This is a genomic window from Fusibacter fontis (assembly GCF_055378735.1).
This window is the reverse complement of sequence record NZ_AP042445.1, coordinates 922,744-1,038,086: the sequence shown is the minus strand read 5'-3', so window position 1 is coordinate 1,038,086 and position 115,343 is coordinate 922,744. Positions and strand designations below refer to the sequence as shown.

The window sequence follows — 115,343 nt, the reverse complement described above, 5'->3', positions numbered from 1 at the left end:
TAGTGATTTAGAAGAGCACCGATGAAGTGTGAGATCTATCAATGTGGAGGATACTATGCGTTTAATGAAGAGTAAATTGAGGATTTATCTCGGTATTTTTATATTTGTATGTATCATACTGTTCGTTCTTAAAAATCAACTTGGCATAAATAAAATAACCTCAGATGAAATCGCTTCAGATCAAACCGTTTCAGACGAGTTGCTGATATGGGAAGAAATCAAAACGATGACAGTTGAACACTCTGCTTATTACGCGGGATTTTATAATGAAAACTTGGGTGTGACGGCAGGGTATCATGGAGCGACCTATGTGACGAAAGATGGTGGTGAACATTGGAATCCAGCCATCAACGAAGCCAATTGTCGCTATGGTTTAGATTTTTTAGACGAGACAACTTTTTGGACGGTTGGAAATTATGGTGGCAATCGTGTTTCAACAGACGGTGGTGCAAAGCTATTTGCTGTAACAGACCTACCGCTTATAGAAAATTATCCCAATAATCTGGTATGTATCCTATCGGAAACGGACAGTGTTGTAGGCGCGCCACTTCGTTTGGCGTATACACAAGATGGTGGAAAGTCTTGGGTAGACTACTCCTTACCGATAACAGACGAATGGCTGATGGGGATGCGATTTATAACGATTGATGAAGGGGTCGTACTCACTGAACGTGGTGAACTTTACGAGACGAAAACACGGGGAGAGAAGTGGTCGAAAATCGCAACGCTCCCTGTTGTAAAAGGCATCAGGTACAGCGAAGCTGCCACAGTGGCGATGCACTATGATCCGGATGGCATCACGACAATTGTCTATTTAGATCAAGATGATCATCTGTACGGTTTTCAATTAGATCAAGAGAAAAAATGGCGACAGATCTCTATTGAAAAGAGTGATTCAGATGCGTCACCACACTTTGAATCCGTGCCTTATCTGTCACCAGATGGAACTTTGCTGACGACCGTTGATATGTTAGGCAATATTAAGTTATACCGTTTAAAAAGGTGATTATGTAATTTCCGAAATCATGTAATTTTGGCAAATATGCAGTATCCACTCTTGATTAATAATAATTGATACGTCATAATTAAAGCATTAATGCATTCTGCGTTGATGCTTATTTTTATGATGAGGTGATGAGACGATGAAGAAAAGATGGATTTTATGGATGCTGATATGTGTTGTAGTATTGACTGTTACAGGCTGTCAAAGCAAAGAAGACAAAGCACTTGAAGAACTATTAGATGATTATCGCGCAATTGATTTTTCCGAAGATCTTGAAGAGCAGTTTGTCGATCTAAAAGATTACATAGAAGAACTTGAAGATGCAGACCGAGCTTCAGAAGAACTTGAAGAAGACAAAGACAGACGCATTAAAAAATCTGAAGAGCTTTTAGCTTATGCAGGGGATTTAATTGAATTTCAATCGGCATTTGAAAGTCCAGAAAATGGAGAAAAGCTCGTCGCTTTGATGTCAACTGTTCCTGATAAAAAAATCGGGAGATATTTTGATGAAATTTATTTGGAATCCGGCGTAGATTTAGAATCTTATATGAATGATTATTTTTTATATCAACATAAAAAATACATGAATGATTGCATGAACGGCGTAAGTGCGTATGCTGTAGAGTACTTTACTGGTGATTATATTTTAAGCTTTGACGACTATATCGGTGCCGCGTTTGATTATTTTGATGAATTATCGGTATTAAAAGAGATGATGGATGGTTGTGCACAAAATGCTATTGATCTCGTTGCAAGCGAGTATAGTGCGTTACAAGCAGATTTTGAAACGTTCAATTTGGAACCAATGACCTCAACGAGTGGTGAAATTTCGGGGTATAGTTATTTTGAAAGCTTTGAAAAACCGTCGATGCGAGTGTATTTAACGGGGCCATCAGAATCCTTAATAGATGCATGGATAACAACCCTCACGACGGATAAAAGCTCGATGTACAATGATTACTATTTAAGTGCATCACTTGATGATGATGCGGTTAATGTCGTGACACATGACACATTTTTAGTCGCTGACGACTATGCAAAAATCATTGTTCGAAATGGCTCTGATGAAATGGATATTACAGAAATGAATAAAAACGTCGCAATCGTTGACCTTTCGTACTCTTCTTGTACTTTAACGTTTTACAAATACACCGAGATGACGAAAGAAGATGCGGACATGTTTTTAGGGTTGCTAACTGAACCGGGGACAACCATTGAAGTGACAAGTACTCAAGGGGACGTATACACCGTACCAGAGACATTTTTATCAAATGAAGCATTACAAAAGATTTTAGTATTTTTAAGAAAAGCAAATGAAATTATGAGATAGTAAAATTTGAAAAATCAATAATAGAGAAGCATTCAATGAAAGTGGGTGAGACGATGGAAACAACTATTTCATATACGCATTATTATCATGAGGCAAAAACGAAGGGTAAAAAAGAATATAATCGCTTAAAAGCTCAAGGTCAATCAGGGCATTTAAGCTCCTTAGATGGGCTTTTAAGAGATGTAGAAATCGTCGGGAATATCGGACTTGGCACCTTTGAAATTCCACTTTCTAAAATAGTTGGAACTTATTATAACGCAAGAAGGATGTTGTTTTCCAAAAGTTTTTTACCCATGGGAAATGAACAAACAGAGTTTAGTCACAAATGGACAGAAGTCTGTAGGGCACAACTGACGGAAGGGTTAAGAGATCCAATTAAAGTTTATGAGTACATGAATTACTTTTATGTTGTTGAAGGAAATAAGCGCGTCAGCGTCTTAAAGTATTTTGATGTGGCGTCTTTTCCTGCTGAAATCACAAGACTGATTCCCAAATTTGATGAGTCAGATGAAGATGTGGTCAATTATTATGCATTTATGGCGTTTTACGAAAAGACCAAAATCAACAGTATTTGGTTAAGTAAACATTATCGCTATGAGCGTCTATTATCTTATTTAGAGGCATATCAACCTGAGCAATTGAACTCGGATCAAGTAGAGGAAGAACATTTAAGGTATAAGCATTTTGAAAAATACGTCTATCAACCATTTCGAACAATTTATAAAGAAATGGGTGGCGACAAAATCGCAATGACAACTGGTGACGCATTTTTACTCTATGCAAAACTTTATAAGATCCGTGAACCGCTAGATGAAGGTCAATTAAGGACATTGATGCCAAATTTGCTTCTAGAACTGACAAACTATGGAACCAATGAAGAACTGGAAATCGTCACAGATGCAGAGGATATCAACCGCAGCAATCTCTTAAGTTCGCTATTTGCGCCAAAATCTTTGAAAGTTGGATTTGTATATGCAAGAGATACCGTAAAGTCGGGCTGGACGTATTCACATGAACTGGGAAGAAAGCGCATTGAAGCGTCGTTTTCAGAGCAAGTTGTCACAGGGTCAATTGAACAGGTTCCAGAAGATGAGTCTGCTTATGAGGTCATTAAAGCATTTGCAGTTGAGGGAAATTACGATGTGGTATTTACCACGAGTGAAGTGTTTAGAAAAGCGACTGTAAAATGTGCCATGGAACTGCCCAAGGTGAAGTTTTTTAATTGCTCTGGAAATAGACCATATGTCCACATGGCGAATTATTTTGGTCGTACCTATGAACCGAGATTTTTAACGGGAGTTATTGCAGGCGCTATGACGCAATCTAATGTCATTGGATATACCGCGACCAATGAAAACCCTGAGGTAATCAGTGCAATAAACGCATTTGCACTAGGCGCAAAACTAGTCAATCCAAGAGCGCGCGTCCTTGTCGCTTATACAGGGGAGTGGAATAACCCTCAAAAAAGTACCGATTTGGCTGAGTGTTTAATCGATAGAGGTGCAGATATCATCAGTAATAAGAATCTAGTGGTTCCAAGAGATGTGACTTGGGATTATGGCGTCTATGCCATGCTATGTGATATTGACCCTGAAACCCATCAACCTAAGCATTATTTAGCAGCACCCATCTGGAACTGGGGCATATTTTATGAAAAAATTATTGGTAGTCTCTTAAATGGATCCTATCAACGCATGATTTCAAGTTCTAGTCAGACACAGCGCGTAATCAACTTTTGGTGGGGACTCGACCTAGGTGTTGTGGATCTGTATATGGCAGATGAGTGGATTCCCAAAGATACTGCAAAACTCGTCAAGCACCTAAAGCAAATGATCATAACGGAGCAGTTCCATCCATTTTCAGGTCCAATTTACAGTCGTGATGGCATATTGATAGTCGATGAAGATGAAACACTATCAGCAGATGAAATCATGAGCATGGATTGGTTTGTAGATAATGTGGAAGTTGTGAAGTGATTTAGGAAAAAGAAACGGATTATATGGCAAAATACAAACCTTGTGGAGATACAAATCTTCACGAGGTTTTTTTATACGTTCGAGATGGGAAAATCGTCGAATGTTACTTTTGATACAAATAAATACAACCACAAAAACCGCATGATTGTATTCAAAGTTTCACATTTTACTTTGTGAATTTAATCGAATATAGTTTTGTAAAAATAATAGTTAGCATATTGTAAAATTCTGAATTGTCTGTATAATGAAAATTAAGTGGTACAATATCAAAATATGCTAAATCAGGATAGTTTGATGAAAGAGCTTGTGCCCTAGCTTAGGTGTATTTAATGAATGTAGGCTGCTCGATAAAATACAGGAGATGAAGGTTATGAAAAGAAAAAAAATGTTGATTTTTATTTTGTGTGTAGTCGTCGTTATTCTTGCTTATCTGGTTAAGCTTTTATATTTTCCTGTAATCTACCCAACAAAAAGCTCACCACGGGAATTATCCCTTGTCAAGTACGGTGGATTCAATACAGAAAAACAAGTGATTACGTTACGACACACGACTGGAGATCATCATTCTGCAAAATATACACTTACAATTGAAAATGGTATTCGAATTCAAGAACCGCAATTTTATCAACTACCAAAACTGGATGACGGAACGATTGAGGTCGATTTAGAGTTTATAGGAGTTGAAGCAGCTAGTTTTACCATGGTATACAATAAAGCAAGTGACTTTTATGAAAATGGGTTGTTAATATATCTTGACACTGACTTCAATAGCCAATTTATCTGGGATAAAGATAATTATGTATATCACGACCGATACGTCCATTTTATTTCAGGAGATAACAGAGTATGTTATTTTAAAAAAGCAGGTTCTTCAGAATGGACTATTGTAACAAGTAGTCCACGATTGAGAATGATTCCGCGTTATGAACAGCCGTATTTAGTATGGGATTCTAAATGGAGAGACAATAAGTGGGTTGAAGAAGTTTTAGTCAAATAGAAATTTAGCTCTTTTGTGACTTGTGATCATTTGTATTACATGCTGGAAGTGATGCCAGATAAATATCACGATTTTTTGGATTAAATAGCTGTAATGAATGAGGAAGTCCTTTACATTTCAAACGGATTATCAAGTTCTATTGAAATAGCAAAACAATACCCTATAATAGATTTTACGAACCATAACATGTCGATTTTTGAAATATTTATCCTGCTAGGAGGAATCGATGAGAAGTATTAAACAAATAGATTTGATTATACTAATTTTAGTTATGATTGTGTTTATGTCAGGTTGCTCACTTGGAACAAAAAATAATACGATAATTAGTACTGAGAATCTGACTGCTACTACAGAATCATCTGAAGTGACCTCAACGCAGAGTTCAAGTGAGACATCAGATTATACCGAATTTGATAATAATCCATACTGGCAAAAACTCTTTGAAGAGACCCAAATGATTGGAAAATCATTTGGTGAGCTATCAAAAAATGAAACTTTTTATTACTGGGATGGTATGAAAGATCAGTATATTTTTGGCTATATGTATGGTTACTATTTTCCTGAATGCATATGGAAAGAAGGGGTTGTGAACACTGCAGTTGCTGTCTCCATTGACAAAATTTTGCAAAATAATCAGATGACTTTTAATACGGATGAATTGACAAAGTATTTTGGGAATAATTTTCAAGAAAAAAAAGATGAAGAAGGAAACTCATATTACGAATTCTTGATTGATGGGTATGAATACATTTTTCCAAAATTAATTGATGAAAATATTGACTATTATATTGTAATAAAAAATAAAGGTACATCAATTGGATTTGATGATTTTAACTTTAAAAAAATCAATTATGTCACAATTGATCCCAATATAAGAAAAGAAAAACAATGGCAAGGAATTGAAAGATTTGTAAGCCAACTGAGGCAAGATCAATCGAAAATTTTAATAGATAGCATCAATTGGGTGAACGAAAAGGATCTCAATGAGTATACAGATTTTGATAAAAATATAACTTATGGATTTGACAGTGATGGGAAATGTGATTCAATTTATTTCCCTGCTGAATATTTAATCGGATCTGAAAACGAGTCATTGACAATGGATGAAATGATTAATCGATATCCAGTATCTTTTGTCTGGGGGAACCGTGACGATTGTGGATATCAATATGAATTCGATGATATTACAGTAAGACCACAGTCTGATGAAACGGGAACTGTTAAAAAAGATGATATGGTTTATTTGAGTATTCAAACATCGTATCCTATAAACAGAGGCAATGGTAAATAAAGGGAAGTTTTGGACAACAGACATTAGCATCGGTAAATACATTTGAAGATTCCTAAAATTATTAACATAATAAATTTGAAATACATTATAATCACTAGAATTGGAGGACTGATCAAGTGAAAAAGTATCCTATGAAATTAATTGTTACACTGATATCAATACTTGCACTGACAGCATGTCAATCAACTGATACAAAAGTAGATACAACTATAGATGCTGACAATTCTAATGCAAATCAGACCGCGACTATCGAATCAACAACTGAAAGTCCAGATGAATCGGATATTTTAATCTGTGTTGGCAAGTCTTGGAATGAGATAAAGAAAGAGCACCCAAAAGGTGGAGTAGTAATTGATCAAAAAGGTTTATCTGATGCAGTTGCAATATGCTATGGCAATGAAAATGATCCTTATTTATACTACTTTTTTGGAGTACAAACAGGTGATCATATGAAAGTAATCAATAAGTTTGGAGATGACTTGAGATGTGCAGGAATAATTACTACTACAGAAATACTATTTCCAAGTATGTTGGATGAAATGACTTTTGATGAATTCTTTGCAATGATTGGTGTCTCGGAGTATGAATATGATCCAGATGATGGTATGTTAAAAGGACTTTTGTTTTTTACCTATAAAGACATGAGAGTGACGCTTAATATTAACGAGATAGATGAAAACGGTGTTTGGATGGATTCAGAAGAACAAGTAGTCAAAAAAACATCTATTATGACTATATATAATAAACAAACCATCATTGATAACTATGCGTTATTTAAAACCGTTAATAATAATTAAATTCTAAACTTCGCGTCGGATTGGGAAATTGTCTTTATATCGTTTTACTCAAAACACACTACTAATAAAGTGATTCATTAAAATAACCGCGATCGGAGGACTGATCAATTGAAAAAGAAGCCTATGAAATTAATTGTTACAGTGATATCAATATTTACACTAACCGCATGTCAATCAACTGCAACAAAGGAAAAAACAACTATAGAAGCTGACAATTCTAATGCAAATCTGACTACAGAAGAAGTCTCAACAATTTCAACAACAAAAACAATCCTTATTGGGAGAAAATTATCGATGAAACTCATTATATTGGGATTGATTTTGAAAATGCAGCTAATGATACGATAATCTACTATTTAACGGACAATATGGCTCAGTATATTGTCGGTTTTGAACACGGCTATTATTTCCCTAATTTAGTTTGGGAAAATGGAGCTGTGAGTACAGCAATCACTATTCCGCTAGAAAATATTTTACCTGAAGATCATTCAACGTTTTTACCTATAGATATTTCAACCTATTTTGGAACTGACTATGTGAAGCAAAAATCAAGGAATGGAGCACAGTATTACCTTTATAAAATCGAAGGATTCGAGGTCCTATTTTATGAAATCCCAATAGAAGGTATAAACACTTACGAGTATGATATCTTAATTAGAGAAGAAGGGACTTTCGTTGAAATGGAAGATATATCAGGAATAAAGTCTACTATGATTGTCATTAATCCTGAAGAAAGGAAAGAGAAGAAGTGGCAAAAAATCGAACAATTTGTTCAAAAGCTTGGTCAAGATAAATCTTCGATTCTGACTGAAAATGTTAATTGGGTAAAAGGTGATGATTTTGAATCATACATTGATCCTGATTTAAATATAACGTATCTGTTTAATCAAGACGGTAAGTGTGAGGATATTTTCTTCCCGGCTAAGTATTTAATCGGCGAAGAAAATCAATCAATGTCGATGCAAGAAATCGCTGACACTTTTTCTGTGCCATTAAGTTGGAGTAATTATGAAGAATATCTTTACGTATTTGAATTTGAGGATATTACACTTAGACCAATTTCTGATGAAAATGGAATAATTAACTCAGATAGCACAATTTTTTTAACAAAGCAACATTCGAGTTTTTCTGACTGAGTAGAAATTTAAATGCGCCACCTTATGAAGACGAAATTGTCTACAAAGATGGCGCATTATTTATTATATCTCAATCACACAGTAATCAAACGCATTGACAATTCGCGTGTTTTTATACTGGTGTTCACGATTTGGTGCAATCCCATAATTGAGGTGCATGTGACCGTGAATCATAAGCTTTGGTGCGTACTGATCCAAAAGCTTTATAAAGCATTTGTAACCCGTATGAGCTTGATCTTTTCCATCGCCAATTCCAAATGCAGGAGCATGGGTAAGTAAGATATCAATCCCTTTTCGATATTTAAGGGCATTCTTTCGGATGCGCCAACTCATCTCAGATTCTGTAAACTGTAGTGGTTTTCCGTTGTAGGTCATACATCCACCGAGACCAGCGATTCTGAGTCCTTTAAACTGGACAATACCTCCGTCGATACAGTCACAGCCTTCAGCAGGATGATCGAGTAATGAGACATCGTGATTTCCATGGACGTAGAGGAGGGGTTTATTGACGATGGTTACAACATAGGAAAGGTAATCTCCTTTTAAATCTCCAGCGGCTAATATAAGATCAATATCTTTAAATTTATCGGGATCATAAAAATCGACTAAGTGTTTGCTCTCAGTATCCGAGATGATGAGCAGTTTCATGGTGCCTCCGGTTTTTAATAGTAGAATGCTTTTATTGGTAAGACGTTTCTATTTTTAGTAGCTTACTTTCAAGTCGCACACGCAAGTCTTTCATCCAATCGGGTTCGTCACTTATGACCACAGATAAACTGCGTTTAACGCGGGCGTATTGATAGAGTTGTGCAAAGCGACGCATCAATGGAAATGTAGAGATTTGCTCACTTGAGAGGGTTGTCACTGACTGATAACCATCTAAAAATGCCTGCTGAGCGCTTGCTACATAGCTTTCATCGAGTTCATTTTCCATGGAATCAAGCGCTTGTACAATATCCATAGTATACCAATGATACATGCTATCGTCAAAGTCAATCACTGAACAAATACCAGATTCTGCATCATAAAAGACGTTATCCAGTTCAAAATCATAATGAACAAGACCGTATGTTTCATCTGTTTGTTCAAGCTCAGAACATGCCAAACGCAAATTGGATAATGCTGTCATCAAATAATCAGGTGCAAAGTGTGCTTTTAGTTCACATTCAATCCAGTCCAAAGTTTCAAGATGTGACCATTTTAAAGCGGGAATTGATTGAAGGTGAAGCTCTTGACCATATAGTTTGGAAAGTTGATGCAATCTTCCTAGTGTCTGACCATAAACATTCATGATATCTGATGAAAACTCAACATCCTCAAGAGAGATGCCTTTAACACGCTTGAATACACTTGCATAGTAAGTGCCCCATTGGGTATCCAATGTGAGATAGAGATGGCCCTCAAGGGTAAGTACGGGTTCAAGCGCCGGAAACTGCTGTTTCACTAAATACTGAATATAATCCAGCTCGCCCTCTAAATTTTGGGCGAGTTTTTCTTCTGTTGGGGCAAGTCTTAAAAACTGAACCTGTCCATTGACTTTAAATGGGTAGATGGCATTTGAAGAAATTCTAAAGTATTCGAGCATTTCTTCTAAAGTATCTGTATCGTAATTCCAATGTGTTAAGGCTTCTTTTGCCAATTCAAAGTTTTCAAATAAATGATTTAATTTTAACATAGTCGTCCTTTCTAACATTAAGCTGTATAAAATTGAGCTTGCGCATTAAATAATGACGCGTAAGGCTTGTGAGTTTCGTGAATCAATTGATCATGATGACCTGACTGAACAATTTCTCCATTTTCAAATACTAAGATGCGATCGCAAAATCTGCAACTTGAAAGGCGATGAGAAATATAGATGGCCGTTCTATTTTGAACCAATTGATCAAATTTTGAGTAGATGTCGTATTCGGATACGGGGTCGAGTGCAGCAGTTGGTTCATCGAGTATGACGATAGGCGCTTCTTTATAAAGCGCTCTCGCAATGGTCAATTTCTGAGATTGACCACCAGAAAATTTCGTTGCATCGCGGTCATAGCCTTTGTCGAGCATCGTCTGCGCACCGTTTGGTAGTTCATAGACATCGTCGTACATGCCCACATCTTTTAAGATGGCATCGAGTTTTGCACGTTCAATCTTTGTGTGTTCATCTTGAACTGCGTGTTGACCGGTATCTGCAATTCCCGTGATATTTTCTGCAATGGATAGTCCAAGGAGTTTATAATCTTGGAAAACAGCAGAGATTAACTTCATGTACTGCTGGTATTTTAAGGTTTGAATATCAAGCCCATTGAGAGTGATGCGACCTGTTGTCGGACGATATAGACGCGTCAGGAGTTTGACAAAAGTCGTTTTACCAGCACCATTGAGTCCGATAATCGAGATCTTTTCACCAGGACGGATGCGTACCGAGATGTTTTTGAGTGTATAATTCGCTGCACGAGGATATTTAAAGCTGACATCGTGAAATTCAATTTCGTAAGTTTCTGCCTGAGGAATATCACAGTCACCTAGCGAGTCGGAAGTAGGGATGTCTTCAAATGCCACCAGCAGCTGCAATTGCTTGCTGATGCGATATGCTTCCATAAAGCTGCTGACAAAGGTATTTAAGCTTGCACTAAATTTTCCCACAGCACCTGCATAGAGCATGAAATTTCCCACGGTAACCGAACCTTTGATGGCTTTATAAACCAGTAGTGCATAAATTGCCACCATTTGAATTTGTGCGTTGACGTTAACAAAGCCATTTAAACGGCTAATGCCACCATAGATTTTAATAAAAAGACTATAAATTTCATAGTTAAAGCGATTCATTTTGTCGATGATGACTTTGGATGTTTTATAAAGTCTCACATCTTTTGCAATTTCTAAATCACCAGACTGTGTGATGTAATACACAAATGCTCGATTGCTACCGACACTTCCAGTCGATTCAAGATAATATAGCTTTTGAATTTTCTTAAATAAGAAACTGTTCACCCAGACGATGGCCAATACGAGTACAAAGACCCACGGGCTAAATGTCCAGATCAGAACAGAAAGCGCGAGGATTAAAAAGGTTTCATTGACAATCTTAGACATCGCATCGATCATACCGAACATAAGACCGTGATTTCGTACTGCAAATAGTGCCCGTTCTTTAAGGTTCAAAACATCGGGATCTTCGATATTTTCAAAGTCTAAATCCACCGTTTTTTCAGAAATATAGCGTTCAAAAGAATTGTTGAAAGCATTGGTTAAGACCTCACATTTTGTGGAGAGGATTTTTTCAAATAAACTCAATATAAAGTTGACTCCTGCAATCACCCCGATGATGCCAATCAATACGGGGATGCGTTTAAGCCCCATGAGTTCGTCGACAATCCACTTTGGTCCAAAGATAAAAATCAATGGACGGAGGGTTTTAAAAAGTGAAAGTCCTATCAGTGTGCTGATGTACTTAGGCGTTAGTTTATGCACAAGGCGAAAGAAATATCGAAATACTTGCCCCGTGCTACGTTCTGTATGGATGGATTCCATTAGGCACTCACCTCCGGTCTGTCTTGATAATACTGCGCTTGTAGGTTAAACATATGAGCATAATGACCACCCAAAGTCATCAATTCATCGTGTGAGCCATACTCTACAATTTTTCCATCGTCAATATAGATGACTTTATCGCAGAATTTTGTGCTGGATAAACGATGCGAGATAAAAATAGCGGTGCGATTGCCAATCATATCGCCAAAACTTTCATAAATGCCTTTTTCTGCAATTGGATCCAAAGCAGAGGTCGGTTCATCTAAAATGACGATGGGTCCATTCTTATAAAGTGCTCTCGCCAGTGCGAGTTTTTGATTTTCACCACCGGAAAGCTCAATTCCATCATCGTGAATGACCTTCAAAAGTGGTGTTTGAATGTCGTTGTTTAGCGATTTCACTTTGGTTTCAAGCCCTGCACGTCTCAATGAATCCCATACGAGTGCTTCGTCTGGCGCTTCCGTAGAGGCCACGTTTTCACTGATACTTGCTGCAAGAGGTTTGATTTCTTGGTAGACAACTGAAAAAAGATGATAGTGCTCAGCGAGAGGGATCTTCGTAATATCTGTTCCTGATATGCGGATTTCGCCAGAATCAGGTCGATATAACCCCGTCAATAGCTTAATGAGACTTGTTTTACCTGCACCATTGGTACCCACTATAGCAAGTTTTTGTCCTGCAGGGATATCTAAGCACAGATTATCAAATACGACCTTTTCGCTACCGGGATATTTAAAGTGAACATTTTGAAATGAAATATCGTGTAACTCTCCTGTAGGACATTTTTCAGGATTTGAAATCACTCTGTTTCCGTCGATTTCCATATAATCTCGATAGTCGTCCACATATCTTGCAGTCAATTTGAGTTGTGTGATCATTTTCATCAACTCTTGCATCCAGATAGCGAAGCCACTAATCGTTCCTGTAAAGAGGATAAAGTCCCCAAATGAAAGATGTCCATTTAATGTGAGGTAAGTGATATAGCCATACACAATGCCATCTCGAATTAAGACGAGAACACAATCGAGAAGTTCAACCTTTAAAAAGCGATGTGCCACTTCCTTTTGAACTTTTTCAGTCTTTTCATTGAGATGTAACATTTTAGCGAGTAACATCTCTTTTAACTGGTAAATGCGAAGATCTTTACCAAATTCAAAATCCGTCATGACACGAGCAAGATATCTAAATTTACGCTCGTCGGGTCTTAAATCGTCTTCACGCTGAATTTGATAGTCATTTGCTTTATTTTTTCTCATGTAGAGAACACTTACGCTCAGGAGCAAATAGAGGAGTACCACTGGATGCAGTTTAAAGATGATTCCCATATAACCAATAAATCCAAGTAAATATCCTCCAATTGAAAAGAGATTTACCATGACGCCGCCAAGGCCTTGGTTTGGATTGCTGGTTGTACGAGAGGCACGATGAAGCGCATTTTGAGTGTCGACATTTTCTACGTGATGATAGTCGAGGTTCATGGCTTTATCGTGTAATTCTAATCCAAAGAGCATGCGAATTCTGGACATCTTCATGCGATAGACCCCAATACAAGCTTCTTTTGAAAAATAGACGATGGAAGCGATGACGAGTGTACACCCAAGAATCAGCATAATGTGTGAAGTTGAAGCCTTGTCATCAATGGCATCAATGATGAGTTTTGGCACGATCACCCAGATAAACGGTGCTATTGCCACCGCGATGGAATTGATGAAGATGAGACCAATGGATTCGGGTAGCCACTTTTTCATGTGCTGAATCACGTAGAGAATGTTACTGACGAGTGAACGCTGCTTGACTTTAGCTTCACTTGTTGTTTCTGACATATGTATTCCCCCTTTGTTGTGTGACTGAACCGAGGTTCAGACGTAGTGTAAGTTGACATTTGTAAGTTGACATTTTGAGTGGCGAATGGGAAAAAAAAAGCACTTCTGATAACAGAAGTGCATGCACACACAATTAGACAATACTCTGATTCACATAAAAGCAAATCATGGGTTGCTTGTTTTCTAAGTGAGTGCTATGCCTTCCATTTTGAATCATTCTCATGTTTTTCATAATACTCACCTCGCTTTATTTGAATTTTCGTACTTTTTCATTATAGATAAAAATGGTTTCGTCGTCAATGACTGTCATAAGGATGTAATAAGATTACAATATAAACTTCATATTTTCATGAGGCTAAAGACGATTTTCGCCATATCTTCATCGGTTTACGCCATGCCGTTTTTCGTCCAATCTATCAGCAGTTTGAAAAGGCCGCCTGAGAAAAAAGAAATGGTATAGGATTCAGTAGATCGATCAATGGTCAGGTTGTGATAGAGATCTTTAAAAATCGTTCTCAAATAAAGATCGTGACGCTCAAGAAGAAATTGACTGAGGTCATTTTTAAGTAAATGTTCTAAAAAGAGTCGATTTTCACGAAAATAGGCAAAGTAGAGACAGGCCAGTTGATAATCATCTTGAGGCTTCGCATGAAGCTCATTCCAATAAGCCTCAAAGAGGGCATCCAAATGACTGAATAGAATCTCTTGCTTATCATGAAAATTTCGATAGTAGGCCATCCGAGACACGCCTGCGCGCTTGGTAATCTCGGTCACACTGATTTCGCTGAAGTGTTTTGTTTCCATAAGCTGCATCAGAGCCGTGAAAATACTTTCTCGTACGATTAGATTTTCTGGATGTGTTCGCGTTTTAAAAGGTTCCATGAGCATCTCCTGTGTGACAATGTTAGGGTACTTGTAACCGTCCCTTGATGCGTGAATGTGCAAGTCTTATAATGAAGTTACTGTTACAACTGTAACACATCGCTTGAACCGTGACAAGAAGTGGATATGATTTCTTGTCGAATATGAAAGAGGGAAATTTATGAATAAGAGTGATATCAGTAGAAATGGATGTATGTTAAGAGGTGCACTTGCAAAGAATGGTTATGATTGGTGGTGGCATAGTTTCACTGGACATCACAGAAAAACTGGAGAAGAGAAGACATTTTTTATAGAGTATTTTGTATGTAATCCTGCATTGGGAAGTTCTTTGCCAATATTAGGTCAAGACCCTCAAAATAGACTAAATGATAGAAAACCTTCATATGCACTGATTAAAGTGGGAGCTTGGGGAGAAAACGCAAAACAAATCCATAATTTTTATCCAATAGACGCATTCAGCTGTCCGAGTGATCGCCTTGATGTGAAGGTGGGAAATTGTGTATTGACTGAAACGCATATGAAAGGGCAGTGCCATGTGAGTTCTGAAGACGCCAAACAACATCCTGAATGGATGTGCGATTCTGGCGAGATGACATGGAATATACAAATTAATAAAAAAATAGCGTATCATGTGGGATACGGTGCTTCAAAATTCTTCAGAGCACTCAACTTATTTGAAATGTTTTGGCATGCTGAAGGCATTAAGACAGAATACCAAGGGGAACTTATACTTGATGGTGAAATCTATGACATCAACCCTAGTACGTCCTATGGGTATGCAGATAAAAATTGGGGAAAAGATTTCACATCGCCGTGGCTATGGCTCAGCAGCTGTCGAATGAATAGCATTTTAACAGGGAAAATCCTCAACGATTCTGCTCTAGAACTCGGTGGAGGTGGACCAAAAGTTTTAGGCATCTCGCTGGGCAAAAAAATTCTCGGATGTCTCCACTATGAAGGCAAACACTATGAATATAACTTTTCAAAGTTTTGGCTGAAAACGAAAACGCAATTTAATTTTAGAGAAAGCGATCATCACAACCACTGGGAAGCCACTTTGCAAAATAAGGATTCAAAAATCGAAGTGACAGTAAAATGCCCTAAAAATGAGATGCTATGGATCAATTATGAAGCTCCAAATGGAACAAAGCGCCACAATCGTCTGTGGAATGGTGGAACGGGTGTTGGTGAAGTAAAACTCTATCATAAAATAGGGAAGGCATTTGAACTGGTAGATCATATGACAATAGAGTCCGTAGGTTGCGAATACGGAGAATATGACGAATAAGACGAATAAGACGAATAAGACGAATAAGACGATAGGTCGATTCGGTAAGGGGTCGTGAGTGATTCTTTAATTTGAACTTACTTATAGCATCTGATACACTTAAACCAAGCACTCAAGAGAGTCATTTCGTACGATGTTATAAGGGAGGTTTTTATGCAAAAAGTCGATTATAAAAAAGAGGATAAACATTTATACGTTCCCAAGTCACAACCCGTCATAGTAGACGTTCCAAAGATGACCTTTGTTTCTCTACACGGAACGGGCGATCCAAACGAGAGCGAATTTTCTGAGGCAACCGCGGCTCTTTATAGTTTCAGTTATGCAGTTAAAATGTCTTATAAAGGAAGTACTGTACCAGAAAATTATTATGAATATACTGTGTATCCTCTTGAAGGTGTCTGGGATTTGGTGGATCTTTCAAAACCGTCTACTGATAAGAGCAACTATTCCTACGACATCATGATTCGCCAACCGGATTTTTTAACGAAAGACTGGTTTGATTATTTTCTAGAAAGTACTCAAAAAAAGAAACCCAATCCGCATTTAAGTCAAATTGAGTTTATTTCACTTGAAGAGGGTCTTTGCTGTCAGATGATGCATATGGGTCCTTATGATACAGAACCCGAAAGTTTTAAACAAATGGAAGCATTTTGTCTTGAAAATGGATATGAAAGAATCAGTAAGACACACCGCGAAATTTATTTATCTGACCCAAGAAAAACACAGCCTCAGAAAATGAAGACTGTGTTGAGGTTTAATGTTATAAAAATCAATGATTAGACGCCTAAACGCCTTGCGATAAGTCAAAGTAATAAACAATTTCACCGGTATTATCGATTTCATTTAATGTATAAAAGTTGAGTTTAGAAAGCAATGCACGCATCTTTTCATTTTCGAGTTCTGTACTCGCTGCAACTTTTTTATAGCCACTTTTAAAAGCAATAATCTTAATGACGTGAATGGCATCTTTTGCATATCCACGATTACGATGTTCAGATGAAATCATTAAGCGATCCATATAGAATATCTCTGGATTGTCTTCATCTTCTCCGAACATGGTGTAACCAACCATTTCATCCTCTGAATTGTATATAGCACGTGAAATGGCCTTTGGGTAAAACTGTGCTTCAGCAATTGAGTAAACATTTGGACAAATAAAAGCTTTTTCTTCTTCTGCAATTGGTAGATGAACGCATTTTTTCCAATTGTGTGCTTCAATAAATTTTAAATAAATCATTTGTCACCTCTCGTTAGTAGTTTTATGTAATTTCATCATGAATTGTCAAACATTGACTATAGATGATGAATCATCTATCATCTATCTTCTATCTTCCATGTTTTTATATTATGATAAACAATAGAATAACATGAAAATCCTCGTTTGAGTAGTGATTTCTAGTCAATTTAATCTAAATGTAAAATATTACCATATTTATTTGTAGGAGTTGAAAATGCAGGGGCGTTCAAAATCGAAATCAAGAGCAAAATCGAAATCAAAAAACTTAACGAGTCAGCAAAGTCAAAGTATAAGTAACAGCACAAACAACAGCACAAACACGAGAAATCAACATCATCACCGTGTGACAGAGATTGCAACGATCGCGGTTGGTGTAGCTACACTAATCGGGGGTGGAGCAGGAATCTATATGGTGAGTTCGTTTATCCCAATTCCTGGGATGAAGTACATCTTTATGGCTCCATTTATCTCCATGATTCTCTATGTGATGCAGATTAAAGTCAATAAAAAACAGACACTTTTGAAGTTTGGAGCGGTATTTGCACTTGTGATGACGTTTATTCACCTCGTGATGGGGCTATCCATTATCAGTACGACTCTACTTGCGCAAGCAACGATCATTCCTATTCGCGATCATAAACGACGTGCTTTTATCGGAAGCGTTTCGTTTTCTGGATTTATGTGCCTCACAGCACTTAGCATGACCAAATGGTTGGTGGGTGGCTTGTTTGAAAACATTCCATACAGTGCATTTATCCTTGTTGGGATGGTTTGTGCAGTGTTTGGTATCGCTGGAACCTGGCTCGCGGGTAAGGTGCTTAAGTATTTATCTAGAGGGTATTTATAAGGTATAAATAGATGATCTAAAATGTCATACGATTTATAAGATTAGACTCTATTTGCATGGATGAACGGTTTTATTTTGGTAATTTTGAATGAAACGCTTCTGGAGGTGGCTATGGAGATTATCATACGCGACGAAGTTAAAGCATATCTTGCGAAAAAGCATTCCAATACATTAGCGGTCACCATGGTACGAACGGGTGGTGGCTGATGTGGATACAGAACGGTTCCCGATGTGGGATATCGCGTTCCTGAGGCTCAGGGACTTTATGATGTATATGTAGTAGATGAATGGATGGTATTTATTGATAAGAACGCCATCATTCAAGGCAATCAACTTGAATTTGTCGCTTCGACCATCTTTTTTATGACAAATTTAGAAGTTGTGGGGATTCAGATTGAGGTATGAGTAAATCAAATTTATGTCAACTAATGGTATCAATTATTTTAGATTCTAACGATGTCTTTGATTAGGGTGAACAAATGAAAGAAAATAAAATGATTAAATTTTATAAGCACATTTTAGTTGGATTCGCGAGGGGATTTAGTAGCTACTTTCGATATCAATTGTTTACTAAATTTATATTTGCGATACTTGTGATGCCTTTGTTTCTTGTCGCAACGAATAAACTCATACAAAGCACTTCAAATGGTGTTATTAGCAACAACATGTTAATTGATTTTCTATTGAGTCCAAAAGGATTGATTTATCTTGGATTGGCACTGTTGCTATTGATAATAGGGATTTTGTTTGAACTCTGCGGGTTCATCATTTTAAGTGCGAATTTTGAATTTGAAACAGATAAAAGACTACGAGATTTCAAAAGTTTATTTCAACAAATATTATCATATTTTCCAAGATTTTTTGAATATGGAATTCTAGTGATTCTTTTATATTTGATTTTTTTAACGCCTTTCACTGGCATAGGACTAAAACTAAGTTTTTTAGAGAATTTTCAAATACCTGAGTTTGTTAATCAGGCAATTTCCCAATCTACATTATTAAGTATTCTCGAATGGGTTTTATTTTTTTTGTTATGCATACCTGGTCTTCTTATGACCTTTACTTTTCATTTTATTGTTTTGGGACATAAACCACCGAGTCAAGCAATTCGTTCGAGTTTTCAATTGATTGTTCGACATTGGCGTCATTTTATAAAAGACGTCATCCTAGTATTACTATTTGTGACGTGTTTTTTTATTTTAAGCGAATGGTTATGGAGTAATTTCATTAATGTAATTTTAAATCAATTAGATTCGACTCAAATTGTTCATCGCAGTTTAGTTGTTTTTCTTGTTCTGTTACAACATATAGGCGTTCTATTTATGACAATGATGTTCATTCCTTTTGAGGTTTATCATTTTACTGTAATGTTTTATGAGTTAACAGAAAAAGATGAAAGATTTAAATATTTAACAAGTACTTATCCAAAATTAGCGATTAAGAGTAAACCTTCATGGATAGACAAAATTTTTCAAAAACGTTTATTACTAATCTCTTTTAGCGTGGTTTTACTGATACTAATATCAATTCCTTTTGGAGTGTTTTTTAATGAAATTTTTAGAGCAGATTATCCCATCGATATTTTTGCTCATCGTGCAGGTGGAGTCAATATACTCGAAAATACACTTGAAAGTGCGAAATCAAGTATTGAAAATGGGGCAGACTGGATTGAAATTGATGTACAGCGCACGATTGATGGCGAATATGTTTTATTTCATGATGCTTCAATGAAACGACTCAGCGGAAAGTCCCTCTATATTGAAAATTCAACCTATCAAGAAATTCTTTCGTTACAATCGAATATTGTAACATTGGAGAAAATGATTCAAACATACAAGGACCGAGTTAAATTTAACATTGAGATTAAAGGTACTCATACCGATGAAACCGCATTGGAAGTACTCAGATTGGTAAATCGTTATCAAATCGAACAGTCTGTTCTTGTTACCAGTCAAGATTACGAACTGATCCAAAATATAGAACTTAAACAACCATCCATACAAACGGGACTTATCTATTTTTTAGCACTGGGTAATGTCGCCACATTAAATTGTGATTACTTGATTCTGGAGATTGGTGAAGCTAACGAAAATACAATTAGATCAATTCATGACGCAAATAAAAAAGCGATTGTTTGGACGATTAACGATGAAGACGATTTATGGGATTACATTCGAATGGAGGTAGATGGTATTATAACCGATGATGTCCCTCTTTTAAAAAGTTTGATAGAGGAAAGAGATAACGAAAGTGATGATGATTTATTATTTAATCTATTTTTTTATTAACGACTGTTTTTACAGTCGTTTTTTATTGTTTTCAAGTAAAATGAACTATTGACTAATACAGATTTGTTGCGTTATAGTTTATATGAATATTATTATTTGTGAAAATTGCATAGTCATCATTTATGTTTGACGTCATTAAATGAATACTATTTTTACAATGTTGAAAGAAATTCGATTAAGTATTACGACAGACAAGAAATGGAGTTATCAAATGAGCATACATAAATCAAACAAAAATGCACGTCCAGATAGTGATTATCTTTCAGGTGAAATCAAGTTTATCGTTAAGGGCAATGAGTGTCGATTGCTAGACGGCAGAAGGACTCCGGGCGTTATCGAGGATTATTTTAAAGAGAGTGGTCAGTTTCGATGGCGCATAACGGATTTTGAGGATGCGGGAAGTTATTGGGATGTACCTGCTGAAAACATTCAGTCCTATCAAGTCCTTATTGGTTCTGAAGAGTTGGACTTTCAGACGGTTCAGGAGATTGAAGCAACCGTTAAGGCGTTTGATCAAGAGCTTCATATTGATGTCAGCGATGAAGCAAGAGTGACAACTGAGCGAGAGATCAATGTGGTTCAAGAGGCAATTGAAAAGTGGATGAGACAACATTCAACATGGATGAAACAAGGTCACGTGTTAGATCTAGATTCTGAGACGGGAAATCGTTTGCTGATGGACGACTTGAAGCGGTATATGGCGGATGCCCAGCTGATAGAACTTGAAACGGAGATGGCGAAGCAATTTGTGCTCAACCCTTATTCTGAATGGATGAAACGGATGACGATAACGTTAGCAGAGATGGGCGTTGTGGCATATAAGGGAAAAGTGCCCCGAGGTGAGTTAAGAGATCAGTGCGACGCAAGTCAGGAAAATAGGCGCACCTACTTGATACACCGAATGGCGTTTGTGCGGGCGTTTTTTAGTCTAAATCAGATCAAGGAAGTGCAGCTATATCGAGGGATGACCACTGAAGGCGAGTGGCGAGATTTTCATGATAAGTCGTTGACTTCGTGGACGTTTAATCCCAAGGTAGCGCTGTCGTTTTGCGATCTTGATAAGCAAAATGTCTATAAAAATGGCTATATTTTAAAGCGCATGATTCCGGTGGAGGCTCTATTTATGACGTATTTAGAGACGGAAGAGATGAATCAGCAATACTTGGAATCAGAGGCAGTTTTGTTTTTTAATCGAGAAAAGGGAATATATTAAATAGAATCGACAATATAGAAAGGAATATGACAACGAATGAAAATGACATTAGAACAATTTGAAAAAATAACTGATTTTGCGGAAAAATGCAATTTTACTTCTTTGAAATATGTGGATTTTGAAGATTTTAAACATGCAGAGGTCATCTTTGAAGATGAGTCGCTTGTGCTATTGCGCGATTTAGGCGAGGCGCCACCTCAGATACATTTTGCAACCAATGATCTGGGTGCCATGCTTGATAAAATCGATGTGTTAGATTTGAAGGGATTGATGAAGTTTATTCCGTATCCATCCATTGAACAGTTTGAAGCACATGGGTTTAAGGTGCATTGTGCGTATCAAGATTATTTTTTAAGGGGTTTAGATGAGATTCAGTTGTATGAATCAACAATGCCAGAATCATCTGCTCAAGGAAAGAAGGAGGATAGCCTCCTGTATGCAACCCAAGAGGATGTGTCGAGATTAACAGAATTATCTATGGCTTGTGCTGGGCTAAGTCGAGGTTTCTTTGGAGAAACTGATGAGTGGTTCAGAGAGTGGCTAGATGAAAATGAAATTCTGATAAAAGTGGTGGATCAGCAGATTGTGGGATTTTGTTGTATCTCAGTGTATGCTGAAGGAACGACTTTATGGATTCGAGAACTCGCAGTACACCCAGACTATCAAGGTCGCGGATTTGCGAGAGAACTATTAAAAAGCGCTTTGTGCATTGGACAAAAAAGAGGCGCTCATAAGAGTTTTTTAGCTGTGGATATCGAGAATTCGAGGGCGATTGAGATCTATACATCATTTGGATTTCAAGCAAAAGAAAATGAAATTGAAGTGCAGATGATGAGATGTGTATCCACTCAAAATCTTACGATTAGACGACCAGCGTATGATGAGCAAGAGAAGTTGAATGCATTTTTTGAGATGGTACTGGCACATACTTTTGAATCGAATGGTTTAAGTCACATGAGCACTTTACTAGAGGAAGAAATTCATTCAAAGCATCAACTATTATGCAGAGACTTTGAGTCAAATGGTAAGGAACGACACTTTTTAGTCGCTTCTATTGGCGATCAGATCGTTGGAACGATTGAATGTGGCCCATCGAATCAAGACATCTGTCGCATTACAAATGACTTATTAAAAGATGTTTATGAGATTGGAACGGTGTTTGTTCATCCAGATTTTCAACACCGAGGCATTGGAAAACAGATGATTCTGGCGATTCAAGATACTTTGATGGGTGCGAATCAGAAAAGCTTTTGCTTAGATAGCGGATATCCAAAGGCTCAAAAAATCTGGACAAAGACGTTTGGAGAACCTCAGTATTTTGTGGAAAACTTCTGGGGTGAAGGTGCGCATCATATGATTTGGCACGTTGAAACACATACATTAAAAGGAATCAAATAGACAGCGAGGTAAATGACATGTGGATTATAAAATGGCACAAAGTAACAACCAATCAAAGAGATTATATGAGAGAAATGCTCAATGAAGGTAAGGTGCTTCAGTTTGAGTGGGAAGAAGATGCACTTAGATTTTTAGACCTATTAAAAGGTGCACAACCTGAAAATAGCGCTGCGATGAGTTATAGTGTGCATCGATTTAGTGGAGACAGAAAAGAAAAGTATAAAATCGTTAAATCCACAGCGATTGAACGTGCAGTTGATGCAGCGTTGGTTGGATTTTATTAAGAGAGCAGAAATGCTCTTTTTTTTATGATATTTGTCTAAAAACGCATATTTTGGGGAATAATAGTGGTAGAATGACCCAAAATAGTTTAAAGTATTTAGTTGTAATATGTCATGAAATCTAAGTTGATGTAAGGAGTCTTGGATGCATAAAAAATTGATTGCCATTCTCATGATGATGTTTATATTGTCAGGTGTTGCATTTTCGGATGAAACTGTTGAATTTTCAGAAGAAACGCGATTTATGTTTAAAAGTCTTACCATGGGGGATGGATTGTCCAATGGGACAGTGTATACCATAGCACAAGACTCTAGGGGCATTATGTGGTTTGGAACTGATTATTTACTTAACATGTACGATGGAACTGCTTTTGAAGGTTTTGAACATTTTGGACATATTTCAGAGGATCCTAATTCTTTAGCTTCCGATTCAGCGAGTAATATTATGATTGATCGTCGCGATACGATATGGGTAGGGACATGGGGTGCTGGTCTAGATCGATTGAATTATCAAACCGGAAGTGTGACGCATTATCAACATAACACCTTAGATCCCAATTCCTTAAGCGACAATCGCGTTCAGACCGTATTTGAAGCATCTGATGGAACCATTTGGGTCGGAACTTATGAAGGTGGACTCAACAAGCTCGATATCAAATCTGGAACTTTTACGAGATATCAATCCAATCCAAGAATGAGCGGAAGCATCAGTAGCAATAGAATCTGGAGTATTTGTGAAGATTCATTTGGAAATTTAGTCATCGCTACGAGCAATGGACTCAATTATATGGATGTAAAAAAGGGCAAATTTGAGTATTATCAACACAATCCTGAAAATCCAAAGTCCATTGCATCCTCATTTGTACGAACTGTTTACATGGATGAAAATGATCAAGTTTGGGTTGGAACGGATGTTGGAATTAGCTTGTTTGACATTGATTCGAGAAGTTTTAATAATTATTTTCCCAATCTTGAAAAATTTGAGATGTTAGATGCAACGATCAACGCACTGCTAATTGATGATGATGGCACACTTTGGGTTGGTGGTGTTTATGGTTTATTAGAATTTGATCGAAAAACGCGTACGTTTGTGAATCACTATGCACATCAAGAAAATGATGTAACGAGCCTTGTTCATGACAATGTTCGGGGACTTTATCAAGATCGATCGGGTCTCATCTGGGTGGGGACGCGTGGTGGTGGCATTAGTACATTTAATCCCAAAATTAAATTTTCCTATTTAGAAAGTACCGTTAAAAAAAATATCCGGACGGTTTATGCAACCCGTCAAGATAAGTTGCTAATTTGCAGGGATGATGGTGTCTATAGATATGATCCTAAAACTGCTAGAAACAATCTGGTCTTAAATAAAAAAGCGAATGCTTTAGTAGAAGACTCAAATGGTGATATCTGGATCGGCATGGATCAAGGCATTTTATATCGATATCGTGGAAATAAAGTAGAATCCATACAAATCAAACTTGCAAATGAAACTGAAAAAACAGCCATTGTCGAACTTTTAGCGATTGGAAATCAGCTGTGGATCGGAACATTTGGAAGTGGCGTGTACGTTTATGATATTGAGCAGTCCAAGGTGATTGCATCCTATACACATTCAGACAGCAATGCGTTGAGTTTGAGTGGCAATGAAATTTGGTCCATGTATCAAGATTCTCAGCAAAATATTTGGATTGGCACTCAAAACGGCGTGAGTTTATTTGATAAATCGAGTGGTCAATTTAGCACGTATTTGGCAGATTTTATCTATGATTTTTATGAAGATGCGTTTCAACAACTCTGGATGGGCTCCAGAGATGGTCTGTTGTCATTAAACATGAGTGAAATTGCAAATGGTGATATATCCGCATTAAAGGTGGATAAATACAACCATGAGAGTGGTTTAGTGAGCAATATTGTCTATGGCGTTCAAGGCGATGAAACAGGTAGTTTATGGCTGAGTACAGAATATGGAATTACGAAATTTAACAAAGATCAAAATCAATTTATTAATTTCAATCGAAAAAATGGTCTTCGACATGAAAAATTCATCTCGCGTTCATCGACCGTCATGAGAAATGGACAGATTTTCTTTGGGAGTACAAATGGTATTACCACCTTTAATCCAGAAGATATTGGCGAAAATCATGTTGTCCCCAAAGTTTTATTAACGTATATCACTGTGAATGGAGAACCATACGGGAAAACAGAAAATGACCCATATGGAATCATGGATGGCATCATCTTCAGAGAGGAGAGCCAGCTCAGTCCGATTCGATTAACTCATAAGGATGTCTTCTTTTCTTTTGAATTTGCAGCGACAGATTATATCAACTCTCAAAGCAATCAGTATGCATATATGCTAGAAGGCTTTGATCAAGATTGGATTTATTCAGGCAATCGAACTTATGCAAGTTATACTAACATTCAACCAGGGGATTATACCTTTAGAGTGAAGGCGGCAAATAGTTATGGGATTTGGAATGAAACAGGGGTCTCTATTCCTGTCATCATCAATCCGCCATGGTGGAATACTTGGATTTTCAAAGTGTTTGCATTTTTATCCGTGGTGTTCATCATCATAGGCTGGTATTTATTCCGTGTGCGACGTTTAGAAAGACGCAATCGCCTCCTCATGATTATGGTAGAAGAACGGACGAAAAAACTTGCACAAGTCAATGAAGAGCTTCAAAAAATAGCGGCTATTGACAGTTTGACACAATTGAAAAATCGAGGTTTTGGAGATAGACATCTTGAAACACATTGGAAAATGGCGCAACGAGAACAAAATAGTTTGTCGATTTTGTTAATCGATATCGACTACTTTAAAGCATATAATGACTTTTATGGACATCTTCAAGGAGACGAGTGCTTAAAGGCATTTGCGAGTCTCATCAACCAGTTACCAAAACGTCCGCTTGATGTGGCGTACCGATATGGGGGTGAAGAGTTTATGATTGTGCTTCCAAATACGCCACTCGCAGGTGCAGTCAAGATTGCTGAGTCGGTTCATCAATCTTTAGCACTGCTTGCAATGCCGCATGAAGCTTCTCTTATTGGTCCTTATGTGACTTGTAGTATCGGAATTGCTTCGATGATTCCAGATCAATCCGATGAACTGAAAGTGTTTATCGAGACTGCGGATGATGCGCTCTATAGTGCAAAAGAGCAAGGTCGAAATCAAACGGTGATTGGATAACCAAATAATGATTCTCATAGGATAGACATTGCATACCATTTACACAAATGGTATGCTTTTTTTAGCTATTATGTGTTTTGTAAATAGGAATGCGTTTTGTAAATAGGTTTGCGTTTTTAGAAAGAGGAAATCCTATGCCACTAAGTCGTATTGAAAATATCGTGATTGCACCAGATTCATTTAAGGGCTCGCTTACTTCTATGGAAGTTGTGAGTATAATAAAAGAGGAACTGTTGAATGCTTTCCCTCACATGAAGATACAAGGAATCCCCATTGCAGATGGAGGCGAGGGGACACTGGATGCGTTATTACCTGTTCTTGGCGGGGAAAGGGTATCCTTCGAAGTTCACGATCCGCTTTTGAGAAAGATACCTACGTATATCGGAATCGTCAATGGTGCAGATCAACAACCTGTTGCTATCATCGAGATGGCGAAAGCGTCAGGCATTTTATTGGTGGATAAAAAAGATCAAGATCCTATGAAAGCATCTTCATATGGGACCGGAGAACTTTTGATGAAGGCGGTGAGTTTAGGCGCTAAAAAAATACTCATGGGTATAGGAGGCAGTGCGACAAATGATGGTGGTACCGGATTTGCTCAGGCGATTGGCGTGAAGTTCTATGATTGTGACGGTCAATTAATTGTTGAGCAAGGCGCACAGATACTCGAGAAAATCCATAAGATAGACTGTTCGAAGATTGATCAGCGGCTATTCAATACCGAAATAACGGTGATCTGTGATGTAGATAATCCAATGACGGGCACTTTTGGGGCTACTAAAATCTATGGTCCACAAAAAGGTGTAACAAAAGAACAACTTGATTGCATAGATGATGCTATGTTAAAGTATGGTGAGATGTTAAATAGGCTTACCAGTCGGCCGATTACAACTATGGCAGGTTCTGGCGCAGCAGGTGGACTTGGCGCTGCTTTAATGGCGTTTTTGGACGCTTCTTTAAAACCAGGTGTAGAGGCTATACTGGATCTCGTTAATTTTGAGGCTTGTATCAAACATGCAGAATTAGTCATTACTGGTGAAGGCAGAGTAGATGCACAAACCTTACATGGCAAAGTCCCTATGGGAGTTGCTCGAAGATGTAGAGAAGGACAAGCTGTTCTTGTGATTTGTGGGAGTATTGGAGAAGGTTATGAACCGCTTTATCAAGTAGGCGTTCAAAAAATTATCCCCATTATGACTCCAAATGAGTCCGTAGAACACGCAATGATACATGCAAAGGAGAATTTAAGAAAAGTGGCCAAACAACTTTCAGAGTCGCTCATACAACAACCGAGAATATGGATCGATGCCGATGGTTGTCCTGTTGTTGATCTCACGATTCAAATCGCAAAATCGTACCACATACCTGTAACGGTCGTGAAAAATTACGCTGTTAAGATTGAAAGTGACTATGCGGATGTCATTTCCGTGGATATTTCAAGAGATGCAGCGGATTATTATATTGCCAATCATATTTTTAAAGATGACTTAGTTGTTACTCAGGACAATGGTTTAGCGGCTATGATTCTTGCTAAAAATGGCATCTGTATGAATCAAAATGGTAAGCGTATCACCTCGCAAAACATTGATTTCTTATTAGATTCAAGATACCATAGTCGAATTGCAAGAGATCAAAGTGGCAAAGGTCCCAAACATAAGAAAAGAACTTCTGCTGATGATGATCAGTTTAAGCAAGCACTACATCAATTGATTCGTGAACACTATTTATAAGGAGGGTCCATGTTTATAAAGTTATCACTTGAGGAAAAAGAGCGATTTATTCGGGATCGCTATAAAAATAAATGTCGAATGTCCGGTAAAAATGCAGCCGTAATCAAACGCGTTTCAGCGATTGCCAATAATACGAAATCCAATCCTGAAAAACTCGTTGGTGTTGAGGGCATTTGGGCATGTAGTCAACTTATCAAATACAATGTTGAAATCCAGATTGTTTTACTGGATTTAGAGGCCATTACGACACTGGATGCATATAACATCATGCTACCTATGCTAGATGCTGCAGAAGAAATCCATATTGTATCGAGTTCGACTTTTAAGAAAATTGCAGAAGTAGGCACTTCAGCAGGATTATACGTTGTAGCGAAATTCCCACAGACCAAGTTAACACAGCTCAATCCGAAAAAACATGAAGTCATCGTTATTTTGGATGGGCTTGAAATTCCGGGGAATATTGGCACCATCATCCGATCATGCGATGGGACGGATACAGATGCTATTATTATCTGCAATCGTAAAACAAGAATCACACATCCTAAGATTTTGAGAAGTTCTCAAGGGTCTTGTTTTAAGGTTCCAATCGTTGAAGATGAAGCAGCTACGGTGATGGAATGGCTAGAGAAAAATCATTACAAAATTATTTTGACGGATACAGATGCCGACAAGTTTTATTATGAAGAGTCTTATAAGGGAAAAATCGCCATTGTCATGGGAAGTGAACGCTATGGAATTTCACGCGAATGGTATGCAACACAGCATGAGATGTTAAAAATCCCGATGTTTGGAGACTGTGATTCGCTGAATGTAGGGATAGCAGCGACTCTGATTTTATATGAAGCAGCAATCAAGCGAAGTGGTGCAAAAGGGTAAAACATTCTGATGACGTTGAGGTAGAGGTGCAATATGGATTTTGAGCAAGCAATGCAATATGCAGAAGATAAACACAAAGGTCAATATCGACAGGGTGGACTTGAGTATGTGACGCATCCCATAGAAGTTGCTAATATGATTCGTGAAAAAGGACTAACTGACGAGATGGTGATGACGGCACTTTTTCACGATTTACTTGAAGATACAGATGCAACTGAAGCAGACATATTGGCTTTGAGTAATGATGTCGTACTAGATGCGGTCAAAAGGTTGACGAAAGTAGAAGGATATCAGATGGATGCGTATATTCAAGGCATACGTGATAATGAAATCGCTAAATTGGTGAAACTCGCGGATCGTATCCATAATTTAAGACACTGTAATGTCACCAGTGAAGCATTTAAAAAGCGATATTTAGAGGAAACAGAAACTTATTTTGTCGATTTAGCAAGAGATACTATTTTTGAGAAAGAATTAATGGAAGCATTAGAAGCACTCAGAATGATGGTTAAGGGGTAAATAATATGATGACACAAGATTTAATAACGGAACGATTGATTATTAGAAGTACCCGTGAAGAAGATGGTCCTAAGTGTCTAGAAATTTGGCTAGATGATGAAATGGGAAAGTATTTGTCAGATCCGCCTAGAGACAAAGCTGGAGATGACGAACTGAATTTTGCTGTTGGAATTGAGTGGGAAGAAGGATGGTATCCTTTTATTGCGCTTTCAAATGAAACGTACGAATTTATTGGCACCTGTAGTATCGCTCCAAGTGAGGACCATAAAAGCTGGAGTCTTGGATACTGCGTACATAAAAATTACTGGAAACAAGGCTATGCAACTGAGATGATCTGTGCACTCATTGAGTTTGCGCGTCAAAATGGTGCAATTAAAATCACATCAGATGTCGCGAAAGAGAATGAAGGTTCCAATGCTGTGATGCGAAAACTTGGATTTATCGTGGAAAGTGAAGGACAGTTTAGAAAAAGAGGTACGGATATTGTGTATGACAAGTATACGTATCAGTTAGAGATAAAAAAATAGGTCGAACGAAAATAATGAAGCAACATAAAATATGAAATGGTCGCATATAAAATTATGACAGAATTGAGGGACATATGCCATATAAGGATTTTGAACAACCAGAAAGCGTTACGATTAACGAGGTGATTCGTCTGAAAAAATTTGACGGAGACTTTGAAACTGCACAATCATGGTATCGTAAACAGTATGTGTACTATAACTCAGAAGGGGTTGTCGATCTAGATAAAATCCCCGATAGTGAGTATATTCATCGCATGTATACGTATCTCGATAGAAGCAGCGAACTCTATTTTATCGAGGCACTTGAAAATGGCGTGTATGTGAGAATTGGTGATGTTGCAATCAAACCAGAAAATCCACCGATTGTGATTGGTGAAGAACGCTTTCTCGGAAAAGGTTATTCGAAAGAAATCATGCTGTATGTGTTTAAACGACTGAAGTCAATGGGAATTGATAAAGTACATCATTCCATCGTGTATAAGCATAATGAAATATCATTAAAAATGCATTTATCTTTAGGATTTCAAATTGTCGATACAACGGATGAAGAGTATATTCTAGATAAATGGCTATAAGCAGAATCTACGTGAGCCAGACATTGAGGTGTCTGGCTCGCTTTATGTGAATCTGATTAAATTTTGATTAAACAGATAACCCTAAAATGATTTTATAGTATAATAGGGATATTGGTAATCTGGGTATTAATAATATGAATAACTATAATTTGGATATTCGCACTTAATCGTGAAATTACAAGAGGTGTAAAGATGATTTTAAGAGGAAAGCTCGTCACTTTAAAGGTCTACTCAAGGCATTTATGCCACGTGTTTTATCAGAAATATAAGGCCGATCCCATGATGACAGATGAAATATATGTTTATGATGAGTTAAAGGTAGATAAATACTATGATCTAAAAGTGTTGAACGATTCAAGACGATTCTTTGCCATCATGTTAGGTTCAGAAATTATTGGTGAAATACAGCTCAAAAACATTGATTTTGATCAAAAACATGCAACGTTAAGCATTATTTTGAGAGAAGATTCGGTTAAAAACAAAGGTTATGGTACGGATGCAGAGCGATTAATTTTTCAGTATGCGAAGGACCATCTTCACCTAAAAACCATTTTTGCGGATGCGGTTAAAAGAAATATGCGAAGTAAACATGTGTTTGAAAAGTTGGGATTTAGTTATATTAAAAGTGATGATGTACTAGATTATTATGAATTGAAATTATAACTGAAACTGTAATTAAAACTGTAATTAAAACTGTAATTGAAACTGTAATTGAAACTGTAATTGAAACTGTAATTGAAACTGTAATTGTTGTTGAAACTATAACTATTATTGTGATTGTGATTGAATGAGATACATAATGACACACCTTATATGGGAGGTTAGTGATGTTTGAGTTAAGAGAATTAAATGAAGATGAAGTTGAAGAAGTTGAAAGTCGACTTGAAGCATATGATCAGCAGTTTTTACCTAAGCCGTTAGATGGTACGATTCAAATTGGAGCATTTGATGGGACAACTTTAGTGGGTGGTCTAGATGCGTCGATGACGTCATTTAAAATTTTATATATTTCAACCGTTCATGTGGCAGAATCACACAGGAGAAAGGGGATTGGTCGTCTGTTGATGCTTGAAGCTGAAAAACGTGCGAAAGCACTTGGCGCAGACATGATAAGGCTAGATACCTTTAATTGGCAAGGGCGAGAATTTTATCAGTCAATTGGCTATCAAGAAGTTGGATTCTATCAAGCAAAGGAATTTTCTGAGCACTTTTTCTTGAAGCGGTTGAAATAATTGTTTTTGTTTGCCAGTATTTTTTTAGGGAGGACTAAAATGGATGTGTTAATTGAAGTATCAGGCGTTTTACTAGAAACAGAACGACTTATTTTAAGAGAGTGGCGAATTTCGGATCTCGACGATTTGTTTGAGTATGCATCTGTTGAAGGCGTTGGTGAAATGGCAGGTTGGCCACATCATACCGAAATTGAAACTTCTCAGATGGTTTTAGAGTCGTTTATAAGCGGGAAATCTGTATTTGCAGTTGAATAGAAAGAGAATCACAAAGTGATTGGATCTCTTGGAGTTCATAAGTCATGGGGAAATGAAGATCCGAATTTTCAAGATTTGAGACTGAAAGAAATAGGATATGTTTTATCAAAAGATTACTGGGGCCATGGCATCATGCCTGAAGCAGTTCGCGCTGTGATTCAATACTATTTTGATAAAAACTTTTTAGATGCGTTTACAATTGGACATTTTGATATCAATCCACAGTCCAGACGCGTGATTGAAAAAAGTGGGTTTAAGTTTGTAAAAGAGAGCGAGTATCACTCTGCTCAGCTGAATCAAACTTTTAAAGATAAAAAATATATTTTGATAAAAGAGTAGTCATTTCATTCGTGACGATAAACACTCATGTTGGAGGCTATCATGGAACCAGTCGTATTTGGTGAAATACTAGAAAACCAAGACTATTATGAGCGAGAAGGTGTTTATGGTATTCTCGTCAACACGCAAAACCAAGTAGGAATTATCAAGACGCCGAGAGGTTATTTTTTACCAGGTGGTGGGATAGAAGCGGATGAAACTCATCATCTGTGCCTTGTGAGGGAGTTTGAAGAAGAGACGGGACGACTGATACAGGTCAATGAGTATATCGGTCAGTCAATCTTTTATGATCTTTCCCCCAATTCCAATCGGTATTTGAAATTAATCGGAAATTATTATTATGTTACAGATGTTGGTGTGAGTGATTTCAAACAGGAGTGTGACCATGAACTTGTTTGGATGACACGGGATGAAGCCATTCGTTCATTGAAACTACCTCATCAAGCATGGGCAATAAGGCAATACTAAAAATACATCTTTGGAGGCATTATGAATTTACAAGAAATGCGCTTGGATTGTGCAAGAAAGCAGAAAAAAGGATTACATTTTATTTTGGCATCTATTGTCATTTGGACTTTAATCATGATAGTACATATGACTGAACTCCCTATTTTAACGAAGAATCTCTTAACATTTTGTGCAACGGGTCCATTGGTGCCACTTGCATTTTTGATCTCCAAAATCATCAAAGTTGAATTTAGTGATAATTCAAATCCACTCAATCAACTTGGGCTACTTTTTTCACTCAATCAAATTATTTATTTGCTGATTGCCATGTGGATTTATCAAGCGGTACCATCCAAAATGGTGATGGTTATTGCTATTATTTTCGGTGCACATTTACTGCCATATGCATGGCTTTATCAGTCTAAAATTTATGCGATTATGTCGGGGGTAGTACCGGTTGTTGCGATGGTAATCGGCATCAATTACTCACCAGCAATATTGGCACTTGTGATGTTGTGCGGTGAAATAGTGTTCAGTTTGAGTTTGACGTATGAAGTGAAAAAAATCGCTCAATCAAAAGCGGTTAAATAGTGTATAGAAACATTTGATGAAACTTAGATATAAACATGGATTCTTACAAGATTCGAACATAAAAAAACCTTGGATTTACCAAGGTTTTTTGCCGTTTAACCAGCCGTTTTCGATCCAGTGATTGCGATCTGCTGGATTCCACTTATTCGATTTTTGCATCTGTTTCATGATGAAAAACATCCCTCTAAGCTTGAGTTTTGGACGTGGATTTGTAGATTTTGAGCTGTTTAGCGCAATCTTATGCATATCCTTCTCAATCTTTAGTTTCAACTTTTCAGACACAGTATCCCAGCTTAAAGCATTGACAGCTTGACGATATTGAACCGTATGAGAAATCCCCAAGTAAAAGAGCTGTTTTGACAGGGATTTTGTGACTGATTTAGCGCCCATGCCAGCTGTTGTCGAGATGACAATGGCTTTTTTCTTGAAAAAAGCACCACTGGGTCGATGTGGTAACCACATAAATGCCAAGTGGTCTAGAAATGTTTTCAGTTGTCCCGTCATGGATAGACAATAGGTAGGTGAATCCATCACAATCAAGTCAGATGATGTCATGCTATCAATGATGGGCGTCATTTTAGCAGCATGTGGGCAAAGTTTTTCCGATTTTTCAAAACATTGAAAGCAACCCACACAAAAATCTGGTCCGTCTTTTGGCAAGAAGAATTCTTGAACGGTAGGTGCATATGGCTGTAAGTGTCTTAATAGCTCCTTGGTGATGTGATAGGTGCTGCCTTGATGCATTTGACCGTGAATGACGGTGATTTTCATATCCATTGCCTCCAAACTGAATTATTTTATGCGCTGATAAATACCATTTTCACGCGACATCAATCGTTCATTAATCATTTCTCGTCTTAGTGTCGCAAAATCATCGTGATAGTCCGCAATGATGATATTCACTTCTCGCTCAGTGTATGATTTTCCCATTTCAAATGACTGAACCATGTGTTCAAGCACAATGAGTCTTTTTTTACGCTGAACAGGAATACTTTTCAATTGATTATATTTGAAAAAAGTATCAATGACTTTTTGACGATAGGCCTCTTCGCGTTTGTCTTCATCATTGCTTGTGCTGTGCGTCTCGCCAATCCAATGGGAGAGTGGTAGGTTTAAAAGTTCTTTTTTAATGGAATACTGCATATAATATTGGTCCTTCTCTTTAAAAACCAATCCAGCATCCTCTAGTTTTTTTAGGTGAAATGAAACCGTAGAAGGCGCAAGTTCTAATCGCTCTGCGATGATCTCTACATATTTGGGTTCATCTAATAGTGTAGCAAGTATTTTGAGCCGTGAACCATCAGAAAGCGCTTTAAACAGTTGTACTGCTTGGTCAATCGATGGATTTTCACTCATATTCCACCTCAGCAGAGAAAGTTGTAAATGCCGTTTTAATCAGTTCAGCTTGATTGAGTTTTAGAGTTTCAATGAAAATCGTCTCTTCATCATGATGCTTTTGCGCCTCTTGGAGCGACTGTTTCCAGTTTGTAGGGATTTTTTCGAAAAAATCTAAGTAGACAGTATTCAATGTTTCATAATAGTTTGTTTGACTATTCTTCGCTTTAGCCGCCTGAACTTTTTTCTCACTAGCAGAAAGCATTTGCTCAAATATTTCAATGATATTGAGTTCGATTTTTTTAAACTTTGCATCGTCATAACAATGTGAGTCTGTTAATTGAACGACTTCATTTTGTTTATCTTCTTTAATCGTTTGTAAATAATTTTTATATAATTCTATATAGTTCATAAATGTTCCTTTCGCGTTTATGAATGAGTCATTTTAATCAATAGTGACAGTTGGCTTAAGCGATACAAAATCAATGTGAACTGCACTTTCGTTTACACCGCCAAATAATGCGTTCATGCCAATTGCAATGTGGCAAGAGCCTTGGATTTTTTCATCGAAAAGGCTATGACCTGTTAATGTTTGAATCATTGGATTCATGCCAATTCCAAACTCAGCAATGGTTAAAGCGTTCTCATCAGCCATCTTTAAATCGTCGATTATTTGTGGTTCACTTGAATCAATTAATTGGCCATCTTTGAAAGTAAGAACGACATCAAAGAATCTTTCGCCTTCCCAATAGACTTGATCTACGCAGTAAGTGCCATTTGCTGAGTTTTCAAGTGGTGCAATGTAGATTTCGCCTGCTGGAAAATCGCCTTCGCCAGCGTCTTTAAACCAGCTTCTTCCTTCAAATGTGAGTGTCAACTCATGACCGTTTTTTGATACAATAGTCGCTGTTTTTGCATCTTGATAGGCTTTGATTTTTTCTAAACAACGGTTGTTTAAATCGTCATAATCGACCATCACCATGTCTTTATAGTACTGTGTATACGATTCTAAATCAAGTCCAGCTTCTTCAGCATTTTCTTCAGAAGGAATGCGAATTTGTACCATGAGTTTATCTGGTCCTGTGATTTTTTGAAAGTGACCGCGCATAAACGTCACAAAATTAGGACGGCTTTCAGCTGTTGTAAATTGAACAAGACTCGTAGGTGAGTATGCACATAAATCCACGATGACATTTGCCTCACTAAGAGCTGTATCAGAGATTTGGTCATCGATAGAAAATGCACCTTCCTCACATGCCTTTAAGATCGTCTCTTGATTGAATAAAATGCCAGTCACTTGCTGATGCTCTTGGCTTAATGTCTCCACAAAGTAATTCAAATCAGTTCGATCCTTTGTTTTTCCCCAGAATTGTACGACCACATTTGACTGTGGTGGGATTTGTAAATTTCTTGCGATTGTTTCAAATTGTAATTTCATAATTATCTCCTTGTGTATTAAGTATTTGATTCGACGTACGTCTAAATAGAATATAAACCATCTAATAAAATATGTCAATACTATTTTTGCAAATATCGAATTAAAATATTGTGTCGCGTTTTTGTTGACAGAGATAGAATCATCATATATGATTTTAATAGACCGACGGTCGGTCGACGCATCGTGAATCATTTTTCGAACTTGAAAGGTAGCATGTTTTATGAGAATTACAAAAGAACACGACGAAAGAAAAAACGAGATTTTAAATACGGCAGAGCGATTATTTTTTACAAAGGGGTTTGATGCCTGTACGATCAATGACATTTTAAAGGAAATTGGCATTGCAAAAGGCACTTTTTATCATTACTTTACATCAAAAAACGAAGTGCTGGATGCCATTGTTGATCGATATACTGAAACGATTATGACACGCGTCAATGAAGTGGTTGAAAATTCATTGATGCATCCTGTTGAAAAACTCATGAATGCATTTATGGCGATGAAAATGGAAGGGAAAGTGGAAGATTATCTACTTGAAGAGATGCACAAAGTTGATAATACCGTGCTTCATCAAAGGACACTTAGCCAGATTGTGAAGTTTATGGCACCTGCGCTGACGATCATCGTCGAGGAAGGCATAGAGCAAAATGTATGGAAGTGCGCTTATCCACTACAATATATGCAGATTTTTTTGGCTTCTGCATTGACATTGACAGATGAAGGTATCTTTGAGATCGATGAAAGTCAGCAAATGCAGATGATGGTAGCACTGATTACAACACTTGAAAAGATGTTAGAGGTACCAATGGGCATGTTTTTAGAACTTTTCATGCAACAAGAGGGCAAAGGAGATCAGGATGAGACAATTTAGACGCATTTGGATTGGAGAATTTATTTCGAGCGTGGGGAGCGGCATGACGGCTTTTGCAATGGCCATCTATGTGTATCAAATGACGAAAAGTGCCACCATGGTATCTTTAGTTGCATTGTTTGCGTTTTTACCGACGGTGTTATTAAGTCCATTAGGTGGGATATTAGCGGATCGTTATGATCGTAGATGGATGATGATTTTAGGGGATTCCTTATCGGTGATTGGACTTTTAATTGTTTACTTTGCCATTAAAATGTCTGTTAGTAGCGTTGTTCTTATCTTTGTAGGAATAACCTTGAGCTCTGTATTTGGCTCGTTATTAGAACCTGCATATCGAGCGACTATTACGGATTTACTCAATGAAGACGAGTATGCAAAAGCGAGTGGACTTGTGCAAATTGCAACAAATTCAAAATATCTCATCTCGCCTTTTCTCGCAGGTATATTATTAGCAAAGTTTCAAGTTGATGTCATATTATTAATTGATATTGCGACTTTTTTTGTGACGGTACTGACGATTTATTCAGTTAAAAAAAGCATTCCAACAGTGAAACATGAAAGAAAATCTTTGAATTTAAGATCAGAACTTTCGGAAGGTCTTCAATTTTTAAAGAGGGATCAGTCGGTTAAAACGCTCATCTGGCTAATGACCGCAATTTGCTTCTTTATGGCATTTATTCAGACGCTTATGGCACCGATGATTTTGGCGTTTTCAGATGCAAAAACACTTGGAATGATGGAATCTATTAGTGCAATTGGAATGGTTGTAGGAAGCATTGTCATCGGAATTATTAACTTTAAAACTGAATTTTATAAGATTCTTTCAATGGCATTGATGTCGACGGGCATCTTTATGGCTCTCACTGGAGTAACGACACACGTGTGGCTCATCATTGTCTTTTGCTTTTTATTTTTTACATCGCTACCTTTTGTCAATACTTGTGTGGATGTGCTCATTCGAACCAAAATTCCAAATGAAGTACAAGGACGGGTTTGGGGACTCATTAGTTTGTTGACGCAAAGTGGGTTTATATTTGCTTATGCTTGCTGTGGACTCCTTGCAGATTATGTATTTAACCCATTGCTTATGAAAGGTGGACTTCTTGCTAGTAGTGTTGGGACATTAATAGGTGTTGGTGAAGGAAGAGGAATAGGACTAATGCTAATCATTGCAGGTTTAATGATTTTCATAATGGGAGTTTTGTTTTTGATAAAATCAAATAATGAAAGCGAGGAGGAAAACACACATGAATTGGTCAGCGTTTAAAAGAGAATTTGTATCGAAAAAAGCCATTCACATTGCACTTATTTTGTTTATGATGTTCTCTGCGTGCTTGTCTGTGGTATCTGTGATCGTCGCATCACAAACGATTACATCTATACAAAATCTATATGAAGTGGCTCAGCCACCTCACTTTCTTCAAATGCATAAAGGTGAGATTCAGCAGGAAGAAGTCGATGCTTTTATGTCTTCAAATCAACAGGTTGAAAGTTGGCAAACCGTACAGTTACTCAACGTATATGGTGAAAATATCATCATTTCAAGTGGGAATGAGACACGTGACATGGGGGATTGTTTACTGGACATCAGTTTGGTCAAGCAAAATCAAGAAAAAGACTTATTGTTAAATGAAAAACACGAGAAAGTCACCCTTCAAAAAGGTGAAATTGGGATTCCTATTTTATTAAAAAATCAGTATGATATTCAAATTGGTGATGAGATGACAATTGTGAACCATTCAGAGTTATATACATACACTGTGACGACGTTCATATTAGATGCACAAATGAACTCTCCCATGGTTTCATCGACTCGAATTTTACTCAGTGATGAGGATTATAACCAAATTGAGTCAACTGTGGGGGATAAGGAATACATCATAGAAGTGTATTTTGCGGATAAAGGTGTTGCAACAGAGTTTCAAACGCTGTATGAAAACGGTGGAATGCCTAAAAACGGACAAGCGGTTAATTACAAAATCATCTTTATTCTAAGTGCGTTAACCGACATGGTCATGGTATTTCTCATGCTACTCATCAGTGTTCTTTTAATTCTGGTCTCATTCTTATGCTTAAAATACACCATCATGGCAGCACTAGAAGAAGAGTTAAGTGAAATCGGCACCATGAAGGCAATTGGTTTTAGTTTTAAAGACATCAGAAGTTATTATTTAAATAAGTATAGAATGCTTTCGATGATCGGTGTGTTTATTGGATTTGTGGTGGCATTTTTCGTCAGCCAAAAGCTAACACAACATATTCAAGAAACATTCGGACAAACTCAGTTATCATTGGGAATGATGTTACTTGGAGCTATTGCAGCGTTATGTGTATATGGATTGATTATGTTGAGGTGTCGTCGTATTTTAAGACGCATCAAAAAAGTATCCATTTTCGATGCCTTAGTAAGTGGCAATGGTTATGAAAAGAAACCAAGTAAAGTTAAAAATGGACTTTATAAAACGAAACTCACATCCATTGACTTGTCCATGAGTTTAAGAGAGTTAAGAGGGCGATTCAAACAATGGTCTGTCATATTAATTGTCGTTTGGCTCATTTATTTTATGATGATTGTTCCGATCAACTTGATGAATACGTTTCATGCCCCAGAGTTTATTACGTATATGGGGAGTTCATTAGAAGATATTTATATAGAGCTCGAAAATTTTGAAAGGCTTTTAGAAAATCGTGAGTCAGTGACTCAAATGCTTGAGATAAGCCCTGTTGTCGCATCATATGATGAAATCAAAAATGTCAGCATGATGACGATGGATCCGGATGGTAAACCATATAATATTCATATAGACTGCAGTATCAATTCTGGAAAAGATCTTGAATATCTCGAAGGAAATGCACCTAAGGAGTCTTCAGAAATTGCATTATCTTATTTGAACGCTCAAGCATTGTCTTTAGAAGTTGGCGATGAGCTGAAATTGACTTTATCAGATGATACAACGCTTTCATTTAAAGTATCTGGCATCTATCAAGATGTTACAAGTGGCGGTTATACGGCTAAATCAAATGAACTTTTTGATTCTGTACCCGCTGAAAAATACTCGTATTCTGTAAACTTGAAGAAGGGTGTTTCAATTGAAGAAACAGTTGACCAATGGTCTAATCAGTTGGAACAGGGGATTTCGGTCAATCCGATGGACGCATTTATCCAGCAGACACTAGGGGGTGTTGTCGACCAGCTTCAAAGAGTTGTCGTGGCAATCGTTATTCTCGGGATTGGAATTTCTGCGCTGATTACGATCTTATTTTTAAAACTCAGATTGGCAAAAGACGCTTCACAAATTGCTATTCTAAGGGCAATCGGTTTCTCTGGACTGGATGTTAAGAAACACTATTTGATTAAAACGGTTACGACAGCGCTCGTTGGAACGATATTTGGAATGATAACTGTGAGCTTCTTTGGCAATTTAGTGATCAATGGTGCGTTGAGTTTGTCGGGACTCGGCATTACAAGTGTATCTCTTGTACCGAATCTATGGATGATGTTACTGGTCAGTCCAATATTGATTTTGCTGAGTATTGCAGGATTTACATGGATGACGCTAAAAGCAACAGAGCAATATCATATTATGACGCTCATAAAAGAATAATATTCTAAATAAGAGAAAGGTGGAACATATGAGAACACTATTAGATGTGAAACAATTAAGCAAACGATTTGACGATGTCAGCGTTCTAGAGAATATAAGCTTTAAAATTGAAGAAGGGGAGTTTGTTGCGATTATGGGACCTTCTGGTTCAGGTAAATCGACGTTACTCTATTGCATGAGTGGGATGGATCATGTCGATATGGGAGAAGTCCTTTTAAATGATATGAACATAGCCAATATGAAAGATCAAGAGTTGAGCCAAGTGCGATTAAAAAATATGGGATTTATATTTCAGCAATCGCATCTATTAAAAAATCTCAGCATTCAAGATAATATTGCGCTACCAGGACTTAAGGCAAATCTCAAGACAAGACACGAAGTAAATGAAACCGTTGAAAAATTAATGAAGAAGACGGGGATTTGGGAAATCGCGGATCATGATATTCGAAAAGTATCAGGCGGACAATTACAACGTGCAGCTATTTGTAGAGCACTCGTCAATGAACCCGATATCATTTTTGCAGATGAACCGACTGGTGCATTAAACAGTCGCGCAACTGTGGAAGTCATGGACATTCTAAGGTCGTTAAACTCTGAAGGAAAAACACTGGTTTTAGTCACACATGATGTTAAAGTAGCTGCACATGCCAATCGTATTTTATTTATTATGGATGGTAATATAAAAGCTCAAATGCATTTTCAACCATCAGATGTAGACCGGAACAAAATATTGATGGCTTGGCTCGAGGATCAAGGATTTTAATGCGTAGAATCTAATATGATCTGGTTGAATTCATGCTTTTCGGGTAAACATTCTCATGATGAGGACTCATTATTAGGAGGGCATTATGGAGAAACAGCACTCGTTAAATGAAGCGGAATACAAGGCATTAGTTCATATTTTGAGAGAACGGTTTGTTCAAAATAGGCATCGTCATGAACGGGTCAGCTGGGAGCAATTTGAAGAACGATTAAGTCAAAAACCAAATTGCGCGTATTCCATTTTACAGATGGAAAATACAGGTGGAGAGCCAGATGTGATTGGATATGACGAAGTAAAGGACCTATACATCATATGTGATTGTTCAAAAGAATCTCCATTAGGACGCCGGAATCTCTGTTATGATACAGCTGCGCTTGATGCGCGCAAAGAGAATAAACCAATTGATAGTGTCATTCATATGGCAGAGATGATGGGTGTTGAAGTTTTAGATGAAGCATGGTATCGTCAACTTCAGATGATTGAAGTGTTTGACGAAAAAACATCCAGCTGGATTAAGACGCCTGAATCGGTTCGAAAAAAAGGTGGCGCTGTATTTTGCGATTATCGATATGGTCAGGTATTTATGTATCATAATGGGGCATCCTCTTATTATAGTTCGAGAGGATTTAGATCGTATGTGAGATTGTAACGATATTGTGATATTTTTACGGTTGACAGCCGTTGGAATGTTGATTAGAATAAGAATAATTTAAATATGAATTTTTAAACGCAATGATGAGAACAAGTAATTGATTCGATGCCAAACAGAAAGCTGCTGGATGATGAGAGGCGCATGGATAGAATGAATGAATACGTCTTTGAGCTATGTACCGAACTTTTAGTAGGCTACATCGGATGCACACCGTTAACGGTGCAGGGTATCGCTTCGGCTGTACTTAATGAGTTAAACAGTGTGAGCTGTTTAAAAATGAAGGTGGTAACGCGAGATGACTCTCGTCCTTTTGGAGACAAAAGGGCGGGAGTTTTATTTTTGTAAATCACGCATATAGATGCACATTAAATTTGAAAGGATGGAAAGTATATGAAAACTGCAAAAGAACAAATGAAAATGATTTTGAAAGGCGTACATCAATGCGTTGATGAAGAGACGCTTCTTTTAAAACTTGAGAAATCCATACAAGAAAATAGGCCTTTAATTATTAAACTCGGACTTGATCCATCTGCTCCTGATATTCATCTCGGTCATACAGTGGTACTACGTAAAATTAAACAATTTCAGGATTTTGGCCATAAAGCAGTAATCGTCATTGGCGATTTCACGGGTAAAATTGGAGATCCAACTGGAAAGTCAAAGGGAAGAGTGCCATTGACAGATGAACAAGTGAAGGCAAATGCTGCAACTTACTGTGAGCAAATCTTTAAAATTATGGATGTAGATAAAACAGAAGTGCGTTTTAATAGTGAATGGCTATCTAAACTTCAGTTTGAAGATGTCATTAAACTCGCATCAAAGACGACGGTAGCAAGAATGCTTGAAAGAGATGATTTTCAAAAACGTTATACGAACAACCTTCCTATTGGATTACATGAGTTTTTTTATCCTTTGATGCAAGCTTATGATTCTGTTTTTTTAAATGCGGATGTCGAACTCGGAGGGACCGATCAAACATTTAACATCCTTATGGGGAGAACCCTTCAGAAGTCGTATGAACAAGATCAGCAAGTGGCGATGTTTATGCCGATTCTCGAAGGCACAGATGGTGTCGAAAAAATGAGTAAAAGTCTTGGTAATTACATTGGAATTAACGAACCTGCAAATGTTATGTTTAAAAAAGTCATGGAAATACCAGATTCAATGATCATTAAATTTTTTGAGCTCGTCACAGATGTTCATCCAGAAGAGATAGAAAAACTTCAAAAAAGAATGGAAGATGGTGAAAATCCACGAGATATTAAGTTTGAACTTGCAACTTCAATCACAAGGCTTTTTCATAGCGAATCCGATACGCAGAAAGCAATAGAATTCTTTAAAATTGCATTTACTGAAAAAGGAATGCCTACAGATTGTCCGATCATTGAGCTTCATGAAGCGGATGCAACCGTGCATCCACTCGTTTCCACTTTAGTAAAAATGGAAATGATGAAGAGTCGAAGTGAATTCGTGAGACTGATGAAGCAAGGCGGCGTGCAGATAAACGGAGTAAAAATAACGCAACTTGATGATGATCATCAGTTATGCGAGGGAGATATTATCCGAGTTGGAAAGAAATTATTTATCAAAATCCATTTGATTTAAAGAGGCGTAAAGCGGGTATTGATTTCGTAAATAGAGTGTCACGATGACATATATAATCGAGGGTACAATGAGTGATTACAAAACCAATTCAGATTCAAATGCGAATGCGAATTCTGATGCGAATGCAAATGTGAATTCTGATATGAATTCAGATGTTAATACGAATTCAAAAGAAACGAGATCCAAGATTAGCAATATTCTTGAGGAATCAATTAACTTGAATTTAGACCGTTTGAAATATAAAAATATCCCATGGAAGACCATTCTCGTCTACTTTATATTTGGCGTGTTATGGATACTATTTTCGGATACTGTATTAGATTTGCTCGTAAATGATCATGAGTTTTATATACTAATTCAGTCTTATAAAGGCATTTTTTATGTGATTTTAACGACGGTGCTCTTGTATTTTCTAATCCGCTATGATTATCATAAGATTTTCAAATTATCAAGTGAACTGTATGACAAGAACGATACGCTCCTAAATTACTCTAAAGAACTTTATGCGACTCAAAAGCAATTAAAAGATAAGATTCAACATCTCAATATCGCATTAGATAATCTAAGTGCTCACAAAGATTTTATACACACAATGATTAACAATAGCAACACCGCCATTATGATTTGGCATTTAGATGGTTCTATCTATGAGGTCAATGAGCACTTTTTGAAAGTGACTGGATACAAAGAATCTGAAGTGCTTGGGAAAAAATGGCATCAGCTCATTTTAACAGAAGAAGACTCGGATATTTATTATCATGTGAGAGATTCACTTGAGAAGCAAACCAGTACAAAAAATTTTGAAAATAGATTAAAAACAAAGACTGGTAAAATGCTAGATATGCTCTGGAATGATTCTCTTATCATGAATCCAGTTACAAAAGAACAGATGGCAGCATCGTTTGGTATCGATATCACAGATAAAAAGAAGAGCGAACAAAGGATACAGGAATTAGCCTATAAAGATCAATTAACTGGGTTAAATAACCGTTTTATTTTTGAGCGCGACGTGCGTCAAAGAATTGCATCCGATACGCCTTTTACACTTTACTACTTGGATATTGATAATTTTAGAAGTATCAATGAAATATATGGACATCAGTATGGAGATAAATTTATTCGTTCGTTAAGTAAATCACTTTCTCAGAATGATTCGAACTGTAAGTTGTATCGTTGGTGCGGAGATGAAATGATGATCTTAGACGATAGTGACCACTATCAAGATATTGAGCTACGCACCAGTTGGTTATTTAATACGGCAACTGAAAAGTGGTTATGCGATCATATTGAGTATCATCCTTCTATCAGTATCGGGATAGCACAGTTCCCTAAAGATGGCACAACGTTAGATGATATTTTTAAAAATATTGATATCGCGTTACATCATGCAAAAGTGAGCGGAAAATCAAAAGCAAGCCTATTTAGCACGGAGTTTCAAAAGGAATTTGAGAGAATGGTTGAGATTGAAAATGTCATCTATGAAGCACTAAAAACAGATGGGTTTGAACTCTATTTTCAACCAATTTATCAGACGATAACAAAGCAAATTCATTGCATGGAAACATTACTCAGATTAACATCAAATAAGCAGCTTTTTTCAACCGGTGAAGTGATTGAAGTTGCTGAAAATACCGGACAAATCTTAAAAATTGATCGGTGGGTCATTGAAAATACGTTTAAGTTTATTCAGAATCACTTAAAAGACACTCAAATCGTGGTTTCTATCAATTTATCCACTCGAACGATTGAAAATGATGATACCATTTATTTTTTGAAACAGCTCATCGAGACTTATCAGATTGAACCAAGTAAAATTGAATTTGAAATAACAGAACACACTTTACTTTTGAATACTGATCAGAGCTTTTTATTTGTAGATGCGATTAAGGAACTTGGTTTTAGGCTTTCTTTAGATGATTTTGGAACACGCTATTCCTCGCTGAACTACTTAAGTAAAATACCTTTTGACACGTTAAAAATTGATAAGTCGTATATTGATCAGATGACAACAAATATAAAATCAAATGCAATTGTCTCGCAATTGATTCAGTTGTCGCATCAGATAGGATTGACAGTAGTTGCAGAAGGAGTAGAGGATGAAGATCAGTATCTTGCGCTGAAATTGGCTCAATGTGATTTGATTCAAGGTTATTATTTTTCAAAACCCATACCAGAGATCAAAATTCTAGATGTCATTTTTTAAATGAAATGAATAGACCAAATTACGACAAAAAGAAAAGCCGAAAACAGCTTGAATAGATCAACTGTTTTCGGCTTTACATGTTCTTATAGTCCTTTATTAAATCTCAAGGATTAGTTAGCAGGAACCACTAACACTTGACCTGGAAGAATTAAGTTAGGATTTGTTAATTTGTTTAATTTTTGGAGTTCTTGCCAAGTTGTATTGAATTTTTGAGCAATTTTCCAAAGAACATCACCAGTTACTACTGTGTAAGATTTAGTCTTTGCAGTTTCTACTGGTTTAGCTGGCACTACTGGTTTAGCAGGCTCAACTGGTTTAGCTGGTTCAACTGGTTTAGTAGCTTCGATTGGTTTGATGTGACCAGCAGCTGTTAATTCAGCTAATGTCAACGATTTTACATTAAGTGTTCTACCATCTTCAGATGTTGGTAAAGTCACTGTACCATTTTTAAGAAGCTCTTTTACTTGAGCAGCATAAGGAGATGTTTCAAAATTAGTACCAATAAGTTTCCAGTTGTTATCTAACGTTGGAGTTAAGTTACCTTTTTTCACATCTTGAGTATAAGAAATAATTAAATCTCTTACTCGACCTTTATCGCCTAAAGCGCTGTAAGAATCATAGTATTTGTCTTCCAATGTTACAAGTTTCAATGTAAGAAGGGTACCAAAACGGTAGTTATTTACAGCTAATTTATATGTTTTCTTTAAATCAACTGGTTTGCCGTTGATGGTAGCATTTACAATTCTTGAACCTGATGGTTTAGAAATATCGATGCTGTAGTTTACGCCACTGAACATATCATAGTTGTAGCCTCTTACTTCAGGGTTAAAGCTTACTGTTAAATCGCCTTCTTTAAATGTGTTATAGTAGTTTGCAGACCATTCCATGTATTTGAGAAGGTTTTCACCAGTGATGTTAACGCCCATCAAAGTATTGTCATACATATAGATGAATGCAACATCTTTCTTTTTAAAGTCGCCTTTTAAAAGATTTGAATCAAATTTGAAAAGTGCAGCACTACTAATATCTGCTTTTGCATAATATGCTTGAACTTCGTTGATTAAATCGATAACTGGCGTGTCTTTAACTTGTGAAGTTGGAAGTGTTGTCACTTTTGCTGCGCCTGTGTAGTAGTCAGGGCTTGCAATAAAATCAGCAGTTATTTTTCCAACAACTTTGTTTGCTTCTTCTAATGATTGGTCGTGTACAAATTTAAATGAATCTATGATTGTTTTATCAGCTTCAGCTTTATCTGTTTTCACGTTTTCAACTGCAACTGTTTTTACGGTCCATTTGCCATCAACTTTTTCAAGTTTAATGTCAGTTTTACCAATTGCCCAACCGTATTTACCTGGCTCAATAAGTTTTACACCATTGATTTCGTTTGTATATTGGCTGTGAGCATGACCACCATAAATTACATCAAATTGTGGGAAATTTTTAGCAACTTCTTCGATACCTTGGTAATCGTATTCACCTTGTGGTCCGATGTGGTATGCACCAACAAGAACGTCATATTTGCCTTCGAGCTCTTTTAATACTTTAGTTGTTTCGTCAACAACGTTAGTAAAAGTTAATCCAGCAAAATGATCTGGTGTACTTGCTTCCCAAACTGGGATACTTGGAGGTGTAATACCTACAACTGCAACTCGAACACCTTTGATATCAAAGATTTTGTAAGGAGCAACATAACGAGTTTTATCAGCTTTGTAGATGTTTGCTGAAAGGACAGTTCCTTTAAAAGCAGCGATGTTCTTATTTAAGAAATCTAAACCAAAGTTAAATTCGTGATTTCCTAAAATCCAAGCATCATATCCAATTTGATTCATAGCTTGAATCATAGGATGTACAGCTAATCCGTTAAATAATTCAGAACTATTATCTTGAAGTGTATCACCACAGTCAAATAAGATTGAATTTGGATTTTTTGCTCTTAAGTCTTTTACAACAGTTGATACTTTTGCTAAACCAGCATCTATATCATCTGTACCTGTTGCGTATTCATAAGGATAAATACGGCCATGTAAATCACTTGTTCCAAGAATTGTGATGTCAATTGAACTTTGATCATCAGCAAATGCTCCGAATGGTATAGAAACTACCACGAGAAGCAGCGTTAATAATAACGACAGTTTCTTTTTCATTGCTTTCCTCCCAATTGTAATTTTGTAAACTCAAAAAAGAATTTACAGTTTGTGTGAACTCCCACTATTCCATATTCACACAGATTTATTATACCAAGATTTGCATTCAACAAGCAGGATTTTTTTAGGTTTTATTATGGATATATGAATTTTGTTGAAATGCTATAAAAAAGTTATGCAAACGTTGCACAAATCTATTAATAAGTACTAATACTAAATAAGATAATGTTTGTTTTTTTTAGGGTTTCATATAAAATAATACTAAAGATAGCGATGAACAAGACTATCTATCATCATGATTTGGAGGATATTATGCCATACTTATGGACGACATTACACATAAAAAATATGGAGACTTCGGTTCAGTTTTATACTATCATTTCGCCTAATCCAATGATGAAGTTTTTCTATGCGACAGATCCAGATGGATTAAAAGTACAATTTGTACAAGATTTGAGAAAAAAATAAAGCAGTGTTTTTTCAATTTAAAAGGCCATTACAAGGTGAGAGCGTGTTATTTTAAGCTTCGCTCACCTAGTAATGACCTTTTTTTATTTGGAGATGGATTCAAGTTTTTCAATAAATCCAACGGGATTAATTAATTTAAAAGGCTTTTTGCCTATGTTTGTATCCATATGAAGCAGTGTTCTCGTTGCGTGAAGTTCTTTCCAAAATTCAGCGGGAGTGATGTCTGGGTAGACTTGACAGGCGAGTGCATATAGTCCAGCTACGTATGGGACTCCCCAGCTCATGCCACCGTCAGCATAAAAGGTATAGTCGTTTATACCAGTAGGTGAGGCGACACATCTACTGTCAATTGGTACATAGAGATTGGAACCGAACTCATTGATATTTCCATAAAATAGAGCAGGACCATAAGAATTTTCGTCATTAGAGTCATGTAATAAATCGCGTCCTGCACCCAAGAAATCATCTCCATTAAAAAAATCACTTGTAACAGAAATTGTCAAAATATTAGCATCAAGTGCTCGATTTACAGCTGCGACGTATTCTTGATATCCTTTTTCAGTTGAAATAAAACCCAATGATATGGAAATGGCTCTAATTTTCTCGTTTTCAGGCAGCAGCGTGTTAATTTCAATAATTCGGTCAATGCATTTAGCGGTTTGATTGTAATCAAATTCAAATTCTTTGTTTTTCTTGTAAGTCCCGCACGTGTTTGCTATGTAATAAAGGTTCGCATCAGGAGCAACTCCTACATTTTTACCAACTGCAATTGATGAAACTGCAGCACCGTGCATCGTCGCATCCTCATCTTGACAAAAAATTTCCTCATAGAGTTTTAACTGATCTTTGTATTCTACATGATCGACTAAGAGTGCTTGGTCAATAATGGCAATACCGACACCTTTTCCTGTAATACCTTTATCGTGAAGTTCTTTGATATGTAATCCAGGATCTTTTCCATATTCAATAATTTTATCAATATCAAATTCTTTAGGCAATAATTCTGGCCATTGTGTTTTCGAATCAAAGGTTGCATATTTTAATGTATCAAATTGCGAGGTCAAATCAAGCTTACGAAGGTCTGCTGATCGTAAATCCACTTCATTTGTGACAGGTGCTTTTTCTAGTATAGATAAATCAGTTATAGGGTCACTGTGAAAATAGCTAAAATCAGGTGCACTGGGTTTTCTGACAATGCTGAGTTTCCCTTTAGGTGAGTAGAGTGTGTTATAAGTAATCCCGTTGATAGTCTCAGAACCAGAAGAGGGTTCGTCAGATGGCTGCGAAGTGGTTGGATTGATTTGATAAGAGATTGTTTTCGATTCACTTTGTTGGCAACCATAGAGCATACTTGTAACGATTAGGATCATAATGAGATAGGATATCTTTTTCTTTAACATATTGCCTCCTTGAAGTTAAACGGTATGATTTACTTTTAGTGTAGTGAAAATGGATGCGTTAATCATTAGAATTTTCTTAGAATCCTCTTGGGTTTAACTTAAAATAATCAAAACACTTAACGAAGATGAGGTTTTTTATGCATGAGTCGATATCGATTTGGAGTCAACTGCACGTTTTTTTTAAACACTGCTGTAAAGTAACTCTGTGAATTAAATGCAAGGGCATCGCTGATAAAACTTGTCGAGTAATCAGTATAAAGAAGTAAGCGTTTGGCTTCCTCAATTTTAGAAGATTCAATCACTTGTATGATGTTTTTTTGAGTTTCTTGTTTAAAAAGCCATGAAAGATATTTTGGTGTTAAATGTACATAGTTGGCCATGTCGTTTAATGTGATTTTTTCGTGAAGATGTCTTTGAATATAGTCAAAACAGCTAGAAATAATTGCTGAATACAGATTGCGCTTATTGGCTTTAGACTGATGAACGCGTGTTGTAAAATCAATTGCCATTTTCTCGTTTAAGAGTTCAATTTCATAGAGATATTGGCATTGTTCGATTTTTTTGATATAGACATCGCTTAGTGTATAAGCGGTTTCTTCTTCTAGACCACCTTCTATAGCGTACCTTGTGATGAGTGTAATATTGGCGATGCTTCCATAGAGTCCTTGTTTAATGGGATTTTTGGACATCAAACCATACTGCGTCTTTGGAAGTGCACGATAAGTAGCAATCAGGCGATCTAGATCGCCATCTCGTATGCATTCGAGTACGATGACTTCTTGAGAGTAAGGCGTGTGCGAGCGAATGACTTCCATATTATCAAATAATTCACTGGTGATGAGTTGTTCTAGAGTATCTGTTAAGCGGGTAATATGCATAGATTCAACTGCTTCAATCGATAATGCTTGTTTATTGATGGTTAACATGATCAGTCTCACTGCTGTACAAAAAGTATGAATGCTCATAACTGGAATTGTTTGCACGAGTTCGTTTACCTGCGAAGTATTGAGTGCATGCGAAAATGAATAATCCTTAGGTTGTGCTTCCTCTTGTAATCGTATAGGTCCGCATACGATGATACTTAAATCAGTGCTCACAAAATAAGCATAGACTTCGTTAAGAAAAGAAACAATGTTAAATGATTTTACTGGATGTAATTGTTGTTCATTGTGAATGAGTGCTGAAATATGTGCACAAAGTTGTTCTTGATAAGCTGTGTAGCTATAGTAATAGGTAGAAATGGTATTCGTTACAGTTGAGAAAATCCAAATGGGAATACGATTCATTTCATAGAGCGTGGATAACATTTCTTGTTCGAGAATGGATAGTTGTTTTTCCATGGGCACTTCCTTATGACATTTTCTTTACCGTATCAATTTTCACTGTTTTTTACAAGTACCAAATCGCGAAAATATGACAAATAAAAGGAAATTGTGATATTTCATTGGCCCTTTATTCGCTAAAATGAAGTTGAATTGGATGAAAATTCAGTTAAATAAAGTACTGAGGGGGATTACTTGGAAACTCAAAAAAAATTGAAGATACGGGAAAAAGTGGCCTATGGAGTCGGCGATATGGGAAATAATATCGCGTATGGTGCAGTCGGTTTCTATTTTTTATTCTTTTTAACTGATGTCGCTGGAATTTCACCACTTTGGGCAGGCGCTATATTTATGATTATTCGCTTATGGAATGCCTTTTCGGATTTGTTTGTTGGAATTATTTCCGATCGGACACGTTCCAAATGGGGAAGAAGGCGTCCTTACTTGCTATTTGGTGCAATCCCTTTAGGCATTTCATTTGCATTATTGTGGATGATTCCTTTTGAGAACAAAACTGAGCTTGTCATTTATTATGCAGTTGCAGGTATTATATTTAATACCTTATATTCAGTGGTAGCAATTCCATACAATGCATTATTGCCAGATCTTTCTCAGGATTATCATGAAAGAACCAGTATTTCGGGTTATAAAATGGCGTTTTCCTTTGTAGGATCTTTATTATCTGCCATGGGCGTCATGCTCATAGTGGACACGCTTTTCCCAGGGCGCTCTCATTATCTTGAAAGCTACCCTTATATGGGAAAAATGCTTGGATGTATCTTAATGGTTTGTATCTTAATTTCTTTTATGGGAACCCGTGAACGTGTAGGAAGTACGAATGTTTCACGTGTGAACACTCAAAAAGGGCTTTGGAATCAATTTAAAAGTCTAGCGAAACTGAAAGCGTATAGATGGGTACTTGGGTTATTTATATTCAACATGGTCGGATTTGATATTATTATGGCGCTTTATATCTATTTTATGAAGTATGCGCTTCTTATTTCTGAAGATTTAAGCTATGTTTTTATGGCAATTCCTCTTGTGTCCGCTGTGATTTTTACGCCGATGTGGGTTAAAATCAGCGATAAAATTGGAAAAGAAAAAACATACATCGTTTCTGCAATCTATTTTATGGTACCTTTGATATCCTGTATTTTTATTCCATCTGAGCAACTTTTATTGACTGGAATTGTGACAGTTCTAATAGGAGTTGGGATTTCAGCATCTCAAATCTTGATTTTTTCCATTTTACCAGATGTTGTAGAAGTAGACGAAGAAGTCAATGGCGTACGACGTGAAGGTGTGATCTACGGTGTCACGATGTTGATATACAAAATGAGTTCAGCAGTGCTTGTTGGACTGACAACAGCATCTTTAGGTTGGATTGGATATGTAGAAAGTAAAAGTGGTGAGTTGCTCGCCCAATCACAAAGTGCGATCGTCGGAATTCGCGTCCTTATGGGATGTCTGCCTGCATTTTTTTTGCTGCTTTCTATTATATGCGTTCATCAACTCAAGAAGGCTTCATCTTCGAAGCACTCAACGGATATGAGCCGTAAATAACTAGGAGAAGATCAGTTTCGTAAATAAGTTTAGCGGATGAGGAGAATAAATTTTTATGATGGCAAAAATAGATGAACATTTAGAAGCGCTAATAAAACAAATGACACTAGATGAAAAAATTGCCTTATGTTCTGGGAAGGATTGTTGGAATACCAACGATGTCAATCGACTGGGAATTCATTCGTTTATGGTCTCCGATGGACCTCATGGACTTAGAAAGCAAATTGGGGCTATGGATAATCTTGGTATAGGTGAAAGCGAGCCAGCAGTATGCTTTCCAACTGCGAGTGCTTTAGCATGTAGTTTTGATAAAAGTCTCCTTTTTGAAGTTGGAAAGGCAATTGGAGAAGAATGTATCGACGAAAACGTCGCGATTATATTAGGGCCTGGCGTCAATCAGAAGCGCAGTCCGCTTTGTGGAAGAAATTTTGAATATTATAGTGAAGATCCATTGGTGTCTGGGGAGCTCGGTGCTAGTATGATACAAGGTGTTCAGAGCACTGGAACTATGGCCTGTGTGAAACACTTCGCGGTTAATAACCAAGAAGAAAAACGCATGACGATTAATGCGATTATCGATGAACGTGCATTGAGAGAAACTTATCTGAAGTCGTTTGAAATTGCAGTTAAAAAAGGGCGACCTGATACGATTATGTGCGCATATAATCGTCTAAATGGTGCTTATTGTAGTGAAAACAATAAACTCTTAACCGAGATATTACGTGACGAATGGGGATTTGAAGGTGCAGTTATTTCGGATTGGGGAGCAGTTCATAATCGCGTGATGGGATTGGAAGCAGGTTTAGATTTAGAGATGCCTGGCAACCGTGGGTTTCACAACGCACGGATAGCAAAAGCGATTCAATCGGGTGAATTATCGATGAAATCTTTAGACCGTGCTGTTAAACAGCTCATGAAATTATCCTTAAAAGCGGATAAATTGAAAACAAATCAAGATTTGAATGCAGAACCTATAAATAAAAATCAGGCAAAACAAGAACTTAAAATTAAAAACCATGAATTGGCAATTCAAGCGCTTGTTGAATCCGCCGTTTTATTGAAAAATCATTCACAACTGCTGCCAGGTCATGCAGATCAAAAGATTGCCATCATTGGGGCGCTTGCTAAAACGCCAAGGTATCAAGGGGCAGGTAGTTCTAAGATTCATCCATTTCAGATTGATACGCCTTATCAGAGTCTTGTAACTGCTTGTGCAGATGTTGAATATGCAGAAGGGTACTCACTTAAAAAGACGGATGAAAATGATGTCATAAACCATATTCAGAAAGCCTGTCTTGTGGCAAAAGACAAAGATCGCGTTTATGTCTTTTTAGGACTTCCTGAAGGATATGAATCTGAAGGATTTGACCGGAAGGATTTGAATTTACCTAAAGAACAAAATCAACTGATGGAAGCGCTTGTTCGAGTTTCAAATCGTATCGTCGTGATACTGATGGGAGGCTCGCCTATGCAGCTCCCTTGGATTGATCAAGTACCTTCTGTTTTACTCACTTATTTGGGTGGTGAAGGGATAGGTCAAGCTGTAAAAAGGCTGCTTTTAGGAGAGGCAAATCCATCTGGAAGGTTAGCGGAAACATGGCCATTAACAGTAGAAGATACGCCGTGTTATCATTATTACCCTGGTGGAAAATCCACTGTCGAATATCGTGAAAGCATTTTTGTAGGCTATCGATATTACGACACTGCCAATATACCTGTACTTTTTTCATTTGGACATGGGTTATCGTATACACAATTCCAATATGATCATTTTAAAATCAAACAAAAAATGCTATCTTCACAGGGAAGTATTGACTATTCATTTGATGTCAAAAATATAGGGAATATTATGGGAAAGGAAACTATCTTGCTCTATACTGCGCACATGAGCAAGGGGGTGATGATGCCTAAAAGAGAACTGCGAGATTTTATTAAAATTGAACTATTGCCAGGTGAATCTCAGACAATCGAGGGCTCGATCCGTTGTGATCATCTCAACTACTATGATGTTTCAACGTCGAGCTGGAAATGCTCGGAAGGTGTCTATCACCTAATGATACATCATCAGGAAGCATTAAGAGAGATCTTCTATCTTAAAGAAGACGATACTTCAAAACCTGTTCTTGAAGAAAACACCTCTTTGGAAGGTGAACTGTTTCATGATTCAAGAATGTACCTAGAAAATAGAACGCTTAGAGTTTCAGATGACTATTTCGAAGCCTTGTACGGTCAATCGATTCCAAAGGATCAAAATGTCTCGCAGCGGCCATTTACATGGGACAATACCCTTGAAGATATACAGGGAACATTCATCGGCAAAATCATCCTGAAATTTGCAGATCAGCAAGCGAGGAAAATTTCGAATGCAGAAGCAGAACAAGAAGGGATGATGGTAGCAACGATTAAACAGATGCCATTTTTTTCACTTGTGCCTTCTTCTGAAGGTGTCATTTCAGAAGGCATGATGGAAGCCATATTAGCGTGTGCGAACGGTCATCTCATTCGAGGGACCGGAAAATTACTAAAAGCACTCATAAAAAGTAAATAGTCTTTGAATAGAAGCGTAAAAGAAGTGAAAATCAAATGAAGAGAGGATTCGGTAAATCCTCATCATTTGATTTTTATTTTTAAGGAAATTATAAGAAATGAAAAACCTTCATAAGTTGATAATTCGTTAAAATTTTGATATACTTTAAATTCGTAGACAGTATAGAGAGTGAGATTATTTAAATGACGATACGAGATCAATTGAATCAGTTGTACTTAAAAACTTTGGGAAAAATAGTTCCGCAGTATGCGATATTGTCTTTAATTTTTGTCTTTTCATTTAATGGCATGGTCTATTGGGGCGTTCAGTACTTTATGAAAGATGCTTCACGTTATGATTTTACATCATCGATTGATCGTAATGTCCCGTTTGTAAAAGAATGGGTTGTTATTTATCTGGTCTGCTATGCTTTCTGGGCGTATAACTATATTTTAGTTGCGAGAGAGGAAAAGGAAGTTTGGTATCGATTTGCAGCAGCGGATATCGTTGCAAAAATCATTTGTGGTATTTTCTTTGTCCTACTTCCGACGACAAATATTCGTCCTGATGTGATTGGGAATGACATTTTTAGTCAATTGATGCGAAAAGTATATGAAATGGATCCAGCATCCAATTTATTCCCATCGATTCACTGTTTAGTGAGTTGGTTTTGCTATATAGGGATTAAAAATAGCAAAAAAGTTTCTAAGTCATATAAAGTATTTTCTTGGTTTTTTGCTCTGATGGTTTTTGCATCCACACAATATACAAAACAACATTACTTAATTGATATAGCAGGTGCTTTAATAATTGCAGAAGCAACATTTTATGTCTCAAACCATACTAATTTTTATTTGATTTTTACTCGGGTATTTGAAAAGTGCAACCAGGTGTTGTTTGGAAAGGTTGAACATGTTTAATAAACGAAAGAGTATCCTGAATGGTTTATTTGTTAGTATCATTTTTTCTTTAACGATGTATTACTTGTTTAAAGAACAGGATATGACAAAATTGATGATGTACATTAGTCGTGCAAACGGACATTATATCGTCTCAGCCATCGCATGTGTTTTAATTTTTATAGGAAGTGAAGCACTTATTATTTTTTACTTGCTTCATAATATTAAACACAAAAGTAATATGATCGATTGTTTTCACTATTCATTTGTGGGATTCTTTTTTAGCAGTATTACGCCTTCCGCTTCTGGGGGGCAGCCTGCACAACTTTATTGTATGCGGAAAGATAAAATTCCCGTTTCACTAGCAAGTGTCATCTTACTAGTGGTGACAATTGCCTATAAAGCTGTTTTAGTCGTACTTGGAGTGGTGATTATCGCTATAAAACCTTTTTTGATTTACCAGTATTTAAAACCAGTTATTGGATTTTGCTATTTAGGGATTTTCCTGAATACGATCACAGTCATTTTTATGTTGATGTTAGTCTTTCATCCTACATTTGCCAAACAAATTATCGTAAAGGTTATCGAAAAATTACATAAATGGCATATTGTAAAACGACATGTTTATTGGCTTGAGAAACTAGATAGAACGATGGAACAATATAGTCGTGTCGCACTTTATTTAAAACAAAATGTATTGATTGTTTTAAATGTTTTTATTGCAACGCTCATTCAAAGACTCGTATTGTTTTCAGTAACCTATATGACATACCGCGCTTTTGGACTTCACAAAACAGATGCAATGACCATCATTCTTTTACAAGCGATGATAGCCGTCTCTGTGGATATGTTACCACTTCCTGGTGGTATGGGCATTAGCGAAAAGCTATTCTTGATGATTTTTACCCCCGTATTTGGTAAATTTGCAATGCCAGGACTGATTTTAAGTCGGGGAATTAGTTACTATGCACAGCTGATTATTAGTGCATTGTGTGCTTTAATCATTTTTTTAACGATAAGAAACGAAAGAGAAAGGAAATTAATTCAATGATAGGATTTTATGATTATACAGTGGTGCTCACTTACATGAGTCTGATGACGTCGATATTTGGTATTATGCAAGCAATTGACGGAAGACTTAGAACGGCAATCGTATGTTTAGCACTTTCAGGATTACTTGATATGTTTGACGGTAAAGTGGCGCGGACGAAGAAAGATCGAACTTACGATGAAAAGTTGTTTGGCGTTCAAATTGATTCGCTTTGCGATGTGATCTGCTTTGGTGTTTTTCCTGGAGTCATTTCATATATGTTAGGTGTTAGAGGACCTTTAGGGGCATTTGTCATCGCTTTCTTTGGAGTGGCAGCTGTTATACGACTTGCGTTTTTTAACGTCTTAGAAACCAATCGTCAAGCGAGTGAAGAGGGCTGTAATAAGTATTATCATGGTTTACCAGTTACTTCTATCGCAATTATTTTTCCACTGGTATTTCTTTTAAATTTCTTTGTTTCTCCTCAAGTCTTTAGATGGATCCTGTTGTTGATGTTATTGACTGTGGGCATTTTATTTATAACAAACTTTAAGTTGAGAAAACCATCTATGAAACAATTAAGTTCAGCTGTTGTGATAGTCGGTTGTGCGGTGATTATTATATTGTTATTTTCAAAGTATAAAATCATTCACTCGCCATTACATGAAAAAGCTTCAATTGAAATTCATAAAATTGCGGATTAGAGACAGATAGTATAAAAAAATGAAATAAGAGGCATTCATGATTTGTAAGGATAGAAATGGCAACATAATTGCTCAAAATGAAACCCAAAATAAAGCAATCCGGTTTTTATACCAGACGAAGTTTGGACGTGGATTGCTTAAATTGTTAATTAGACCTGGAATAACACATATTGGTGGATTTTTCATGAATACTAAAGTATCCACATTATGGATTATGCCGTTTGTTAAGAAAAATCAGATTGACTTAAATGAGTATGAAAGACAAACATTCCGGTCATATAATGATTTTTTTACGCGAAAGATTCAACTGAAGTACCGTCCTGTGGATCACACTGAGAACCATTTGATTTCTCCATGTGATTCAAAATTGTCGGCTTATAAAATTGAAAAAAATCGGACATTTTGCATTAAAAATACAGAATATCAACTTTCTCAACTCTTAAAAAATGAAGCGCTTGCGAATCAATATGAGAATGGAACTTTATTGATTTTTAGATTAACAGTGGATGATTATCATCGGTATTGTTACGTGGATTCTGGTACGAAAGATAATAACATAATTATCCAAGGTGTATTTCATACGGTGAATCCACTGGCAAATGACGTGTATCCAATATATAAAGAAAACTCGAGAGAGTATTCAATCTTACATTCAGATCATTTTGATGATGTTATTATGATGGAGGTTGGTGCTTTGATGGTTGGTAAGATCGTCAATTATCATCAAGAAGCGGTTGTTGCACGAGGACAAGAGAAAGGAAAATTCGAGTTTGGTGGTTCCACTGTAATTCTATGTTTTAAAGAAAATCAGATTTCACTAGATGCTGATATTCTAGAAAATTCACGTCAATTCATTGAGACAAAAGTGAAGTATGGTGAGAAAATCGGTGTCAAGAGACACGCTTAAAGTATCAATACTGAAGAATAGTTCATAAAAAATAGGCTCTTGTAAAATAAACTCTTGTAAAATAAGTTAGAAAATCAAATGTAATTAACATGACAAATGTCTCAAGTGCATGAACGTGCTGTGACACATGTCATGTTTTTTTATTGAAAAGGTCCAATATATCCCCCTACCAGGCTTGTGCCAGTGATTTATTCGTATATAATGATAATAAATTAACAGTAAGAGGGGTATTTATTATGCATATGGCAGATGCTTTAATTTCACCAGTTGTTGGTGGAGCCGCGTTAGCTGCTACAGTTGGATTGGCAGCTTATTCAATTAAAAAAATCCAAACGGATTTTGATGACAAGAAAATTCCATTGATGGGAGTTATGGGAGCCTTTGTATTTGCTTCACAAATGATTAATTTTACCATACCTGGAACTGGATCAAGTGGTCATATAGGTGGGGGGATGTTGCTGGCAATTCTACTCGGACCACACGCCGGATTTTTGACGATGGCAAGTGTATTGTTGATACAGGCCTTATTTTTTGGAGATGGTGGACTACTTGCTTATGGTTGTAACGTCTTTAATTTAGGCTTCTTTACTTGTTTTGTTGCATATCCATTTATTTATAAAATGATCACACGTAAAGATATAAATTCAAGGAAACTAACCATAGCGTCGATTATTTCAGTGGTTGTTGCATTGCAACTCGGTGCATTTAGTGTTGTTTTAGAAACATTGGTATCCGGAAAAACAGAATTGACTTTTTCAACTTTTGTTTTGTTGATGCAACCGATTCATTTGGCTATAGGAATTGTGGAAGGGATTATTACTGCAGCTGTAGTAAGTTTTGTTTTTAAAATGCGACCTGAAATATTGAACACTCTTCAATCAAATAACCAAGTGTCATCATCTGCATCAAATTCATACCAATCAAATCGTTCGTCAAAAGGGCTGTCTTTTAGAAACGTGACGATTGTTTTACTCGTTGCAGCATTTATCATCGGTGGTTTTGTTTCATGGTTTGCTTCATCAAATCCGGATGGACTTGAGTGGTCAATGGAAAAAACAGCTGGAACTGCTGAATTTGAAGGAACAAGTTCCGTTCATACTTTCCTTGAATCCCTTCAAAGTAAGATTGCGTTCTTACCAGATTATGGTTTTAAAAACGCAGGTGATAGTCAAACTGCAGCGTATGCAGGCACGACACTTTCTGGTATTGTAGGTAGCGTTGCAACGTTAGCCATTGCAATAGCGATTGGATTTATTGTTAGAAAAGCGACTTTTAAAAAAGCAACTACAAAACAAGCAGCTACAAAATAAGCAGGAATTTATTCGAGTCTATTTTAATTAAAGTTTGATTGATCAATTAAGTCTAGAAAATTGCATAATTCTTATTTGTGAGAATCTCAATTTTTGAAATGGCGTGATTGAGCCATTTTAATTTTATCAACACATGATTTTCACACCGAAAAGGTAATTATGCAATTTCCACAAGTCATGAATAAAATAGGCAACAGGTGATTGGCGTTCAATTGAACGCCTTCTTTATATTGAAAGAGGATGAGATGTCAAAAACGGTTAAAGCACTCTATAATATTCGACTACTTGAAAAAATTGCGCAAGGCAAATCAAGGATACATTGTTTGCATCCAAATATCAAAGTGATGATCACACTTTGCTTTATAGCTGTGACCATTTCATTTGATCGATTTGACGTGATCGGCCTGATGCCTCTTTTTGCATTTCCCATTATGACAATTCAATTGGGTCAAATTCCATATAGGCCCATTTTAAAACGAATCCTCGTAATCATGCCATTAATTATTGGAATTGGCATCTTCAATCCGCTTTTAAGTGACAATGGATGGACGGTTTTTGCATCGTTGATATTAAAAAGTATTTTAACTGTCTCTGCAACTTTGGTATTAGTTGCAACCACTCCCATGGAGCAGTTAGGATACACTTTAAGACGTTTTCGAGTTCCCAAGATTTTTGTGTTACAGATACTTTTAACGTATCGGTATATATCACTCTTAATTGAAGAACTGTCGAGAATGTTAAGAGCGTATTCATTACGTGCGCCTGGGAAAAAAGGAATTTCAATGAGAGATAGTGGAAATTTTCTTGGACATCTACTTCTCAGAACGATTGAACGTGCAGAACGCGTTTATATTTCCATGCGATTAAGGGGATTTGAAGGTGAGTTTGATTTAGGAAGTTATAGAAAAGTAACGGCAAAAGAATTTGGATATTGCTTTATCTGGTTGTGCTTTTTTATTATAGTGAGATGTGTGAATATCCCTCAACAAGTGGGTGTTTTTATAATGGAGGTTTTTTAATCGTGAGCATAAATATCATAAAAGTCGATCATATTCAGTTCACTTATCCCGACGGGCATCCTGCTATTCAAGAGATTAGTTTTGACGTCACTGAAGGTGAATCCATTGGCATCATCGGTGCAAATGGGTCTGGAAAGTCCACGCTCTTATTTTTGTTGTTAGGCGTACTTTTCGTAAAAGAGGGAAGTATTCAGATTTTGGATCAAGAATTAAATAAGAAGAATCTTGCATCCATCCGAAAAAAAATCGGTATGATTATGCAAGATTCAGATGATCAACTATTTATGACACGTGTGGTTGATGACGTAGCATTTGGCCCCAGAAATCTAGGTCTTTCAGAAGTTGAAATTGAAAAGGTCGTCGATGAAGCCCTAAGTAGAGTGGGGATTACTCATCTTAAGGAACGCGCGCCATTCAACTTGTCTGGAGGAGAAAAGAAAGCTGCCACAATTGCCAGTGTCTTATCGATGAATCCAGAAATACTCGTCATGGATGAACCTACGTCTGGACTCGATCCTAAGTCTAGAAGAAGGTTGATTGAACTGCTCAATGATTTTGAGCATACAAAAATCATCACGTCGCATGACCTAGATATGATCAAAGACACCTGTCAACGAATTATCATTATTCACGAAGGAAAAGTACATGCAGATGGTCCAAGCGGCATCATTTTATCAAATCGAGAACTTCTTGAAAGCTGCAGCTTAGAATTGCCTTTGAGTATGCAAAATAAAGGGTAACCCGAGGGTTTTATTCATTTATTTTAAGATAAATAGCTTCAACGCCTAGCCAGTAGCTGACAATATCTTCTCGAATATTGGTTTGAAATTCGACATTGTTGAAAACGAGTAAGATTTTTAATTGTTCATTTTCAATTTGATACTGTATATCCTCTTGGTTGACTTCGATTCTCGAGTCGATGCCAGGAGGATATTTTTTTGACAATGATTCGATAAAGGATTCCATGGATTGACTTAAGATGCGTTCAGACCCTTTGAAAATTTCTAGTGTTGGAATCTTTGCATTTTCTGTTTTCCAGATTAGTTCATATTGAATGCCTTGATGCAGGATTAAAATGGATTCTGTTTCAATTTTATAAAACGCGCCACTGGTGATTGCGTAATCATAATCTGAAATGATAGAAGGTTTATTTTTAGCCCAAATCGATGTGAATTGAGTTTCACTTTTGACGTAGTCGTTTTGATAATAATAGATTGGATCAAATCCGAATGATTCTTTGAAGGTAGCATCGATAATAAAATCATCATTCCACCATGTTGGAAGTTCGTAGTCTTCCGTATACGCTAGCTCATAAATCGTTTCAGTAATGTATTGCCTTGTTTCTATTGTGAGTTCATCTGTTGTAGGAACTAATGTGTGATTTATAAGCATATTTGCTTGTGTTAATCGCGTTTCAAGCTGTTGGATCTGTATCGCTATCGGTAAACGATGATAACCGACGATAGGCATGACAAATAGAATAACTAAGACTGTAATTGTGATTAAAATTGCTGGGTAGGCTTTTTTCCATTTCTTGACGAGGAAAAATGAACTGATGATTGCGCCTGTCCAGATGAGAATAAAGACATAGGTTGAAGTACTGAAACCGTATTTGAGTATTTCTTTGATAATGGCATACAGTTCAAATATCAATATAATCGTAGACGCAATAGGGAAAATTACATGGAATTTTTTCGTGATGCCAAAGGTGTGTTGCGTGGTAAGAACCATGAGCCAAATGCCGACAAAAACATAGCTTGAAGAAATACCAAAAAGATCGTCAAATGAAAGTTCAAAACCTGTAACTATCGTTCGAATCATCCAAATCAGAAGTACGCCAGACAGTGCTAAAATAACAGGTATCACGACTAAGCTCAATAAAATTTGGATGAATTTAGGTTGTTCATAAATCGCTTGATTGGAGTCACTATTCATTTGATTGGAGTTTATGCTTTCTTTAGATGCATCGGAGGTTCTCTTAAATGAAGGGAAATGACTGATGAATAATATAAAGGTGATAAATCCAAGAATCGTATAGGCGTAGAGTCTGACTTTTTCGCTCATATCCATATAAACAAGTGCTTGGAAAGCGCCTAATACAGCTGTAACTCCAAGTGTTAATACACCACCATAAAGGACGGAAATGAAGAAGGAACGGTGTAATAAATAAAACGAAGATGCATATGCAGAGGCTGGTGACCATTTAGTAACTTCTTGTTCGCTCTCATTATGAAGTTCAAGCATCAGAATCGATTTGGCCATACTGGCGATTAAAGCAATTAAGCTGATGACGATGGCAACGATGACTCTCGCTTCAGCTATATTAGTGAGTTCAAGTGGCGTTTGGTTAGAATTTGAATGTCCTAAGAAATAAAGCATTAAAAATGCAATGAAAATCACGATGCAGTTAATGCCTTGTACTGTTAAAAACTTCTTTTTTGAAAGTGGCATTATATTGGTATAAATGGTCGTTGCAAAACTAAAAATCGCTCCAAATGCAAATGACCAATGTAAGCAGTTAAATAAAAAATTGAGCGAAATTTGTTGTTCCCAATCGAGATGAATGCGAACTGCAGTGACAATTGCAAATAAAAAAGCACTGAGAAGGGTCACTGGATAGCTTTTTATGGACGCGATGACATCTGATTTTAGTTGACTTATTTTATCTAAAAATGAATTCATTCTAAACTCCTTTCAAACAATTGAAATACCTACATAGTAGTATATACCTCTTTTTCTTATAAGATTCCCAAATTTCTTTTGATATCGGGAAGTTCTGTAAAAAATGTTTGATAAAAGGCTAAATCGTCATGAGCTTCAATTAGGTGATAAAATGCGTCTAAAAATTGAGTTTGAATGGTGCTCAGGTCACTTTCATCATGTACAAATTTGAGTTTAAATTGTAAAGCTTTTAAAATCTGATGCCATGTTAATAAGAATTGTTGATGCAAATGATCATTGGAGAGCCCAATCCATTTTTCGATAGAGATGTTTTTTTTAATAGGTGATGGACAAGCATCTTTCTGAACAAAATAATGATATGTGTCTTGTTCATAAACGCGTCCGAGTGGAAACAATCGACAAATATTGGGTCTTGCTGAATGAATACTACAGCGATCTTCATCATTTAAAAAGGCACATCTAGAAGTGGTCGAATCCATCGCGAGGTATGGCAGTTTTAATTTTCCCTGGAGTCTTAATGTACAGTAGGTTTCAAGTAATTCATCAAAAGCCATCTCACATTTATTTTTGATTGAATAGATGTCATAGGGGGTGAGTTGAACCATTTCTCCAACGCCGTTGCAACACTGACTACAACCTTTACACCCTTCGGTATCAATGGCGACTATATCAGAAATCGTGTATAAATGTCCGTCTGAAATTGAGTTCAAATCGACTAAATCTTTCATGTTGGGATCTCCTCACAAAATAAAATAAGTCTTAAGTATCAAACTTAAGACTTACTCATTGTATCAGAGTTCATAGGATTATTAAATAGATTTGCGATCTCGTTCTTTAATCATAAATGCAATGGATAAACCGACGCATGCGGCAATTGCAGAGATGATAAATGTCGTGGTAAAAGAGCCAGCCATTCTTTTGATAAAAATACCAGTCAGAGCAGCCAGTCCATATGCTTGGTAGACTACCCCATAGTTGGAACCGTAGCGATAAGAACCGAATTCTTGATTGGTGAAAGTTGGAAAGAGGGATAAGAAACCACCATAGCCAACTGCGACACCGATAATACTTAAATAGAAGATGACGCCGTTTGAGGCAAAAAAGCTGAGGCCGATTAATGAAGCAATAGTGATGACAAAGATGATTTTTAACATATTAAGTGTTCCAAACTTATCTGCAAGTGAACCCGAAATTAAGCGGCTACTTGCATTGGAAAGTGCAAGTACTGTGATGAGCCCTGCAGCGATGGTCGCCTCTAAATGTGCCACTTCGATTCCGATATCCTTTGCCGCACCTAGAACCAGAAGACCTGGAATTACAGCAAACCAATACATAATCCATGTCAATTTAAATTTAGACGTTTTCATCATCTCTTTTGTCGTGTAATCGTCAGTTCCTTTTTCTAAGGATTTTTTCTCAAAACCTGGCGGGTTATTCGTGAAAAGAGCGCCTGTTACAATGAGTGCCATGGAAAGAATCCCAAGTCGTACAAAGGACTCTGAAACTGTATGAGATTCAAGTAATTTAGTAATTACTTCTTTGAAAATGATACTGCCACCACCGAAAATGCCAACAGATAAACCTGTGATGGTACCGCGGTATTTTGGGAACCATTTAATGAGTGTAGATAGTGGGCATACATAGACAAATCCAACACCTGCACCTGTTATGACACCATAAGTGATGTATAATAAACCCGGAGAATGAACGAATGAAGAAAGGATCAAACCACCACCGTATAAAAGACCACCGATGAGAAGCGCCACTCTAGGTCCTTTTTTGTCAACAACTCGTCCTGAAATTAAGGTGCTAAATGCAAATATAAACTGTGCCAATGCATAAGGGAAAAAAGTGGCATCACCGCTCCAACCTCGTTCTGCTTGAAGCGCTGTTCCAAAGATGCTCCATGCATATAAACCTGCGATGGTCACTTGAGCAAGTAGGGCACCGATTAAAACAATGTACTTATTTTTAATGGTCATGTATTGTATCTCCTTGTCATAAAATTTATTGGATAATTTGACTATATACATTTGAGTAACTCCAATGTCAAGAGGTGAATCGTTTGATGATAAAAGATGATTTGACGTTAAAAATGTACTCATAATGTTGGCATTTCTATGTTTTAGTAAATATTTGTGCTAAAATATGAGTAACTGTTTAATTTTCAATACAACTTAATGGTTGAAATTGATTAAATGAATCCTGTTTGAATAGGTGGCATTGTGAAGGAAAAATTTTTAGTAGGTGAGTTGGCAAAGCTATTTAATATTAGCTCGGATACATTAAGACATTATGACCAGTTGGAGCTTTTAAAACCTGAGTGTGATGAAAATAATCGCTATCGCTATTACAACATTCGAAGTATTTTTAAGCTCAGTCGTATTTTGTTTCTTAAGAATTTAGGCATTTCTCTAAATGAAATCCATCATTATATGAAGGATAAAAGTACAGAAAAATTATTGCACATGTTGAGACGTAAAGACGAAGAATTAGATGCTAAAATTCATCAGTTGCTCAATCTCAAACATAAAATTCAATCAAAGGTCAACCTTCTTGAAAACTATGACACAGAACTCAATCAAATTAAGGTAAAAACTCAATCTGTACGTTATGGTGCGCTTTTAGATATGAATGAATTAAAAGATGAATATGAAATCAAGCAAGCCTTTAAAAAAAGTGAGAAGTATCTAAAAATCAGCTCATGGCTCGTTGAAGGTCAAATTTATACATCTCTTGCAAAAAAAGATATGGATCGTCACATTTTCAACCGATTTCGATATTTTATTGAAATAGATCCAGAAGATATGGATCAAAGTCATATACTTGAGGTATTACCTGAGGGAGAGTATGCCTGTATCACTGTATCAGGTCCATATTCTGATATGGTAGGACACTATGAAAAATTGGTAAGTTGGATCGATGCGAATCACTATGAAATAGTAGGTGATTCCATCGAAAAAAATATCGTGGACTATGATTCTACCGAACAAGAAGCGGATTATGTGTCTGAAATTCAGATTCCCATTCGAAAAAAAGAAGTTGAGTCGCATAAATTATCGACTCAATCACATGAGCTTATAAATGTAAAATCGTTTTACTTTAGTGCGACAGGTACAACTGAAAAGGTCGTCAAAACACTCGCAAATTATACGTATGAGGCGCTACATGCAATTAATCCACAGGTGGATTTAATGCATCATGATTTCACATTTTTTCAAAAATTGGATGGGCCATTGGAATATTCTCCATACGATCTTGTATTTGTGGGCGTTCCAGTATATGCGGGACGCGTTCCAAATGTGCTTTTAAAAACTTTTAAAAGGTTAATAGGCAATGGTGCGTTAGCAGTACCAGTCGTTTTGTATGGCAATCGAAACTACGATGACGCCTTAATCGAATTATCTCATTTATTGACCCATCAAGGATTCACTGTTATCGCAGCAGGCGCTTTTATAGGAGAACATGCTTTTTCAAAAGCAATTGCCACCGGAAGACCAGATGCGTCAGATTATGAAAAAATCATTGAATTCTCTCATGCCATTTTAAAACATATTCAATCATATAGGCTCAATGGATTCGCACGGGATTTTTCGCTACATTGGATGAAGGGAGAAATCCCCCACAGACCCTATTATCAACCGCTTGATAATGAAGGAATTTCATTTGATTTTAAACGAATTACGCCAGAAACAAATTTAGTGGCGTGCACACAGTGCATGTTATGTGCAGATGAGTGTCCAACAGAAGCCATTTCAAAAGAAGATGTCAGTCAAATTATTGGAAAATGCATCAAATGTTGCGCTTGTGTTAAAAATTGTCCAGTTCAGGCTAAACAATTTGTCGATCAAAATTTTATGAAACATCGTATGGAACTTGAACAGTACTGTACCGTTCGATTAGAACCCGAATGGTTTATAAAAACATCACTTAAGGAGGCACCATGACAGAGACCAGAACATTTAGGATTCGAAAAGAGTCCCCAGAAGATTGGCATGAAGCAGAATATGTTGCCATGAAAGCATTTAGCAATTTACATGGAATGGGTGGCAATGACCATTATCTCATTCATCAGTTGAGAAAATCTGCGTCATACATACCTGAATTAACAAGACTTGCAGTGGTAGATGAGCGTGTTGTTGGAGCCATCTATTATTCTGTATCGAAAGTTGTCGATGAAGTAGATCAAATTGAGCATGAGACCATTTCCTTTGGTCCACTCTGCGTAGATCCTGAATATCAAAATAGGGGAATTGGACAAGCCTTAATGGCTGAAACGTTTGAACTAGCAAAAGAAATGGGATATACGCGCATCATTATTTTTGGAGAGCCTGATTATTATCCAAAAGTGGGATTTAAAACTTGTGATTGTTTCCAGATAACTACTTCATGGGGCGCAAATTTTCCAGCTTTTATGGGACTTGAACTCGTTGATAATGCCTTTGAAGGCATCCGTGGTAAATTCTATGCAGATCCTGTTTTCGATGATTTGCCACAAGAACAAGTAGAGGCATATAATCTCAATTTTCCGTACCTCAAAAAGATGCGCTTACCGGGACAATGGGATTTTGCAAAGACTGAAGCCTATCATGAACCCTATAACATCGTGACAGATCGATTGGTCATTACGCGTTTTGATGATCAGATGGCTCAGCTGATTCACGAGCAATCATTAGATGAAAACAACCGCAAATTTGTACCAGATGAAGTCTTCGAAAGTATAGAAGAAGCACAAGAGACGATTGGCTTCTTAAAGTCGGTCTATGAGGATGATACACAGCCACAAGTCTATCCCGTGACGTTGAAATGTGGATTAACCATTGGGTATGTTCAGCTCGTCCCGATTCAAACTGGATGGGAAGTAGGCTATCACATTGGCGAAGCACATCAAAACAGAGGATATGCGACAGAGGCTCTGCGTGCATTTTTAAAAGTCATGGTGCCAAAGATGAAGATCACATCGCTTTATGGTATTTGCCATGTTGAAAACAAAGCGTCTCAAAAAGTATTGTCAAAATGTGGGTTTCAAGAAGTCGAGAGAAATCAAGAACGCGTGACATTCCAGTATGCCATACTCAAAAAGAAATTACGTGTGGACGTGAATAGTGATTTAGGAGAAAGTTTTGGTCCATATAAAATTGGCTGTGATGAAGAGGTGATTCAAAGAGTATCTTCAGTGAATATTGCCTGTGGGTGGCATGCCGGAGATCCTTTTGTGATGAATCATACGGTAGAGCTTGCGATAAAGCAAGGCGTTGGAATTGGCGCACATCCAGGATTTCCAGATCTCAATGGATTTGGTAGACGCAACCTTTCGGTGACGCCGGAAGAAATGAAATTATATACCATGTATCAAGTTGGGGCTTTACAGGCTTTTGTCAAAGCACATGGAGGAAAACTCAATCATGTGAAACCTCATGGTGCGATGTATAATATGGCTGCGGTCAATTACGAACTGGCCAAAGGTATTGCCGAGAGCATTCGAGCAATTGATGACGAGATCATTTTACTTGGCCTCGCAGGAAGCGAACTCATAAGAGCGGGTCGTGACTTGGGGCTGCGCGTGGCAGAAGAAGTTTTTGCCGATCGAGCGTATCAAGAGGACGGGTCGCTTGTTCCAAGAAATCAACCAGGAGCAGTTCTTCATTCACTAGATGAGGCACTTAATCAAGTGATTCAAATGGTCACAAAAGGCACTGTTACCACTATTACAGGGAAAGAAATTGCCATTCAAGCAGATTCAATATGTGTTCATGGAGATAATCCACAAGCGGTTCACTTTGTCGAAAAAATTAGAGAAGCATTGAAATGCCACGGAATAGAAGTTCAACCTTTAGATGTCATGATTCCTTACTTGAGGTGAAGCATGTTTTCAGAAGATCGTACAACCGATTTGGATCAAACGCACAAGATCACGATAAAAGTTTGTGGGGATCAGGCAATTGCAATAACTTTTAAAAATGAAATCTCACTTGAGGTTCACAGGCAAGTTACTGCACTTTCAAATTTGATGAATCAAGACCGTATGAATAGTCTTATTTCAGGCGTTACGGCGATTATTCCTACGTATTGCACTGTCATGATTCAATATCAGCCACTTGTGATTGCCTATCAGGACTTAATTCAGTGGTGTGAGGCGTGTTATTCAAAACTACAAACGTTACCGCCTGCTAATAGGGCAACTGTAAAAATTCCAGTGTGTTATGGAGGCTCTTACGGACCCGATCTACACACGGTTGCTGAATTACATGGGCTTCAAGAATCGGAAGTGATTCGAATTCACAGTTCGGCTCTGTATCCTGTTTATATGCTTGGATTTACACCGGGTTTTCCGTATCTTGGAGGAATGTCCAAAGATATCGCAACGCCTCGTCTTGAGAAACCAAGACTCAAAATCGATGCTGGATCAGTTGGAATTGCAGGAGAACAAACGGGAATCTATCCACTAGATAGTCCGGGAGGATGGCAAATTATCGGTAGAACCCCTCTACGACTTTTTGATATGGATCAAGAACCACCTTTTTTATTAAAATCAGGGGACTCGATTCAGTTTGTTCCCATTGACGAACAGGAATTTCAGAGGGTTGAAGCGTCCTATAAATCAAGTGCTGCGTCATTTAAATCAACTGCTTCATCATTTAAATCAACTGCTTCATCATTTAAATCAACTGCTGCATCTTCTCAAATGAATTGTGAATCTTCACCTAATAAATGTCTTGATGACGTGAATCGTCTACTAAGCTCGACTGAAAAGTTGAACTCTCCTAAAGAAAATTCCGTGATTATTGAAAAACAGGGAATGATGATGACGATTCAAGATTTTGGGCGACTGGACTATCAATCTTATGGCGTTCCAACTTCTGGCGTCATGGATGAATATTCAGCGACGATTGCCAATCTACTGGTGGGAAATTCTCCAAAAGAAGCTGTTTTTGAGATGACATTTCAAGGTTGTGAAATGAGATTTATGACAGATTCAATTATAGCAGTAACAGGTGCAAAGACTGTCGTTACTATAAATCAGCAAGAAGTTTCTATGTGGGAGAGCATTCATGTTCGTGCAAATGATTGTTTGAGTATCGGCGCAGCAAGCGATGGATTGAGAATCTACCTGGCTATTTTGGGTGGAATAGATGTTCCTTTTGTCATGGGAAGTCGTTCCACTTATACAAAGGCGGGTTTTGGCGGATGGCATGGTCGCGTGCTGAAAAAAGGCGATCAAATACCTCTAATTGGCGTGGAAGCGCTTCATGAAGTTTTTCACCAAAGAATTCAATATCCCCTTAAAGTGGACGGCGCATCAGAAATACTTTTTAAGGGTTTTGAAGACATTCAAGTCATTCGCGTAATTTTAGGTCCTCAAGAAGACGCGTTTACAGAAACGGGAATACAGACATTTTTAAGTTCTGTATATAAACTGTCAAATGAGTGTGACCGAATGGGATATCGGTTAGAAGGTGCGGCAATTGAACACGTACAGGTCGGTGATATTCTATCGGACGGCATCACATTTGGTGCGATACAAGTACCTGGGCATGGCATGCCAATCGTCATGATGGCCGATCACCAAACCACAGGTGGCTATACGAAAATTGCCAATGTCATCAGTGTAGATTTATCTAAATTGGCGCAGATGCGACCAGGACAGTCAGTTCGATTTGAGCGGGTATCACTAGAATTTGCTCATGAAGCACTTCTTCAAAGAGAGACTTTTTTTCACAAAATCCGTCATAACTGCCTCGGTCAAGTTGAGAATCCATGTAGAGAAAAAACCTATCAAGTGAAAGTGAATGGCGTGTCCTATCAGGTGACTGTTCAAGAAATTTTATAGGTTAATGGACTCTAAATCTAGTTAGTGAAGTAATAACGATATTAGAAAGTTAAATAAGAGAGTTAAATCATAAAGTTAAATCATAAAGTTAAATCATAAAGTTAAATCATAAAGTTAAATCATAAAGTTAAATCATAAAGTTAAATCATAAAGTTAAATCAATAATCTATATGAACAGCATAAATTAATCGGCTATATAAGCATGTTTCGCGATGAGTAGAAACATGCTTATTTTTTTTTGTTGACAAAAAAATAGGTGGGTGCTATTATCAAAAAGAAGTATTTAGCTAAATATATTTAGGTAAATACATTGAAATATTATCTCGTATAAAAACACATGAATAAGGAGAAAAGACGATGACATTTGAAAAAGTTAAAGAAATTATCGTGGATACATTAAGCTGTGAAGAGGATCAAGTAACACTACAAGCTAGTTTAAAAGAGGATTTAGACGCTGACTCATTGGATGCAGTGGAACTTAATATCGCTCTAGAAGATGCATTTAGCATCAGTATTCCAGATCAAGATTTAGCTAAATTTGTGACGGTACAAGATATTGTAAGTTATATCGACTGTAGAAACTGATTCATCAGTTTCTACTTTTTCCATATTATGACGAAAACGGATGAGGGTGTTTGCCAATGAAAGGAATACGAATTGTATCAACTGGTAGAGCTTTACCGATAAAAATACTCACAAATGACGATTTGAGCAAAATTGTCGATACCACAGATGAGTGGATTACCACACGTACAGGTATCAAAACGAGATTTATCAGTGAAGATGAAAAAAACTTTGAACTTGCAACTCAAGCAGCCAAAATCGCGATTGAAAAAGCGAAGATAAATGTCAATGAGATTGGCGTGATCGTAGTAGCAACAGTTACACCTGATGATATCACACCTGGATGTGCGTGCTTGGTTCAAAGAGAGCTCAACATGACAAATGACGTCATGGCGTTTGACATTAATGCAGGTTGTACAGGTTTCTTATATGGGTTAAAAGTATGTAAAGGATTGCTTGAAAATTCGGTTAAAAAATATGCCCTCTTAATTGGCAGTGAACAATTATCGAGAATTGTCGATTATACCGATCGAACCACTTGTGTCCTATTTGGTGACGGAGCAGGTGCAGCGATTATTGAATTATCAGAACTTGAAAATTATCACCAACGGGTTTGGTCAGAAGGAAATTCAGAAGCACTCGTATGTAAAGGTGCAGGAAATAACCACTCGTATCTATACATGGACGGATCAGCAGTTTTTAAATTTGCAGTCAGCGCCATTCAAGAAGGAATAGACCAAATCTTAATCGATGCAGATTTGACGATGAATGACATCGATTACGTCCTTTGTCATCAAGCCAATGAACGCATTATTGATTTTGTAAAAAAGAAGTATAAATCTTCTGATGATACATTTTATATGAACTTACAAAAATATGGCAATACGTCAGCAGCGAGTATTCCCATGGCAATGGATGAAATGATGGAAAAAGGGTTATTGGGTCGTGGAAAACGATTGATCTGTGTGGGATTTGGTGCAGGATTCACATGGAGTAGTGCACTTTTAACTTTTTAGTAAGGAGATGGAATTAACGTGAAAATAAAATTAAACGAACTTCTTGGTATCAAATATCCCATTATTCAAGGTGGAATGGCAAAAGTGGCAACTGGTGAATTCGCAGCAGCTGTATCAAATGCTGGCGGTCTTGGACTGATTGGTGCAGGCGGTATGAGTGTTGAAGAACTCGAAAAGAATATTCAAATCTGCAAGTCTCTAACCAATAAGCCATTTGGTGTTAACTTGATGCTCATGCATCCTCAAGTAGAAGAGATGGCTGAACTGATCACACGTGAGTCTGTGAAAATCGTCACAACAGGTGCAGGTAACCCACATCCGTATATCAATATGTGGAAATCCAATAATATGTTGATTATGCCAGTCGTATCAAGTGTTGCATTGGCAAAGCGAATGGAAAAACTTGGAGTTGATGCCATCATTGCAGAAGGCACTGAAAGTGGTGGACATGTCGGTGAAATGACGACGATGACTTTAGTACCACAAGTCATAGATGCAGTCAACATACCGGTTATTGCAGCCGGTGGGATAGCAGATGGCAGACAGTTGTTAGCAGCGCTATCTTTAGGTGCATCAGGTGTTCAAGTTGGAACATGTTTACTTGCATCTGTGGAATGTCCAATACACGACTCATACAAACAAGCCATATTAAAAGCAAAAGACAATGATACGACTGTAACTGGTCGCATTAGCGGAACGCCAGTCAGAGTTATTAAAAATCAAATGGCTCGTGAGTATGTTAAACGAGAAAAAGAAGGTGCTACGCGTGAAGAACTTGAGCACTATACACTCGGTTCACTTTATAAAGCAGTGGTAGAAGGTGACGATAAAAATGGTTCTTTGATGGCTGGACAAGTTGCAGGGCAAATTCAAACCATCCAAACCATTTCAGAAATACTGGAAACGATGACGCTTGAAATGAGACGTGAAATGGATTTGATGCTACTGAGATGGATGGAACTTTAGGAGGTATTTAGATGAAGTTAGCTTTTCTATATGCAGGCCAAGGCAGTCAACAAGTAGGAATGGGAAAAGATATCTACGATGCGTTTCAGACGTATCGTCAAGTGATTGACCGTGTGGATTTAGGAAGAGGGTATCGTGAGATTATGCACGATGGACCAGCAGAAAAACTTTTGGAAACTCAGTATACACAACCTTGTATGGCAGCTTTTGCAGCTGGCGTTACAGCCGTTTTAAAAGAACACGGCATTGTACCAGATATCACAGCGGGTCTTAGTCTAGGTGAATATAGTGCCCTCCATTGTGCAGGCGTTTACGACGAACAAACACTTGTAGATTTAGTCGCATTCAGAGGTGCAGAGATGGAAAAGGCTGCTAGGGGCATTGATTGCAAAATGACAGCTGTTCTCAACCTAGACCGAATGGAGCTTGAACGTGTTTGTGAGGAAGCAAAGCAATATGGAAACGTCGAAGTCGTGAATTATAATTGTCCCGGACAATATGTGATTGGCGGAGACCGTTTTGCGGTTGAAAAAGCCGAAGAGATGGCAAAAGATAAAGGTGCCAAGAGGTGTATACCACTTAACGTAAGCGGACCTTTTCATACGATTTATATGAAACCAGCAGCGAAGGCACTTGAACAAAAATTTCAAATCGTGCCGTTTAAACCGATGAAAATCCCTGTGATTTTCAATACAACAGCCAATTTGTTGCAACCACATGAAACCGTTCCTTCGATGTTGGTAAAACAAGTTCACAATAGTGTCTATTTTGAAGACTCTATACATCGATTACTTCAATCTGGTGTTAAAACAATTGTTGAAATCGGGCCGGGTAAAGCGCTCAGTAGTTTTGTCAAAAAAATTTCAAAAGATGTCACGATATATAACATTGAAACTGCTGAAGATTTGCGACAAATTATCAATCGTTCAGAGGAGATATTTATATGAGGTTAAAAAAAGTAGCAGTTGTTACAGGTGGGAGTAGAGGCATCGGTAAAGCGGTTTCATTAAAACTGGCGGCTGAAGGTAATCATGTTGTTATCAATTATTTTGGTAATGAAGAAGAGGCTGCGGAAACCGTTCGGGAGTGTCAAGCATACGGTGTGGAAGCACTTGCAGTAAAAGGTGATATAAGAAATTATGCGGACTGTGAAATGCTTTTTAATCGCGCCACTGAAATAACGGGTCAAGTTCACATCCTTGTGAACAATGCAGGGATTACCAAAGATAATCTGATTATGAAAATGAGTGAATCGGATTTTGACGACGTGATTGATACCAACTTAAAAGGGTCTTTCAATTGCATGAAAATTGCATCTAGAATGATGATGAAACAGAGATATGGCAGAATTATCAACATCAGTAGTGTCATAGGTCTTAGAGGAAATGCAGGTCAAGTCAATTATGCTGCAAGTAAAGCAGGGGTTATCGGTATGACAAAATCACTTGCAAAAGAACTGGCAACAAGAGGTGTTACTGTAAATGCCGTAGCACCTGGCATGATTCAGACGCAAATGACAAGTGTGCTTCCAGATGCTATCAAAGAAGCGATGCTTGAAGGGATTCCGTGTAAAAGAATGGGAACACCTGAAGATATTGCCCAAGCAGTTGCATTTTTTGCCCAAGAAGCATCTAGTTATGTAACGGGACAAGTTCTTTGTGTGGATGGAGGTATGGCAGTATGAGACGTGTTGTAATTACCGGTATGGGTGCAGTCACACCTATTGGAAATGATGTTCAATCTCTTTGGAGATCCATCAAATCTGGACGTTCTGGAATTGGACGCATCACGAAATATGATCTAACGGATCGACGTGTCACGCTTGCAGCAGAAGTCAAGGATTTAGAGGTTGAAGCGTTTATTGATAAAAGAGAAATTAAAAAGATGGATAAATTTACACAATATGCGATTATTGCCTCTCAAGAAGCGGTGAAAGACGCTGCGATTGATGTGGCTACAATAGACGTTCATCGTGCTGGTGTATTGATATCAAGCGGTATTGGTGGCTTGTCGACAATTGAAACAGAACATTTTAACGGTCATGAAAAGGGATATGATCGTATTATGCCTTTTTTTATTCCAATGTCCATTACCAATATGGCGGCTGGTAGAGTGGCCATTGAACACGGATTTAAAGGGATGTGTAGCTGCGTCGTAACAGCATGTGCAGGTGGAACCAGTGCGGTGGGGGATGCATTTAGATACATTCGCGACGGGTATGCTGAAGTGATGCTTGCAGGTGGAACAGACGCTTCGATCACGCCACTTGGCGTAGGTGGATTTACATCGATGAAGGCGCTTTGTCAAGAAACAGATCCTTCTCGTGCGTCAATTCCCTTTGATAAAGAGAGAAGCGGGTTTGTCATTGGAGAAGGTGCTGGAATTTTGTGCCTTGAAGAGTATGAACATGCGAAAAAACGCGGAGCATTAATCTACGGTGAAATCGTGGGGTATGGTGCGAATTGCGATGCAAATCATATCACTGCACCACTTGAAGATGGCAGTGGTGCAGCTAGATGTATGAGGCTTGCCGTAGAAGATGCAAAGATTACGCCTCAGTTTATTGATTATATCAATGCACACGGAACCTCAACTCCGCTTAATGACAAAATAGAAACAGCTGCAATTAAGCAAGCCTTTGGACTTCATAGTAAAAATTTAATGGTATCATCAACTAAATCGATGACAGGGCATCTATTGGGAGCAACAGGCGCAGTTGAAGCCATTATCACCGTTATGGCACTGAAAGACAGTTATGTACCTGCAACGATTAATTATCGAGTTCCAGATGAGGCATGTGATCTAGACATCGTCCCAAATCAAGGTAGAAAAGCAAATATTCAATATGCGATTTCAAATTCACTCGGATTTGGCGGACATAATGCGACCATTGTACTAAAAAAATTTGAGGAGTAAATGATGACGCTAAATTCAAATGAAATAGAAAAAATCCTCCCACATCGCTATCCATTTTTGCTGATTGACCGGGTAACAGATTTTGTGCCTGGTCAGTCGGCAACGGCGATTAAATGTGTCACAGCAAATGAACAACATTTTTGTGGTCATTTTCCGGGAAAACACATTATGCCAGGGGTTCTCATCATCGAGGCTCTCGCGCAGACAGGTGCGATTGCCATCCTGACAGAAGAAGCATACCGCGGCAAAATCGCCCTATTTGGTGGCATAAAAAATGCACGATTCAAGCGTCCTGTCGTTCCAGGTGATCAGTTAGAGCTTCACTGTGAAATCATTACGAGAAAGGGGCCAGTTGGCATCGGTAAGGCAACGGCAAGAGTAAATGGCGCAGTGGTTGTCAGTGCTGAACTTACATTTGCAATTGAAATGTAAAATTGATATACTGAATGATAATAATAGTTTGATTAGGAGGAATAATATGCTTGAAGCATCTTTTAGCAAAGTATATTCCAAATTTAAATTGCATTTTTATCAGAAAGTATTTGAAAGATGGCAGGATCGTGAAGCATCTCTTACAACGGTTGAAACTTTTTGTATGGAGATTATCTATGAACTGAACAAGCCGACCATTAATCAATTTGCAGCACTTGCAAATCTTTCATCTCCAAATGCAGCTTATAAGGTGAACAATCTCATCAAAAAAGGGTATGTCCGAAAAATTCAATCAGAAGAAGATAAAAGAGAATATCGGTTGGAAGTGACTGAAAAATATCTGAACTATTATAATATTAGTTACGATTATATGAATATCGTCATGAAACGCATGCGCGAACGATTTTCTGAACATGAACTTGAAGTGATGGAGAATATGCTCGTCGTCATGTATGATGAACTCATGCCAGAAATCCATATCAATTCAGAAAAAGCATCATCATAAAAATGAAGCAAACCATTGAACGCAACAAGTTCAATGGTTTTTTGCACAATATGAAGCGAGGCATATTTATGGAAGATCAACAAGATAGGGTTTGGCATGACAGTTTCTTTGTCGATATTATGTTAGCAATTGTAGTTGGCATATTGTCGGCAATTTCAGTGAGTCTTTTTGATGGAATTGTAGATGTTTGTGCTGGAGGATTAAAGCATATTTTGAGCGAGAATTATACGATGTATGCTCTTATGCCATTTGCTGGAACGGTACTCATGCTCATGTTGTACAAAGTCCATCTAAGTGATGATCATTCCGGACTAGGAATTCCTCAAGTCCTCATTGAAATCGATCAAACAAATGGATTTTCAATGAAACCCAAACGGGTTTTTGCTCGCGTTTTGGCTGCTATGATTACTTTGATTTTTGGGTTTTCAGCAGGCAGATTTGGACCTGTGGTACATTTGGGTTCTGCAGTGGGATCGAATCTATCGTATCGATTTCATTTAAGCCCAAAACGTATCCGGATGCTTGTCGGATGTGGCGCATCAGCTGCGATTGCATCTGTTTTTAATGCGCCTTTGTTTGGTGCATTATTTGTACTGGAAGTATTGTATCGTAAGCGATTTGATGCATTGCTTGCGCCCGTTATCATTGCCAGTATCGTGGGAAATCTAACCGGTCGATTCATTGGTGAATTTTATGAAAATAAATACTTATTTTTAAGTAGAACCTCTCAAGTTCCCAACTTCGATGGACCATTTATTATTAACCTGTGTATCATGGGGATTCTTTTCGGATTGATTGCAATAGCCTTTATTCGTTCTATAGAAATATCAGGTAAATACTTTGGAAAACTCAAAAGTCCTTATTCTAGATTAGTTATTGCAGGAGGATTTATTTCGTTCATTGCATGGATGTTTCCATTAAATTATGAAATTCATGAGGGGGTTACAGCCAACATCGTCAATGAAGGTTATTCACTGAAAGTTTTAGGGATTATTTTGCTTGCTAAACTGATAGCAACTGGTATTACACTGGGTTCCGGATATATTGGCGGGAATTTTTACCCTGGTGTGACGATTGGAGCGGCAAGTGGTGCACTGATTTCTCAGATTCTTGGGTATTCATCTGCACAATCTGGAGTGTATTCTATTTTAGGAATTGGTGCAGTCATTTCAGGGTATTTCAATGCACCATTATCGGGAATTGTCTTAACGCTTGAATTATCAGGTATGGTCGAACTTGTTTTACCAGCTGCACTCGTCTGTTCGATTTCTGTTATGATTGTACAGGGATTATTGGGACGCGATATTTTTCAAAAGCCTTATGAACGCTTAAAGAAGATGAACGCTTAATGATTGGGATATATATCACGAAGCAACTACTATGAGAAGTAGTTGCTTTTTTCATGTCCAAGTGGGTATAAAATTCAAAAGACTCTGTTTAGTTTTCATTGCGTCAGAATTAAGCCAAACCTTCAATCGTATTTACGGGAAAGTTAGGAGTTTAAAATGAGTAAATGGACTTTGTATTTTATCTTCATTATCATCATATCGTTTAGCCTATTTTACTTAATGACGAGTTTAGTGCTCGATCAATTTGAGAGTGTTTCTGCGCAAAAAGTGTTGCTTGTGGAGGAGTCTGTCAATATAAGTGTTGAGTTTTTAGAACAAATGCGCATTTATTCAAATCAATACTATGAGGGTTCCTTAAATGGAAATCGTGATTTATTAGATCAAATTGAATATAATGAAGCACTAGATATCTTTTCTATGGACAACATGGATGAATCCTTTAAGCGTTCTAATGGCAATATAACAGGAATTGGTAATTTGGCAGAAACTAAAATTCTTGAAGAGGATTTAATTCTTGCTCTGAGCATGAATCCATATATACATCAGTTTCACAGTGAAAATCCAGATATTACATGGATTTATTATATGAACAACGATGGTTTCATCAATCTTTTTCCATGGGCGCCATCTTCCTATTTCACTTATAATGAAGCATCAAAAGAAATGGATTTTTATCGATTGGCGACACCTGAGGTTAATCCAGACAAGTTGCTTAAATGGACACCTGTTTACCTCGATGGTGCAGGCAAAGGACTCATGGTGACACTGTCTTTGCCCGTTTATGAAGGTGAACGCTTTACAGGCGCTTTGTCGGTGGATATTACCAATGAACGGCTCAATGAACTCGTGAATAGTCACTATAAAAGTTATTTAGTAGACAATTATCTCGATATACTTGCAAGTTCGTTATATGATAATGAAAATGCATATGAAATAAATTCTATCCAAAAATTTTCTAAAGAAACATATGATCAATATCAGTCAAAGTCTTCAAAACAAGTGAATATGATTGGTTTCAATTATGTTTTTGGCTCGAAGATTGAGAACACACCGTGGATGTACTTTTCAACAATTTCCATATTGAGTGTGTATGGAATTTCAAGTGTTGTTTCATTACCAGTGATTGTCATTGGCATGCTTTTATTTGTATCGGTTCGACATAATGAAGCACGTAAAAAAATAGAAATTGAACTTAAAAATGAAAAGGAATTAATGAAAAATACTTTATTGGCTCTTAATAATGGCATTATTACAACAGATGTTCACGGTATTGTAACCTTGATGAACCATTATGCAGCTCGAATCACAGGTTATGATCCATCCTATGCCATAGGACGATCGTTTGATGTGATTTTTAATGCGCTTCAAACAGATATGACGTGTGATGAAGATCTGGCAAATCCAGTGGAGCAAGTGCTCTTAACAGGGGAGACGATGACTTCTCCTGAGCATATGGAAGTTCTATCAAGAACAGGGGAACTCTATTATATATCGGGGACAATTAGTCCGACTTTTAATGAAAAGCATGCCATATCTGGAGTGGTAGTTAGTTTTGTCGATATAACAAAAGAATATGAGCAAGAATCTGAAATTCAAACATTTCTGGATATTAACCTAGAAATGCTTTGTGTGACAAATTTCAAGGGTGATTTTATCAAGGTGAATAAAAAATTTGAAGATGTTTTAGGGTATTCTTCAGAAGAGTTGTATATGAAAAACTTACTGAAATTTATCCATAAAGAAGATGTCAAGAAGATCAAATTTTCATTTTTAATTTCAGATGAAGACGATTCTTTAAATATGTTTATTTGCCGATTTATACAGAAAAGTGGAGAGTATAGATATTTAGAATGGCATTCTCAGCTGAGTCATAATAAGTACTATTACTCATCTATCCGAGATGTTACAGAGCGATATATGTATGATGAAGAGCTGAAAAAAGTGGCTTATAAAGATAAATTGACAGGACTGTTTAATCGACACTACTTAGAGATTGTTATTGATAATGAGATGAGGCAAAGCGATGAGACGGAAGGTCATTTGACGATGATTCTAGCGGATATTGATTTCTTTAAACGCGTTAACGATCAATATGGCCATCCAGTTGGCGACGAAGTATTGATACAGTTATCGAGGATTATGAATGAAACAATACGGACGTCTGATGTTCTGATTCGATTTGGCGGAGAGGAATTTGTCGTTTTCATGCCAAATACCAATCTAGAGGGGGGCATAATTGCTGCTGAGAAAATCCGACAACTTGTAGAAAAATCACCATTTCCAATTGAAAGTGTTTTGACGATTAGTTGTGGGGTTGCACAGCGACATCCAATGGAAGGATTTAAATCGTGGTATGAGCGATTGGATAAAAATTTATATCGCGCGAAAGAATCTGGTCGCAATAAAGTGTGTGGTTCATAGCGCAAATTTTTAGGTGAAATATTCATGTATTCATGCTATACTGTAGGTCACTAATTCATATAGGATGATAGCGATGAAACCTAGAAAACAAAATAGATTGACCCTACGTCACATGATTTCTTTGACAGTCACTTTACTCGTAATACTGGCCATTATATTCGATGTCGATCCAGAAAATGGGCGTGTTAAAACAAGAATAGATGAAGCTGAAAAACTTCAAACGCCACTATCTGAGACACATATGATTCAAATTCCACTGTTTCAAACGGATAAATTAATGGGTGATTTATATGAGTATGCTCCGAAAGAAGTGATACGTGAAATAGATGAAATGGTTCAATCCATCAATGAAAGCATACGTTCGCGTGAAAAACAAAAAATATATGATCCGACTGACGAAGAACTCGAACTATGGAAACAGTTAACGAAGAAATTAGATGAAGAGACGTCATTTCAACTCTCAATCCCACTAGATGAGTCTACGACTTCCGGTGATGACAATGCTGATGATGTCGATTTAGGAGCAGTGGTACTTGAGACGATTCAACCTACTATTACGACGGAAGATTACAATGCGCTTTTAAAACTAAGACAACAATTTTTTGATACGGATGAAAGTACTCTAAATCAGACAAATGCTTATTATGAAATGAAAGCCATAGTTGAAAAATATACTCAATTTGATGCAACAGCCTTGCTTTTGAATTTAGTTGAAGAACAGGCTTTTAGCACTAAGGCATTTTACGAAGTTCAAGATGATTTAACAATAGAATATATGCAACCTAATAGTGTCGGCTTACCTCAAGCGTCAGAATCAGAATTAGATCAATATAGTGAGTATTGGAATCAAGTTCAAAGTATGATTCCATCGTCAATCCTTCGGAATTTTTCATATTACAAGGTTGCAACAGATGGTGAAGCGGAGACACTTGCGTATGTGATTTCTGTTGATGATCAAGGGGATAAATGGTGTCTCAATTTAGATCCTCAAGATATTCAAGAGGATGGTTCTTTTCCGTTTACGATTATCCATGAAATGGCGCATTATATTTCGTTGAATGATGAACAAATCCGTTATTTCACTGACGAGATTGAGTCGTTTTCATTGTCAAGATATGCAGATGATAGTTGTGTTGCCAATGAAAATTCCTACTTAAATCTGTATTATCAACGTTTTTGGCTGCCGTTACAAATCGATTGGAAATCGAATCCGGATAATGAGTTATTTTATTATCGCCATATGAATCAATTTATGACGAGTTATGCCGCGACGAATTGCACGGAGGATTTTGCAGAAACATTCGCAGCTTACGTTTTAATGGAAGATGCGCCAAATGAGGCTATTCAGGAAAAATTTGATTTTTTTGAGTCCATTCCTTCGATTTACTGGCTCAAACGCAACATTCATTACAATTTAAAAAGCCATGACATCAAAGTGGATATTGGTTTAATTTACTAAGACCTTAGCAAAAAAGACGTTAGTCCTATAAAGTGACTAACGTCTTTAAATTTGTAAAAGGCGAATATACGATTAATTTCCATAGAACAAGCTTGAAGAAGCAAACTGTGGCTCACTTGTAATCTCAATACCTAAATTTCTTAAAGAAGATTCGTTATTTGTGTGAAGGATGACAGTGGCATGAGCTTCACATCCTCTTAAGCTTTCAAGTGCATCTAGTGCGACTTGTGCGATTGGATTAAATGCAGCGCTGATTGAGAGTGCGATCAATACTTCTTTGATGTCAAGAAGCGCAGTTTTTTCACCAAGAGATTCTTTTTTTAGCGTCATAATTGGATTTAATACTGCTGGAGATAATAAATGAACATCATCTGAAATGCCAGCATATTTTTTGAGTGCATTAATGACACAAGCTGCAGCCGCATCCATTGCTTTTCCATTTTTTCCAACGACAATTTGACCATTGTTTAAAGCTAAAGCGACTACTGGAACGATTTCATCGCCCTCTTTATCTTTCAGAAGTTCAGCAGCATAACTACGTGCAGGTTCAACTACTTTTCTTTGTGTTGGCTTGAGTTCAAGTTCTTCCATGATCATTTTAGAACGATTGAATGTGTCAATATCACAAAGCCCTTTTTTATATTCGCATCCAGTTTTGAAATATCTTCTGATAATTTCTTGGCAAGAGGCTTCACGAATCACTTCATCATCTGTAATTCCAAATGCAATTCTGTTAACGCCCATGTCAGTAGGAGATTTATAAACAGATTCTTTACCGGTGATTTTTTCAAAGATGCGTTTTAATACAGGGAAGGTTTCTACATCGCGGTTATAGTTCACAGTGACTTGACCGTAAGCTTCAAGGTGGAAAGGGTCGACCATATTGACGTCTTTTAAATCGACAGTCGCGGCTTCGTAAGCTATGTTAAGTGGGTGTTTAAGAGGCATGTTCCATACTGGGAATGTTTCAAATTTAGAATATCCGGCTTTTCGACCAAGACGATTTTCGTGATAGAGTTGGTTAAGACAGGTTGCTAATTTACCGCTACCAGGTCCTGGCGCAGTGACAACTACGATTGGTTTAGTTGTTTCGATGTAAGGATTTTGTCCGTAGCCTTCATCGCTAACGATGGTGTCGACATCAGATGGATATCCTTTTGTTGCTCTATGGATTGAGACTTTAATGTTCTTGTGTTCGAGTTTGTTGATAAAAACATTTGCAGCAGGTTGGTTATCATATCTAGTGATGACAACGCTGTTGACTTCGAGTCCGTTACTTCTGAGGTCGTCAATTAACTTGAGAACATCTTGATCATATGAGATACCAAAGTCACCTCTCATCTTATTGCGCTCAATATCGCCGGCGTAAATGCAGACAATCACTTCTAGATTATCTTTCAATTTTTGTAAGAGTTTAATTTTTGCATTTTCGTCGAATCCTGGGAGACATCTTTTGGCATGCATGTCAAAGATGAGTTTCCCACCAAATTCCAGATAAAGTTTGTCATAATTGTTTACACGCTCAAGGATAAATTTTGATTGTTCCTCGAGATATTTTTCTGAATCAAATCCTTTTTTCATACTACCCTCCTCAATAATCATTTATATAATTTATCACGTGACTTTTAAAATGTCTATGTTTTTTTTTCTGTAATTTCGAAAGTTATATCAATTAATTAATATAATAAAGTAATTATTTCGGAATGCTTTAAAACGTTGAAAATGTGTAAAAAATGAGCGTATATTAACAGTTTGTAATGTATTAACGAAATATCAAATTTAAATTATCTGAAAATTGAGACAGGATGTTAAAAATGCGTATAATTAAGTTATTACATAGATTGGGGGAGTGAAGTATGAAAAAAAATTTAAGAAGCACAATTTTATTAATGGGGTTGATTATTGCACTAGTATTCACAACGAGTTGTTCAAAGCAAAATACGGATCAGGCAGATGAAGCAAAAGCATTTGTTGCAGATTTTTCATCAGAAGAAATGATGGCGTTTATTGAATCAGTAGCATCTGTAGATAATGCGCGTATCACAGGATTTGAAGGAGAGCATCAAACGGCTGATAAAATCCAAGAGACATTTGAAAGTCTAGGACTAGAAACATCGGTACAGTCTTTTCCAATTCAGTCTTATGCGTTAAATTCACATTCTGTACAGCTTGTAACAGATGGGGACCGCCTTTTAGAAAATGCAAATCCACTCAGTTACAGCATTGGAACTTCATCAGAGGGACTATTGGGTCAAGTGGTTTCCGTGGGTTTAGGTGCAGAAGAAAATTATAAAGATGTGGATGTAACTGGAAAGATTGTCCTCATTCAAAGAGGTGGCGAGTATTTTTATGTAAAAAACGACCGCGCATTCAGTCATGGAGCAGTGGGAGCCATTTTTTATGATCCAAATGGTGAAAGTATATCGGCGACATTGACGCATTTATCAGAAATACCCGCTGTGAGTATCACTAAAGAAGATGCTACTTGGATGGAACAAAAGTTACTAGAGAGTCAAGTCGTAGAAGTCAAAATAACCATTGATGCGAAGTGTGAAGATTCTGAATCTAAAAATGTTATCGGAATTTATCGTTCAAAAGACAACAAAGATGGGAAAAAAGTGATCGTAGGGGCACACTACGACGGTGTAAACACACCAGCAGCAAATGATAATGCATCTGGAACTGCAGTTGTACTTGAAATGGCGCGTGCGCTTGCTGAACAAAAAGTTGAATTGCCATTTGATGTACAGTTTATGACTTTTGGTGCTGAAGAAATTGGTCTAGTAGGTTCAGATTATTATGCAAGTCAAATGACGCGAGATGAGATCAAAAACACAATCTGCATGATAAACTTCGATATGGTTGGAGTAGGTGATGGCATTGACATTTCCACTGCAGGTGATCCAAGAGCACTCTCTTTAGTAAAACAAGGTCAAGATGTCTTTAAAGAAATCGGTTTTACAGCGACAACTTCTGAATCGGATAGAAGTGATCATGCGTCTTTCGCAACTGTTGGCGTAAAGGCGATTTATATTCAAGCAACGCCAGATCACAACTACCATACAGATGAAGATACAATCGATAAAATTGATCCTGAAATGTTAAAACATATGTGTGATTTTGGAACAAAAATGTTGATGGATGTTTTGGCAGTAGAAAATTAAGCGTCCATTTTATTCAATCAATTCAATGTGTTCAATTAGTTCAAAGAGTTCATTGAATAAAAGACAGAAGTAAGGTACAGACTATCATAAAAAAGGTACAAGCAGCTTTATTAAGCGACTTGTACCTTTTTATATTAGTTTAAAATGACGCGATTACCACTGTTAATGAGAATTGATCCAATATGAATAAATCCAATATGAATAAATCTAGGATTGCTCAATTAACTCACTCTAAATTTTATAGCTGTTGACCAAATCAACTAAGTGATTGATTAACTCTTTGATATCGTTCATAGAATCACTTACGCGTAATACAGATTCACCTTGACTAATTGTAGTTGCACTGATTTCTTCTGTTGATGCTGCAGATTCTTCTGCAACAGATGAAATGCTTTCAATTGAGTGTAGTACTTTATCACGCATTGCAGAAACTTCATCAATTTCGTGATTGAGTTCTTTTGTTTTATCGGTGACACGTACAATGGATTGATCAATTGTTTCGAAAACATTTTTAGTAGAGACAAGTGTCACGCCAGCTTTATCAACGGATGATTTTGCAACTTGAACTTGGTTATTGGCATCATCTACGACAGTTTTAATCTCTGCGATTATTGAGTAGATTGATTTAGCTGAGTTTGAAGATTGTTCCGCTAGTTTTCGGACTTCATCAGCAACAACTGCAAAACCTCTTCCATGTTCGCCTGCGCGAGCAGCTTCGATGGAAGCGTTAAGTGCAAGTAGGTTAGTCTGTTCAGAGATACTGTTGATGGTATCAATAATCGTTCCAATGAACTCAGACTTATCTTTTAGCAAGAAAATCAATTCAACGAGTTGCTCTGTAGCTTGATTGCTTTCATCAAAACGTTCTTTTAATTCATTAAGCGAGGAATGACCTTTACTACTATTTTGGGACATTGTATGAACATCCTTGGTCATGGCATCGACTTGAGTCACCATTCCGTTGACACTATCAGAAAGTAAATTTGTGATTTCAAGTGTATTAGAACTTTCTTCAGCTTGCGTCGTTGCACCTACAGCGACTTCTTCAATAGATTTATTGATTTCTTGTGCAGAATGACTTACCAAAGTAACGGATTCCATAATGGTATTCGATGAATTTTCAAGTTCTTGAGTGCTTTCTTTGATTTTATGAGTTAAAATTTTTAAATCGTGAATCATTTGATTAAAACCAGTAGCAAGTGTCCCAATTTCGTCTTTTGATTTTGCTTGAATTTCAACGGTTAAATCACCAGCTGATACAATTTCTGTAGCGTGTGCGAGTTCTTTAAGTTGTCCAAAAATTCGTTTTGTAATCCAGACAATAATGAAAACGCTGACAAGTGTAATCAGTGCAAATATCCCGATACTTCTCATAGTATCATTTGTAATAAGAGTTTTAATGCTGTTGAGCGAGTTTTCTGTAATTTCAGTTGATTCAAGGTATGGAAGTGTATCAATTTGCATTGCTAAAACATATAAACTTTTATCGTCTTGTTTAATTGGAAAGAAAACCAATGCTTCTTTATCAACGCGTTTAATCATAGGTGCAGTGACTTTTAAGGCAGCAGATACTTCAACATCCGTTGAAACTTTTCCAACTGTATATTTTGATGTGACACCTTCGTCAAGAATTTCCATTAAAACGGTGCCTTTTGCATCAAATAAATAGAGCGATTTAAAGCCTTTAGTTGATTTGACAGACTTCGATACGACTGAGCTTAATTCACTTGCATTTAATGAAGACTCGACAATTCCTTTTCCATCATATCTTGGAAGTGTCGCAAACTTGAAAATATCTGTTGTACCGGCGCCAATGATGAGGTTCGAAGTTAAAACTTCTGCTTCGCCAGTCATGAGCATTTTATAACCACTCCAAATATCAAATAAATTAAAATCTAATGATCCCGCATCGGTGGATAAGACAAATTTACCATCAGCATCTGTCAGGTAGAGATGATCCATCCCGAGTTGTGTATTTAATTTTTCTAAATCAGTAAGCGCCAAAGTAGCCGTTTTATCTTGTTCTTTTAATACTAATGCTGCGTTAATAAGATTTTTATTCATCTCATTTTCAAGAGCGAGGATATAATCCGCAACATTTGATGATTGTTGTATCAGTGTTTGCTCAATTTCATCTTGAGAAATTTGCGTAAGTCCTTTGACAGTTTCTTTTGTCAAATCAGAAACGGATTGAACTTGTAGATACGAGAAACCTGCTACAATAAGTAAGAAAATAATGAAAATAGACAAAAATACTGAAACAACTTTCAGACGTATTGACATGAGACACCTCCAAATACTTTTACATAGAATCTATCAGTAGATTCATACCCCAAAAATAGCATTTAAAATACTACGTTTAATTTATTTATGAATAAGATTATGCTATGATGTAACTATATAGTGCGAAATTCATTTTATAAAATAATCGAGGTCAAGTCAATGGAATTGTGGGATATATACAATAAAGACCGTCAGTTAACAGGTAAAACAAAAATAAGAGGTTCAGAATTCAACGTTGGCGAGTATCATCTTGTAGTCCACGTTGCTATTTTTAATAAAAATCAACAAATGCTCATTCAGCATAGACAACCCTTTAAGTCAGGTTGGTCGAATATGTGGGATATTTCAGTTGGAGGAAGTGCTGTTTCTGGAGATGATAGTGCAACCGCTGCAGAAAGAGAAGTGTTTGAAGAATTAGGACTGAAAATAGATTTAAATGGGTCTCGACCCGTTATGACAGTTCATTTTTCTTTTGGATTTGATGATATTTATATTGTAAATCAAGAGGTGGATTTAGAGACCTTATCACTTCAATACGAAGAAGTTCAAGCTGTAAAGTGGGCGACTTTAGACGAGATTATGGAAATGATTGATGCAGAAACCTTTATTCCATACCATAAAAGCTTTATTCAGATGTTATTTGATATGCAAAGTTGCAATGGAGTTCATGGGAGTGTCTTAAGAATCAATGAAACAACTAAAAATGAAATAGAGAAAAACGTCACGAAAGGCGGCGTTATGGTTTAAAAAAATTAAGACCAAGAATCGATGTTATACAGCGACTCTTGGTCTTTTTAACTTTTAAATAGTATTGTTTCGACTGATTTTGTTAGAATGAATCATCCTTTAACATATAAAAGGTGGCTATATAAGATGAGGTAAAACGATACTTGCAAGGCCTAAGAAAATGAAAAAACCACAAGTGTCAGTTGTTGCTGTTAAAAATATCGATGACGAAATCGCTGGATCAAATTTCAGCTTTTTCATGATCAGTGGAATCATAAAACCTAGAAGTCCTGCAATCATCATATTACAAATCATGGCAATCAAGATAATCATGCTTAAATAGAGATTGGTGTACCTCAAATAGATGATTCCTGCTGTGATTAATCCAACAGACAATCCGTTGATAAATCCAATGGAAACTTCTTTAAAGACCGTTTTCCAGTCGTCGCGTATGTTGATTTCACCTAAAGCGATACTGCGAATGGTGATGGATAGCGTTTGTGATCCTGCATTTCCGCCTAATCCAGCTACTATTGGCATTGCTGCTGCAAGTGCGACGACTTGTGATATGACATTCTCAAATAAGCCAACCGTAAAAGAAGCTAAAAATGCCGTACATAAATTGACAAATAGCCATGGTAATCGACGCTTGATAGAGTCTGAAACTTTGCTACCTACACGTTCATCTTTATTAACCCCGGACATACGAAGCATATCTTCTGTATGTTCCTCGACGATGACGTCGATGATATCATCGACTGTGACGATTCCGATGATTGTCTGCTTGGAATTCACAACGGGGATTGCTTTTAAGTCGTATTTTGAAACGATGAGAGAAACCTCTTCTTGGTCAGTATCTGGATGAACGTAAATGACATTTTCATTCATAAGTTCATAAAGATATGTCTCTTCGTTTGCAGTTAAAATATCTCGTAAGTCAACAACTCCAACGAGTTCATTAAAATTATTTAAGACAAATATAGTCTCGATGACTTCTGTTTTAGGACCGATCACTCGAATTTTATTTAAGGCTGCTTGAACGGTGAGCTCAGATTTTAATGCGATATACTGTGTGGTCATGATACCACCAGCAGTATCTTCTCCGTAGTTTAATAGCGTTTGAATTTCATGAGAATCACCTGATTTCATTCTCTTCAATAAATCTTTTCGCTTATCAAAACTTAAAACGCCGATAATATCTGCGATATCATCCGTCGACATGAAAGAAAAAATCTCGATAACTTTTGAAACTTCTAACAGATCGAGTATTCTTTTTTGTAATGTTGCACTTGCTTCTTCTGTAATTAATGCAATTTGTTCATTAGAAAGCAATGCGAGAAAATCCAATAGTTCTTCGTCTTCAAAGTCTTCAATGGCAGTAGCAATATCCACTGAATAATGATCTTCAAAAATTGCAGCCATATAATGTGCGTGCTTTTTTAGGATTGAATCCTTTAATAGTTCTTTGAGTTCCATGTATTATACCTCCTATGATTATTTCCGGTATAACAGTGAAACTTTGAAAATGCGTTATTTTAACGAATAAATGGTCGCTGTATGGGTTGCATTTGTGAATGCAATTGTCATAAAATGCGCATACAGAACAGTATTTTTCAATATGAAATTTCGCCCCAAAGGATCATCTGTTATACACTGACTACTGTGCGTATCCAATTACATTCACCTCGCTTTTTTTCAGGTAGTTTAAATCCTTTGTCATTATAAACCTATTTTAACTATTTGAAAATAGGCAAATGTAGGATTGTTACAGATGACGATAAAATTGCGAGGTGGGTTTTTAGCCGAATTGATGCTGCAAATAATGGGTGGGACAAAAAGTGTTACTTTTTAGCCATGATTTGAAATTATGCGTGATTGAATAGATTTGAGATGTTATAATAGGATGGGTATGTAAAGAGCATATACCAGAGCAGATTGCTTAATATAAAATCATTTAAAGAGGAGATGTATTATGAGTAAACCAATTCTCTCAGCGCATTTTGAATCTCGTAAACCGTCAGATGTTAGACTTGCTCAAATGAAGTACGAAGAGCGCAAAGTGAAACCACAAGCTGTTATTAATGTAGGTATTGGAAATGTTTCATTGCCGACAAATCCAGCGATGATGCAAAGAATGTTTTCACTTGATGCTCCTGATAGTCCATTTGCAAAAGGCGTTATTCGTTATTCGACGACTGCAGGTACAATTGAATGTCAAGATGCTTTTAAAAATATTTTAAAATGCGAAGGCTTTGATACGAGTAAATTACATGTTCAAGTAACAGATGGTGGTTCAGCAGGAATGGAGCTTTTACTCATCGGTGTATGTGGACCAGCAGGTACAGATGAAAGACCTTTGATGATGATCGACCCAGCGTATACAAATTACATTTCTTTTGCTGAAAGAGTAGGCAGAAAAACCATTACTGTAAAACGTCATATGGAAGATAACGGCAAATTTGCACTTCCTAATTTAGATGAGATAGAAGCAACGATTCAAGAAAATAAACCGAATGCATTGTTAGTAATTCCTTATGACAATCCAACAGGTCAATTATATGAATATGAAACTATGTATGAATTAGCAAGACTTTGTGTTAAGTACAACATGTGGATGATAAGCGATGAAGCGTATCGTGAACTTTATTATGAAGATTCAAAGCCACTTGTAAGTATTTGGGGCGTTACAGATGCTGAAGTTCCTGGGATTGAGGGACGCAGAATAAGTATTGAGACGGCTTCAAAAGTTTGGAATGCGTGTGGATTAAGAATTGGCGCAATCATTACAGATAGTCCAGAGTTCAATAATCGCTCTGTTGCTGAATATACTGCAAACCTTTGTGCCAATGTGATAGGACAACATATCTTTGGCGCTTTAGCACATGAAAGCAAAGAAAGTATTCTTGGATGGGCAAAACAATTAAGGGAGTATTATAGAGAACAAATTATGATGGTATATAACGGCTTGAAAGCTCAAGAACCAGGCCTCATTGTATCGAGTCCAGATGCTTCAATCTATACAGTAATCGATGTTAAGAAAGTTGTTAAACCGGGCTTTGATGCAATCGATTTCGTACTTTATTGTGCACAAGAGGGTTCTGTCTCTATCAACGGTATAGAAACAACGCTTCTAGTTGCTCCAATGAAAGGTTTTTATGACATAAAAGCAGGACAACCAAATCCTGGTAGCACTCAATTCAGAATTTCGTTTGTTGAATCTCCTGAGAACATGGCAAAAATTCCTGAGTTATTCGTTGAACTGTTAAGACAATTCGAAGCTAAAAGAGCGTAAATTTAGGTATTCGATATCATTTTAATCGTATCAATTACAAATCGTATCAATTGCTAATTATATCAATTACTATAAGTCTGTATTTCAAATGAGAAATGCAGACTTTTTACTTTTTTTGATTTTTATGACACTTCGTTTATAGAGCTTGACAAAGATAGCAATATCATTTATGTTATATATAGTTACTATAACTAGATGATAAAAATAGAAACTCAAGGAGATATGGTTATGGACTTGAAGAAAAATCTTCATGATTATTGTGAACATTTAGCGAGTGTAAAATTAAAGAGATGGTCAGATTTTCCAGATTTTAGTATTTATAGTGATCAACTATTACAACTCGTCAATGATGAATTGATTGATCTCTATGATGCCGAAGAGAGTTTGATGACTAAAAGCATGATTAATAATTATGTCAAATGGGACATTATGACGAAGCCTAATAAGAAAAAATACGACCGCATACACATTGCAACTGCTATGGTTATCACAATTCTAAAACCGGTGATGTCGATTACAAAGATAAAAGAAGGTATCCAATTACAAATTTCAATTGACGGAGAAGAAAATGCCTATAATGCATTCTGTGAAGCTTTTGAAAATTCACTCAAGAGAATTGTAGATTCATTAAAAAATCCTAAAGAACGATTTGAATTTTTAAGTTGTGAAGTTCCTTACAATCGTCTTGCAATTTCAGCAATTACAAATGCTTTAGCAAATAAAATTTTAACAGAAAAAATCATCTCCATCGAAATGGAGCGCATTAAAGCTGAGACGAATGAAAAAGTGCAAAAACAGTCGAAGAAAAAGACGAATGAACTAGAACAAAATAAAGAACTAGAACAAAATAAAGAACTAGAACAAAATAATGAACTAGAGCAAGAAGTATTCAATGCCGAATAATAATCTTAGCGAGGTAGTTAAATGGAAAAAATTGCGATTCTTACAGATACGTGTTCAGATGTTCCAAGTGAGCTCATTGAGAAATACCATATTTATCAGTTGCCTTTAGGTATTAATTATAAAGAAAAATCTTATCGTGATCGAATGGATATAACACCTGAAACGGTTTACGAAAATTTAAATAAAGAAATTCCAAAGACGAGTTTGCCAACCATGGGTGAAATTGAAGAAATTTTACAAGGCATTTATCAAGATGGTTATACGCATGTGGTTATTCCAGTTTTGTCATCTGGTTTAAGCGGAACTTATCAAGCAGTTCAACTCGTGTGTAATGATTTTTCTCAATTAACGACAGCTGTTATTGATACCAAAAATATTGCCATTGCATCCGGATTTTTTGCACTCTATGCCGCACAATTACTTGAACAAGGAAATTCATTTTCTGATATCGTTAGAAAACTCAATTCAAAAATAAAAAACTCACATGTTTTTTATAGCTTGCAAACACTACAATATTTAATAAAAGGTGGCAGATTGGGGAGAGTTGAAGGTGTTTTAGGAAGTTTGCTTCAAATCAAACCAATTATTTCATGTGATGAGCAAGGCGTTTATTACACAGTCGAAAAGGTAAGAGGCCGGAATCAAAGTATCAAGCGAATGGTAGAAATAGTTGAATCTCATCTAAGTCATAAGACAAACTATTACTTTGCAATATGTCATGGTGGCGCACCTCAAGAGGCGGAAGCATTAAAACAAGTTCTACAAAAATATACCAATCAAGCAATCATTTTTGCTCAAGGGCAAATTTCGCCTGCACTTGGCGTTCATACAGGGCCTGGATTGGTTGGAATAGGCTATTTTGATCTAGACGATGAAGCATAATCATTTAGCCGATAAAAAAGTCGATTGCATGTGCAATCGACTTACGAGTTAACTTAAATAGCTTTTATAGGATACTCAGTTACTGAACAAGAACGTTTTCATTGGCCCAGTTATCAAGGCTAGTTATAACAGAATCATACGTTTCTTGGGATATTGCAGGCAAGTTGCCTCCGAAGTAATCTTTTGCGGAATCGAAACCATCTTTAATAGCGGATTTTAGAATGTCTAACTTGGATTTATCTTCTCCGGAGATGGCTTTCGCAAAATCAACAATTCTAGATGAAGTTTGTTTTACCCCCCAAAAACCGTCTTCGCTTATTTCTGCTTGAGCACTTGCCCTTGTTGCATCATCAATTTTGATGAACTGGCTTGATTTATCAGAATTATCTGGTGAACTTAACTGACTTAATACATCTTGATATTTTAACCCTTGATTTTCAAGCATGGATTTTACAGAATCTTTTAACCCTTGAAGCTTGCTATCGACAGATGCTTTAAGTTCACTAATTTTTTGCTGATTGTATACATGCCCTGTTTTATCGTAAGCGGACGCTGTCTGAATGGATGGAGCACTTTTTTCAAATATGACGCCATTGTTAGATTTTATAGAATCAGTTGTGGGTAATGTTTGAGTATCTGGGGCGACATTTAGCGAACTCGATTTGTTAGGTTGAGTTTGAGTGGTTTTTTGAATGTTTTTCTCAGGACTGATTTGCTCGTTATTCCAAATCGAATACGCAGACAGTTTGCTTGATTGTATAGGAATCATAACGCCCTCCTTGCAATTAAATAATCTTAATTCATGTATACCCATAAAATATCAAATGAAACGATGAAAATTGGATCTATTAATTATAAAAAGTGAATCAAAAGGAGTGGTCATGTGAAAAAAGAAATACAGATTTTAGTTGAACAACAAAGAAAATATTTCAATCAAGGAAACACGTTAAATATAGATAAGAGAATAGATGCACTAAAAAAACTTAAACAATGTATTATCAGAAGAAGTGATGAAATTGAGCAGGCTTTATATCAAGATTTATCAAAATCGCCTTTTGAAGCATATGAAACTGAAATTGGATTAGTGATTGAAGAACTTGGGTATGTGATTCAACATTTAAAATCGTGGGCGAAACAGAAAAGAGTTAAGACACCTTGGATGCATTTTCCTGCTAAGAGTATGATTGTCTCAGAACCATACGGAGTTGTCTTGGTGATGTCGCCATGGAACTATCCTTTTCAGTTGTCGTGTGTACCACTAATTGGTGCTATTGCGGCAGGTAATTGCGTCGTTTTAAAGCCTTCAGAGTATTCATATCACACTTCGCTTATTCTTGAAAGCATTCTCACAGAGTGTTTTGATGATGAGTACGTAACCGTTGTCAGAGGTGGTCGTGAGGAAAATCAATCTCTTTTAAAACAAAAATTTGACTTCATTTTCTTTACAGGTGGAGAAGTCGTTGGAAAAACAGTGATGCATGCTGCTGCTGAACACGTGACACCGGTTGTATTGGAACTTGGTGGAAAAAGTCCATGTATTGTAGATGAGACTGCACAAATTGATTTAGCTGCAAGACGATTGACATGGGGAAAACTTTTAAATTCAGGGCAGACCTGTGTTGCGCCGGATTATTTATTGGTTCACGAATCCGTCGCACTCGAACTGATTCGATCTATTGAAAAATATGTACAACAGTTTTATGGAGAGACTCCAGAGTCAAATGTCGATTATCCTAAAATTATAAATGATAAACATTATGAACGATTAAAGGGACTACTAAAGGATAACAGAGTTCGCTTCGGAGGTCGATATAATGACGAAACACTCAAGATCGCACCAACCTGTCTAGAACCAATATCCATAGATCATCTCGATTTCTTAGGTTCCGATGTCATGACAAATGAGATTTTTGGACCGATTCTTCCGGTGGTTACTTTTAAAACGATGGATCAAGCGAAAAAATTCATTCAATCAAGGCCAAAACCACTGGCACTTTATTACTTTACAACAGATGCTTTAAGAGAGAAAGATCTCATTCAAAAGGTTTCTTTTGGAGGTGGTTGTATCAACGATACAGTGATTCATCTATCTTCACCAGAGCTTCCTTTTGGCGGTGTTGGAGCAAGTGGGATGGGTGCATATCATGGAAAGGCAAGTTTTAGAACCTTTTCACACGAAAAAAGCATTATGAAAAAATCGAACTTAATGGATGTCACGTTTAAATATCCTCCTTTCAAAAATGTTAAAACACTGGCGAGGTTAATGAAACTATTGAAATAATAATCTGTGATGATAAATTTATGATGATAAATCTATGATGATAAAACTATGATGATAAAACTATGAAAAAAAACACGACTTTTGCATAAAGAGTCGTGTTTTTATATAGGGACACAGATATTTGTTTTTCATGTTGAAAATTATGCTGAGCGTTCTATGAAAATGGGTATAATATCATTGTTTTAAAATAAAAAGGAGGCCCATATGTTATCTCATTACAGTGTCAGAAAGCCTTATACAGTATTTGTATCGGTGATTATCATTTTAATTCTTGGAGTCGTATCTTTCATGAATATTCATACGGATTTATTACCGAGCATCAATTTACCGTATTCCATCATTATCACACCTTATGTAGGAGCAAGCCCAGAATCTGTAGAAGCAGTTGTGACAAAGCCAATTGAACAGAGCATGGCATCCATTAGTAATATAAAGAAAGTTCAATCTGTTTCAAGAGAGAATCTATCAATGGTTATTCTTGAATTTAGTGAAAGTACCAATATGGATTCAGTTGTTATCGAGATGCGCGAAAGCTTAGATTTATTGAGACAGATGATGCCAGAAGGTGTTGGTTCTTCTAATATCATGAAACTCAATCCAGATATGATGCCTGTCATGGTCTTGTCGGCTTCTATTGAAGGTCAAAGTATTTCGGAGTCATCATCATTTTTAGAAAACAAAATAATACCTGAAATTGAAAGTATCGAAGGTGTTGCCTCTGTCAGCTCATCTGGACTGATAGAAAATGAAATACATGTCATACTAAATGAAGCTAAAATAGAACAAGTTAATCAACTCATTAAGGAAAAAATTCTCTCTACAATCCCTAAAGAAGCAATTCAGATGGGATTAAAACCAGAGATTCCCAAAATTGAGATAAGCAAAGACATGATTACGGGTATTTTAAAAGGACAAAATTTCAGTTTTCCAGCAGGGTATATTACAGAAGACGGTGTCGATTATATGATTAGAACGGGGGATAAAATCGAATCCTATTCTGAGTTAGAAGCGTTACCAGTTATGATTATACCAATAGAAGGAATAGCGCCGATCGTGCTAAAAGATGTGGCAGAAATTGCCTATGTGGATAATTCAGCAGAAATGTACTCAAAAGTTAATGGGATTGATGCGGTTACATTAACGGTTCAAAAGCAAACGGAATACGTCACTTCTGATATTTCAAATCGTATCCACGAAAAAATGAAATCATTATCTCATCAATACCAAGATCTTCGAATGGTGACGCTTATGGATCAAGGAGAATATATCGATATCGTTATGAACTCACTGCAGATGAACCTCATTGTTGGTGGATTACTTGCAATTGGTATATTACTTCTATTTCTGAGAGATTTTAAACCCACAATTATCGTGGGGGTTGCAATTCCAATTAGCTTAATCGGTACATTTGTACTGATGTATTTTAGTGACATTACGCTCAATATCATTTCCATGGGAGGATTGGCGCTAGGCGTAGGAATGTTGGTAGATAACTCAATTGTTGTGATTGAAAACATCTATCGTATGAGAAACGAAGGAAAAACTGTTTTTGAAGCTTCAACTGAAGGAGCAAAACAGGTAACAGGTGCAATTGCTGCGTCAACTTTTACGACGATTGCTGTGTTTGTACCAATCGTTTTTATTGAAGGGTTTACGAGAGAAATATTTGCAGATATGGGACTTACAATTGCATACTCATTGTTAGCAAGTTTGGCAGTTGCATTGACACTCGTTCCTTCCATGGCCTCTAAAATGCTCGTGAAGGATGCAAATAAAGATCATCATTTGTTTGAAGCGTTAAAACAAAGCTACATCAAATTGCTAAAGTCTGCACTTAACCACAAAGTACTGGTTATTTGTTTCGTGATTTCTTTACTATTAGGAAGTGTTTATGGTGCACTTCAGATGGGAACAGAGCTTTTTCCAGCAATGGATTCAGGTGAACTGTCCATTACGATGCAGATGCCTCAAGGAACTAGATTCGACACCTTAAAAGAGACTGCAGATCATTTAACTGAGAAAATCATGTCTGTTAGTGGTGTTGAAAGTGTTGGTGCATCTGTAGGTGGAAATATGTTCAGCATGGGTCAAGTCGGTGGTGGGCAAGAGACTACCGTGTCGTTTTATGTATCTCTTAACGAAGAACGCGAGCAAAGTATTTTTGAAATTCAAGATCAAATCCAAACACTATGTGAAAGTGATGCATATGAATTAACTTTTAGCGGTACAGATATGAACATGGGAGCGCTTACTGGAAGTGATATTTCGATAGAAATTAAAGGCCGTGAATTTGAAACAATGGAAAAAATGGCCATGGAAATAGCATCAATTTTAGAATCTGTAAAAGGCACAACCGAAATATCAAGTGGTGTTGAAGAGACTGCACCTGAACTAAAAATTACTGTGAATAAAGAACAGAGCATTCAGTATGGCTTAACGGTTGCACAGGTCTTTGCAGCAGTGAATCAAGCGATTGCAACAGAATCTGTAGCAACTTCATTGACAACAGATGAAGAAGTTATTGTTTTTAATGAAACAGATGAACCTTCGATTGACAGAAACGATGTGATGGCTTTATCAATTGAAACACCAACCGGTGAAAAGGTGCTGATTAAAGACATTGCGACTCTATCCGAAGAGAAAGGTTTTAAATCGATTCGCCGTACAGATCAAACTCGTTATGTGACGGTTTCTGCTAAAGTAGACGAAGATTTTAACATCGGGAAAGTCAGTGCTCAAGTGGATGAAGCTTTAAAAGACTACGTTGTACCAGAAGGATATAGTATGGTGTACACTGGAGAAAGTCAGACGATCAATGATACATTTGGCGATTTATATCTCATGTTGCTATTGGCTGTTATATTTATCTATTTAATCATGGTTGCTCAATTTCAATCGTTGCTTTCTCCTTTTATTGTCATGTTTACAATACCACTTGCATTTACAGGTGGCTTCTTAGGCTTGATCGTGACTGGATTGCCAATTAGCATTGTTGCTTTTATCGGTTTAATTGTACTATCCGGAGTTGTTGTGAATAATGGGATTGTTTTCGTGGACTATACGAACAAAATGAAAGAACAGGGTCTTACAACCTATGATGCTTTGATAAAAGCAGGTTCAGATCGGTTAAGACCAATCATGATGACGGCATTAACGACCATTATTGCACTATCCACCATGTCATTTGGTGCTGGAACAGGGACTGAAATGATGCAACCAATGGCGATTACAACTATAGGGGGATTACTGTATGCGACTGTACTCACCTTATTCTTTGTTCCTGTTTTATATGCGTTATTTCATAAGAAGTAATGAATCGATGGATATTAAGTTTGTAATATGAATCAATGGTCGCGTATGGATTCATCAAAATGACAAATTCTTAAAGGATATCATTTTCACAATTAATTAGGGATATGTTATACTAATTGAGAATGATTATTTATAATTGTTTTAGAATACATTGGAGGAAATTATGACAAAAAAAATGAAAAAAATAAGTAGTATCTTACTGGCCGGGTTAATAATCTTTGGATTGGCAGGGTGTAAAGGACAATCAAGTGATGAAAATAATCAAGCAACAATTGCTGAAACTATTGAAAGTACAACTGAAGCTGTGACGACTCAACCTGAACCGATAGATATGAAAATCGCAACTTTGAAAGGTCCAACAGGCATGGGCATGGTAAAGCTTATGGAAAATGCCTCACAAAATACAACAACCAACAAATATACGTTTGAACTTATGGGAAGTCCAGATGATTTAGTCGGGAAAATTGTCAATGGCGAAGTGGATATTGCCGCTGTTCCAACCAATTTGGCACTCACTCTATACAATAAAACACAAGGTGCTGTCCAACTAGCTGCTGTCAATACTCTAGGCGTATTATATGTCGTTGAAAATGGAGATACAGTTCAAAGTGTTGCAGATTTAAAAGGCAAAACGGTTTATACAAGTGGAAAAGGCGCATCGCCGGATTTTGTTTTTAGATACATTTTAGAAAAAAATGGGCTCGTTCCCGATCAGGACGTGATTTTAGATTACAAACTCGAACATGCAGATTTAGCTGCTGCAGTTGTTTCGGGCGATGCAAATATCGCGTTGTTACCTCAACCTTTTGTTACGACAACATTACTTAAAAACGAATCAACACGTGTGGCGCTTGACATTACAAAAGAGTGGGGTGCAGTAACAGATAACCAAGAACTCGCAATGGGCGTGATTATCGTTCAAAAAGCATTTGCTGAGGCACATCCAGAAGCGCTTGTCTCTTTCTTAAGTGAGTATCAACAGTCGGTCGAATTTGTTAATAGTGATGTAGATGCTGCTGCAGCTCTCATTGAAAAGTATGAAATATTACCAAATGCAGCCATTGCAAAAAAAGCGATTCCGCTATGTAACATCGTTTATATGGATGCCTCAGAAGCTAAGCCATTTTTAGAATCTTATTACCAAATACTATTTGACTTCGAACCAAAATCTATTGGAGGCAAACTCGCTGATGAAGGCTTCTACTACGAAAAATAAATTTAAAGTGTTAAAATTTTTATTTATTGCATGTTTTTGGATTGCAATATGGGAACTCATCTATCGCGTAGTGGGACGGGACTTATACGTTCCATCTCCACTCAGCGTGTGGAATGCCCTTCAGGTACTTATTATGGAACCGGAGTTTTGGCATACAGTTTTCTATTCATTGATGCGTGTTCTCATAGGACTTGGATTGTCATTAGTGGCAGGGAGTATCTTGGGCTTGATTGCAGGATTCAATATCTTCTTTCATGATTTGATGTTACCTTTGATTAGCATTATTAAATCAACACCGGTGATGTCTTTTATTATCATTGCATTAATTTGGTTTCAATCATCTAATGTGCCAATTTTCATCTGCTTTTTAATGTGTTTTCCCATTGTATGGACGAATATTGTCACTGGAATTAAGCAAATTGATAAAAAATTAATTCAAATGGCGATTGTTTATCAAGTGGGACGAAAGGATCGAATCAGACAGATTGTGATGCCGTCAGTTATGCCATATTTTACCTCTGCAATTATTACATGCTTAGGTCTTGGCTGGAAAGTGAGCGTCGCTGCGGAAGTGTTGAGTCATCCAAGATTTGCAATCGGTAGCGAGCTTTACAGCGCTAAAGCTTATCTAGAAATTCCTGAGTTATTTGCTTGGACAGCAGTTGTCGTCTTACTAAGTCTATTGTTGGAAGTTTTATTCGTCAGTTACATACAGAGACAGACGAAAAGAAGATTTCACGGCGAATAATGGGAGGAAATCATGGCAATCGAAATTAAAAATATAAGCAAGTCTTATCGGAAAAATCAGATTCTTTCCCATTTCACTATGACTCTTGAACGCGATAAGATTTTGTGTTTGTTTGGGCCTTCAGGGTGTGGAAAAACAACGTTGTTAAACATTTTAGCAGGCACTGTTCAAAGTGATTTTGGAGAAGTCATTGGAAAAGAAAAAATGACTTTATCATATGTATTTCAAGAAGAAAGACTATTGCCTTGGTGTACAGTGAGAGAAAACTTAGAATTTGTATTGAAAGGAAAGTTTAGTAAAAAAGATACAGATGAAAAAATAACAGAAGTTTTGCGGCTAGTAAATCTTGAAAAATATCAAAATGCCTACCCAAATGAATTAAGTGGTGGTATGAGGCAGAGAGTTGCCCTTGCAAGAGCGTTTGCATATGGCGGAGATATATTGGCGATGGATGAACCTTTTAAAGGGTTACATTTAGAACTGAAGTACGTATTAATGGACTACGTGATTCAATATTGGCATCAATTTAAACCTTATATGATTTTCATTACACACGATCCGGATGAAGCACTCTATATTGCAGATAAATTATATATTCTTTCTGGACCACCGCTTAAAATCGAGAAAAAACTTTCAATTGAAGTCCCTCATGAATTACGAAAATCAAATCCCGAGTTCTTATGGAAGTATTATCCTGAGATTGGACTGCGAAATTATTCAAATAGTGGTCCATTTATTCGACCAGGCATTGATTTTTAGTTCACACAGGCATATAATAATCCATGGCGATTGTAGCAACCTACTATTATGGGGAAGTTCAATCGATAAGGGGAAAAATAGATTTTGGAGGTTTATATGGGGATTTTATATGATGTACCAAGTTTGAACAATTGGGCAATCTTTTTGTTCGTATTATTTGCTTTAATGGCATTTAATGAATTTGGTCGATCAACAAAATGGGGCGGAATTGCCTTGTTCTTAGTCGTACCAACAGTACTGACGATTTTTGTTTGGCCAAAGACTGCAGCACCAGGAAATGAATATGGTACTGGAACTTGGTTCAACTGGGTAAAAACGTATTCTGCACTAGCAGGCTGTTTAGGTTTTATGGCACTGCGCTACATTCCAGGTTTAGCTAAAAATAAGTATGCATTGATGTTTCCGCCAGCGATTCTAGCGTTGAACATCTTTGAAGCATGTATCCGAGATTTCCAATGTTTTACATTTGGTGCTTGGGATGGTGCTTTTGTAGACAATCTTTGGTTAATGTCAGGTCCTTGGAATATTATGAACGGCATTGCTGGTTTGTTGAACATCGTGACTTTATGCGGTTGGGCTGGCATCTTCATTTCTAGAGATAAAACGAAGGATATGATTTGGCCAGATATGTTTTGGGGATGGATTATAGCATATGATTTATGGAACTTTGCGTATACTTACAATTGTATCGCAGATCATTCGTTCTATGCGGGTTTAACTTTATTGCTTTCGTGTACAATCCCTGCATTCTTTATCAAAAAAGGTGCATGGTTACAACATAGAGCACAAACATTGGCACTTTGGATCATGTTCGTTATGACGATTCCTGCATTTGTTGATAGACTTGCACCGGTTTCTACAACACATAATTCAACAGCGTTTTTTATGGTGAGTTTAGTTTCTTTAGCTGCAAACGTTGCATTAGCAATTTATCAGTTTAGAAGAATTAAAAAATACAAATTGAATCCATTAAAAGATGAACTCTATAAAGATACAAAAGATTATCAAGCATTAATAAGTGAGAATATGTAGCATAAAAGCCCTCGATATAAATCGGGGGCTTTTTGTTGATTATGGATTCGTGTCAATATTCTTATTAGGGTTATTTATCTTTTAAATACACAGTCTCATTCCAAGAAATACATGCTTTTACTGAACTTACAGCTCTTAATAATGGGAAGACTAAAACAGTTTGACCATCTTCAGTAAAAAAGAATTCATCTGTAAAAGAATTCTGAGGTAGATTTAAAGTTCCAGGAGAAGTTACTAAATCAACGCATACTAATGAGTAACCTACCACACATCCAGTTATTTTATGACAATCTTCAATTACAGCGAGAATTGAATTGTACAATTCTTCAGGATATAAACGTTCCGTTTCCATATATAAATCCAATGCTTTTAACGGAACAACACAAGTAACATTCACCGTTGAATCCGTATATTTTTTAACAATAAAACCTGAAATTGGAATTGATGTAGAATTTACAGTAATATTTTTATAGTTTAAGTTTAGGGTTGTTGCCAGATTGTCTTCAGAAATTTTTGCTGGTAAAGTAGTTAATTTGTCAGTCGTATATGTTTCAGATTTTTCGCCATTATAAACAGCTGTGATTTCAAATTGAACTTCTTCGCCTGGAGTAAACCCACTTATTTCAGAACCATTTTCGTCCCAATAACACTTTTTAATAGGACCATCTGTATCACTAAAGGTTTCTTTATTTCCTTTGCTATCTATTGCGGAAACGATGTAGTAATCAGCGTATGTTTGATTCCAATGAAGTACGTAAGAGACGCCATTAAATTGCTCGATGGATGTAAAAATAGGTTGAACTAGATTTTTTCTAGCATCTAATTGTTCTTTTAACACATAAGTATCATATATATTTTTGAAGATTAGAAGTGCTTCTTGATATGTAGCATTCCCTTTAGGATTCACTTTATTATTACTTCCATTTAGTAATTTTGAACCAGATGCTTTATAAATCGCTGATTTTGCATAGGAAGAAATTAATGAATCATCAGAAAATTTTGAGTTAGAGGAGGTGAGCTTTATGCCAGCTAATTCAAGTGTTTTAACCATCATCGTAGCCAATTGTTCTCTTGATACCAAAACTTTTGGACCAAAAAGTTCTTTTGTTAATCCTGATGAAATCCCAACAGTAGCAGCTTTTCTTGCATAGATATCTTCAGTATCTAAAAATGTAATTGAATCTTTTACAATAATCTCTTCATTAGTTATTGATTCGTATGCGGTTACTGCTAAATAAATAAAATCTACTCTGTTAATGTTATCTTGGTAGTTTCCAAAAAAATCATTGTCAAGGATTTGGTAATTATAAAGTGAATCGATGGAGCTTTGAGCCCAAGCCTGAGGTTCTTTTGAGTTCATTTGAATGATTTCCGCGTAGTTTGTAGCGGGTGCTGCCATAGATAAAACTAGTAAAAGAGAGAGAAGTAAGCAAAGATGTTTTTTCATAGTTACACGTACGATTCTGTAATCGTTTCCCCTTTTTGAATTATGTGAAAATTTAAGTCACTGAAATATTTATAACAAATATGAAACAATAAATCAATAATAATTTTGAAATAGCTACTAAAACAATTTGTTTTTGTCGTGAAATATCTAGCTGTAATAAAAGTCATAGTAAACCTTTAAATAGTTGACGTACTTATTTTTTATATGATAAATCAATTAAACGAAAGTAAAATAGACGAACGCATGAGAAAATGATAAAATATAAGTAATATCATATAAAGATTGGGGGAAATAATATGTACAAGTTTATTTTGGGGGTAAGGCGATGGAGTTGATGAGAGAGAATGAGCGACAGGTGAATTCTTTAATTATTAAAATTTATAAAATTCTGTCGCTTCAGAGTTTAACGTTATTGGTTCTAAATTATCTGAAGGTTTTTATTATTCCTTGGAGTATATTTTGGGTGATCTTTATAGCTTTTCCAGTATTTTGTTGGATTCCGATTTTATATCACAAATTCAGTTCAGATGGAAAATGGTTTAAGTTTTTAGCGATTACTTCAAATTTGTTGGTATGTACAATTTTTTATGCAGCCAATCATGTATATGCGCTTTTAATTTGGCCAATTCCAGTGTTGCTTGCGAGCCTATATTTTGATAAAAAATTAGTTCGTAACACGTTTATCATGACATTTCCATTTTTAATCATTGGCGAAATCATCTGTGTTATTGGTAAAAAAGAGTTCTGGTATGCACCTGAGTACATGGTTTTAGATTTGTTGTCATTTGGTTTTTGTATCGTCCTTATTGGAGCGCTTGTCGCTCAGGTAACTAAGCGAGCGAGTCAAATGCTTGAACAGACCAATCAGTTGATGAGCGATATGTCATCTGTCATGAGTAGTACTTCTGAAGCCGCGGATGAAGTTTCCAGATTGATTGAAGATGTGTCTGGAAATATTGAAGAAAGCGATATGAGTTTCAATAATATTTCAGATGAAATCGGCGCGGTAGTGAACCAAACTCAGCAGTTTAATATAGGAATCATCAATACCAATCAAACGGTCGATCAAATTGCTGAAAATGTAAGGGTTGTGACACAAAGTGCGGCAAATATCACTTCAGAGATGGCATCCATGGCGGATGCGTCACTTAATAGTCAAAAAGATTTGAATCAAACAATTGAAGATATTAAAGGGATTGATCAATATACCAAAGGGTCAAAAGAAAAAATGCATGCGCTGATGCAAAGATTTAATGAAATTGTTCAGGCGACTCAATTAATTAACTATATTGCAAATGAAACGAACCTTTTAAGTCTTAATGCTTCTATTGAGGCTGCAAGAGCTGGAGAAGCAGGTCGAGGATTTGCTGTAGTTGCCAATGAGATTAGAAAACTGGCTATAGATTCTGAGAGTTCAGTTCAAAAGATTGAGTCTGTTATTGAAGGTTTGCGAGTGACTGTAGAAGAAATGGATGCATTTATGGTCAACATATACGAGATTATCAATCAGAGTACTGATTCTATTGAAAAAACCAATCAAACTTTCACTGTCATGAGATCATCACAGACGAAAATTGAAAAAGATATGGTTGAAATTGCAAGAGAAATTGATTCTTTAGAGAACTTTGGTGATAAAATTCATTCTGAAATGAAGGAATTACTTGATAAAAATCAAACCATTGTCCAAAGTTTAGAAAAAGTCAGCGTGAGTTCAGAAGTTGTCAAAGAGGCATCCAATGAAATTGTCACCTATATACAGGAAGTGACCACTCAGTGCAGTAAACTTAAGGAAATTAGCAAAGGCAATCACTTGTAAGAAATAATGAAGTGATATCGCATAGCAAAACAAAAAAATTATCATATTTAAATGAGGCAAATTTATAATGGAAAATCACTTGGTCATAATTGCATTACTATTAACACTTTTCGCAGGACTGTCTTCAGGAATATGGCGAACATCATTTAACTATTTTTGGATTGATCAGTGGGATGATGATCATGGCCATAAGTCTCCTTTTGATTATCTAAGACGCAATTATAAGGGGGAATGTAGATGAATACATTTTATTGTAGAACCTATCAGAGATTATTTAAGCTTACATCTGGACTATTGCCATGGAGAGAACCCGCTCTTATAGAAGGTCCCAATAGTTTATTTAAGGTACCAGAGATCATTAAAAATGAAGACATTCATAGAGTCTTGATTTTAGCTTCAAAAACATTTGTTGAAAATGGCGTAGTAAATGAACTCATGGACCAATTGGGCAAAAAAGATATTCAAAGTTTTGTCTATGCAGATGCTGTTCCAAATCCGACAATTAAAAATGTGGACGACGCAACTCATATCTACTTAGAACAGCAGTGTCAAGGGATCATCGCAATCGGTGGTGGTTCAATCATTGATTGTGCAAAGGGCGTTGCGGCTAGGATTGCAAGACCGAATAAAAGCATTGAAGACATGAAAGGCGTTCTTAAGATTCGAAAAAAAACCCCTTTTCTGTGTGCAGTGCCTACGACGGCTGGTACGGGTTCTGAAGCGACTTTAGCTGCAGTTATTTCCAATCCAAAGACACATGAGAAGTATGCGATTAACGATCCAGTGTTAATACCTAAATGTGCAGTCCTAGATCCGATATTGACGCTTAGCTTGCCCAAGTCCATAACGGCTACGACCGGCATGGATGCTTTGACACATGCAATTGAAGCTTATATTGGAAGAAGCAATACAGAGAAAACGCGTGAAATGAGTAAAGAAGCTGTGAAGCTTATTTTTCAATATTTACCAGTGGCATATATCAATGGACAAGATTATGTTGCAAGAGAAAAAATGTTAAGGGCATCATATTGTGCGGGTGTAGCCTTTACAAGGGCTTATGTAGGCAATGTACATGCAGTTGCACATACGCTCAGTGGGTATTATAACACGCCACATGGTCTTGCAAATGCTGTTATCTTGCCATATGTGCTTGAGTATTATGGGGATACCATTTATCCACAAATGGCAGAACTTGCTGAAATTGCAGGTGTATGTCATGCAAATCAAAGTATGGAAGAAAAAGCAAAAGCTTTGATTGAAAGCATTAAAAAAATGAATGAGCAAATGGAAATTCCGAGAAAATTTGATTTCATTGAAGAGGCCGACTTAAATCAAATGATTGAAAATGCCTATCATGAAAGTAATCCGCTTTATCCAGTTCCTAAAATATTTAGCCATGGCGACTTTAGAAATATTTATGATATGATCAGGGAGTAAAGAGATGAAACAAAATGTATTATCACCTGGAAATTTATTGACAGCTGAAGGCGTATTATCAGAAGCAGGATATTCGACACAACTTGTAAAAAACTATGATCGCAAAGAGATAAAAGCGAGTAAATTTAGAATTAAAGAGTGGGATTATTACTTGTTTTATAATCAATCATTTGGCATTGCCTTAACCATGGCTGATAATTCATATTTGGGGCTTTTGAGTGCAACTGTACTTGATTTTGAAAATCAAAGAGAGACCACTGTGAGTCCTATGAAGCTTTTGACTTTAGGCAAAATGAAATTTCCATCTTCTTCACAAGAAGGTGATTTGCATTTTCAAAATAACAAAATTGAAATCAACTTTTACCATGAAGAAAATGGACGTCGATTATTTTTAAACTTGAAAGATTTTGAAGCGGATCAACCGCTCATTGTGGATGTCCTTCTGAGTAATGAACCTGAAGACTCTATGGTCATTGCAACGCCATTTTCAGAAGATGAAAAAGCTTTTTATTATAACCAGAAAATTGTCGGTATGAAAGCACAAGGCGTCGTCATCTATAAGGGAAATGAAATGAAATTTGATTCGGATACAACACATGCTATTCTGGATTGGGGACGTGGCGTTTGGACATATGAGAATACGTGGTATTGGAGTGCTGCTACAGGCTCAATTGACGGACACTCATTTGGATTCAATTTGGGATATGGATTTGGAAATACTGAAAATGCTACAGAAAATATGCTTTTTTATGATGGAAAAGCTCATAAACTGGAGCATGTCACTTTTGAGATTCCCAATAAAGATGATGGTACTGAAGATTACATGAAAACATGGCGATTTACATCAAGTGATGGCAGATTTGAAGCGGTTTTTAACCCCATTCTTGATAGAAAATCCTTCACATCACTTAAGATTATCTCGAGCGATCAGCATCAAGTATTTGGCTATTTCACAGGAACTGCGATTTTAGATGATGGTACGAAAGTGCACCTGAATGATTTTTTAGGTTTCGCAGAAAAAGTAAAAAATAAATGGTAATACGAAAGCATGCCACTTGATAAGAGTGACATGCTTTTTTATTGAATGAGTGAGTCAATCAACCAATTGATCAACCAACCAATTGATCAACCAATCAATTCATCAACCAATCAATTTATCAACCAATCAATTTATCAACGGTTCAATCGATGTATCGTTAATAGGAAATGTGCGAATTTGAATGTTAATTAAATAACAAGATAATCGGGTAAATTTAAATCATAAAAACAGTCGAATTATATCGTTTTTGATAATTATATTACACAAATGAAATGGGTTGAAAGCATTCTAGAGATGGAACTCAATTTATCCCACGTTAACGAGCTAAGTATTACATGTTTGAAATATTTGCATGATATGTATGTCGTTTAATTATTAATCAATTGTAATGAAAAGGGTTGTTTGTACAATTACATTGTGATATTATTAACAACATAAGAGGTGGCCAACTTCAAAAAATGATACAACATGGAGGCTATTTATGGTAAACGATCAACAATCATTAAAATCACAAATTGAATTAACTAAAAAAGCACAGCAAAAATATGCGACATTTACACAAGTACAAGTAGATGAAATTTTTAGACAAGCGGCAATTGCTGCGAACAATTCTAGGATTACTCTTGCAAAGATGGCACATGAAGAAACTGGCATGGGAATTGTTGAAGATAAAGTGATTAAGAATCATTTTGCTTCTGAATATATTTACAACAAATATAAAGATGAAAAAACATGTGGTGTGATTGAAGAAGATGCTGCGTTTGGCCTTTGTAAAATTGCAGAGCCAATTGGCGTCATTTCAGCCGTTATTCCAACGACGAATCCAACTTCTACCGCTATATTCAAGATCTTATTAGCATTAAAAACGAGAAATGGAATTATTTTATCGCCACATCCAAGAGCGAAAAAATCAACCGTTTATACCGCAAAATTAATTCTCGATGCAGCTGTAAAAGCAGGTGCACCAAGTGATATTATCAGTTGGATAGATGAACCTTCAGTTGAGTTATCTCAACTCGTAATGGCAGAGTCGGATTTGATCTTAGCAACTGGTGGTCCAGGAATGGTTAAAGCGGCGTACTCATCAGGAAAACCTGCCATTGGTGTAGGTGCAGGAAATACACCAGCAATTATTGATGAAACGGCACATATCAAGATGGCGGTGAATTCCATCTTATTGTCAAAGAGTTTTGATAATGGTGTGATCTGCGCGTCAGAGCAATCGGTGATAGTAGTGGAATCCATTTACAAAGAAGTTAAACAAGAATTTATTAAGCGCGGTGGATACGTACTTTCAAAATCGGAAGCGGATAAACTTCGTAAGGTGATATTAATTGACGGAAAATTAAATGCGAAAATCGTCGGACAATCTGCGCAGACGATTGCAAATATGGCTGGAGTTCAAGTTCCGGAAGCAACTAAAGTGCTGATAGGTGAAGTGAATTCACTTGAAATATCAGAAGCGTTTGCTCATGAAAAACTGTCACCAATTTTAGCCATGTACAGCGCAAAAAACTTTGAGGAAGCGCTTCAAAAAGCAGATGCGCTTGTTAAATTGGGTGGATTTGGACATACTTCCGTGCTTTATACAGATCAAGTTAAAAATCAAGATCGCATTCAACAATTTGGTCAAATGATGAAAACGGGTAGAACCATTATCAATATGCCATCTTCTCAAGGTGCGATTGGGGATATCTATAATTTTAAACTAGCGCCTTCATTAACGCTTGGTTGTGGCTCATGGGGAGGAAACTCAATCTCTGAAAACGTTGGAGTGAAACATCTTCTGAATATTAAGAACGTTGCTGAGAGGAGAGAGAATATGCTTTGGTTTAGAGTGCCTGAAAAGATTTATTTTAAATATGGCTCACTGGGAGTTGCACTTCCAGAGTTAAAAACAATGGGTAAAAAACGCGTCTTCATAGTGACAGATCACATGCTATATAAATTAGGATTTGTTGGACATGTTACGAGTCAATTGGATTTATTAGGAATTGATTATAAAGTTTTCTTCGATGTCGAACCGGATCCAACATTAGCAACTGCGTATAAAGGTGCACAAGAGATGCAACAGTTTGAACCCGATACTATTTTGGCATTAGGTGGTGGTTCTCCTATGGATGCGGCGAAAATTATGTGGGTTCTTTACGAACACCCTGAAGTGCGTTTTGAAGATTTAGCGATGCGATTTATGGATATTCGAAAAAGAGTGTATCCATTCCCAACTTTACGAAATAAAGCGATTATGGTATCTGTACCAACTTCAGCAGGTACAGGCTCTGAAGTAACGCCTTTTGCAGTAATAACCGATGAAAAAACGGGTCAAAAATATCCACTTGCAGATTATGCACTCACTCCAGATATGGCAATAGTGGATGCTGAACTTATGATGTCCATGCCAAAATCACTTACTGCAGCTTCAGGAATAGATGCTTTAACACATGCAATTGAGGCTTATGTTTCAGTACTTGCATCTGAATTTACAAATGGTATGGCACTTGAAGCCATTCGATTAATATTTAAATATCTCCCAATTGCATATCATGAAGGCGCAGAGAATATTAAAGCAAGAGAAAAAATGGCACATGCATCCACTATGGCAGGCATGGCATTTGCAAATGCATTCTTAGGGGTATGTCACTCTATGGCGCACAAACTCGGCGCGACACATCATATTCCACATGGAGTTGCCAATGGTCTTCTCATCGAATCCGTTATTCGATACAATGCGGTGGATAATCCTAGAAAACAAGCGGCATTCCCTCAATATAAATATCCAAATGCAAAATGGCGATATGCAACAATCTCAGATTATCTTGGCTTAGGTGGTCAAACTGACGATGAAAAAGTCGAAAATCTCATTAACGCAATCCATGCATTGAAAGTTAAAATTGAGTTACCATTAAGTATTAAAGAATGTGGCGTAAATGATACCAAATTCTTTGAAAGTTTAGAAAAAATGTCAATGGAAGCATTTGACGACCAGTGCACAGGTGCTAATCCTAGATACCCACTCATGGAAGAGATCAAAGCCCTTTATATAGAAAACTTTGATCAAAAAGCTAAGTGATCTCCCCACAATTTCGCTTAGGTTTGATTCAAACCCTGTCAAAAAAATATCCCCTTATCTGACGTGATAGGGGGATATTTTTATTTTCATGGAAGAGCTAATTTGAATTAAATTTGATGAAAAAAATAACTGAAAAAAATGACTGAAAATAATAAGTGAATATAATTGAACAGAATGAATGTGACTAAATTGAATAACCAAATGTATGATGAATACTTTCGATGAGATCAATCACATCTTTCACGTAGGAATCGTGGACACACAGATAAACCGTTTTTTGACTCCTTACAGCTGAGATTAAACCTATAAAATATCCATCTCCCAACAGTTCAATTTTTCCAACTTCATCGATAAAAATTTCGTCTATTTCATTTGATAATGATAGATTAGAGATGAGTGTATTGGCATAATTAAAGGCATCTTTACAAAAAATAAATCGATCGTGAAGGTAGTATTCATTAAAATGGACTTCCAATCCTCGATCTATTTCATCTGAAAATTGACCAATTAATTGCTCGCGTGAAATAACAGGCTCAAGAATATCCTGATTATTTTTTAAATGCATGATTTCAGACATATGACTTGCATCACAAGCTAACAAAATGCGTCGATTGTTTGTGATGTTACGGAGGGCATATCCTATGGCAACTTCATTCATCATGATTTTTTCACTAATAAAGCCACCGATGCGATTTGCAATCTTTTTCTTTTCACAACAAATAGAAGTGAGTCTTCGTGTTTTACCGGCATTATAGCCACCCGTTATCATATAAATCATAGGCTACCTCTTTTCAGTTTTATGTCTTTACATACTTACCCAAACAGGGCGGCTTTAATTAAAAACATGCTGAGTAGGTGCGCTCAAGTAGAATCTAAGATCATTTGAATATGACTCTTGATAAATGTGTAAATTGATTGTAAATAATATGTGTTTTGATTGACATTAAAAATGCAGAAAACTATAATGAAGCTAAGAATTAGCACTCTCGCTTGCCGAGTGCTAATTTGTGGAATTGAACGAAACTAGATAGATAAGGAGTGAGACTATGAATGCGGATAAAATGACAAAAAAAACGATTGAAAGTATTGAAACAGCACAAAAAATGGCGATCAAGTACAATCATTCACAAATAGATATCATTCATTTACACTATGGATTGTTAGAAGATGAAAATGGTTTAATCTCAAATGTTTTACAAGGAAATGGCATTGACATCAAGTCGTATCGACAAGATGTATTGAACATCATCGAAAAAATGTCAAGAGTGTATTCAGATCAAAATGAGGTTTTTGCATCTCGGCGATTAAATAAAGTTCTGATTGATGCTGAAGATGAAGCTAAAAAATTGAATGACGACTTTATGAGTGTTGAACATCTCTATTTGGCACTTATAAATAATGTCAGTGGCGATGAAAAACAAATATTAAATCATTATAAAATAGACCGTCAGTTGTTTTTACAAGGACTTGCAAAAATTAGGGAAAACAAACGTGTCACGTCGCAAAATCCAGAAGACGCCTATCAAGTACTCGAAAAATATGGTCGCGATCTAGTTGAAATGGCTAAAAAAGGAAAACTTGATCCAGTTATTGGAAGGGACGAAGAGATTCGCCGTGCGATTAGGATTTTATCGCGAAGAACAAAAAATAATCCGGTTCTTATTGGAGACCCAGGCGTCGGCAAAACAGCAGTCATTGAAGGTCTTGCGCAACGAATTTTAGCTGGAGATGTCCCAGAAGGATTAAAAGATAAGACCATCTATGCACTGGATATGGGGGCTTTAATAGCGGGTGCGAAGTTTAGAGGTGAATTTGAAGAGCGACTGAAGTCAGTTTTAGATGAAGTGAGTCAATCAGATGGAAAGATTATCTTATTCATCGACGAACTACACAATATTGTTGGTGCTGGGAAAACAGAAGGTGCAATGGACGCAGGCAATTTATTAAAACCGATGCTTGCAAGAGGTGAATTAAGACTGATTGGTGCGACGACAATAGATGAGTACCGTAAATATATTGAGAAGGATGCTGCACTTGAAAGACGTTTTCAACCTATTTTGGTGGGAGAACCGAGCATTGAAGATACAATAGCCATTTTAAGAGGCCTAAAGGAAAGATTTGAAATTCATCATGGCGTTCGAATTACGGATTCAGCGATTATTGCTGCGGCTCAATTATCAGAGCGATATATTTTGGATCGCTTTTTACCAGATAAAGCCATAGATTTAATGGATGAAGCGCTTTCTATGCTGAGAACTGAAATTGATTCTATGCCGCAAGAACTCGATCAACTCAATCGAAAAATCATGCAAAAAGAAATAGAAAAGCAAGCGATGAGCAAGGAGACAGATAAACACTCGATTCAAAGGTTGGAGAATTTAGAGCTAGAGATCACTGAGCTAAAAGAATCTCTACATGCGTTAAAAGCGAGATGGGAAGT

Annotated in this window: 96 protein-coding genes, 1 pseudogene and 1 other annotated feature (1 of these 98 running past the window's edge); of the genes and pseudogenes, 75 read left to right on the top strand and 22 right to left on the bottom strand. The window is 36.8% G+C overall.

Annotated elements, in window-relative coordinates; genetic code table 11:
- The first annotated feature begins 55 nt into the window (after positions 1–55).
- From ACZ41W_RS04615 to ACZ41W_RS04585, 7 genes are all read left to right on the top strand, one after another.
- Positions 56–1,006 (top strand): WD40/YVTN/BNR-like repeat-containing protein, encoded by a 951-nt coding sequence (locus ACZ41W_RS04615; protein WP_464313713.1) that lies wholly within the window; start codon positions 56–58, stop codon positions 1,004–1,006.
- A 136-nt stretch (positions 1,007–1,142) separates the two neighbouring features.
- The gene (locus ACZ41W_RS04610) at positions 1,143–2,333 is read left to right on the top strand and encodes a hypothetical protein (protein WP_464313712.1); all 1,191 of its coding nucleotides are present in this window, start codon (positions 1,143–1,145) and stop codon (positions 2,331–2,333) included.
- A gap of 35 nt (positions 2,334–2,368) precedes the next feature.
- Entirely contained in the window at positions 2,369–4,309 is a 1,941-nt protein-coding gene (locus tag ACZ41W_RS04605) for a BMP family ABC transporter substrate-binding protein (protein WP_464313711.1), read from the top strand.
- 370 nt (positions 4,310–4,679) lie between these two features.
- Positions 4,680–5,306, top strand: coding sequence for a hypothetical protein (locus ACZ41W_RS04600; protein WP_464313710.1), 627 nt, complete (start codon positions 4,680–4,682; stop codon positions 5,304–5,306).
- Between the two features lie 226 nt (positions 5,307–5,532).
- Positions 5,533–6,597: a hypothetical protein gene (locus tag ACZ41W_RS04595; RefSeq protein ID WP_464313709.1), complete on the top strand. Its 1,065-nt coding sequence runs from the start codon at positions 5,533–5,535 to the stop codon at positions 6,595–6,597.
- Between the two features lie 116 nt (positions 6,598–6,713).
- The gene (locus ACZ41W_RS04590; protein ID WP_464313708.1) at positions 6,714–7,394 is read left to right on the top strand and encodes a hypothetical protein; all 681 of its coding nucleotides are present in this window, start codon (positions 6,714–6,716) and stop codon (positions 7,392–7,394) included.
- A gap of 368 nt (positions 7,395–7,762) precedes the next feature.
- Positions 7,763–8,530 carry a hypothetical protein gene (locus tag ACZ41W_RS04585; RefSeq protein WP_464313707.1) on the top strand — a complete coding sequence of 256 codons (768 nt, stop codon included), beginning with the start codon at positions 7,763–7,765 and terminating at the stop codon, positions 8,528–8,530.
- A gap of 63 nt (positions 8,531–8,593) precedes the next feature.
- Here the strand turns inward: ACZ41W_RS04585 and ACZ41W_RS04580 are convergent, their stop codons facing one another.
- From ACZ41W_RS04580 to ACZ41W_RS04560, 5 genes are all read right to left on the bottom strand, one after another.
- The gene (locus ACZ41W_RS04580) at positions 8,594–9,178 is read right to left on the bottom strand and encodes a metallophosphoesterase family protein (protein ID WP_464313706.1); all 585 of its coding nucleotides are present in this window, start codon (positions 9,176–9,178) and stop codon (positions 8,594–8,596) included.
- Positions 9,179–9,209: 31 nt separating this feature from the next.
- A complete protein-coding gene (locus ACZ41W_RS04575) occupies positions 9,210–10,205 on the bottom strand; it encodes a phosphotransferase enzyme family protein (RefSeq protein ID WP_464313705.1) in 996 nt (331 codons plus the stop codon).
- Between the two features lie 17 nt (positions 10,206–10,222).
- On the bottom strand, positions 10,223–12,046 hold the full coding sequence (locus tag ACZ41W_RS04570) for an ABC transporter ATP-binding protein (RefSeq protein ID WP_464313704.1): 1,824 nt from the start codon (positions 12,044–12,046) through the stop codon (positions 10,223–10,225).
- Positions 12,046–13,869: an ABC transporter ATP-binding protein gene (locus tag ACZ41W_RS04565; protein WP_464313703.1), complete on the bottom strand. Its 1,824-nt coding sequence runs from the start codon at positions 13,867–13,869 to the stop codon at positions 12,046–12,048. The genes ACZ41W_RS04570 and ACZ41W_RS04565 overlap by 1 nt, the downstream gene beginning before the upstream one ends.
- Before the next feature lie 387 nt (positions 13,870–14,256).
- Positions 14,257–14,751, bottom strand: a complete 495-nt coding sequence (locus ACZ41W_RS04560) for a TetR/AcrR family transcriptional regulator (protein WP_464313702.1) — start codon at positions 14,749–14,751, stop codon at positions 14,257–14,259.
- A 160-nt stretch (positions 14,752–14,911) separates the two neighbouring features.
- Between ACZ41W_RS04560 and ACZ41W_RS04555 the strand changes: the two genes are divergently transcribed.
- Together ACZ41W_RS04555 and ACZ41W_RS04550 are read left to right on the top strand one after the other, a co-directional pair.
- Positions 14,912–16,039 (top strand): tocopherol cyclase family protein, encoded by a 1,128-nt coding sequence (locus ACZ41W_RS04555; RefSeq protein WP_464313701.1) that lies wholly within the window; start codon positions 14,912–14,914, stop codon positions 16,037–16,039.
- 153 nt (positions 16,040–16,192) lie between these two features.
- On the top strand, positions 16,193–16,819 hold the full coding sequence (locus ACZ41W_RS04550; protein WP_464313700.1) for a GyrI-like domain-containing protein: 627 nt from the start codon (positions 16,193–16,195) through the stop codon (positions 16,817–16,819).
- A gap of 4 nt (positions 16,820–16,823) precedes the next feature.
- Here ACZ41W_RS04550 and ACZ41W_RS04545 read toward each other — a convergent pair whose 3' ends face one another.
- Entirely contained in the window at positions 16,824–17,276 is a 453-nt protein-coding gene (locus ACZ41W_RS04545; protein WP_464313699.1) for a GNAT family N-acetyltransferase, read from the bottom strand.
- 214 nt (positions 17,277–17,490) lie between these two features.
- Here ACZ41W_RS04545 and ACZ41W_RS04540 point away from each other — a divergent pair, with 214 nt between their 5' ends.
- From ACZ41W_RS04540 to ACZ41W_RS04455, 18 genes are all read left to right on the top strand, one after another.
- Positions 17,491–18,123 (top strand): hypothetical protein, encoded by a 633-nt coding sequence (locus ACZ41W_RS04540; protein ID WP_464313698.1) that lies wholly within the window; start codon positions 17,491–17,493, stop codon positions 18,121–18,123.
- 231 nt (positions 18,124–18,354) lie between these two features.
- Positions 18,355–18,528: a hypothetical protein gene (locus ACZ41W_RS04535; protein ID WP_464313697.1), complete on the top strand. Its 174-nt coding sequence runs from the start codon at positions 18,355–18,357 to the stop codon at positions 18,526–18,528.
- A 74-nt stretch (positions 18,529–18,602) separates the two neighbouring features.
- Positions 18,603–20,411: a glycerophosphoryl diester phosphodiesterase membrane domain-containing protein gene (locus ACZ41W_RS04530; protein WP_464313696.1), complete on the top strand. Its 1,809-nt coding sequence runs from the start codon at positions 18,603–18,605 to the stop codon at positions 20,409–20,411.
- Positions 20,412–20,622: 211 nt separating this feature from the next.
- Complete coding sequence (locus ACZ41W_RS04525; protein ID WP_464313695.1) at positions 20,623–21,624, top strand: hypothetical protein; 1,002 nt, start codon at positions 20,623–20,625, stop codon at positions 21,622–21,624.
- A gap of 36 nt (positions 21,625–21,660) precedes the next feature.
- Entirely contained in the window at positions 21,661–23,022 is a 1,362-nt protein-coding gene (locus ACZ41W_RS04520) for a GNAT family N-acetyltransferase (RefSeq protein ID WP_464313694.1), read from the top strand.
- Positions 23,023–23,039: 17 nt separating this feature from the next.
- On the top strand, positions 23,040–23,306 hold the full coding sequence (locus tag ACZ41W_RS04515; RefSeq protein WP_464313693.1) for a hypothetical protein: 267 nt from the start codon (positions 23,040–23,042) through the stop codon (positions 23,304–23,306).
- 142 nt (positions 23,307–23,448) lie between these two features.
- Positions 23,449–26,499, top strand: coding sequence for a diguanylate cyclase domain-containing protein (locus ACZ41W_RS04510; RefSeq protein ID WP_464313692.1), 3,051 nt, complete (start codon positions 23,449–23,451; stop codon positions 26,497–26,499).
- Positions 26,500–26,633: 134 nt separating this feature from the next.
- A complete protein-coding gene (locus tag ACZ41W_RS04505) occupies positions 26,634–28,229 on the top strand; it encodes a DUF188 domain-containing protein (protein WP_464313691.1) in 1,596 nt (531 codons plus the stop codon).
- Positions 28,230–28,238: 9 nt separating this feature from the next.
- On the top strand, positions 28,239–29,105 hold the full coding sequence (locus tag ACZ41W_RS04500) for a TrmH family RNA methyltransferase (protein ID WP_464313690.1): 867 nt from the start codon (positions 28,239–28,241) through the stop codon (positions 29,103–29,105).
- A 33-nt stretch (positions 29,106–29,138) separates the two neighbouring features.
- Positions 29,139–29,624, top strand: coding sequence for an HD domain-containing protein (locus ACZ41W_RS04495; RefSeq protein ID WP_464313689.1), 486 nt, complete (start codon positions 29,139–29,141; stop codon positions 29,622–29,624).
- 5 nt (positions 29,625–29,629) lie between these two features.
- Positions 29,630–30,151 carry a GNAT family N-acetyltransferase gene (locus ACZ41W_RS04490; RefSeq protein WP_464313688.1) on the top strand — a complete coding sequence of 174 codons (522 nt, stop codon included), beginning with the start codon at positions 29,630–29,632 and terminating at the stop codon, positions 30,149–30,151.
- Positions 30,152–30,225: 74 nt separating this feature from the next.
- Positions 30,226–30,726 carry a GNAT family N-acetyltransferase gene (locus ACZ41W_RS04485; RefSeq protein WP_464313687.1) on the top strand — a complete coding sequence of 167 codons (501 nt, stop codon included), beginning with the start codon at positions 30,226–30,228 and terminating at the stop codon, positions 30,724–30,726.
- Positions 30,727–30,918: 192 nt separating this feature from the next.
- Positions 30,919–31,389 carry a GNAT family N-acetyltransferase gene (locus ACZ41W_RS04480; protein ID WP_464313686.1) on the top strand — a complete coding sequence of 157 codons (471 nt, stop codon included), beginning with the start codon at positions 30,919–30,921 and terminating at the stop codon, positions 31,387–31,389.
- 164 nt (positions 31,390–31,553) lie between these two features.
- Positions 31,554–31,958 (top strand): GNAT family N-acetyltransferase, encoded by a 405-nt coding sequence (locus ACZ41W_RS04475; RefSeq protein ID WP_464313685.1) that lies wholly within the window; start codon positions 31,554–31,556, stop codon positions 31,956–31,958.
- A 39-nt stretch (positions 31,959–31,997) separates the two neighbouring features.
- Complete coding sequence (locus ACZ41W_RS04470; protein ID WP_464313684.1) at positions 31,998–32,213, top strand: GNAT family N-acetyltransferase; 216 nt, start codon at positions 31,998–32,000, stop codon at positions 32,211–32,213.
- A gap of 15 nt (positions 32,214–32,228) precedes the next feature.
- Positions 32,229–32,552 (top strand): GNAT family N-acetyltransferase, encoded by a 324-nt coding sequence (locus ACZ41W_RS04465; RefSeq protein WP_464313683.1) that lies wholly within the window; start codon positions 32,229–32,231, stop codon positions 32,550–32,552.
- A gap of 42 nt (positions 32,553–32,594) precedes the next feature.
- Complete coding sequence (locus ACZ41W_RS04460) at positions 32,595–33,020, top strand: NUDIX domain-containing protein (protein WP_464313682.1); 426 nt, start codon at positions 32,595–32,597, stop codon at positions 33,018–33,020.
- 21 nt (positions 33,021–33,041) lie between these two features.
- Positions 33,042–33,590 (top strand): DUF7010 family protein, encoded by a 549-nt coding sequence (locus tag ACZ41W_RS04455; RefSeq protein ID WP_464313681.1) that lies wholly within the window; start codon positions 33,042–33,044, stop codon positions 33,588–33,590.
- A 75-nt stretch (positions 33,591–33,665) separates the two neighbouring features.
- Here ACZ41W_RS04455 and ACZ41W_RS04450 read toward each other — a convergent pair whose 3' ends face one another.
- The 4 genes from ACZ41W_RS04450 to ACZ41W_RS04435 are packed head-to-tail and all read right to left on the bottom strand — an operon-like array spanning position 33,666 to position 36,363.
- Positions 33,666–34,361 carry a flavodoxin family protein gene (locus tag ACZ41W_RS04450; RefSeq protein ID WP_464313680.1) on the bottom strand — a complete coding sequence of 232 codons (696 nt, stop codon included), beginning with the start codon at positions 34,359–34,361 and terminating at the stop codon, positions 33,666–33,668.
- Between the two features lie 21 nt (positions 34,362–34,382).
- Positions 34,383–34,946 carry a DUF2087 domain-containing protein gene (locus ACZ41W_RS04445; protein WP_464313679.1) on the bottom strand — a complete coding sequence of 188 codons (564 nt, stop codon included), beginning with the start codon at positions 34,944–34,946 and terminating at the stop codon, positions 34,383–34,385.
- Positions 34,939–35,337 (bottom strand): hypothetical protein, encoded by a 399-nt coding sequence (locus tag ACZ41W_RS04440; protein WP_464313678.1) that lies wholly within the window; start codon positions 35,335–35,337, stop codon positions 34,939–34,941. Before ACZ41W_RS04440 ends, ACZ41W_RS04445 begins: the two co-directional genes overlap by 8 nt.
- A 33-nt stretch (positions 35,338–35,370) precedes the next feature.
- Positions 35,371–36,363, bottom strand: coding sequence for an aminopeptidase (locus ACZ41W_RS04435; RefSeq protein WP_464313677.1), 993 nt, complete (start codon positions 36,361–36,363; stop codon positions 35,371–35,373).
- A 220-nt stretch (positions 36,364–36,583) separates the two neighbouring features.
- On the opposite strand from ACZ41W_RS04435, the gene ACZ41W_RS04430 reads away from it, so the two are divergent.
- The 7 genes from ACZ41W_RS04430 to ACZ41W_RS04400 all read left to right on the top strand — a co-directional run bounded on the left by ACZ41W_RS04430 (position 36,584) and on the right by ACZ41W_RS04400 (position 46,062).
- Entirely contained in the window at positions 36,584–37,234 is a 651-nt protein-coding gene (locus ACZ41W_RS04430) for a TetR/AcrR family transcriptional regulator (RefSeq protein WP_464313676.1), read from the top strand.
- On the top strand, positions 37,221–38,501 hold the full coding sequence (locus ACZ41W_RS04425; protein WP_464313675.1) for an MFS transporter: 1,281 nt from the start codon (positions 37,221–37,223) through the stop codon (positions 38,499–38,501). Before ACZ41W_RS04430 ends, ACZ41W_RS04425 begins: the two co-directional genes overlap by 14 nt.
- Entirely contained in the window at positions 38,482–40,839 is a 2,358-nt protein-coding gene (locus ACZ41W_RS04420; protein WP_464313674.1) for an ABC transporter permease, read from the top strand. The genes ACZ41W_RS04425 and ACZ41W_RS04420 overlap by 20 nt, the downstream gene beginning before the upstream one ends.
- A 28-nt stretch (positions 40,840–40,867) precedes the next feature.
- Complete coding sequence (locus tag ACZ41W_RS04415) at positions 40,868–41,602, top strand: ABC transporter ATP-binding protein (RefSeq protein ID WP_464313673.1); 735 nt, start codon at positions 40,868–40,870, stop codon at positions 41,600–41,602.
- A gap of 85 nt (positions 41,603–41,687) precedes the next feature.
- A complete protein-coding gene (locus ACZ41W_RS04410; RefSeq protein WP_464313672.1) occupies positions 41,688–42,251 on the top strand; it encodes a DUF4256 domain-containing protein in 564 nt (187 codons plus the stop codon).
- A gap of 74 nt (positions 42,252–42,325) precedes the next feature.
- Positions 42,326–42,567, top strand: a binding site (T-box leader).
- A 77-nt stretch (positions 42,568–42,644) separates the two neighbouring features.
- A complete protein-coding gene (tyrS, locus tag ACZ41W_RS04405; protein ID WP_464313671.1) occupies positions 42,645–43,859 on the top strand; it encodes a tyrosine--tRNA ligase in 1,215 nt (404 codons plus the stop codon).
- A gap of 67 nt (positions 43,860–43,926) precedes the next feature.
- Positions 43,927–46,062 (top strand): putative bifunctional diguanylate cyclase/phosphodiesterase, encoded by a 2,136-nt coding sequence (locus ACZ41W_RS04400; protein ID WP_464313670.1) that lies wholly within the window; start codon positions 43,927–43,929, stop codon positions 46,060–46,062.
- A 110-nt stretch (positions 46,063–46,172) separates the two neighbouring features.
- Here ACZ41W_RS04400 and ACZ41W_RS04395 read toward each other — a convergent pair whose 3' ends face one another.
- Positions 46,173–48,206 (bottom strand): 5'-nucleotidase C-terminal domain-containing protein, encoded by a 2,034-nt coding sequence (locus ACZ41W_RS04395; protein ID WP_464313669.1) that lies wholly within the window; start codon positions 48,204–48,206, stop codon positions 46,173–46,175.
- 312 nt (positions 48,207–48,518) lie between these two features.
- On the opposite strand from ACZ41W_RS04395, the gene ACZ41W_RS04390 reads away from it, so the two are divergent.
- A complete protein-coding gene (locus ACZ41W_RS04390; protein ID WP_464313668.1) occupies positions 48,519–48,674 on the top strand; it encodes a hypothetical protein in 156 nt (51 codons plus the stop codon).
- 83 nt (positions 48,675–48,757) lie between these two features.
- On the opposite strand, the gene ACZ41W_RS04385 is transcribed toward ACZ41W_RS04390, so the two are convergent.
- Together ACZ41W_RS04385 and ACZ41W_RS04380 are read right to left on the bottom strand one after the other, a co-directional pair.
- Positions 48,758–50,074, bottom strand: a complete 1,317-nt coding sequence (locus ACZ41W_RS04385) for a S8 family serine peptidase (RefSeq protein ID WP_464313667.1) — start codon at positions 50,072–50,074, stop codon at positions 48,758–48,760.
- A gap of 116 nt (positions 50,075–50,190) precedes the next feature.
- Positions 50,191–51,414, bottom strand: coding sequence for a helix-turn-helix domain-containing protein (locus ACZ41W_RS04380; protein WP_464313666.1), 1,224 nt, complete (start codon positions 51,412–51,414; stop codon positions 50,191–50,193).
- A 177-nt stretch (positions 51,415–51,591) separates the two neighbouring features.
- Between ACZ41W_RS04380 and ACZ41W_RS04375 the strand changes: the two genes are divergently transcribed.
- From ACZ41W_RS04375 to ACZ41W_RS04335, 9 genes are all read left to right on the top strand, one after another.
- Positions 51,592–52,959, top strand: a complete 1,368-nt coding sequence (locus ACZ41W_RS04375; protein ID WP_464313665.1) for an MFS transporter — start codon at positions 51,592–51,594, stop codon at positions 52,957–52,959.
- A 55-nt stretch (positions 52,960–53,014) separates the two neighbouring features.
- The gene (locus tag ACZ41W_RS04370; RefSeq protein WP_464313664.1) at positions 53,015–55,507 is read left to right on the top strand and encodes a glycoside hydrolase family 3 C-terminal domain-containing protein; all 2,493 of its coding nucleotides are present in this window, start codon (positions 53,015–53,017) and stop codon (positions 55,505–55,507) included.
- Between the two features lie 182 nt (positions 55,508–55,689).
- Complete coding sequence (locus ACZ41W_RS04365) at positions 55,690–56,406, top strand: phosphatase PAP2 family protein (RefSeq protein WP_464313663.1); 717 nt, start codon at positions 55,690–55,692, stop codon at positions 56,404–56,406.
- Positions 56,399–57,436, top strand: coding sequence for a lysylphosphatidylglycerol synthase transmembrane domain-containing protein (locus ACZ41W_RS04360; protein WP_464313662.1), 1,038 nt, complete (start codon positions 56,399–56,401; stop codon positions 57,434–57,436). Before ACZ41W_RS04365 ends, ACZ41W_RS04360 begins: the two co-directional genes overlap by 8 nt.
- Complete coding sequence (locus ACZ41W_RS04355) at positions 57,433–58,119, top strand: CDP-alcohol phosphatidyltransferase family protein (RefSeq protein ID WP_464313661.1); 687 nt, start codon at positions 57,433–57,435, stop codon at positions 58,117–58,119. Before ACZ41W_RS04360 ends, ACZ41W_RS04355 begins: the two co-directional genes overlap by 4 nt.
- Positions 58,120–58,156: 37 nt before the next feature.
- A complete protein-coding gene (locus tag ACZ41W_RS04350; protein ID WP_464313660.1) occupies positions 58,157–59,026 on the top strand; it encodes a phosphatidylserine decarboxylase in 870 nt (289 codons plus the stop codon).
- A 236-nt stretch (positions 59,027–59,262) separates the two neighbouring features.
- Complete coding sequence (locus tag ACZ41W_RS04345) at positions 59,263–60,336, top strand: energy-coupling factor ABC transporter permease (protein WP_464313659.1); 1,074 nt, start codon at positions 59,263–59,265, stop codon at positions 60,334–60,336.
- A 245-nt stretch (positions 60,337–60,581) separates the two neighbouring features.
- Positions 60,582–61,355 carry a cobalt ECF transporter T component CbiQ gene (gene cbiQ, locus ACZ41W_RS04340; RefSeq protein ID WP_464313658.1) on the top strand — a complete coding sequence of 258 codons (774 nt, stop codon included), beginning with the start codon at positions 60,582–60,584 and terminating at the stop codon, positions 61,353–61,355.
- A gap of 2 nt (positions 61,356–61,357) precedes the next feature.
- Positions 61,358–62,095 (top strand): energy-coupling factor ABC transporter ATP-binding protein, encoded by a 738-nt coding sequence (locus tag ACZ41W_RS04335; protein ID WP_464313657.1) that lies wholly within the window; start codon positions 61,358–61,360, stop codon positions 62,093–62,095.
- A gap of 10 nt (positions 62,096–62,105) precedes the next feature.
- Here the strand turns inward: ACZ41W_RS04335 and ACZ41W_RS04330 are convergent, their stop codons facing one another.
- From ACZ41W_RS04330 to ACZ41W_RS04320, 3 genes are all read right to left on the bottom strand, one after another.
- Positions 62,106–64,037, bottom strand: a complete 1,932-nt coding sequence (locus ACZ41W_RS04330) for a hypothetical protein (RefSeq protein WP_464313656.1) — start codon at positions 64,035–64,037, stop codon at positions 62,106–62,108.
- Positions 64,038–64,093: 56 nt separating this feature from the next.
- The gene (locus ACZ41W_RS04325) at positions 64,094–64,765 is read right to left on the bottom strand and encodes a YkgJ family cysteine cluster protein (protein WP_464313655.1); all 672 of its coding nucleotides are present in this window, start codon (positions 64,763–64,765) and stop codon (positions 64,094–64,096) included.
- Positions 64,766–64,846: 81 nt separating this feature from the next.
- Complete coding sequence (locus tag ACZ41W_RS04320) at positions 64,847–66,019, bottom strand: L-lactate MFS transporter (protein WP_464313654.1); 1,173 nt, start codon at positions 66,017–66,019, stop codon at positions 64,847–64,849.
- A gap of 243 nt (positions 66,020–66,262) precedes the next feature.
- On the opposite strand from ACZ41W_RS04320, the gene ACZ41W_RS04315 reads away from it, so the two are divergent.
- From ACZ41W_RS04315 to ACZ41W_RS04245, 15 genes and pseudogenes are all read left to right on the top strand, one after another.
- Positions 66,263–67,984 (top strand): MerR family transcriptional regulator, encoded by a 1,722-nt coding sequence (locus ACZ41W_RS04315; protein WP_464313653.1) that lies wholly within the window; start codon positions 66,263–66,265, stop codon positions 67,982–67,984.
- A pseudogene (locus ACZ41W_RS04310) lies at positions 67,981–69,006 on the top strand (GNAT family N-acetyltransferase); the annotation flags it as partial. The gene ACZ41W_RS04315 and the pseudogene ACZ41W_RS04310, both read left to right, overlap by 4 nt.
- 102 nt (positions 69,007–69,108) lie before the next feature.
- Positions 69,109–69,900 (top strand): LamB/YcsF family protein, encoded by a 792-nt coding sequence (locus tag ACZ41W_RS04305; RefSeq protein ID WP_464314269.1) that lies wholly within the window; start codon positions 69,109–69,111, stop codon positions 69,898–69,900.
- 3 nt (positions 69,901–69,903) lie between these two features.
- Entirely contained in the window at positions 69,904–71,868 is a 1,965-nt protein-coding gene (pxpB, locus tag ACZ41W_RS04300; RefSeq protein ID WP_464313652.1) for a 5-oxoprolinase subunit PxpB, read from the top strand.
- A 357-nt stretch (positions 71,869–72,225) separates the two neighbouring features.
- Positions 72,226–72,453, top strand: a complete 228-nt coding sequence (gene acpP, locus ACZ41W_RS04295) for an acyl carrier protein (protein WP_464313651.1) — start codon at positions 72,226–72,228, stop codon at positions 72,451–72,453.
- 56 nt (positions 72,454–72,509) lie between these two features.
- Positions 72,510–73,448 carry a beta-ketoacyl-ACP synthase III gene (locus ACZ41W_RS04290; protein WP_464313650.1) on the top strand — a complete coding sequence of 313 codons (939 nt, stop codon included), beginning with the start codon at positions 72,510–72,512 and terminating at the stop codon, positions 73,446–73,448.
- Positions 73,449–73,472: 24 nt separating this feature from the next.
- Complete coding sequence (locus ACZ41W_RS04285) at positions 73,473–74,414, top strand: DUF561 domain-containing protein (RefSeq protein ID WP_464314268.1); 942 nt, start codon at positions 73,473–73,475, stop codon at positions 74,412–74,414.
- 11 nt (positions 74,415–74,425) lie between these two features.
- Positions 74,426–75,361: an ACP S-malonyltransferase gene (fabD, locus tag ACZ41W_RS04280; protein ID WP_464313649.1), complete on the top strand. Its 936-nt coding sequence runs from the start codon at positions 74,426–74,428 to the stop codon at positions 75,359–75,361.
- The gene (gene fabG / locus ACZ41W_RS04275) at positions 75,358–76,098 is read left to right on the top strand and encodes a 3-oxoacyl-[acyl-carrier-protein] reductase (protein ID WP_464313648.1); all 741 of its coding nucleotides are present in this window, start codon (positions 75,358–75,360) and stop codon (positions 76,096–76,098) included. The genes fabD and fabG overlap by 4 nt, the downstream gene beginning before the upstream one ends.
- Positions 76,095–77,330, top strand: coding sequence for a beta-ketoacyl-ACP synthase II (gene fabF / locus ACZ41W_RS04270; RefSeq protein WP_464313647.1), 1,236 nt, complete (start codon positions 76,095–76,097; stop codon positions 77,328–77,330). Before fabG ends, fabF begins: the two co-directional genes overlap by 4 nt.
- Positions 77,331–77,333: 3 nt before the next feature.
- Positions 77,334–77,762 carry a 3-hydroxyacyl-ACP dehydratase FabZ gene (fabZ, locus tag ACZ41W_RS04265; RefSeq protein ID WP_464314267.1) on the top strand — a complete coding sequence of 143 codons (429 nt, stop codon included), beginning with the start codon at positions 77,334–77,336 and terminating at the stop codon, positions 77,760–77,762.
- 46 nt (positions 77,763–77,808) lie between these two features.
- Positions 77,809–78,267 (top strand): MarR family winged helix-turn-helix transcriptional regulator, encoded by a 459-nt coding sequence (locus ACZ41W_RS04260; protein WP_464313646.1) that lies wholly within the window; start codon positions 77,809–77,811, stop codon positions 78,265–78,267.
- A gap of 68 nt (positions 78,268–78,335) precedes the next feature.
- The gene (locus tag ACZ41W_RS04255; protein WP_464313645.1) at positions 78,336–79,616 is read left to right on the top strand and encodes a chloride channel protein; all 1,281 of its coding nucleotides are present in this window, start codon (positions 78,336–78,338) and stop codon (positions 79,614–79,616) included.
- 156 nt (positions 79,617–79,772) lie between these two features.
- A complete protein-coding gene (locus ACZ41W_RS04250) occupies positions 79,773–82,037 on the top strand; it encodes a sensor domain-containing diguanylate cyclase (protein WP_464313644.1) in 2,265 nt (754 codons plus the stop codon).
- 73 nt (positions 82,038–82,110) lie between these two features.
- Complete coding sequence (locus tag ACZ41W_RS04245) at positions 82,111–83,496, top strand: hypothetical protein (protein ID WP_464313643.1); 1,386 nt, start codon at positions 82,111–82,113, stop codon at positions 83,494–83,496.
- A gap of 72 nt (positions 83,497–83,568) precedes the next feature.
- Here ACZ41W_RS04245 and ACZ41W_RS04240 read toward each other — a convergent pair whose 3' ends face one another.
- Positions 83,569–85,077, bottom strand: a complete 1,509-nt coding sequence (locus ACZ41W_RS04240) for a DUF1846 domain-containing protein (protein ID WP_464313642.1) — start codon at positions 85,075–85,077, stop codon at positions 83,569–83,571.
- 275 nt (positions 85,078–85,352) lie between these two features.
- On the opposite strand from ACZ41W_RS04240, the gene ACZ41W_RS04235 reads away from it, so the two are divergent.
- Positions 85,353–86,660, top strand: coding sequence for a M28 family peptidase (locus ACZ41W_RS04235; protein ID WP_464313641.1), 1,308 nt, complete (start codon positions 85,353–85,355; stop codon positions 86,658–86,660).
- Between the two features lie 231 nt (positions 86,661–86,891).
- Here ACZ41W_RS04235 and ACZ41W_RS04230 read toward each other — a convergent pair whose 3' ends face one another.
- Entirely contained in the window at positions 86,892–88,943 is a 2,052-nt protein-coding gene (locus ACZ41W_RS04230) for a methyl-accepting chemotaxis protein (protein WP_464313640.1), read from the bottom strand.
- A 159-nt stretch (positions 88,944–89,102) separates the two neighbouring features.
- Between ACZ41W_RS04230 and ACZ41W_RS04225 the strand changes: the two genes are divergently transcribed.
- The gene (locus tag ACZ41W_RS04225; protein WP_464313639.1) at positions 89,103–89,690 is read left to right on the top strand and encodes an NUDIX hydrolase; all 588 of its coding nucleotides are present in this window, start codon (positions 89,103–89,105) and stop codon (positions 89,688–89,690) included.
- Positions 89,691–89,807: 117 nt separating this feature from the next.
- Here the strand turns inward: ACZ41W_RS04225 and mgtE are convergent, their stop codons facing one another.
- Positions 89,808–91,145, bottom strand: a complete 1,338-nt coding sequence (mgtE, locus tag ACZ41W_RS04220; RefSeq protein ID WP_464313638.1) for a magnesium transporter — start codon at positions 91,143–91,145, stop codon at positions 89,808–89,810.
- A gap of 496 nt (positions 91,146–91,641) precedes the next feature.
- Between mgtE and ACZ41W_RS04215 the strand changes: the two genes are divergently transcribed.
- The 3 genes from ACZ41W_RS04215 to ACZ41W_RS04205 all read left to right on the top strand — a co-directional run bounded on the left by ACZ41W_RS04215 (position 91,642) and on the right by ACZ41W_RS04205 (position 94,746).
- Positions 91,642–92,961 carry a pyridoxal phosphate-dependent aminotransferase gene (locus tag ACZ41W_RS04215; protein ID WP_464313637.1) on the top strand — a complete coding sequence of 440 codons (1,320 nt, stop codon included), beginning with the start codon at positions 91,642–91,644 and terminating at the stop codon, positions 92,959–92,961.
- Between the two features lie 228 nt (positions 92,962–93,189).
- On the top strand, positions 93,190–93,864 hold the full coding sequence (locus ACZ41W_RS04210; protein ID WP_464313636.1) for a DUF1836 domain-containing protein: 675 nt from the start codon (positions 93,190–93,192) through the stop codon (positions 93,862–93,864).
- Between the two features lie 21 nt (positions 93,865–93,885).
- Positions 93,886–94,746 carry a DegV family protein gene (locus tag ACZ41W_RS04205; RefSeq protein WP_464313635.1) on the top strand — a complete coding sequence of 287 codons (861 nt, stop codon included), beginning with the start codon at positions 93,886–93,888 and terminating at the stop codon, positions 94,744–94,746.
- Between the two features lie 79 nt (positions 94,747–94,825).
- On the opposite strand, the gene ACZ41W_RS04200 is transcribed toward ACZ41W_RS04205, so the two are convergent.
- Positions 94,826–95,515, bottom strand: a complete 690-nt coding sequence (locus ACZ41W_RS04200) for a hypothetical protein (protein ID WP_464313634.1) — start codon at positions 95,513–95,515, stop codon at positions 94,826–94,828.
- A 114-nt stretch (positions 95,516–95,629) separates the two neighbouring features.
- Here ACZ41W_RS04200 and ACZ41W_RS04195 point away from each other — a divergent pair, with 114 nt between their 5' ends.
- The 6 genes from ACZ41W_RS04195 to ACZ41W_RS04170 all read left to right on the top strand — a co-directional run bounded on the left by ACZ41W_RS04195 (position 95,630) and on the right by ACZ41W_RS04170 (position 104,094).
- On the top strand, positions 95,630–97,027 hold the full coding sequence (locus ACZ41W_RS04195; RefSeq protein ID WP_464313633.1) for an aldehyde dehydrogenase: 1,398 nt from the start codon (positions 95,630–95,632) through the stop codon (positions 97,025–97,027).
- Between the two features lie 204 nt (positions 97,028–97,231).
- Entirely contained in the window at positions 97,232–100,339 is a 3,108-nt protein-coding gene (locus tag ACZ41W_RS04190) for an efflux RND transporter permease subunit (RefSeq protein WP_464313632.1), read from the top strand.
- Positions 100,340–100,502: 163 nt separating this feature from the next.
- A complete protein-coding gene (locus ACZ41W_RS04185) occupies positions 100,503–101,555 on the top strand; it encodes an ABC transporter substrate-binding protein (RefSeq protein ID WP_464313631.1) in 1,053 nt (350 codons plus the stop codon).
- Positions 101,530–102,303: an ABC transporter permease gene (locus tag ACZ41W_RS04180; protein ID WP_464313630.1), complete on the top strand. Its 774-nt coding sequence runs from the start codon at positions 101,530–101,532 to the stop codon at positions 102,301–102,303. Before ACZ41W_RS04185 ends, ACZ41W_RS04180 begins: the two co-directional genes overlap by 26 nt.
- Positions 102,304–102,315: 12 nt before the next feature.
- Complete coding sequence (locus ACZ41W_RS04175; RefSeq protein WP_464313629.1) at positions 102,316–103,062, top strand: ABC transporter ATP-binding protein; 747 nt, start codon at positions 102,316–102,318, stop codon at positions 103,060–103,062.
- 96 nt (positions 103,063–103,158) lie between these two features.
- The gene (locus ACZ41W_RS04170) at positions 103,159–104,094 is read left to right on the top strand and encodes a DUF5692 family protein (protein WP_464313628.1); all 936 of its coding nucleotides are present in this window, start codon (positions 103,159–103,161) and stop codon (positions 104,092–104,094) included.
- Positions 104,095–104,164: 70 nt separating this feature from the next.
- Here the strand turns inward: ACZ41W_RS04170 and ACZ41W_RS04165 are convergent, their stop codons facing one another.
- Entirely contained in the window at positions 104,165–105,541 is a 1,377-nt protein-coding gene (locus ACZ41W_RS04165; RefSeq protein WP_464313627.1) for an S-layer homology domain-containing protein, read from the bottom strand.
- Between the two features lie 325 nt (positions 105,542–105,866).
- On the opposite strand from ACZ41W_RS04165, the gene ACZ41W_RS04160 reads away from it, so the two are divergent.
- From ACZ41W_RS04160 to adhE, 4 genes are all read left to right on the top strand, one after another.
- Positions 105,867–107,357 (top strand): methyl-accepting chemotaxis protein, encoded by a 1,491-nt coding sequence (locus tag ACZ41W_RS04160; RefSeq protein WP_464313626.1) that lies wholly within the window; start codon positions 105,867–105,869, stop codon positions 107,355–107,357.
- 237 nt (positions 107,358–107,594) lie between these two features.
- Complete coding sequence (locus tag ACZ41W_RS04155) at positions 107,595–108,794, top strand: iron-containing alcohol dehydrogenase (RefSeq protein ID WP_464313625.1); 1,200 nt, start codon at positions 107,595–107,597, stop codon at positions 108,792–108,794.
- Between the two features lie 4 nt (positions 108,795–108,798).
- Positions 108,799–109,833: a DUF2804 domain-containing protein gene (locus tag ACZ41W_RS04150; RefSeq protein WP_464313624.1), complete on the top strand. Its 1,035-nt coding sequence runs from the start codon at positions 108,799–108,801 to the stop codon at positions 109,831–109,833.
- Positions 109,834–110,314: 481 nt separating this feature from the next.
- On the top strand, positions 110,315–112,903 hold the full coding sequence (gene adhE / locus ACZ41W_RS04145) for a bifunctional acetaldehyde-CoA/alcohol dehydrogenase (RefSeq protein WP_464313623.1): 2,589 nt from the start codon (positions 110,315–110,317) through the stop codon (positions 112,901–112,903).
- Between the two features lie 184 nt (positions 112,904–113,087).
- Here adhE and ACZ41W_RS04140 read toward each other — a convergent pair whose 3' ends face one another.
- On the bottom strand, positions 113,088–113,681 hold the full coding sequence (locus ACZ41W_RS04140) for a hypothetical protein (protein ID WP_464313622.1): 594 nt from the start codon (positions 113,679–113,681) through the stop codon (positions 113,088–113,090).
- Between the two features lie 268 nt (positions 113,682–113,949).
- Here ACZ41W_RS04140 and clpB point away from each other — a divergent pair, with 268 nt between their 5' ends.
- A protein-coding gene (gene clpB, locus ACZ41W_RS04135) for an ATP-dependent chaperone ClpB (RefSeq protein WP_464313621.1) crosses the window boundary here: on the top strand, positions 113,950–115,343 show its 5' portion. 1,261 nt of this gene lie beyond the right edge of the window; 1,394 of the gene's 2,655 nt are visible here — the first part of the coding sequence; the start codon lies at positions 113,950–113,952; the stop codon falls past the right edge of the window.

Coding starts and splice junctions, on each gene's coding strand:
- ACZ41W_RS04615 (WP_464313713.1), top strand. CDS start 56: ATGCGTTTAATGAAGAGTAAATTGAGGATTTATCTCGGTATTTTTATA.
- ACZ41W_RS04610 (WP_464313712.1), top strand. CDS start 1,143: ATGAAGAAAAGATGGATTTTATGGATGCTGATATGTGTTGTAGTATTG.
- ACZ41W_RS04605 (WP_464313711.1), top strand. CDS start 2,369: ATGAAAGTGGGTGAGACGATGGAAACAACTATTTCATATACGCATTAT.
- ACZ41W_RS04600 (WP_464313710.1), top strand. CDS start 4,680: ATGAAAAGAAAAAAAATGTTGATTTTTATTTTGTGTGTAGTCGTCGTT.
- ACZ41W_RS04595 (WP_464313709.1), top strand. CDS start 5,533: ATGAGAAGTATTAAACAAATAGATTTGATTATACTAATTTTAGTTATG.
- ACZ41W_RS04585 (WP_464313707.1), top strand. CDS start 7,763: ATGGCTCAGTATATTGTCGGTTTTGAACACGGCTATTATTTCCCTAAT.
- ACZ41W_RS04580 (WP_464313706.1), bottom strand. CDS start 9,178: ATGAAACTGCTCATCATCTCGGATACTGAGAGCAAACACTTAGTCGAT.
- ACZ41W_RS04575 (WP_464313705.1), bottom strand. CDS start 10,205: ATGTTAAAATTAAATCATTTATTTGAAAACTTTGAATTGGCAAAAGAA.
- ACZ41W_RS04570 (WP_464313704.1), bottom strand. CDS start 12,046: ATGGAATCCATCCATACAGAACGTAGCACGGGGCAAGTATTTCGATAT.
- ACZ41W_RS04565 (WP_464313703.1), bottom strand. CDS start 13,869: ATGTCAGAAACAACAAGTGAAGCTAAAGTCAAGCAGCGTTCACTCGTC.
- ACZ41W_RS04560 (WP_464313702.1), bottom strand. CDS start 14,751: ATGGAACCTTTTAAAACGCGAACACATCCAGAAAATCTAATCGTACGA.
- ACZ41W_RS04555 (WP_464313701.1), top strand. CDS start 14,912: ATGAATAAGAGTGATATCAGTAGAAATGGATGTATGTTAAGAGGTGCA.
- ACZ41W_RS04550 (WP_464313700.1), top strand. CDS start 16,193: ATGCAAAAAGTCGATTATAAAAAAGAGGATAAACATTTATACGTTCCC.
- ACZ41W_RS04545 (WP_464313699.1), bottom strand. CDS start 17,276: ATGATTTATTTAAAATTTATTGAAGCACACAATTGGAAAAAATGCGTT.
- ACZ41W_RS04540 (WP_464313698.1), top strand. CDS start 17,491: ATGCAGGGGCGTTCAAAATCGAAATCAAGAGCAAAATCGAAATCAAAA.
- ACZ41W_RS04530 (WP_464313696.1), top strand. CDS start 18,603: ATGAAAGAAAATAAAATGATTAAATTTTATAAGCACATTTTAGTTGGA.
- ACZ41W_RS04525 (WP_464313695.1), top strand. CDS start 20,623: ATGAGCATACATAAATCAAACAAAAATGCACGTCCAGATAGTGATTAT.
- ACZ41W_RS04520 (WP_464313694.1), top strand. CDS start 21,661: ATGAAAATGACATTAGAACAATTTGAAAAAATAACTGATTTTGCGGAA.
- ACZ41W_RS04515 (WP_464313693.1), top strand. CDS start 23,040: ATGTGGATTATAAAATGGCACAAAGTAACAACCAATCAAAGAGATTAT.
- ACZ41W_RS04510 (WP_464313692.1), top strand. CDS start 23,449: ATGCATAAAAAATTGATTGCCATTCTCATGATGATGTTTATATTGTCA.
- ACZ41W_RS04505 (WP_464313691.1), top strand. CDS start 26,634: ATGCCACTAAGTCGTATTGAAAATATCGTGATTGCACCAGATTCATTT.
- ACZ41W_RS04500 (WP_464313690.1), top strand. CDS start 28,239: ATGTTTATAAAGTTATCACTTGAGGAAAAAGAGCGATTTATTCGGGAT.
- ACZ41W_RS04495 (WP_464313689.1), top strand. CDS start 29,139: ATGGATTTTGAGCAAGCAATGCAATATGCAGAAGATAAACACAAAGGT.
- ACZ41W_RS04490 (WP_464313688.1), top strand. CDS start 29,630: ATGATGACACAAGATTTAATAACGGAACGATTGATTATTAGAAGTACC.
- ACZ41W_RS04485 (WP_464313687.1), top strand. CDS start 30,226: ATGCCATATAAGGATTTTGAACAACCAGAAAGCGTTACGATTAACGAG.
- ACZ41W_RS04480 (WP_464313686.1), top strand. CDS start 30,919: ATGATTTTAAGAGGAAAGCTCGTCACTTTAAAGGTCTACTCAAGGCAT.
- ACZ41W_RS04475 (WP_464313685.1), top strand. CDS start 31,554: ATGTTTGAGTTAAGAGAATTAAATGAAGATGAAGTTGAAGAAGTTGAA.
- ACZ41W_RS04470 (WP_464313684.1), top strand. CDS start 31,998: ATGGATGTGTTAATTGAAGTATCAGGCGTTTTACTAGAAACAGAACGA.
- ACZ41W_RS04460 (WP_464313682.1), top strand. CDS start 32,595: ATGGAACCAGTCGTATTTGGTGAAATACTAGAAAACCAAGACTATTAT.
- ACZ41W_RS04455 (WP_464313681.1), top strand. CDS start 33,042: ATGAATTTACAAGAAATGCGCTTGGATTGTGCAAGAAAGCAGAAAAAA.
- ACZ41W_RS04450 (WP_464313680.1), bottom strand. CDS start 34,361: ATGAAAATCACCGTCATTCACGGTCAAATGCATCAAGGCAGCACCTAT.
- ACZ41W_RS04445 (WP_464313679.1), bottom strand. CDS start 34,946: ATGAGTGAAAATCCATCGATTGACCAAGCAGTACAACTGTTTAAAGCG.
- ACZ41W_RS04440 (WP_464313678.1), bottom strand. CDS start 35,337: ATGAACTATATAGAATTATATAAAAATTATTTACAAACGATTAAAGAA.
- ACZ41W_RS04435 (WP_464313677.1), bottom strand. CDS start 36,363: ATGAAATTACAATTTGAAACAATCGCAAGAAATTTACAAATCCCACCA.
- ACZ41W_RS04430 (WP_464313676.1), top strand. CDS start 36,584: ATGAGAATTACAAAAGAACACGACGAAAGAAAAAACGAGATTTTAAAT.
- ACZ41W_RS04425 (WP_464313675.1), top strand. CDS start 37,221: ATGAGACAATTTAGACGCATTTGGATTGGAGAATTTATTTCGAGCGTG.
- ACZ41W_RS04420 (WP_464313674.1), top strand. CDS start 38,482: ATGAATTGGTCAGCGTTTAAAAGAGAATTTGTATCGAAAAAAGCCATT.
- ACZ41W_RS04415 (WP_464313673.1), top strand. CDS start 40,868: ATGAGAACACTATTAGATGTGAAACAATTAAGCAAACGATTTGACGAT.
- ACZ41W_RS04410 (WP_464313672.1), top strand. CDS start 41,688: ATGGAGAAACAGCACTCGTTAAATGAAGCGGAATACAAGGCATTAGTT.
- tyrS (WP_464313671.1), top strand. CDS start 42,645: ATGAAAACTGCAAAAGAACAAATGAAAATGATTTTGAAAGGCGTACAT.
- ACZ41W_RS04400 (WP_464313670.1), top strand. CDS start 43,927: ATGAGTGATTACAAAACCAATTCAGATTCAAATGCGAATGCGAATTCT.
- ACZ41W_RS04395 (WP_464313669.1), bottom strand. CDS start 48,206: ATGAAAAAGAAACTGTCGTTATTATTAACGCTGCTTCTCGTGGTAGTT.
- ACZ41W_RS04390 (WP_464313668.1), top strand. CDS start 48,519: ATGCCATACTTATGGACGACATTACACATAAAAAATATGGAGACTTCG.
- ACZ41W_RS04385 (WP_464313667.1), bottom strand. CDS start 50,074: ATGTTAAAGAAAAAGATATCCTATCTCATTATGATCCTAATCGTTACA.
- ACZ41W_RS04380 (WP_464313666.1), bottom strand. CDS start 51,414: ATGGAAAAACAACTATCCATTCTCGAACAAGAAATGTTATCCACGCTC.
- ACZ41W_RS04370 (WP_464313664.1), top strand. CDS start 53,015: ATGATGGCAAAAATAGATGAACATTTAGAAGCGCTAATAAAACAAATG.
- ACZ41W_RS04365 (WP_464313663.1), top strand. CDS start 55,690: ATGACGATACGAGATCAATTGAATCAGTTGTACTTAAAAACTTTGGGA.
- ACZ41W_RS04360 (WP_464313662.1), top strand. CDS start 56,399: ATGTTTAATAAACGAAAGAGTATCCTGAATGGTTTATTTGTTAGTATC.
- ACZ41W_RS04355 (WP_464313661.1), top strand. CDS start 57,433: ATGATAGGATTTTATGATTATACAGTGGTGCTCACTTACATGAGTCTG.
- ACZ41W_RS04350 (WP_464313660.1), top strand. CDS start 58,157: ATGATTTGTAAGGATAGAAATGGCAACATAATTGCTCAAAATGAAACC.
- ACZ41W_RS04345 (WP_464313659.1), top strand. CDS start 59,263: ATGCATATGGCAGATGCTTTAATTTCACCAGTTGTTGGTGGAGCCGCG.
- cbiQ (WP_464313658.1), top strand. CDS start 60,582: ATGTCAAAAACGGTTAAAGCACTCTATAATATTCGACTACTTGAAAAA.
- ACZ41W_RS04330 (WP_464313656.1), bottom strand. CDS start 64,037: ATGAATTCATTTTTAGATAAAATAAGTCAACTAAAATCAGATGTCATC.
- ACZ41W_RS04325 (WP_464313655.1), bottom strand. CDS start 64,765: ATGAAAGATTTAGTCGATTTGAACTCAATTTCAGACGGACATTTATAC.
- ACZ41W_RS04320 (WP_464313654.1), bottom strand. CDS start 66,019: ATGACCATTAAAAATAAGTACATTGTTTTAATCGGTGCCCTACTTGCT.
- pxpB (WP_464313652.1), top strand. CDS start 69,904: ATGTTTTCAGAAGATCGTACAACCGATTTGGATCAAACGCACAAGATC.
- acpP (WP_464313651.1), top strand. CDS start 72,226: ATGACATTTGAAAAAGTTAAAGAAATTATCGTGGATACATTAAGCTGT.
- ACZ41W_RS04290 (WP_464313650.1), top strand. CDS start 72,510: ATGAAAGGAATACGAATTGTATCAACTGGTAGAGCTTTACCGATAAAA.
- fabD (WP_464313649.1), top strand. CDS start 74,426: ATGAAGTTAGCTTTTCTATATGCAGGCCAAGGCAGTCAACAAGTAGGA.
- fabG (WP_464313648.1), top strand. CDS start 75,358: ATGAGGTTAAAAAAAGTAGCAGTTGTTACAGGTGGGAGTAGAGGCATC.
- fabF (WP_464313647.1), top strand. CDS start 76,095: ATGAGACGTGTTGTAATTACCGGTATGGGTGCAGTCACACCTATTGGA.
- fabZ (WP_464314267.1), top strand. CDS start 77,334: ATGACGCTAAATTCAAATGAAATAGAAAAAATCCTCCCACATCGCTAT.
- ACZ41W_RS04260 (WP_464313646.1), top strand. CDS start 77,809: ATGCTTGAAGCATCTTTTAGCAAAGTATATTCCAAATTTAAATTGCAT.
- ACZ41W_RS04255 (WP_464313645.1), top strand. CDS start 78,336: ATGGAAGATCAACAAGATAGGGTTTGGCATGACAGTTTCTTTGTCGAT.
- ACZ41W_RS04250 (WP_464313644.1), top strand. CDS start 79,773: ATGAGTAAATGGACTTTGTATTTTATCTTCATTATCATCATATCGTTT.
- ACZ41W_RS04245 (WP_464313643.1), top strand. CDS start 82,111: ATGAAACCTAGAAAACAAAATAGATTGACCCTACGTCACATGATTTCT.
- ACZ41W_RS04240 (WP_464313642.1), bottom strand. CDS start 85,077: ATGAAAAAAGGATTTGATTCAGAAAAATATCTCGAGGAACAATCAAAA.
- ACZ41W_RS04235 (WP_464313641.1), top strand. CDS start 85,353: ATGAAAAAAAATTTAAGAAGCACAATTTTATTAATGGGGTTGATTATT.
- ACZ41W_RS04230 (WP_464313640.1), bottom strand. CDS start 88,943: ATGTCAATACGTCTGAAAGTTGTTTCAGTATTTTTGTCTATTTTCATT.
- ACZ41W_RS04225 (WP_464313639.1), top strand. CDS start 89,103: ATGGAATTGTGGGATATATACAATAAAGACCGTCAGTTAACAGGTAAA.
- mgtE (WP_464313638.1), bottom strand. CDS start 91,145: ATGGAACTCAAAGAACTATTAAAGGATTCAATCCTAAAAAAGCACGCA.
- ACZ41W_RS04215 (WP_464313637.1), top strand. CDS start 91,642: ATGAGTAAACCAATTCTCTCAGCGCATTTTGAATCTCGTAAACCGTCA.
- ACZ41W_RS04210 (WP_464313636.1), top strand. CDS start 93,190: ATGGACTTGAAGAAAAATCTTCATGATTATTGTGAACATTTAGCGAGT.
- ACZ41W_RS04205 (WP_464313635.1), top strand. CDS start 93,886: ATGGAAAAAATTGCGATTCTTACAGATACGTGTTCAGATGTTCCAAGT.
- ACZ41W_RS04200 (WP_464313634.1), bottom strand. CDS start 95,515: ATGATTCCTATACAATCAAGCAAACTGTCTGCGTATTCGATTTGGAAT.
- ACZ41W_RS04190 (WP_464313632.1), top strand. CDS start 97,232: ATGTTATCTCATTACAGTGTCAGAAAGCCTTATACAGTATTTGTATCG.
- ACZ41W_RS04185 (WP_464313631.1), top strand. CDS start 100,503: ATGACAAAAAAAATGAAAAAAATAAGTAGTATCTTACTGGCCGGGTTA.
- ACZ41W_RS04180 (WP_464313630.1), top strand. CDS start 101,530: ATGAAGGCTTCTACTACGAAAAATAAATTTAAAGTGTTAAAATTTTTA.
- ACZ41W_RS04175 (WP_464313629.1), top strand. CDS start 102,316: ATGGCAATCGAAATTAAAAATATAAGCAAGTCTTATCGGAAAAATCAG.
- ACZ41W_RS04170 (WP_464313628.1), top strand. CDS start 103,159: ATGGGGATTTTATATGATGTACCAAGTTTGAACAATTGGGCAATCTTT.
- ACZ41W_RS04165 (WP_464313627.1), bottom strand. CDS start 105,541: ATGAAAAAACATCTTTGCTTACTTCTCTCTCTTTTACTAGTTTTATCT.
- ACZ41W_RS04160 (WP_464313626.1), top strand. CDS start 105,867: ATGGAGTTGATGAGAGAGAATGAGCGACAGGTGAATTCTTTAATTATT.
- ACZ41W_RS04155 (WP_464313625.1), top strand. CDS start 107,595: ATGAATACATTTTATTGTAGAACCTATCAGAGATTATTTAAGCTTACA.
- ACZ41W_RS04150 (WP_464313624.1), top strand. CDS start 108,799: ATGAAACAAAATGTATTATCACCTGGAAATTTATTGACAGCTGAAGGC.
- adhE (WP_464313623.1), top strand. CDS start 110,315: ATGGTAAACGATCAACAATCATTAAAATCACAAATTGAATTAACTAAA.
- ACZ41W_RS04140 (WP_464313622.1), bottom strand. CDS start 113,681: ATGATTTATATGATAACGGGTGGCTATAATGCCGGTAAAACACGAAGA.